Here is a 92914-nt window from a genome sequence, read left to right as displayed (position 1 = left end):
ACCTGCATAGCGCACTGGCAGGTCGAGGCGCTGCTGATACTCGCGGTACCAGCCCTTCAAAGCGTTCTTGGTTGGGTAACCCAACTGTCTGATGGTGGGCCTAACCCGTTTTCCAAGCTTGATGTAAAGCTCAACGGCTCGGATTCTGTCGTCGTATGAATACATGAACTACCTCCTGGTAGTCCAAGTTTTCGTCCGCATCCCCTCGCCGGGGTTAGTGGGTCACTTCTGGATGGAAATCAACAAGCTTTTCGCGTTCTGCAGCCCGGTCAAAGGTCGCATCGTCGTCGCGCATCCTGGATGCGATCGACGACTTCAACGGTGAAAGTCGAAGCGCCGAACGCGAGCCAATCCCGCTGGAGTGCCTTGTTGCGATGGGTCGATGGTTGAGTTCAAAGCGGGCACGGTTCACCTCGCCTTCGACGTCCACGTGACCGGCGACGTAGACCCGGCCGCTCGCTCCTTGGCGAATCGCGAAGACGCCACGGCGCTCGGATGCTCCTTGTCGTGCCGGGTGAGCGCCCGTTTGACCTCAGAGGACATGAATAATACCCGGGCAAAAGTGATGACCCAGTATGCCCGGTTAAATTGCGACCGTTTCCCGGCCCCGGCCACCCGCCGAAGCCGCCCAATACTTCTCGGCAATGGCACGCCGGTGCGTGGCGCGTGCCTACAGACAAAGTAATTCAAATGTATTAAGTTGGGGCGACAAGGACGCACTGTGAACCCCACCGATCGCGCGGAGCTCGCCCGCCTCTGGACGGCGTGGCTGGAGTGCAGGGCAAGCGCAGGGGCTGAGCGGGAGCGCCTGATCGAGAAGGCTGGCGACCACATGTGCGCGGGCTGCCCGGCCCCGAACGAGAACGAGGTCGCGGCGCTGGAGCAGCTCGAGCGCGGGCACCGCGCGGCGTGGCAGGCGTACTCGTCCCGCCTGCTCCACGTCTATGCCATCGCATCCTGGGCGTCTCGCATCGGTCTGGAGAAACCAACCGTGCTGGGCGGCTCGCGAGGCGGGCCTCCCTCGGGGGACTGATGTCTAGAGGGGCGTGCAGCCCCCTCGTTTCGCCGGCCGAGCGCTGCGGTCTCGCGCCCCCCTCGGACGGGCCGCGCCGCGACCCAGGGCCCATCGCACCGGCATTCACGTTTCATTCAGGTTCGAGCCCAATCATTTCCGCCTCCTCTGGCCGATCCGGTCTGGCCCGCTCTTGGTGGACTTGGCTGCCCCCGAATGACTGACTCGTTCCCCGTTCTGAAGAAGCATTTCGAATACAAGGCCCGCAATGTGGCGATCAGCACCACGCGCAGTTGGGGTGCATGGACTTGGAGTTGCTACATTGACGGCGAGCGGTCTCAGCTCTCGGGCCACGGGAGGCATTTGATGGAAGCAGCCGCGGTGATCGAAGCCACGTTTCAAGCGAGAAAGCTCATCGACCGATTGGCCAACGGGGCTTTGCATCGGCAAAACGGATCGCTCCCATCCAGGCGGCGCTAGGATGGGGCCATGACACACCTACGGCACATTGCGGTTTGGGTTGACGAGCCCGATCGTGGTCACTTCCATTGGGTGTTGCACGAAAGCACAGACGACGGGTCCGTCTGGGTCGACATCGAGTCGAGCGCAGCGCCCTACTCGAGCTGGATGGAGGCGTTCGATGCCGGCTCCGTGGAGCTTTTCAAGCTGGTGGCGGACGAACGTTGCGGGCCGAGAGCTGTCGGCGAGGACGAAGACGCCGACCCGGTAGGTTGAAGACATGGGACGAGCGCCGTCCGTTTTCGACAACCCGCCCGCGTCGCCGCGCCGTGGCCGCAAACGCGGCTAGCGCAGCGTCCGGCGCGGAAGCCGGATGGTGAACACGCAGCCGACACCGGGTATGTCCCGCACCGTCAATGCGCCGCCGTCAGCCTCCACGTGCCGTCGCGCGATGGAAAGCCCGAGGCCCAAGCCACTCCTGTTGTCACCGACCTGAACAAAAGGCTGGAAGATGCTCGTGGTGGCTCCCGGCGGAAGCCCTCCGCAGCGGTCCCTGACCTCGACCAGAACATGGTCTTTCTCCGCAAAGGCCTTCAGCGCGACCTCGGTGTGTGCGTGGGTGAACTTGAATGCGTTCTGCAGCAGGTTCACCAACGCAGCCAAAAGACGTTCCCGGTTCCCGGAGATGCCGAGTGCGGCGTCGACCTCATCGACCGAGAACGTGCAGCCCTTCGCGCTGGCGTCGAGCGAAGCGGAATTCTTGGCCTCGGTCACAAACAGATCGAGCGAAAAGACCTCCGCGTGCGGCGTATCGGCTGCGCCTCTGACCTGCGACAGCGAGAGGTTGAGCAGTGCCGCCAAGGAGGACAGGCTCCGCTTCAGGAGCGCGCCGGTCGACCCGCTGACAGGAAGCTTTCCCGATTCGAGGGCCGCGAACGCAAGCGTCGCGGTGTGCAGACTGTTTCTCAGCTCATGAACCAGCACGCCGAGGCGCTCGTTCTCCTCGGCAGACTGCTGAACGGCGACGCTCGCGTCACGCCAGATGCCGAACTCGGTGACCGCATCGGCAATGGCGTTGTCCAGGCACCGGTTCAACGTGCGGAACTCATCAACCGAGAATGGCGCATCGCGTTCCACCGCGAGGTCTGTGATGGCTTGGCAAAGGTCGCCGTAGTCGTGCACCACCTGGTCAACGGAAAAGCCAAGCTCGAGAAGCGCCTTGCCATGCGCGGCGGCGCTCCGGCCCATCTCGGACAGAGCGTTGGCGTCGCCGCCGGCGGCTCCGGAAATCCGGAAGCTCTCGTCAAGTTCGCCGTGTTCCTGCGCCTCCAGCGTCCTCATCAACTGGTCCAGAAACATGGGAATGCCATTGGCCAGCTGTGCCGCGGTCGCGGCGCGGCGGGGCCGCTGCGCAACTTTGGCCTTGCACCGTGAAATCAGCTCGTCGCGATTGTTGGATAGAAATCGATGCATCTGGTCCTCCGTCATGGCCCCGGGCTCGACAACGTCGAAGCGTCTAACTGGGGAAAGCCGGTGTCCCGTGCATGTTCACGAATTCCTGACCATCTCACATTCTGCACTCTGCGCCGGTGCGTTCCCGTACGCATCGTGGCCGAGAGGCCTCGTGGGAGCAGACGATAACCATTCTCGACGACGTAGTTCGTAAGACTCCAGGAACGGGGACAAGTTCCGCGGCTTCGATGCAGTAGCAGGCTGACGGCTCTCGCCAGCGGAGCCTGAACTCTGGCCAGGCAAGACCGCCGCACCGCTCCTCCATGCAAGCGCCCAACTTCTGCGCGCCTGTCGGCAGCGGCATCGCGCCCTCTCGCCTGCATTCAAGGGAACATGAAACGCGCCCCTTGGCAGATGCGAGCAACTCGTCGGCGCTGGCGGCGGCAATTGCCGCAGAACCGCCGTGGAGGACCCCCTGCCAGACGCATCCGGAATCGGCTGAGAGAGGCGACGTCGGCGACGACGACGTGTGGCGTCGCGCAGGGCGCGGCAGTCGCCTTCGCACGGCCTGGGAGACGCAAGCCGCGTGCTGCCACACCACTGTGACCGCGGGCCATCCGGTCGCCCGCGCGGCCCTCGCGTATGTGCACAATCAGGGTTCCGAGCTGATCGACTGGCGGCAGTACGTTGCGTTGCCCTCTGCGCCACCCGTACGCCCGCCGCCGGGTGCGCGCCATCCAACGCTGACTGAAAGGGTTCCCCGCTGTGAACAAGACCGAACTCGTCGCTGCTATCGCCGCGAACACCAATCTCTCCAAGGCAGATGCCATGCGCGCCATTGAATGCGCGCTGGAGCACATGAGCGAAACCCTCGCCAAAGGCGAGGCCGTGCAGCTGATCGGCTTTGGCAACTTCTCGATCTCGAACCGGGCGGAGCGAGCCGGCCGGAATCCGTCGACGGGAGAGCCAATGACGATCAAGGCGAGCAAGGCGGTGAAGTTCACCGCCGGCAAGGCCTTGAAGGACGCGATCAGCCCACGCGCGTGAGGTCGCAACGTTTCGAAGGAACACCGTCCGGACCTCCGCCGCGGCGTTCGTGTCAAGCGGCAGGCTGCGGCCGGGACCAAAGTCCGCAAAGTCGCGCGGCTGCGGCTGGTCCAGGCACTACTTGACCGTGTAGCCACGACCCTCGAGGCAGGCGGCGCGGGCCTTGGCAAAGGACGCCTGCTTTTGCTGCGTCGCTGCTGACTGCTGCTGTTGGGCCGAGTTCGCAGCGGCCACGTTCTGTCTGCGGCTCTGCCCGCGGGCGGCCATCGCGCCCGCCGCTGCCCCGGCACTGGCATTCCCGCCGGCGACCTCACCGACGACCGCGCCTCGTACTGCACCGCGAGCACCGGCACCGGGGGTCGTCCCCGTCGCCGTGGTGGGTGGCTTGGCCGCCGGTGGGGGCGCAGGTGGCTTGGCTGGATCAAAGCCCGACTGCTTGACAGCCCACGAGTAACAGGCGGCCTCGTCGCTCTTCTGCTGTTGGGGTGTCTGTCCCTTGGAGGGGTACACGAACTGCTGTGCGCTTGCTTCGGAGATCAACAAGGCTGCCAATGCCAACCAACACGCGCTTCGTTGCGTCATTTCGGATGCTCCACTTGAGGATGAGGTGCGCCGGCCCCCAAGACGCAAGGATTCGCTGCGTCTGCCGTCGTCGGATTCCATGGGCGATGGCGTTGGCGTGGCGCTGGCGATGTTGGCTCGTGCACGCTGCGTGGACCCAAAGCCCGGATGTACTGTGGCCTCCGGGACGATCACCGTCAACTGCCCAAAAGGGAAGGTGTGCAGCGCATGCTGTCCTTCCTTGCCGTCGTGTCATCGTCGCGCCGTCGTGACTCAACACCAGACCCAACGCCCTGTGCCGTTCGAACTCACGCCTTGGCGAGAGGCCGCCGGGGGACTGGCAGGATCAAGGCCGCTCTGTTGCACGGCCCGGGCGTGGCAAGCGGTCACGTCGCTCTCTCGGCGTCAACGGTCTGGCCTTGCGAGGGGGGGAATTCTGCTTCGCCTGCGTTTCGTGTGCGAGCAGCGCGAATGAAAGCTCGAGCAGGCTGATGCACAACTCGGTCCTGGGTCAAAATCCGTCCGGTCAACCTCAGGAGGACGAATGAGCTGGGTGACCGCTGTATGGGCCATGGTCGCAGCCGCCTGCCTGACGCTGGCCGCCGTGCACTTCCCGGTGTGGGTCAAGGATCGCACGGCCCGGCCCAGCCTCTTCTTTTCCATGCTGGCCATGGCCACTGCGGCACTGGCGTTTTGCGAACTCGCAATGATGCACGCGCAGACCCCCGCGAAGTATGCGGCCGCCCTGCGCTCGGGGCATGTCGCAGTCTGGGTGCTCACCGTCTCGTTCATCGGCTTCGTGCAAACCTATTTCAAGGCCGGCCGGCCTTGGCTCGCATGGCTGGTCGGCGGTTTGAGAACGGCCTCACTGATTCCCAACTTCCTGACCGGCGTAGCCCTCAACTACACCGACATCGGCTCCGTGCGCGGCATCTCGTTCCTCGGCGAAACCGTCTCGATCCCTGTCGGGAGTCCCAATCCATGGATGCTCCTGGGTCAAGCCGCAAACTTCCTCCTGGTGGTCTTCATTGCCGATGCCAGCCTCTCGGCCTGGCGGCGCGGCGACAAGACGGCCGCGCTGGCAATCGGCGGGGCCTCGATATTCTTTTCTCTGGCCGGGATTGTCCAGGTCATGTTGATCTTTTGGGGGGCCGCACCGATACCCATCACGATCAGCATCTTCTCGCTCGGCGTCGTGGTCGCCATGGCCTATCAACTGAGCCGCAACGTGCTCAATGCGGCCCGACTGGTCAAGGACCTGCGCGAAAGTGAAGAGCGGATGACACTCGCTGCGGAGGCCGCGAATCTCGGCATATGGATGCGGGATATCGAGCATGGCACGTTCTGGGCAAGCCCCAATACGCGCACCCTGTTCGGATTTGCGGCCACGGAGACGATCGACCTCCACGCGCTGCTGCTCAGGGTGCACGCGGACGACCGGGATGCAGTCGGTCGCAAGCTTTCGGAGCCGGTCAAGGATCGATACCAGGCAGAATTCCGCGTCAATCTGCCAGAGGGCGGCATTCGCTGGCTGTCGGCTCAGGGGCGGTTCGAGTTCGAGGCCGGAAAGCCGGTGCGGGCCCGCGGAGCTTGCGGCGACATCACCCGACGCAAGGAGGGCGAGCAGGAGATGCTGCGCCTGCGGCACGAGATCGCGCATGCCGGCCGTGTATCGGTGATGGGGCAACTCGCCGCTGCCCTGGCCCACGAGATCAACCAGCCGCTCGGTGCAATACTGCGCAATGCGGAGGCGGCCACCCTTCTGCTCGACGCCAACCACCCCGACCGGGACGAGCTTCGTGCGATCGTCCAGGACATCGTTCACGACGACCAGCGCGCCGGCGCGGTCATCGACCGCATGCGCTCCATGCTTCGGCGCAATGACATCGAGCGGCGGCCGCTCTCTGTAGACGCACTGCTGGTCGAAGTCGCGGCACTCGTGCGACCCGACGCTGCGGCGCGTCATGTGCGGCTGGTGGTCGAGGCGCCAGAGGATCTCCCTCAGGTGGTGGGCGATCGGGTGCATCTGCAGCAGGTGCTCCTGAACCTCATCTCGAACGGCATGGATGCAATCGACGAAGCTGCCGCCCGGCATCGCAAGATCGTGGTCAAGGCAAGTCTCCGCGATGCGCAGTCGGTTGAGGTCGCCGTGTGCGACAGCGGGCCGGGCATCCCGGCGTCCCGGATCGACCTCATCTTCGAGTCGTTTTTCACCACCAAGGCGTGTGGCATGGGCATGGGTCTGTCGATTTCGCGCAGCTTGATCGAAGCGCATGGTGGTCGGCTGTGGGCCGACCGCAACGGCGCCGATGCGAACGGCGCGTGCCTGCGCTTCACCTTGCCGCTGACGGGTCCAGCATGAACACTGCGCCAACGCGCGTCTGCATCGTGGATGACGACGCCTCGTTCCTCGCAGCCGCCACGCGGCTCCTTCGCGCGAGCGGATTCGAGGTCGTGGCCTTCGACTCGCCTGGCGCATTGCTTGCGCAGTGCGACAGCTTGCAAGCCGGCTGTCTGGTCGCCGATCTGCTGATGCCGGGCATGAACGGGCTGGAGCTTCAGGCCGCCATCGCACGCACCCGGAATCCAGTGCCGATCGTGTTTCTGACAGGCCGGGGTGACATTGCGAGCACGGTGCAAGCCATGCGCAACGGGGCCGAAGACTTCCTGGAGAAGCGCGCGCCGAAGGAGGCCCTGCTCGATGCCGTGCGCCGGGCCCTTGCGCGTGGCCAGCGTGAGCGCCTGGAGCGCGAGCGCCACAGAGCGGTTCAGCAGCGCTTCGCGGCCCTTTCCGCGCGCGAGCTACAGGTGCTCGCCGAACTGCTGCGCGGCCGCCTCAACAAGCAGATCGCAGGTGACCTCGGTATCCACGAGCGCACCGTCAAGCTGCATCGCCGCGCCATCATGACGAAATGCAGCGTGGGCTCGATCGCGGAACTCACCCAGCTGGCGCAAGGGGTCGGAGTCTGGCGCCAGGACGCGCCACCGGACCAAGGTGGCGCAACGAGCTTGTAGCAGATGTTGCTGGAGCCGAAGATCACCGCGTTCCGGTCGCCGCGGCGCGGCGGATGGCGTCGAGCACGGCGGAGCCTGCGTCGCTCTTGCGGAAGTACGCGAACGCGCCGAGGTTTTCGGCGGTGCCACGACTCTCGTCGTCGTCGTGCGCGGTGATGATGATGAAGGGCGCCACAGGTCCGAGGGAAGGCAGGTGCTTGGCCAGGTCCAGTCCGGACATGCCCCCGAGCTGGATGTCGAGCACCAGGCAGTCGAAGCGGGGGCGCTCGGTGTCGGCTAGAAACTCTTCTGCCGACGCGTAGGTGATCGGCTGCATGCCTGAGGCTCTCAGCAACCGGCCGAGCGAACGGGCAACGCTGGTGTCGTCATCGACGACCGCGACGCAGAGATGCGAACCGGTGGACATGGGGTCCGGACACTATGGGGGCCTTTCCCGCCCACGTCTACTGCCCCAAAGGGAAGGTGCGCCGGCAGGAAATTGGGAATAGTCTCGCGTCGTCGTCGTCGCGGCCCCCGCGCGTGGTCTGTGCGAACGGCGTCTACCGCGCGGGCTGCGCCCGCGCCCCGGGCGCGGCGTTCGTGCGCAAAGGCTCTTTCGAGATGCCGTGCCAGCCGCCTTCTGAAGAGGCAAACGAAACAGGAGGAAAGCACCATGGAAAGGTCGATCGAAAGGCTCCATTGCGCGTTGACCGCGCTCACGCTCGCGCTCGGCATCGGCTATGCAGGCGACACAGGGGCACAGAACAGGCCCGCGCCGGCCGCGCCCGACCGGACCATCCTGCCGATCGCCGAGCCAAGGCGAACACCCGTCATCGAACTCGACGTGCGCAACGCGAAAGCGCCGCCCCGTTTCGAGGTGAAGGCACCGAAGGGCGCGCCGAACGTCGTGATCGTGCTGCTCGACGACATGGGCTTTGCGCATCCGAGCACCTTCGGCGGTGCGATTGCCATGCCGACGCTCGACCGGCTGGCCGCCAACGGCCTGCGGTACAACAACATGCACGTCGCTGCGTTGTGCTCGCCCTCGCGGGCGGCGTTGATCACCGGTCGCAACCACCACACCAACAACACCGGCGCCGTGCAGGAAATCGCCACCGCGTTCGAGGGCAACACCGGCATCCGTCCGGCGAGCGTCGCGCCGCTGCCGGAGATGTTGCGCCTGAACGGCTACAACACGGCTGCATTCGGCAAGTGGCATCTGACGCCGGCCTGGGAAACCAGCATCTCCGGGCCCTACACGACCTGGCCCACCCAGTCGGGATTCGAGAAGTTCTACGGCTTCCTGGGCGGAGAGACCAACCAATGGTCGCCGCTCTTGTACGACGGGGTGGCTCGGGTCGAGTTGCCCGCAGATCCGAACTACCACTTCATGACCGACATGACGAACCAGGCGATCGCGTGGACACGGTTCCAGCAGTCGATGACGCCCGGGCGGCCGTTCTTCATGTACTTCGCCCCCGGCGCCACCCACGCGCCGCACCATGTGCCGAAGGAATGGGCCGACAAGTACAAAGGCAAGTTCGATGCGGGCTGGGACAAGTACCGCGAGGATGCGCTGGCTCGGCAGATCAAGCTCGGCATCGTGCCGGCTGGGACGAAGCTCGCGCCCAAGCCGGCCGGCATCAAGGATTGGGACAAGCTGACGGCCGACGAGCGACGTCTGTTCGCGCGGCAGATGGAAGTCTTCGCCGGATTTGCCGAACAGGCCGACCACGAGATCGGTCGCCTGGTGAAGGCGATCGAGGACCTGGGCGCGATGGACAACACGCTGTTCATCTATGTCGCTGGAGACAACGGCGCGAGCGCCGAAGGGGGAGCAACGGGCCTGTTCAATGAACTCACCTTCTTCAATGGTGTTCCGGAGGCCGTTGAAGACCAGTTGAAGAACCTCGACAAGTGGGGCGGACCGGAAACTTACCCGCACTATGCCGCGGGCTGGGCCATCGCCGGCGACGCCCCATTCGCCTGGTCGAAGCAGGTGGCGGGCGACTACGGCGGCACCAAGACCGGCATGGTCGTGCACTGGCCCAAAGGGATCAAGGCGAAGGGAGAGATTCGCTCTCAATGGCAGTACATCACCGATCTCGCGCCGACGGTGCTGGATGCGGCACATCTGCCATTCCCGAGGTCCGTCAACGGGACGGTCCAGAAGCCGTTCGAGGGCGTCAGCATGGCCTATACGCTCAACGATGCGAAGGCCAAGGACCGGCGCACGACGCAATATTTCGAGATCCTCGGCAACCGCGGCATCTACCACGATGGCTGGATGGCGCGCACCGTGCACAGGGCGCCATGGGAACCCAAGGCGCGTGCGACGCTCGACAAGGATTCGTGGGAGCTCTTCGATGCGCGCAACGATTACAGCCTTGCCACCGATCTTGCGGCCCAGCAGCCGGAGAAGCTCAAGCAGATGCAGGCCGTTTTCATGAAAGAGGCAGCCAAGTACAACGTGCTCCCGATCGACGACCGCAGCGTGGAGCGCTTCAATGCGGCGATCGCCGGGCGACCTGACCTGATGGGGCCGCGCACGTCGATCACGCTCTACCCCGGCATGACGGGCATGATGGAGAACACGTTCATCAACCTGAAGAACCGCTCCAGCACGCTCACCGCCGAGCTCGATGTTCCACAGGGCGGCGCGGAGGGGGTGGTGTTCGCACAAGGAGGGCGCTTCGGCGGCTTCAGCTTGTACCTCAAGGACGGCAGGCCCACGTACACCTACAACTGGGTCGGCCTCGAACGTTACACGGTGGCCTCGCCCGAGGCGCTCCCGCCCGGCAAGGCGACCATCAAGCTGGACTTCGCGTACGACGGCGGCGGTTCCGGCAAAGGTGGCATCGCTTCACTGTCGGTCGGCGGACGGAAAGTGGCCGAAGGCCGAATCGAAAAAACGATTCCGTTTCTCATCTCGCCCGACGAGGGCGCCGACGTTGGCGAGGACGATGACACACCCGTCTCGGGCGACTACGTGGCGGGCACCAAGAGCCGCTTCACCGGGAAGATCGAGAAAGTGACCGTGGAGGTGCGGTGATCCAGACGGCGTGCGGCAGGGCACGCGCGACAAAAGGGACCCAGCTTCCGCCCGAGAACCAACGTCGCGATGAATAGCTTCCGGGCAGGCCACGAACCGGACCGGGCGGGCGAGACGGCGCGTCTGGTCCAGGCTGTCCTTGGAGGGTACGCCCAACGGCGGTGCGCTCACTTCGGAGGAAGCTCCCTCGAGTCGACCTGTACCTACAGTGGTTGGCTGGTTCGGCCGGCATTCATGACGCCAGCGAAGGCATCTAAGCAAGGGAGACGGCTGCCTTTGGGGACCCCAGATTCTGGGATGTAGCGGTCAGAGACCAGCGTGAGGCTCCCTGTGTCCGGAGTACCGACAAATGACTGAATTGTTCCCGGCCGCACTGAGCGCGGCCATCGACTGGCTCGGAAACGGCTTGTGGGACCTCACATGGTGGCAAGTCGTGTTGTACACGCTCGTCACCACGCACATCACGATCGCGGCCGTCACGATCTTCCTGCACCGGACGCAGACGCACCGGGCCATGGATCTGGGTCCGATCCCCTCGCATTTCTTCCGCTTCTGGCTGTGGCTGGGCACCGGCATGGTGACCAAGGAATGGGTCGCCATCCACCGCAAGCACCACGCCAAGTGCGAGACCGTGGACGATCCCCACAGCCCGCAGGTCAAGGGCATCGACGAAGTCATGTGGCGCGGCGCCGAGCTGTACCGCAAGGAATCGAAGAACAAGGAAACGATGGAGCGTTTCGGCCACGGCACGCCCGACGACTGGATCGAACGCAATCTGTACACGCGCTACAGCTGGCAGGGCGTGGGCCTGATGCTGATCATCAACGTCGCGCTGTTCGGCATGCTCGGCCTGACCGTGTGGGCGGTGCAGATGCTCTGGATCCCGTTCTGGGCCGCCGGCGTCGTCAACGGCATCGGCCACTTCTGGGGCTATCGCAACTTCGAAGCCACCGATGCCAGCACCAACCTGATCCCGTGGGGCATCATCATCGGCGGCGAAGAGCTGCACAACAACCACCACACCTACCCGACTTCGGCCAAGTTCTCGGTCAAGAAGTACGAGTTCGACATCGGCTGGGTCTACATCAGCCTGATGCAGAAGATCGGCTGGGCCAAGGTCAAGAAGCTGCCGCCCAAGATGCAGTTGGGCGACGTGGTGCCGGTGGCCAACGAGAAGACCCTCGAGGCCGTGATCGCCAACCGCTACGAAGTGATGGCCGGCTATGCGCGCGAGATGCGCCGTGCCACCCGCGACGAACTCGACCAGCTCAAGGCCAAGGGCGCCGACCTGTCGGTGCTCAAGGCAGCCAAGAACTGGCTGCACCGCGACGATGACAAGGTGCCCGCTGCTGCGCGCTCGAACCTGGTGCAGGCGCGTGCCGCCCACCCGGTGCTCGACAAGATGGTCACCATGCGCGAAGAGCTGCGCCAACTGTGGCTCAACACCTCGCAGTCGCGCGAGCAGCTGGCGGCCGACCTGGCTGCCTGGTGCCACCGCGCCGAGGCCAGCGGCATCGCCGGCCTGCGCGAGTTCTCCACCCGCCTGCGCTCGGCGCGGGGCTGACGAGCCGGTCGCCGGCTCGACGGAGGCCGTACGCGAAGATCTTGTCAAGCAGACGCTCCGAACGCCGCAGCGACGGCTCCAGACCGGGACGCATTGTCCAGGGCAAGGTCACCGTCTTGCGCCTGCTCGAGAACGTCCAAAGACATGGACGCGTTGTTCGGGGGACTGGGCGGAGCTTTCGTCCGACCGGATCACGCGACTCTCCCCTGAGGACGCTGCGCTACCAGCAGCAGTACAACTTTTTCGACGCGGCCAAGGTCAACGACTCGATTCGGGCTATCAACCTGGCTGTGGATGTTGTGTCTCGAGATGACAACCGGGCCCTGAAGCGATCGTCGAGAAATGCGAAGTTCGACCCGACGAAGAGTCCCGCAGACAGCTGGCGGCTTGCGAAATCGCCACCTCGTAGTGAACGGGCTGCCGCATTCGCCGCCCGACTTGACCTGGGCTGCCGGACGACCGCTCTGCGCGCAAGGATGGCAATGGGCGCCGGCCTGGGCAGCACTGCGCTCGGCAGTTCGAGTCGCTTTCTAGCAATGACATCCGGGACCATGGCGACGCCTGTGAGGGTGCCGGCGGGCCGTGCCAGGCTGTCGACGAACCCGATCGCGCCGGGTCCACGGACGCCATGGCAATCGCTGGCGTCGCTCCTAAGCTCGTGCTGCGTGCGGACCGGCCCCGACTTCCCAGGGGGTTCGACGCCCCCTTCCTCACCGTTGGCTTGGCGCGCTGAACGCGCCGGATCGGCCGGGGCCGTTCGGCCTCAAAGGGAATCGCCGATTCGCCGATTTGCAACGGTCATCGCCCCGACGAGCGGCCTGTAAGCATTCCGTAGCACCGTGTGCCTCAAGATAAGAGCAGTCCTTGCCGGGTGTGCGCGAGGTCAAGAGACACGGAAGTACGGAATGCGGTCACTGCAGCGATCTCCCATGCCCACGTCGGTGAAGACGGCGATTGTCCTGCTCTGGGCCACCTTGGCCATTGACCTGGCCTCCTGGCTGGTCGTCATCTCGCGCTCCGATGACTGGCCTCCGGCGGCGGCGATCACCGCCCTGGTGGCCGCGATGGGTGCGGCCCTGCTGTGGATGATCGGCAAGGGCTACCGATCGGTGGTGGTGCTCCTGACGGTCGTTGTGCTGGTCGCCGAGCTGCCTGCCGTGATCGACCTGCTCGCGGGCGGGATCGACCAGCCCCTGTCGCCGGTCGACTTCCTCGTTCAGGGGGCGGAGGCCGCGCTGGCACTCCTGGCGTGCGCCCTGTTGTGGACGAAGGGTGCCCGAAGATGGTTCCATGCGACCAGTACGTCGGCCGGCCCACAGCTGCCCGCCGAGTAAGCACGGCCGGTTCAGAGCGGCGCGGGCCCGGCAGCGTTGGGGAGCTTCTCGCTTCCCTGCGCGTCTCAGAGCCGGAACACGCGCGCGGTAGGCAGCGCCTTGATTTCCTTGGCGGTACCCGCGGAGCACTGCGCAAGGGTGCGCACTTCGGCGGCCACGCGAGGCGCTGAAGTGCTGGCGGCGGTCGAGAGGCTGGCCGCGAGGGGTGCTCGATCCCACCGCGCAGGGCGTCATGAACGCACCGCTCTCTTGCGCGGCGTGCTGGAGGAGCCGCGCCGCGCGCTTCGGCCCTTTGTCCTACCGTGCACCGCTCGCCGCGGCTTCGAGCGCGCTGAGGTTCGAAGCGCAGCAGTCGATCCAGGACTCGGCCGATGCGTGCGCGATTTGCGCGCCTTGGCTAAGGCAAGTGCACGCCAGCGGCCGCGGCGGCGGCGCGCACCTCGGCCGGCCAGTTGATGTTCCCCGGATCGCGGCCGCTGGCCATGCCAAGCAGGTAGGCCAGACGGTCGGAAATGTTCCGAAACCCGCGCGAGACACCGGCGGGGATCGCGATGGTGTCCCAGGGCCCCAGCACCACGTGGCGCTCGCCCGCGGGCCCCCAGAAGATCTCCCACCGCCCCGAAAGCGCGACGAACACCTCCTGGGTCAGGTGGTTGTGCAGCGGCGCCGACTTGCCGGGCTCGCAACAGACGATGTTGAGGTGAAAGCCTTCCGCCTCCAGGGGCGCTGCGGGCGGGGTACCGATCACGCGCCAGGTGGTGCGCTCGCATCCCGGGATGCTTGCGTCGACGTAGTCGCACGTTGGGCGTAGAGCGTTAAAGCGCGCCACGCGCGCTTCCATCTCCTCGACGGTGGGATTCGCATCGGTGATCGGGGCCGTGGCAGACATGGCGGGCGCTATCGACGGGCAGGGTCCTGGTAGACATTCTTGCCGGTCGGCGGCCTCCCGGGTACTGTATCTTTATACAGTATGTCTGACTCGCCTCCACCTTATGCGGAACTCTACTGCCGCTCCAACCACAGCTTTCTGGTCGGCGCTTCCGCGCCCGAGGAACTGGTCGAGCGTGCCGCCGCGAAGCGCTACACCGCGATCGCACTCACCGACGAATGTTCGGTCTCGGGCGTGGTCCGTGCGCACCTGGCCGCGCGCGAGCGCGGCATCCACCTCATCGTCGGCAGCGAGCTTCTATTGACCACGGCCGGCGGCCGTCCGCATGCGCGCGTCGTCTTTCTGGCCCAGGACCGGCGCGGCTACGGCAACCTCAGCGAGGCGATCACGCTGGCGCGCCGCCGCGCCGAAAAGGGCCGCTACCTGGCCCAGGTCGCCGATGTCGAGGGCAAGACCGCCAAGGCGCCGCACCTCGCCGGCCTGCCGGGGTGCCTCGCGTTGCTGCTCCCCGATCCGGATGAGACGGTCGAGACCCTGTTCGCGAAGGCCATGTGGCTCAAGACCTGGTTCGAGGGCCGCGCCTGGTTGCTGGAGCCGCGGCCCCTGGGCCTGGACGACGAACTGCAGTGCTGGGTGATCGAGCAGGTGGCCGAGCTGGCCGGCTTGCGCATCGTCGCCACCGCCAGTCCCGTGATGCACACCCGCCTGCGCAAGCCGCTGCAGGACGTGGTCACGGCCGTGCGCGTGGGCCGCCCAGTCGGCCAGTGCGGCTTCGCGTTGCAGCCCAACGGCCAGGCCTACCTGCGCGGGCGCGCCAACCTGCGCCGGGCCTTTCCTGAGGCCTGGATGCGCGAGACCCTCGAGGTGGCGCGCCGCTGCACCTTCAGCCTGGAAGAACTGCGCTACGAGTACCCCGAGGAGCTCGTGCCGGCCGGCGAGACCGCGCCCTCGTACCTGCGCAAGCTCGCCTATGCCGGCGCGCGGAAGCGCTTCCCCGCCGCCCTCCCCGACAAGGTCCGCGCCCAGATCGAATACGAGTTGTCGATCATCCGTCAGCTCGAGTACGAGGCCTACTTCCTCACGGTCGAGGACATCGTGCGGTGGGCGCGCGGGCGCGGCATCCTGTGCCAGGGCCGCGGCTCGGCCGCCAACTCGGCGGTCTGCTACTGCCTTTATGTGACCGAGGTGGACCCGGAGCGCATGAACGTGCTGTTCGAGCGCTTCATCAGCGTGGAGCGCAAGGAGCCGCCCGACATCGACATCGACTTCGAGCACCAGCGGCGCGAGGAGGTGATGCAGTACATCTACCGCAAGTACGGCCGCGACCGCGCGGCGCTCACGGGTGTGGTGATTGCCTACCGCAGCAAGTCGGCAATCCGCGATGTGGGCAAGGCGCTGGGCTTCGCGTCGGACGTCGTCGACCGGCTGGCCAAGACCGCCTACGGCACCGAGCGGGCGTGGATCAGCGAGGCCTGCCTGCTCGAGAACGAACTCGATCCGGCCGATCCAGGGGTCCGGCAGTGGCTGCACTTGGCCGACGAGCTGCGCGACTTCCCGCGCCATCTCAGCCAGCACCCGGGCGGCTTCGTGATCGCGCGCGACAAGCTCAGCCGCCTGGTGCCGGTGGAGAACGCGTCGATGGAGAACCGCAGCGTGGTGCAGTGGGACAAGAACGACCTCGATGCGCTGGGCCTGATCAAGGTCGACGTGCTCGCGCTCGGCATGCTCACGGCCATCCATCGCGCGCTCGACCTGGTCGCGATGAAGCGCGACCAGCCCTTCGGCATGCAGGAGGTGCCGGCCGAGGATCCGGCCACCTACGACATGATCTGCAAGGCCGACACGGTGGGCGTGTTCCAGATCGAGAGCCGCGCCCAGATGACGATGCTGCCGCGCATGCGACCGCGCTGCTTCTACGACCTCGTGATCCAGGTGGCGATCGTGCGGCCGGGGCCGATCCAGGGCGGCATGGTGCACCCGTACCTGCGCCGGCGCGCCGGCGAAGAGCCGGTCATGTATCCGAGCGAGGAAATCAAGCAGGCCACCGAGCGCACCTTGGGCGTGCCGATCTTCCAGGAGCAGGTGATGCAGATCGCGATGCTGGCGGCCGACTTCACGGCGGGCGAGGCGGACCAGCTGCGCCGCGCGATGGGCGCCTGGCGCAAGCGCGGCGGGCTCGCGGTGCATCAGCAACGGCTGATCGAGCGGATGCTGCAGAAGGGCTACACGGCCGAGTTCGCGGGCCAGATCGCCAAGCAGGTCGAGGGCTTCAGTTCGTATGGCTTTCCCGAGAGTCATGCGGCGAGCTTTGCGTTGCTGGTCTACGTGTCCTGCTACCTCAAGCGCCACCACCCCGATGCGTTTCTCGCGGCCTTGCTCAACAGCCAGCCGATGGGCTTCTATGCGCCCGCGCAACTGGTACGCGATGCGCGCGAGCACGGCGTCGTGGTGCGACCGGTCGACGTCACGCGCAGCGACTGGTTCAGCACACTCGAGGAGGAGACCCCGGCCGAGACGCGGGCGAGCGCCCTGCCCCGTTGGGACGCCAGCTACGCCACGCCCGTTCGTGCGGTGCGACTGGGGCTCTCGCGCATCGTCGGCATGCGCGAGAAGGCCGCGCAGCGCATCGTCTCGGCCAGGCAGCACGGCGCGTTTGCGAGCGTGGAGGACCTGGTCAAGCGCACGCAGCTGGACGCGCATGACCTCCAGTGCCTGTCGGCTGCCGATGCGCTGCTGACCTTGGCCGGCCGACGCCCCGACGCCGTGTGGGAGGCCGCGGGCGTGGATACGCGGCCGACCGAGATGCTGCGCACCGCGCGGACCCTCGAGGATCCGTGGGCGTTCCAGGCGCCAACCGAAGGCGCCGAGGTCGCCGATGACTACGCCTCGATGGGCCTGACCCTGCGGCGGCATCCCCTGGCGCTGATCCGGCATCGCCTGTCGGCGCTGGGTGTCTGCACGGCCGAGGCGCTGCGCACGCGGGCCCGCGACCGCGACCGGGTGATGGCCAGCGGCATCGTCACGCACCGTCAGCAACCGAGCACCTCGAAGGGCGTGATCTTCGCGACGCTCGAGGACGAGACCGGCACCGTGAACATCATCGTCTGGCCGCAGCTCGCCCAGGCGCAGCGCTCGACGCTGCGGCAGTCGCGGCTGCTGACCGTGCAGGGCACCTGGCAGAGTGAGAAGGGCGTCCATTCGCTGGTGGCGCTGCAGCTCTGGAATCACACCGAGATGCTGGGCGACCTGCGGGTGTCGAGCCGGGATTTCCGGTAGCACACGGAATACCCGGGTCTTGCGAGGACGCCGCCGCGAGACGGCCGAGCGGCGCCCTTGGCCAGGCGGTGCTTCATCGTCGGCGCTGACACACGCATCCGGTGCCCACGGACACGTGGCGCAGGCGACCGGCACGAGGATCGATCCATGAAGCATCTCACTCTCCATGGCTGGGCGGCGTACACCGCCGCGTTCACCGTCCTCGCCGGCGCGTTGACCCTCGCGCCGGCGGCGCAGGCGGCCGACGACCTGCACGACGCCAAGCCCTCCCGCAACATCACCGCGCCCGAGGCGCGCAACGACAACCCGGAAGGCGAAGGGATGGCCAAATCGGCCCCCATGGCGCTCGGTAAGGCGGATCGCGCCTTCGTCACCAAGGCGGCCACCGGCGGCCTGTTCGAGGTGGAGGCGTCCAGGCTGGCGGCGAGCCGGGCGGCCGATCCCCGGGTAAAGGCACTGGCCGCGCGTCTGGTGCGCGATCACGCCGAGGCGCACGACGCGCTGCATCGCGTCGCCCTGGCGCACAACTATCCGCTCCCCGACCAGTTGTCGGAGGACCAGCGGGCGCTGGTGGCGCAGTTGGCCGGCCTCCAGGGCAAGGCGTTCGACAGCGCATTTCGGCAACGCGTCGGCATCGACGCGCATGTGGCCAGCATCAAGCTGTTCGAGCGCGGCAGCCGCTCGACCCGGGTCCCCGACCTGAAGGCGTGGATCGACGCCACGCTGCCGAAGATGCGGGAGCACCTGAAGCAGGCCCGCGCGCTGACGTCCGCCTGAAGGCCCTTATCGAACGCAGCCACCGGAGCGCGGCACGTCAGTGGCAGCACGCCGTCTCGTGCGCAAGCGCTCGCGTTGCTGGTCAAGGCGCATCGCTTCGGAAATTGAAGAAGCGACCGACGCCCATTCCTGCGCGGTGAGCAGGAGCGCCGTCTGCGAGTGCAGCAGCGTGTCTTCCCGGTCGAGGTGCGCAAGCATCAGCGCGCGATGCTCGCCCAGCACCGTGTCGATGGCGGCGAAACCGTGGCCGGTACCAGAGCCCACCCGGCTCAACAGCGCCTTTGCCCGCGTGAGCAGCTGGTGGCAGCGCGCGCTCTCCTGATCGAGGCGGGTGAGCAGTCGGGTGGCTTCCGGCGACCTGTCGCGCATGATCTCCACCATCACGACGCCCTTGGGACGATGGGTCGTGGACTCGAAGGCCTCGAGCCGCTCGATGTGCGCCAGGAGGGATGCGGCGAGCGTTTCAGACGGCGGCGGAGCGCGGCGAATGAGGGCCTGCTCGATCAGCGCCAACAGCGATCGGATGCGGACGTGCTCCGATCGCAGGACGGCCCAGGCGCATTCGGCTGCCAACATGTCTGACCTCCTGATCCCAGTCTACGCCTGATTCGCGTGTTTGAGTGGCGCGCCTGCGCCGTCGTCGTCGCGGGTGGACCGCGGCGGTCGCACTGGGGCGCGGTGCGTATCGCCTGCTGCGCATCTGCAGGTGAGACCGACAGCCGCCACGATGCGCATGCGCGATCCACCGCGGCGGGGACCTCCGCGACTCCGCTGCGCGGCCCGCGCCCAGCCCGTGCAGACATGGCCTACACGCGCTGTGCGGCCTGGGACTACGCACGGTGCCCGTGCAGTCCCTAGAGTGCCTCGGATCACATAGCCCCGGAAGGACACCAATTGGCCAACAGCAGCATTCTTGGGGGAGCGCGTGCCCCCGCTCGCCCGAAAGGCACGGAAGTCGACGCGCTCGGTCCGAGCGATTCGAGCGACAGCGGCAGCGATGTGCAAACCGATCTTCACCGTGCTGCGCTCCCCGATGCGGCCTCGGAGGGCGCGCTGCCGATCGCCCACGACAGCACTTCTGACGCCGCCGGAACCGGAGAGCGCGCCTCGGCCGATCCGAGCGGTCCCCGGGCCGATGCCGATGTGCTGCCCGACCGCCTGGGGGTCGTGCCTCAGGACGCGCTCGACGTGGCGGTCTCCCTGGACGATCCGGACGCTGCGGCGCTGGACGAACTCGCCGCGGGCGAAGACAGCGATGCGGAAGACGACGAGCCCGCCTGAGCGCCGCGCCATTGCGCTGGGCGAGGCCCAGGTGCAGCGCACGCTGCGCGAGGTCTTCGGCTTGCGCAGGTTGCGCGAGGGGCAACGCGAAGTCATTGCCCGGGTCCTCGGGGGCCATTCGACGTTGGCCGTGATGCCCACGGGTGCCGGCAAGTCCCTGTGCTACCAGCTCCCGGCGCTCCTGCTCGAAGGCCGCACCGTTGTCGTTTCGCCGCTGATTGCCTTGATGAAGGACCAGTGCGAGAAGCTCCGGGAACGGGGCATCGATGCGGTCCAGCTCCACAGCCAGTGTTCGTCGGCCGAGACCGAGGCGGCGCAAGCGGCGATCAAGGACGGTTCCGCGCAGATCGTCCTGACCACACCGGAACGGCTCGCCGACAAGGATTTTCTCGCCTTGCTGCAGGCCGGGCCCACCGCGTTGCTGGTCGTCGACGAGGCGCATTGCATCTCGCAGTGGGGGCATGATTTTCGTCCCGCCTTCCTCGAGATCGACAGCGCTCGCCGGGCGCTGGGCCATCCGCGCGTGCTGGCGCTCACGGCCACCGCCAACGACGAGGTGGCGCGCGACATCATGACCCGACTGGACATCCCGCGATCAGGCCTCGTCGACACAGGCAGCTACCGTCCCAACCTGCGCTACGCGGTCGAGCAGATCGACACCGACGAGCGCAAGCGCGAGCGCACGTTGGCCCTGGTCCGCGCGCTGGCCGGCAGCGGCATCGTCTACACCGCGACGGTCAGGACGGCCAAGGCCGTGCACGCGGCGCTTTCGAACGCCGGGGAATCGGTGGGGCTGTACAACGGCCGGCTCGGCGTCGCGCAGCGCCGGCAGGCCCAGGACGCCTTCATGGCCGGCGAGGTGCGGGTGATGGTGGCGACCAATGCGTTCGGCATGGGCATCGACAAGCCGGACATCCGCTTCGTCCTCCACCACCAGATGCCGTCCGGGCTCGACAGCTACTACCAGGAGTCGGGCCGCGCGGGGCGCGATGGCGCGCCGGCCGATTGCATCCTCTTGTTCCATCCGCGCGACCGCGCGGTGCAGCAGTTCTTCCTGGTCGGGCGCTACCCCGAGGCGAAGGACCTCGATGCGGTCTATGCCACCTTGCGCTCGCCCCCGCCCGAGACCGGTGCATGGACCCTCGAGGACCTGCAGCGCAAGCTGGACGCGCCTGCCAACAAGGTGCAGGTGGCCTTGGCCGTGTTGCGTGAGCGGCGCATCGTGCGCCCGCAGGCGGACGGTCGCCTTTCGGTCCAGCAGCCCGGCATTGCGGCCGACGCGCTGGCGGCGATGCTCGAGCTGTACCGCGAGAAACGCGAGCAGGATCAGGCGACGCTCGAGCGGATGGTGTTCTATGCGCAGAGCGGCCTGTGCCGGTGGGAAGTGCTGCTGTCGCATCTGGAGGGCGAGGCCCCCGCACAGCGCTGTGGCACCTGCGACAACTGCAGGCGCATCGCGGCTCATACGGCAGAGACCGAGGCGGCCGCGGCCGTCGAGCCGGCGGCGTCGAAGGTGCAGAGCCCGGCGCCCGGTTTCGCGCCCGAGGCCATGGTGCGGGTCCGGCGATACGGGGTCGGTCAGGTGGTGACCGCGGATGCGCTTGCGGTCGACATCGCGTTCGCCGACGGCAGCCAGCGCTCCTTTCATCCGGATTTCGTGCGGCCGGTGCGCACAGCCGGTGCGAAGCGGCAGACGCCTGCGACGTGAGCGTCGGAGACGGCGACCGCGAACCGCCCAGCCTTTCGCAGCGAACCGGCAGGCCCAGGTCTTCAGGACAGCGAGCCCGAGCAATGACGGATTTCGGGTCGGGATTTCGGCGGGCAGAGTCACTGCCGGGAATCAGGTCCGTCCACACCGGCCTGGGCAATCCGCGACGAAAAAGTCGTCCAACCTCGGTGTTCGTTTCCGAGACGAAGGACCGAGCGGCCAGGGGCGATCTGGATGCCCACCCCACCAAGCCGTCCTGTGCGCTCGCCGTTTGGCTTCCCTGGCCCAGACAATCTCCCATTTGAGCTTCACGCGATCCCGTCGATCGCGGACTGCTCCCGCGGGGCCTTTGCGAAAGAAGATCGAGGAATCGTGAACTTGAACGCGCGCTGGGCCGCGCTTCGCCCGCTCCGGCTTCATCTGTTCCCTCTGACGCCCTATCATGGCGCCCCGCTTTTTATGAAGATCCGATGAAAGCCATCGCGCTGCTCCCAGTTGCCCTTCTTGTTGCCGCTTGCTCGACGGTCGTGCCTTACGCGCCGACGGCACAGCTCTCAGAGAACCCGCGCAAGATAGTCGAACGCGTCTTGTCCGAACAGCCGACGCTGGAGACGCCCGAGTTCGTCCGCGTCAATGACGACTACTTCGAGTACGCGGACGGCACTGTGACCGAAGGCAGCCGCTGGACCCGCAGTCAATCCACGCGCACGACAACTGCGCGGGTGTTCTACAGATCCATCGCGGACCTGAAGCTCTACGAAAAACGAGGCGTGTGGTACGTGGTGCCGGAGTCCAGGCAAGGCGCAGAGATGACGGTCGTATCGGTCAGTAACGAAGCCGATGCGAAACTGTTCATTGACGCCCTCGCCTCGTTGCGAAAACAAGGCAGCCGCGAGTAGCAGAGTGGCGTCGGCTGTGTGACACCGTCTGCGCACGGGTACTTCGTAGTTCTGGCGCGAAACAGTGAACCGCCCTCTGCATCGCGCCGTCACCTTCGGTGAGACCGACGTTCTGAGCGCAAAAAAGCGACGAACGTCGACCGCCCGTCTTCCTGCCTGGCGCAGAGTTCACGACGATCTGTGCGGAGGGACGTGATTCGCTCGCAGCCGTCGCTGAGACGCAGGAGGGACTCCGTGGGGGCAGCAGCTAACCGGCGAGTCGGTACCGTCAAGTCCAAATCCGAGAATTGGTGGTGGGCGCCTCGCGACCGCACGCGGCTGATGATCTGGTCTTCGACGCGCCTATTGAAAGTCGGCGGGCTCGAGGGTCAAGTTGAGCGCTGCAGGTGACGCTGGTCTTTCGCCGCGAGAAGGGAACCGGGGGACGCGCGCACCGCCAGGCTGATCCGCTGCTTGCGTGCCCGTCAGACAGGCATCTGCGTGCGCCCAGTACCACCGCCGAGGCCGAGCGCCCAAGTTCCCGAAGCTTGGCAGCCAAGCGCGGACGGGATCCCGGATACTGAAATACACTAACGGCGACCACCTTGTGTGACGACCAGGCACCCGTAACCAGACGTCCGCCCGTAGAGAATCAACGTGACCACCGATACCCGTTCGCCGTTAGCGTATTTACCTACCTCTCTGTCTCTTTTCGAGGACCCCCAGGGGCCGACCCAGCACCTGGCGTTCGAACGATGGCTGGCCGACGAGCAGGCGCGAGGCTCGCTGCGCCTGCCTTCCTCGCTCGCCGTCTACCGCGACATGTGGGGCGCCTTCTCGGCCTGGTGCCTGGGCCAGTCACCGGGTGTCACCCTGGAGTCGCTCGACCTGCGCGATCTGCAAGCCTTCCAAGCGGCGCGTTTCGGGCGCAAGAGCTCCGACATGTCGCTCTCCCCACGGCATGCGCTTCGACTGATGCGACTCGTGGATCGGGTCTTGCGCCACCATGCGGCCCAGACCGGCGAGCCACCAAACACGGCCGCTTCCGACTGGCTGGCCGCTCATCCCGTGGTTCGCTACGCGGAGGCTGCCCATGCGGATCCCCTGCCCGACTTCCTGTCCGTGTCGGAGGCGAAGCACCTGATCACCTTCCTGTCGGACGCACGGCCGCGGCCTGGCCTCACAGGCTCCCGGCGCGACAGCCATGCCGCATTCACCTGGCAGGAGCTCCGCAACCGGTGCGCCGTCGGCTTGCAGCTGGGCGGTGGCTTGACGCCGGGCGATGTCCGTGCGCTCACCCTGGCGTCGCCAATCTCGCGCGGCGGCCGCGTGCGCGATCGTCCCTGGAAGGTCTCCGTGCCGGGTGACGGGAATTCCGCTGCGCGCGAGACGCCCATCGCGCCCTGGGCCGGGGAACTTTTGCAGCACTGGCTGCAGGTTCGCGCGGAAGCCCGCATCGAGGGTGACTTTCTCTTTCCGTCAACGCGCACGGGCAAGCAGTGGCACAAGGAGTCGCATTACAAATGCGCCAAGAAGGTGCTGGAAGATGCCGGCATCGACAGCAGCGAGGGCGGCTCGTTCCGGCTGCGCCACACCTTCGCACTGCGGCAGCTGCGCCGGGGTTTCCAGCCCGAGACCGTGGCCGCCTGGCTGGGGGTCGAGCCCGAGGTCATGGGCCGGTACAGGCGCGTGGTGGCAACCCCGATGGACGTGGTCTGAGCCGAGGGCAGCCGACCTGCGGACTGCGCAGAAGGCACTCCCAAGGCAGAACGTCCCCATCGCGCCCGGGCCGGTCACGCCTGAACCACGGTTGCGGTTCGCACCAAGGCGCAAACCGACCCTTGCTCGATCATCGACGTGCATCTGCGAGGCTGGAGCAAAGCGCGTCACACTGCACGGTCGCAGAGCAGGGGCTTGACGAGGCCTTGCTGCGTGACACCTTCGCATGGCCTTGATTGCAACGCGGCGCGCAGATCGAAAAGCTCGTGCGATGGCTCAATACCGCCGCAGGAGCCTTCGCACCCGAGGAAGTCGTTCAATGAGAAAGGAGTTGCCGCCTCCAATTCAAATGAATGAACGTGGACATTTGTCAATGACTGAGATCACTTCGGAGTAAGCTGCGCATCTCGACAATTCCAATTCAGCAAGCAATGGCACAAACGTTCAAGCAGATCCAGAAGCAGATCGAACAGTTGCAAAAGCAGGCGGAAGCCCTGCGCAACACCGAAGTCAAGGGCGTCATCGAACGCATCAAGGTCGCGATCGCGCACTATGGATTGACTGCTGCGCACCTCGGACTCGAGTCCCGCGCTTCAACCTCGAAGCGCACGCGCGCAACGGGTTCGAAAGGGGCCAACGCCCGCCCCGCGTTCGCGGACGGTGATGGCAATGCGTGGTCGGGTCGCGGACCGCGTCCGCGCTGGCTGCGCGACGCGCTGGCATCGGGCCGATCGCTCGCGGAGTTCCGCGCGGGCGTGAGCGCCGCGAGCGCCGCACCGGCACAAGCCGTTGGGGCGACGAAGCCGGCCAAGCCCGCGCGCAAGCTCAAGCGCGCGCCCTCGAAGGTCACCTACCGTGACGATGCCGGCCACTCCTGGACCGGTCGCGGCCCGAAACCTGGCTGGCTCAAGGCCGAACTCGACGCCGGGAAGTCCCTGCAGGATTTCTTGAGATAGGCGCCGCGCGCGATCGCGCTCGCGCCGGCTCCATGCGCCGTCTCAGGGGGTCCCGAGGCCGGGACCTAGGTGTCCGATCCCTCTCGCATGCGCATCTGTTCGTCGAACAGTGCGGCGGTCGCATGCACCAGGTCGGCGGGCCCCTGCAACGTCACCTCGGTCCATCCTTCGGGGAGACGGAAGTCATTCACGGCCGCCTGCACCAGCCTGCGGATGGCGTAGATACGCTGGTGGATCACGCCGTACTCGGTCGCTAGCCGCTTGGGCTTGTGACCCTCGAGAAACAGGCGGCGCGCAATCTGCATCGTGCGGTCGTCGAAACGCCGCTCACGCGCGACGCGATCAAGCAGGTGGCGGTCAACGACAGTCACGGTCGGGGGGCAGGGTCATGAACAGGCTCATCAGCCCCAAGAATAGCCAATAGAGCATCAGGGCGCCAACCGAAAACGCGAGCATGCCCCAGCGCGGAAAGCGGGGGTCGCCGATCAGGAAGCCGAAGATCAGCGTCACCAGGAATCCCAGGAAGGCGATCGGCACAAGGGTCGCACGCAGCAGCGGCTCGATCAGCACCAGCAAGGCACAGCAGGCGATCCGCACGAACTGCAGGGCCACGAAGCATGCCCCCCACAGCACCCTCAGCGCCAGCGGTCGCACCGCAATGTCGTGGCGTGTGTGTCGCATCGGTCTACTCCTCCGTCGCCCAGCACAGGGGTCGCAGCTCGGCGAGCCGAACGAGCGTGCGGCTACCGTCCCCGAAGCGCACCTCGCCGACGTCCTTGTCATGGGCCTTCAGGCGCAGGGAACCCCGACGCCCGGCGTGCTCCACCACCAGCACGGTGCGGCCCGCACTGGCGATGCGCGCCGGGCGCGCCACGCCGTCTCGCGCAGCGGGCCCCCCGGCCTCTCCCTCGCGGTCCCGCGTGTGCGCCAAGACCGACTCGACGTTGGCGCGGCTGATCGGGTCCGCGCTCGCGAGCAGCGCGGCGGTGTCGTGTGGTCGTGCTTTCATGGCACCCGCGAGCCGGTACAGCACGCGCAGGTCCGCGCCGAGTCGTCCTTGGTCGAAGGCTTCGCGCACCGGCGGCGGCGCATCGATCAGGGCGGCAGCCTCGGTGATGAAGGAGCGTGGCTTGCCGAGGCGTCGCGCGATCTCCGCCCTCGCCTGCCCTTCGCGCTCGCGTTCGGCGATGAAGCGGGCCAGGTCGAACGGCGACATGTCCTCGCGATGCAGGTTCTCCGCCGCCTGCGCGTACGGATCGTGACGCTCGTCGAGGAAGGCCGGGATCGTGCTCAGCCCCGCCAGGCGGCTCGCGCGCAGCCGGCGCTCGCCGCGGTTGACCACGAAGCGTCCCTCGATCTGCGCATGCGAGCGCACCGAGATCGGCTCGAGCACGCCGTGCAGGCGGATGGAGCGCGCCAGCTCGGCCAGCGACGCCTCGCTGACCGTTCGGCGGGGCTGGGCCGCATCGAGGTCGATCCGCGACAGTGCCAACTGCATCGGCGCAGCCACGGCCGAGTCGTCGCCTGCCCCGACCGACGCGAGCAAGGCGCTCGCCTTGAACTGGGCCAAGCCACTGAGATCGAGCGATTCAAGGCGCTCCATCAGGCACGCTCCGGCAACGCCACCGGTGCTTCGACGCCCTCGATGCGTTGCATGACAAGGTCGAACACCACGGACACCTCGGCGGCCGCGTCGCGCGCCGAACTGCGCGCCAGTCGCCAGACCGGCACACCGGCGGCGAGGGCTTCGGGAATTGCCGAGCGCGTGGAGATCTTGGCCGGCAGCACGAACTCGCTGTAGTGCGCGACCAGGTCGCGCAGGGCCGCCTTCTGGCGCACCGAGTGCGGATTGAAGCGGTTCGCCACCAGGCCCGCCAGCCGCAACCCGGGGTTGTAGCGCCGCCGAACGCCGAAGACGGTCTTGAGCATGTCGGTGACGCCGTCGATGCTGTACTCCTCGAGCTCGATCGGACAGACCACGTGCGTGGCGGCGATCAATGCAGCGCTCATGCGCAGGCCGAGCGCCGGCGGCGTGTCGATCACGACGAAGTCGAAGCATCCGCCGAGCGCTGTGACCTGGCTGCGGAACGCGGGCAGGATGAACTCCGGTCGCGCGAGTTCGAGGTCCGCGAGGCCCTTCGAACCCGGAAACAGGGTGATCGACGCCGGCTCCGCGCGCGCAGATGCCGGGCCGCGCGACGCGAAGAAGGTCGCCGCCGCGCGACCGCTGTCGAAGCGCACCAGCGACTTCGACGCATTGGCCTGCGTGTCGAGGTCGATCACGCCAACGCGCAGCCGATGACGCTCCGCAAGCCATTGGGCCAGCAGAACGCTCAAGGTCGACTTGCCCACGCCGCCCTTCTGATTCGAGAGGACCACCACGTGCATGTGCGGCTCCTTTTGCGACTTTGAGAACCTTTGACCGACACCCGGGAAACCTTCTGTTGCCCATCTTGCGGCGGCACAGCGAGAGGCCCGTTGAGCCACCCCGGATGTCGCCCTACGATCGATCCATACCCTCGACCGGGACGGCCTCTTCAGCACATCCCCCAGAAAAACCATCGCAGATTCTTTCGCGATTGTTCCCGGGCTCGACGGGCCGCCTGCCGTCACGGCGCGCTCCGTGAGGGCAGCGTAGTCCCATTCAAATCCAAAGTCGATAGCTGCTACCACAAACCATAGCAAAATAGACCTTCAAAAAGTCTTGACTGTCGATTTTGCGCTGTGGAAAAGTGCGCCCCATGGAAGCGGCTTCGCATCAATGCAGGGAAGGCTTGAAGGGCCGGTCAAGGCCTTCGGGAGTGGGCTGTCTCGCGCTCCTGCTCTTCTTCGCCGGCGGGCCCGTCCTGGCAGCGGACCCCTCCATCACCGGCGCGCCTCCAGACGGACGACCCGACGACCGTCCGCGGGTTGCGGCCGTCGAGCAGGTCGCACGCGACACCGAGCGGGTTCGGATCCTGCGTGCCGAATGGACACACACGAGGCAAGCTGCGGATGCGCTCGCCAGGCGCCGCGCCGAACGCCTGGCCGCCAGAGACACGGCTGGCGTGGACGAGGTGGATGCCCAGCGCGCCCGCGTGCTCCAGGACCTTGACGCGCTGGAGCGCGAGCTCGGCGCCGCACAACGGCCCGCCACCCGCGCCACGCAGAGCACCGCCCCAGCTCCCTCCTCCGTGGGCTCCTCCGCTGCCGCGCCTGCCGCAGAGGCCGCAGAGGCCGCAGAGGCCCGCACGGTGCGCACCGTGCGCCCTGCACCGCCCACCCGCTGGTGGGACGTCTACAGCCGGGCCGCGCCCCCTCGCGCGGCGCCGGTGTCCCTCGCCGCGCCCTCCGGCGGCGAGGGCCCGCATCCCGCCACCCCTCGCCGCCTGGAGTAGAGCACCATGCCCCGCTGCCGCCTCGATCACAATGCTGCGCCCTCCCGAGAAAACAAGGAAAGCCATGGCAACGACGCGTCGCGACACGCCGGGGAATCCAGCGAGCCAGACACCGCCCGCACGCAACGAACTGACCGCGCGCGAGCTCGTCGACTTGCTGCATCGGCGCACGGTCGACGAGCTCATCGTGGTCGAAGAGGAACCGGGTCGCTACCTCCTGCAGGCGCGCATCTCATGGCGGGCCGGCCGATCGACGGTGATGGGAACGCGCGGGCCACGCACCTACCGCAACCTGAACACGCTGGTCACGCATCTGAAGACCCTGGACATTGGCAGCACACTGGTGCGGCTCGAACTGCGGACCTAGACCGTCGCGCTTTCGGATCGCGTGCGCTCGCGGCCGCAGGGCTATGGCTCGCATGCACGGCCGTCGCGGCGCTGGCACCGGGCCTTGCCATTGCCGGCAGCCCGTTTGCGACCGGCGCCAGCGCCACCCAGTCGCAACTCGTCGCGATCCTGACGCCGCTGGCCGCGGTCGCGGTGATGGTGTCGGGTGTCATGGCCTGGTTCGGTCGCATCAGCTGGTTCTGGATGGTCGGAGTCGTGCTCGGCACCGTGCTGGTGTTCGGCGGGCCGCAGATCGTCTCGTGGATCCGCGGCATGTTCGGCGTCTGAGGTGGACGACATGGACCGCAACCAAGGCATCGTCGCCGACACGCTCTTTGTCGGCATGACGCGTCCGTCGATGGTCTGGGGAGTCACCTACGCCGCCATGATGTTCAACGTCGTGATCACGACCGAGTCCTTCATCGTCACGAAGAACCTCGCCTGGCTGCTGGCCTTCCTGCCGATCCACGGCGTGCTCTACCTGGTCTGCCTGTACGAGCCCCGCTTCTTCGACCTGCTGCAGCTGTGGGGCCGCACGCGCCTGCCGGCGCTGCTTGCAGGCAACCTGCGGCACTGGCGCGCCGGCTCCTACAGCCCGCTGACGCTGGACCTGCCCGACCCCGACGGCCGCCGGCGCCGGCCGCCCGGCCAGGTGGTGCTTCCCGGGAGGCCGTCATGACGCTCGGCCTGGCCAGGGAACGCCTCCTGCGTCGCGAGACGAGTGCGGCCGCCATGATTCCGCTGGTCGCGCACCTCGACACGCACGTCGCGCGCACGCACGCCGGCGACTATGTCCAGACCCTGCGGCTGGCCGGCGCCAGCTTCGAGAGCGCGGACGACGAGGACCTCAACAACTGGCACGAGCGCCTGAACGTGCTCTGGCGCAACATCGCATCGCCCAACCTGGCGCTCTGGACCCATGTGATCCGGCGTCGCGAGTCCGCCTGGCCGCAGGGCCGCACGGTGGCCGGCTTCGCGCGGGAAATCGACGAGCGCTACCGGCGACAGATGGCCGACGAACACCTGATGGTGAACGAGCTGTACCTCTCCGTGGTCTTCCGTCCCCAGCCGACGCGCCTCGGCAACGCCACGCTGCGGCTGCTCCGCAGGACCGATCCGGACGGGGTCCGGGCGGAGATGAATGACTCGCTCGACGAGTGCGCCAAGAAGCGCCAGGAACTCTTGGCTGCGCTGGAGCGCTACGACCCCGAGGTCTTGGGGGTCTACCGGCGCGAGGGAAGCGACGTGCTGTTCTCGAGCCTGCTGGAGTTCCACGGTCTGCTGATCAACGGCGAGTGGCAGCGCATGCCCTTGCCGCGCGCACCGCTCAACGAAGTGCTGGCCACCAGCCGGCCGTTCTTCGGCAACGAGGCGATGGAGTACCGCACCGGCACCCAGACCCGAGTCGGCGCATTCCTCGGCATCAAGGAGTATCCGACGCCGAGCGCGCCAGGCATGTTCAGTGCCCTGTTGACGGCGCCGTTCCCGTTCATTCTCACCCAGAGCTTCACCTTCCTCGGCAAGGGGACCGCCACCGACATGATGAGCCGGCAGCACCACCGCATGGCCGCTGCGGGCGATCTGGCGGTCTCGCAGGCCGAGGAACTGAAGGACGCGCTAGACGACCTGATGAGCAACCGTTTCGTCGTCGGCGACCACCATTTCACGCTCCATGTCCTGGCGCAGGCCTCCGATGGCCGGGGTGATGCGCATGCTCTGGCGCGGATCAAGCAACTCAACGACAACGTCGCGCGCGCCCGCTACCTGCTGGGTGACACGGGCATGGTGGTCGCGCGGGAAGATCTCGCGCTCGAGGCCGCCTTCTGGGCCCAGCTGCCCGGCAATTTCGCGTACCGCCCGAGGAAGGCGCCGATCACGAGCCGCAACTTCGCGGGGATGTCTCCCTTCCACAACTTCCCGACCGGACGGGCGACCGGCAACTACTGGGGCGATGCGCTTGCCCTGTTCGTGACCCGCGCCGGCTCGCCGTTCTTCTTCTCGCTGCACGCGAGCGATCCGCGCCGCGCCGACGGCGGCAGCCGCCGCGACGTCGGGCATGTCACCGGCGTGGGGCCGGTGGGGACTGGCAAGACCACCCTGCTCGGCTTTTGCATGGTCGCGATCTGCAACCGGCTCGACGCCACGCAGGTGATCTTCGACAAGGACGAGGGGCTTCACATCCTGGTCCGTGCGTTGGGCGGGCGCTACCTCCCGCTCAAGAACGGCGTTCCGACCGGTTGCAATCCGCTTCAGCTCGATGATGCGGTGGCTGACAACGTCGAATTCATGCGGCAATGGCTGCGCCGGCTGGTATTGCGCAGTCCGACGGATGGGCTCACCGTCCGGCAGGAGGAGGATCTGGCTCAGGCGCTCCGGGGCACCCTGCGGCTGGAGATGCCCTATCGCCGGCTGTCGCGGCTGGCGGCGTTCCTCGACGTGACGGATCCGGAAGGCGTGCATGCGCGCCTGCGGCCCTGGTGCGCGGCCGAGCAGGGCGACTACGCCTGGGTCTTCGACAATCCCGAGGACGAGGTGGTGCCCGTCCTGGACCGCCACGCGCTCGTGGGCTTCGACGTCACGGACTTCCTCGACCATGAGGTCGTCCGCGCACCGCTGACGATGTACCTGTTCCACCTGGTCAACCGCATGGTCGATGGCCGACCCCTGGTCTGCTGGATGGACGAATTTGCCAAGCTGTTGAACGACCCCGCCTTCGCCTGGTTTGCGAAGAACGGACTGGAAACCTGGCGCAAGAAGAACGCCAGCATCGTGACCTTTACGCAGAGCGCGAGCCACGTCCTGGACTCCGTCATCGCCCGTGCGATCGTGGAACAGACGCCGACCAAGGTCCTGTTCCCGAATCCGGAAGCCGATCACGCGGAATACACCGAAGGCTTCAGCCTCACCGACCGGGAGTTCGCGCTGATCAAGCAGGAACTCGAACCGGGTTCGCGGCAGTTCCTCATCAAGCAGAACCACGTCAGTGTGGTCGCGCAGCTGGATCTGCAAGGCTTCGATGACGCGCTGCAGGTGATCTCCGGTCGCACCGCCAACGTGCGGCTGATGCGCGAGGTCATCGAGCAGCATGGACCGGAGCCTGCCCGATGGCTGCCAGCTTTCCGCGAGCTGGTCTCGGAACGAAAGAACCCCGGCGCAACCGTCATCACAGCGAAGGAGAACCTCCATGCGTAGACAGCTCATTGGCTTCATCCTCGCAGCCGCGGCGGCCATGATGCCCTGGCAGGCAAGGGCGGGCATTCCGGTCATCGACATGACCGCGGTGGCCAATCTGATCCAGCAGCTGGGTGCTTGGCAGCAGCAGCTCTCGGGCATGCAGCGCCAGTACGATCAGTTGACGCAATCCCATGCGCAACTCCAGCAGACCTACAGCGCCATGACCGGAACGCGCGGCATGGAGCAACTGCTGCCCACTCCCGACCTGGCTCGCAACTATCTGCCGCCCAGCTTTGGCGAGCTGATGAACACGGTCAACGCGACCTCGGGCGGTTATTCGGGTCTGGCCAGTCAGGTGCAGTCGATCATGCGGGCCAACAGCATCCTGTCCAGCTCGCAGTTGAGCGCGCTGAGCCCCGAAATGCGGCAGGTCGTCGAGCAGGGTCGCCAGGCCTCCGCAATGTTCAGCGCCATGAGCCAGGGCGCCTACCAGAACACCAGCCAGCGCTTCTCCGCGTTGCAGCAATTGGTCGATCGCATCGGCACCGCGAGAGATCCCAAGGCGATCCAGGACTTGCAGGCGCGGATCCAGGCCGAGCAGAGCATGCTGACCAACGAGCAGACGAAGCTGCAAGGCCTTTATGAGATCTCAAGAGGCGAGGAACTAGCCCAGCAGCAGCGGATAAGGGAACGTGCCATGTCCGACATCGGGACCATCAAATCGATGTCAACGGTGACGTACTGACGCTTCGTCAAAGGAGGACAGCATGCTCAAGACAACCTGGATCTACGTCACGATAGCTCTGGCGGCGATCGCTGGCGGCGGCGCTTACTTGTACTCGCGGCAAGTCACATCGGTTCAGTTCACCGAACCAACGCCCCCCGTCCAGCCACCCACGGCAATCGCTTCGCCACCGAGAGACGATGAGGAGGTCAAAAGAAGGACACTTGAGGGCATCGGAAGTGTCAAGCAGTTGAGACCAGTGCCAATCACTCCCACGCCGTCGAAGTAGCGGTCGGAGGAAATATGGGATTCTTCGAACAATTCTTCGTCTGGCTCAATGGTCAGCTCGCTACATATGTGAGCACCAATACGGCGAAGGTGGCTGTAGCAATCGAGCCAGCCGCAGTGACGTTGGGAACAGTCTACGTCATGATTTGGGGCTATCTATGCTTGACCGGACGGATTCAAGAGCCCGTCTGGGAAGGCATCAAACGAATTCTCGTTGTGGCGGTAGTCCTCGGCTCTGCGCTGAGACTATGGAGCTACAACGAAATGATTGTGGACACCTTCACCCGCGCTCCGGACCAACTGGCTGCCGCGATCCTGGGATCCCGTTCAACCATAACCGTCGTAGATCAAATATGGATCGACGGGAACTTAGTCGCCGAACAGCTATTGAGCAAGGGCAGCTTGCTGAATAGCAACTTCGCCTTCTATATCGCGGGGTTCGTTGTCTATTTCATGGTCGGCCTGACTGTTGTAGTGACGGCCTTTCTGTTTGCTCTTTCGAAGGTAGCACTCTCACTGATCTTGGCGCTAGGACCCATCTTCATCGTGCTTCTCTTCTTTGATGCGACCAAGCGCTTCTTCGAAGCTTGGATTGCGCAGCTTGCCAACTATGCGTTGATAACACTGCTTGCGACGATGGCCGCAGCGCTGTTGCTGAGTGTTCTGCGATCGTACGCGTCCAACGCCTCGGCGCTCGGCGGGGCCATTACTATTGCGGAAAGTGCACGGGTGTGCATCGCCTCCGCGCTCGTCTTTCTGGTTATGCGTCAAGTGATGGCGATTGCTGCTGGCTTGGCGAGTGGCATCTCGCTTAGTTCATTCAATGCCGTGAGTACGTTAATGCGTTGGGGCATGGGTGGCGCTCGCCGGACGACCTACGAGTTTGGTCGCGGCGTTCTCGATGGCTTGCGCCGGGAGCCCGGCAGCAGGTGGGATTCGCTGCGACGGCTGGCGGGCAACCGGGTAGGGACCGGTGTCGCGAATACGTGGGAGCGCGTCGGCGGTGCCCGGCGTGGCGGCACAGTGGTGCCTCGCGAGCAGGTGATGCCTAACCCCCATTCGCTGCGTTGAAGAACCGGAGGATCCCATGAGGCTCGTCCCGCTGGTCCTGGGCTTGCTAACGCTGCTGTCGGCATGCGGTACCCGACCGCCGCTGCCGCCCGAGTGCGAAGGAGCCCTGAGCCCCATCAACGGGCAGGTCGATCTGTCCGAACGAGGAGCGATCGATGAGTCGCGAGCCCTCCGTTGAGCGATACCTGCAAGAAGCCCAGAGCTGGGAGATCGATCGCGCGCGCCGCGCGGCGCGGTCCTCGCGGCTGGCGTGGACTGTCGCCGCCATCGCCTGCGTCATTGCGCTACTGGCGGTCGCGGCAGTCGCAGGCCTGACGCCTCTCAAGCAACCGGTCCCTGTCGTCATCCGTGTCGACAGCAGCAGTGGCATCGTCGACGTGGTCCCGACGTACGAGGGCACCACGGATATCGAGCAGGTCGTGACCCGCAACCTGCTGTCGAACCATGTGATCGCCCGCGAGCGCTACTTCTACGGAACCGCCGAGGCCGACTACGAGTTGGTTGCCGCGCAGAACTCCCCGCGTCTGAACCAGGAGTGGGCAGCGCTCTGGAACACCAGCAACCCGGTCTCGCCGCTCAACCTCTACAAGGACGGAACGACCGTTCGCACCCAGATCCGCTCGGTGACCTTTCTCAAACTCGAGAGCGGTCGCGACAAGCTGGCCCAGGTGCGCTTCAGCCGCTTCACCCGACCCGGCGCCACCGGGGAGGAGCAACCCACCCACTGGGTTTCCACGATCGAGTTCGCCTATGTGCCTCCGTCGAAGGACGACAAGACCCGTTCGCTCAATCCGCTTGGCTTCCGGGTTGTGGAGTACCGGCGCGAGTCTGAGGTGGCGACGGGCGGTCCAGTGAGCGTCAAGGGAGACGCCCGATGAGAGGCCTGGCCGCCATTGCCCTCTTCGTCGGGGTGTTTTCGGCGACGACATTGCTGTCCCCGGGTGTAGCGGCGGGCACGGTGCCGCCGGCGGGCAGTGTCGATGCCCGCATCCGGGTCGTGGCCTACAACCCGGACGACGTGGTCGAACTGCAAGGCTATGTCGGCTTCCAGATCCACATGCAGTGGGCCGAGGGTGAGGAGTTCGTGAACCTGGGCTCGGGCGACAACGCTGCCTTTGACGTGGGGGCCGAGCGCAACCATTTCTTCATCAAGCCCAGGGAGGCCCGTGCGACGACCAATCTGACGGTGCTCACCAACCGCCGGGCCTACCACTTCGACTATGTCGTCGCTGCGGCGGCCCCGACGGGGAAGGCAGCACGACGCATGGTGTATTCGATCCGCTTCACCTACCCGGGCGATGACGCCCGGGCCGCGGCCGCCGAGCGAGAACGTCTTGCCACCGAAGCGCGCATGAAAAAGGCCGTGGCCGAGCGCCCACGCAACAACGACTACTGGTTCTGCGGCAGCGCCACGCTCAAGCCCATGGGTGCCTACGACGACGGCGTGCAGACCCGGCTGCGGTTCCAGACGCGCTCCGAGTTCCCGGCCCTGTTCGTGCAGAACGACGATGGCAGCGAATCGCTGCTCAACTTCAACATCGAGGACGACGAGGTGGTGATCCACCGCGTGGCACGCCGCTTCGTGCTTCGGCGCGGCAAGTTGGTCGGTTGCGTCGTGAACCAGTCTTTTGCGGGCGGCGGAGCGCGCACCCGGTCGAGCACGAGCATTCCCGGCGTCGAGCGCACCACCCCGGGAGCGGCGCCATGAACGGGCCGGAGCGCTCGCGCCGCACCACCGGCGCGGTCGGGGCGGCGACTTCGCCCCAGGACGACGCGCAGGCCGTCGACCAGGACACGGGCGAGATCCTCTCCGGCCATGGCGAAGCATCTGCCCACGAAGGTCCGGCCAACGCCGGGACGCAGGCCGGCACGGTGCAGGGTGAGCGCGTGATTCCGTCGGTCAACCGTGAACGGTCGATCCAGTCACGCGTCAGCGGCATCCTCGCGTTGGCCACCATCGCGCTGCTGGGCGCCGGGTTCCTGTTCTGGTACTACACCACCCAGTACGCGAAGACCCGGAATGCCGAGGAGTCCACGCGGAAGGCGGCGGTCGCGCGCGCGGCCGGCGAGACGAAGGTACCGCCGCTGGGCCGTATCGATCCGCCGATTGCGCGAGCCGCGGAGGTGAGCCCGCCGTCGCTCGCCGCCCTCCCGCTGCCGGCCCCGGCGACCACCGCCAACGGCGGCCCACCCGCGAAGACCCCCGAACAGCTGGCCCTCGAGCGCCAGCTCGGCGCTCCAGTCCTGCGACGGGCACAGCCGGCCTCCCCCGGCAGCGCGGCGATTCCCGCTCCCGCGGGCACCTTCACCGCGATGCCCCAGGCGCCGGGCACCACATCGCTGGCCACGGCCCCCGGCGTGGCGCAGTGGCTCGGGGCGCTGCAGGCGCCGGCCGCCGCGGCGCCTGGCGGAAGCAACCTCGCGGCGATGCTGAAGCCAACGCCGACCCCGGCCGTGACCGCGCAACTGCTGCCGACCCGACGGCTGCTGCTGCCGAAAGGAGCCTTCATCGACTGCACGCTCGAGACCGCCATCGACTCAACCTATGAGGGCATGACCACCTGCATCGGCGCGAGCGACGTCTACGGCGCAGACGGCAAGGTGGTGCTGCTGGAGCGTGGCACCAAGTTCGTCGGCGAGCAGCGCGGCGAACCGCGCCAGGGTCAGGGCCGCGTCTTCGTGGTCTGGAACGAGGCGCGCACGCCCACGGGCGTCGTGGTCCAGCTCGCCTCCCCGGGCACGGACGAGCTCGGGCGCAACGGTTTACCCGGCTTTGTCGACACCCATTTCTGGCAGCGGTTCGGCGCCGCGATCCTGCTCTCGGTGATCGACGGCACGATGGCGGCGATCACCGCCCACCAGCAAAGCGGCAACAGCGTCGGCAGCGGCGGCGGTGTGGTGCTGGGGCCCCAGGGCGGGCGCGACGTGATCGCCGAGGTGCTGCGCAACACCCTCTCGATCCCCCCGACCGTCGTCAAGAACCAGGGCGAGCGCATCCAGATCCTGGTCGCACGCGACGTCGATTTCAGGCCCGTCTATGCACTGCGCAACGAACCAGACCGCCCCTGAGGCGCGCTCGACGAGCGTCGTCACGCCCGTGGCCCCGGCGCACGAATGCGCCCTGGGCCCTGCGCGCGACGAGCCCACCTCGCTCGCGCTGTTCCTCGGGCCCATGGCGGCCCTGCTCGACGACGACACCGTGACCGAGATCTGCATCAACCAGCCGGGCAGCGCCTTCATCGAGCGCCAGAGCGGATGGACGCGCGAGCCGCTGCCCTACGCGAGCTTCGACTGGTGCATGTCGATCGCGAAGCTGGTGGCCAATTTCACGCGCCAGCGCATCTCGGCGAGCGAGCCGCTGCTCTCGGCCACGCTCCCCGGCGGTGAGCGCATCCAGATCGTGATCCCGCCCGCGACCGAGGACCGCACCGTCTCGATCACGATCCGACGACCGTCGAACGAGCTGTGGAGCCTGGAGGAACTTGACGCGCTGGGCATGTTCGCGCCGACCCGCAGCCTCCCGGCCATCCGCTGTCCCATGGCGTCGGGCGTCGACCTGTCCCCGGAGGATCGCGAACTGGTGCAATTGCTCGCGCAGCGCCGGGTCGTCGCCTTCCTGCGCCGGGCCGTGCAACTGCGTCGCAACATCCTGCTGTCCGGCGCGACGGGGTCGGGCAAGACGACGCTGAGCAAGGCGCTGATCCTCGAGGTCCCGACAGAAGAGCGTCTGGTCACGATCGAGGACGTGAAGGAGCTGTCGCTGCGCAACCAGCCGAACCACGTGCGACTCTTCTATTCGCAGGGTGCCCAGGGGCAGGCGGCCGTCACGGCGGGGCAACTGCTCGCCAGCGCGAAGCGGCAGCGTCCCGACCGCATCTTCGTCTCGGAGTTGCGCACGGGCGACGAGGTGTACGACTACCTGGTGTCGGTCAACACCGGCCATCCGGGCTCGATCACGAGTGTGCACGCGGACAGTGCCCCGATGGCCTTCGTGGCGCTCGCGCAGCTCATGAAACGCAGCGACGCGGGCCAGGGCATGAGCACCCGCGAAGGCGTGGAATTGGCGCAGCTGAGTGTCGACGTGGTGGTGCAATGCGCGCGCGACCGCCAGCGGCGCGTGGTGACGGAGATCTGGAATGACCCTGGAACCCGGCTCCGAGGGCTTGCGTAGCCCGCTGAAGGTCACCTTGGCGCTGCTGCTCGCGGCGGTGGTCGGTCTGTACCTGACCGGCTACTTCTTCCTGATGGCCGTGAAGCTGCCGCCCCACCAGGCCACGCCGCTGACCGCCTGGCGTTACTGGCAGGACTACGGCCAACGGCCCGACATCCGGCGCGCGCTCATCATGGCGCTGGCCGGCGGCCAGGGGCTGGCGCTGGGCGTGGTCGGCTTTGCGATGCTGCCGCGCCGGCGGCCGCTGCATGGCGATGCGCGCTTCGCGACGAGGCGAGAGATCGCCCGGGCGGGCTTGCTCGGCGAGCACGGCATCCTGCTCGGGCGGCTGGGCAACCGCTACCTGGTGCTGCCGGGCCAGCAGGGCGTCGAGCTCGAGGCCCCGCCACGCAGCGGCAAGGGCGTCGGGGTGGTGATCCCCAACCTGCTGAACTGGCCCGGTTCCACGATCGTGAGCGACATCAAGGGCGAGAACTTCATGCGCACGGCGGGCTATCGCGCGGCGCATGGCCAGGAGGTCCACCTGTTCGACCCCTTGTCCGAGCGCGAGCGCTCGGCCCGCTGGAACCCGCTGGGCTATGTCTCGAGCGTGCCCTACCGCTGCATCGACGATCTGCAGCGCATCGGCACGATGCTCTTCCCGGACCCGCATGCAGGCGATCCGTTCTGGACCTCGTCCGCGCGCTCGCTCTTTCTCGGGATCGCGCTGTACCTGTTCGAGACCGAGGGCGCGACGCGCACGCTCGGGGAGGTGTTGCGCCAGGGCATGGCGAGCGACGACGAAGGCTTCCAGAAACACTGGAAGCGCGTCATCGACGCCTGCGAGCGCGCCGGCTACCCCCTCTCCCCGCAAACGGTCCAGAGCCTCTACGACGTGATCGACCTGGCGCCGACCACCGCCTCCAGCATCCGCAAGACCTTCACCAGCCGGCTCGACCTGTGGCTCAACCCGATGATCGACGCGGCGACGGCGGCCAACGACTTCGATCTGCGCGACTTGCGCAAGCGCCCGATCTCGATCTACGTGCAGATCAATCCGGACAACATCGCGCGGCTGCAGCCGCTGCTGAACCTCTTCTTCCAGCAGGCGATTGGCCTGCAGACGCGCGAGCTTCCCGAGAACAACCCCGCGCTCAGGCACCAGCTGCTGCTGATGCTCGATGAGTTCGCGGCGCTCGGCCGCATCCCGGTGATCGCCGAATCCACCGCCTTCCTGCCGGGTTACAACGTGCGCACCGTGATCATCGTGCAGTCGAATTCCCAGCTGATCGAGAAATACGGCATCGAGGGCGCGAAGTCGATCCGCAAGATGCTGGCCGCGCGCATCGTCTTCCCGCCGAAGGAGTTCGACGATGCCGAGGCCGTGTCGCGCGAGCTCGGCACCTGCACGGTCAAGCAGAAGAACGTCAGCCGTCCGATGTGGGGCGGCGCGGGCAAGTCGCCGACCGTCAGCATCAGCGAGCAGCCGCGGCGCCTCCTGCTGCCTCAGGAGGTCAGGGAGCTGGGGCCGACCCGGATGATCCTCTTCCACGAGGGCCTGCGCCCGGTGCTGGCGCAGCGCGTCTACTACTTTCGGGACCGCTTCTTCGCCCAGCGGGAGCGCCCGCCCCCCGAGGTACCCCAGCTCGACATCGTGAGCGCGGCGCGACTGCGCGGGGCACCCGGTCCTCTTCCCTTTCCCCCTCGCCCCACCCACGCCGGCGCCTCAGGCGCCGCCCAGGAGGTGACCGCCATGCCAGTCGACCTGCCACGCCTCGACGCCCTCGACCTCGAGGATTTCTCGCTTGATTTCGACGACATCGAGATCCCGAAGGGACCGATGACCGACGACGAGATCAAGGCCGCCGCCGACAGCTTCATCTCGAAGCTGCTCGACTGACGTTCGCTGCAAGGAGACGCCCATGGCCCACGACCCGCGTGACCCCGCGCCCCTGCCAGGCGCCCATCCCAACGACGCCGTCCCAGCGGACAGCGTGGCGGGCGAGGCCGCCGAGCAGCCCCCGAACCCGGGCGCCGCGTCGAACCGCATCGTGCCGGACGGCGTTGCGCGGCGCTTCCTGCGCATCGACGATCGCTACTTCTTTCCCGATCGCACGCTGGCCTTCATCGACCAGGGCACGCGCTTGAAGGTGCGCACGCACAACCTCGAGGTGGTCCACAGCGTGGTGGCGATCATGCAGGCGCGGGGGTGGCGGGCTGTGCAACTCAAAGGGACCGAGGCGTTCCGCCGCGCGGTCTGGCACGAAGCCGGCTTGCAGGGCATCGAGGCGCGGGGCTACGCGCCGAGCGAACTCGAGCGCCAGCAACTGCAGTGGGCCCGGGCCCGGCGCTCGGCCCGAACCGACCACCCGGGCCCCGACACGGAGCGAGGCGCCGGACGGGGCGCGGGCCCGGCGGATCAACCCACCGTCGAAGCCGCGGCGACCCCCCGCGCGGCGCGACCGACACGCGACGGCCTTCGCCCGCCCGTCGTCGGCGAGCTGCTCGCCCACGCGGCAGCGCCCTACCACTTCGATCCGGGCGAGCGCATGTCGTACTACGCACGGGTGCGGACCCCGGCCGGAGAGCGCACCTTCTGGGGCGCGGACCTCGAACGCGCCCTGGCCGAATCACGTTCGGGCGTGCAGGTCGGCGACGCGGTGAGCCTGAGGCAGCGCGGCGCCCGCGCCGTCACCGTGCGGGTCGCGCAGCGCAACGAGGCCGGCGAACTGGTCGGCGAGACGAGGAAGACCGCACAGCGCATGGGCTGGAGCATCGAGAAGACGGCGTTCGTCGAAGCGCTGGGACGCAAGGCCGAAGGACTGCGCCAGGGCCACCTGGCCCCGAGCGCACTGCTGGCGCAATACCCGGACCTCGCGGGCGCGCTGGTGAGCCTGAGACTGGCCCAGCAGTTCGCGCGTCGGTTGACCCCACGCGCCGACGATCAACAGCGGGTGGTCGAGGCGATCCGTTACCGGCTGGCCGACGCCCTGGAGCGAGGCGAGCGCATTGGCGTGCCCACGCCCCGTGTGCCGCAGGCAACCCATGCGCCGGCGCACACACGCAGCCGCGCGGGTCCTCGGCCGCGCGACCCGGAACTCGGACGTGAATGAAGTGGCTGCGTGCGGCCCCGCCATGACCGCCCCCCGGGCCCCTTCGCGTCGCAGCAGGCGCGCCATCGAGTGGCTCGCGCTCGCTGGTGCGCTGGCGATGACAATGACGTCGGCCGACAGCGCGCCGCTGGTCGGGACCGAGCGAGCGCCGAGCCCGCAGGCCCAGGCCGTGGTCGCCTTCACGCCGGGACAGGCCCTCCCGCTCGTGCTCGAGACGATCCGGGGCGCCCGCACCTCCGTCGTGGTGGCCGCCTATGCCTTGACGAGCCGCCCGATCGCGGTCGCCCTGCGGGACGCCGCGCGCGGCGGCGTGAAGGTGCTTGTCGTCGTCGATGCGGGCGAAGCAGCCACTGCCTATTCAGCCGCGCAGTTTCTGGCCAATGCGCGGGTGCCCGTCCGACTCAATGCACGTTATGCGCTCCAGCACAACAAGTTCATGGTGGTCGACGGCACCACCGTCCAGACCGGCAGCTTCAATTACACCGCTTCCGCGGGCGGGCGCAACGCCGAGAACGTGCTGGTGCTTCGGAACGCACCGGCCATCGCGGCGCGGTATGCGGCCGAGTGGCAACGCCTTTGGAACGAGGGCACCGACCTGCCCCCGAACTACTGAATCCGGATGCGGAGCTTGATGTGAGCGTTGGAGAGCGAGCATGCTGACCGGCAGCGCATCGACCCGTGCCCATCCGCCGACCCACCCCTTCGTGGTCGCCGACGGCAGCCTCGAGGCCCTGAAGTGGCTCGGCCTGGTCTTGATGACGCTGGACCACGTCAACAAGTTCCTGCTGGACCAGCGCTTCGCCCTCTTCTTCGATCTCGGCCGGCTCGTGATGCCCCTGTTCGGCTTCGTGCTGATGTACAACCTCGCGCGCCCCGGCGGCGGGTCGGCGGGCGTGCACCGCCGGACGATGGGGCGGCTGCTCGCCTTCGGCGCGCTGGCGATGCCCGCCGGCGTGTCGCTCGTGGGCTGGTGGCCGCTGAACATCCTCTGGACCTTGCTGGTGGCAACCGGCCTCGTGCAGCTGATCGAGCGCGGGGGCCGGCTCCGCACCCTCGCGGCGGTGAGCGTCTTCATCCTCGCGGGCGCGCTCGTGGAGTTCTGGTGGTTCGGCCTGCTGAGCTGCCTCGGGGCCTGGGCCTTCTGCCGCCGGCCGACCCTCACCAGGCTGGGTGTGTGGGCGGCCGCGATCGCATCGCTCGGGCTGGTGAACGGCAACCTGGCGTCGCTCGCCTGCCTGCCGCTCATCTGGGCCGCCAGCCGGGTGGCGCTGCCCGTGAGGCGTCACCGCTGGGTCTTCTATGCCTTCTATCCCGCCCACCTGAGCCTGATCTGGTGGGCGGGCCAGCTGGGCTGAGCTCGCCGGCCGGCGTTCAGGGCGGCGCCAGGTCCGCGGCATCCCCGTGGCCACATCGCATCGTCCCGCCGCGTCCTGCTATAACTCGCGTCGCCATGGACAGCCCGATCATCCGCTTCCGAATCGACCCCGCGATAGCGAAGGACGCCTATCGGATGGCGGCCGAGATCGGCATGGAACTGCCGGACGTGCTGCGCATGTTCCTGACCCGGTCGGTTCGCGCAGGGACGTTCTCGCTCGACCTGGACGCAGGCGCTTCGCCGCGACAGGTCGCCGAGCCCCTCGCCACCTACGAAGTTCGCTACTGGGACCCGCTCCAAGTCGCGCTGGACGCCGAGCTCGCGCTGGCGTTGCTGCACCGGACGATCGCCGAGCTGACAACCTCGCTCGACGAGGGCCTCGCCTTGGCAGTCCCCGATGACCTGCGGCTGGCCCGGTTGCGCGACCAGCGCGAGGCCGTCGGCCGGCTGCTGACCGACTTTGATCCGAGCAACGCCGCCGAGGTGCAGGACGTCTTGACAAGATTCGGCCCCTCTGTGCCCCCCGCCCCGTCCGGGTCCGACGCATGACGCAAGGTCTGCGACTCTCCGCCTCCGAGCGCGACCATCTGTATGAATGCAGAGTCCGCCCCGACCTTTTCGCGGGCGTCGCCGCGTCGACCGCGCCGGTCGCGATGTTCGTGGCCGGGCAACCCGGCGCCGGCGTGCCGGTGGCCGCGGCGCTGCTGCGGCGTGAACTGCGCAAGACCGCCGGCCCGGCCATCCATGTCTCGCCGTCTCGCCTGGCCGCCTACCATCCGGCCAACCGTGCGTCCGCCGGCTTCGAGATCCCGGGCATCCAGCCCGACATCCTCCACTGGCTGGGCCGCGCGGTCGACGACACCCGGCAGCAGCGCGTGCACGCGGTCATCGAGGACGAGCTGGAAGATGCCCAATCAATGCCAAGAATGGCCTTCGCGCTGCGCAAGGACGCCTACACGGTGCAGGCCGTGTTCGTCAGCACCCTGCCCGAGCTGAGCCGTCTCCGGCTGGCGGCGCTCTATGACCGTCGGCGCTCGTGCGGCCTGCCGACGCCCTTCGTGTCCGCGCTGGCGCACGATGCCGCGCTGGCCAACGTGCGCCTCGTGCTGGGCCAACTGGAGGACCGCCGTGCCGTGGACGGCCTGCGCATCATCGACGCCCAGTGCGCGCAGTTCTACGAGAACCGATTGACCGCAGGCGGGTGGGCGCGCACCGCGCGCGCCCGGGCCGCGCTCGACATGGAGCGGGTCCGCAGCCGATCGCCCAAGGATCTCGTGCAGACCGCGATGCGCTGGGAGACCCTGGTGCGCCGGTTGGTCCAGGATGCGGCGGTGCCTCGCGACGTGGCGAGCGAGGTACTGCGGTGGCGGGATCAGGCCGTGGCGCAATGCGAGGCGCTGCCCGCGGCCGCCCAGATGCTGCAATGGGCGCGCGAGGCCGCGGCCTTCCGGACCATGGAACGCAACGAGTTCGAGCGGGAATTTCCGCATCACGCCCGGGCCGTGCAATCCCTGGGGCTGGCGATGCGCGAATCGGAGAAGTACCAGGAGTACGAAGCGATGGGCCTCGTGCTCCATGCGCGGGAGAACATCGCGCAGCGCATCGAACGCGGCGACATGGCGCGGATTGCGGCGAGAGAAAGGCAGACGGATCCCCCCTCGCACTAGCGTGCGCCGGACCTGGGCCATGGCGGCACTCCGGGCTGTGACCCGAGGGCTCCTCCGGGGTTGATTCACAGGGACCGCCGCGGACCCGCGGCCGCTGGCGCTGGCGCGGAGGGTGAAAATCCATCCCCGCGAGTCCCTCAACGGGGCGTGACTGACACGGAGGTCCTGGCATGCAATGGATAGAGATGTTCGGCTACCTCGGCGCGCTGATGACGCTGACGACCTTCTCGATGAAGACAATGCTGCACCTTCGCATGGTGGGGATCGTGTCCAATCTGGCGTTCATCACCTACGGTGCCTTGGGCAGCATCCATCCGGTGCTGCTGCTTCACCTGGCTTTGCTCCCCTTGAACCTGTGGCGCCTGCGGCAGTTGCTCCAGCTGACCCGTCAGATCAAGGAAATCTCCGGCATCCGACTGTCGATGGAGTGGCTCAAGCCATTCTCGCGCCGCAAAGCCGTTCCGGCTGGACAGACGCTGTTCCACCAGGGCGACGCTGCCGCGGAGGTCCTGTTCGTGTTGAGCGGACGATTTCGTGCGGTGGAGGCCGACGTGGCGCTGGAACGAGGCGAAGTCATCGGTGAACTGGGCCTGATCACCAAGGACCACAGGCGCACACAGACTGTCGTCTGCGAGCAGGCAGGATCGCTCCTGGTGGTGACCTACGATGAGGTACGACAGATGTATTTCCAGAATCCCCGCTTCGGCTTCTTCTTCCTCGAACTCGTGGCGGAGCGGTTGATGCGAGACGCAAGGCAATGGACGCCAGCGCCAGGGGCCGCCCCGCATCGCAAAGCGATCGACCCGAGTGTGGCTGTGCAGCATCAGGACCCTCTGGGCCGCCAAGGCGCCCAGGGGCCGCCGCACCGAAGAACATGAGACCGGCGACCGGGATCCGTTCCGGCAACGGTGGAACCATGCGCCGCCCGCGTTGATCGGGCAAAGGTCCACAGCCGTCGATGCAAGGCCAAAATGCCGCTCGCTCGTCCGCGTCGATCTCCTGGGTCGCATCTGGCGTGCGCAGCGCGGGAGGTGTCAAAGAGGGCTGAGCGCATTCAATCATGCGCCATTCGCCTTCGATCACCGCAGCTCAAAGCGTTGAGCCATGTGGTGCGCACATGAAAGATGGAAGAGGTATTGGGTTCCGGATGCCACCTGCGAGAGGTTCCGGGGCGAGATCACGGCGCGCGCCTGCGTTCGCCGCATCAAAGCAAACAAGGGAGATACTCCGACCCGACGCGCTGGCGCGGCGAGGATCGCGGCGAAAGAGAAGGCGCCCGACTCGCCACGCGCTAGGACCTCGCACAAATGCGCGGCGCCTTGTCCTACAGAACTTTAGTTCTACAAATGAGAACTTCACGCGCCGTCAGCTTTGCCCCTCAGGTATGAAATTCCCCTTGTCCACGGATCTGTTCATCGATGCCACCCACTTCGATATGGAGCCGCTGGTCGACATGTGGCCCAAGAGCATCGTGGGAAAGGTCACTCCGGTGGGCGCTTCCACCTTCGGCCACTTGTTCTTCAAGCGGCCCGAGGGCCACGTAGAACAGCTCGACGTCCTGGAGGGGGGCGTGCATCACGCGGCCGGCCACCTCGAGGAGTTCGGGCTGCTACTGAACTCGAGGCCGTGGCGTGACACCAACCTGCTGAGCCACGGCGTCGGGCTGGCGAGGAGCAAGGGCCTCACGAGGGCGAAAGGGCAGTTTTTCGGGTTCGCCCACCATCCCGGGCAGGCCGGGCGGATCGACTGGACGTCACTGACCTGCCTCGACGCGAAGGAGTGGCACGCCATCTGTGCCCGCGCGCTGGACAAGCTGCACGGGAAATTCCGGGCCAGAGCGCGTACCGCGCGCTGACTGGACGGGTCCCGACGGTCTGCCAGCCGCCGCCGGAGAGGACGAAGGGACCGACATCTTCGCCACGCGCGTCAGTCGGCGATGGCAAAAGCATAGATCAGCGCTGCCCACGCCAAGACGACCAGGCAGGACAAGACGAAGATGACTTTGTCCCAATGTCTCCTCATCTCTGCAGCATAACCTCACCCGCGGCTTCTGGACATCGCGACCTTGTGTGGAGGTGGGCACGCGTCGTTCGCTCTAGCGCGCGATTCATGCGACCGAATTCTTCAGAGGGTCTGGACAATTGGTGCCGAACCAGCACCCCTTCGTTCTTCGGTTGTTCCTTGCTGCATCAGCGAGGCAGGAAAGGTGGCGCGGGACCGCGCCGACGGCCCGCCCGCGTTGCGTCAGTCCTTGAGGTCCGCAGGCACCTTGCCCCCGTTCGCCGCCACCTTCGTCATCACCTGCCGGTGAAGCCACACGTTCATGGCTGCGGAATCGTTCGTGTCGCCGGTGTAGTGAAGCTCTTGCGCGAGTTCCTTCCTGGCGCCGAGCGAGCTGTCCAAGCCAAGCAGTTTCATCAGGTCGACGATGGAGGTTTTCCAGTTGAGCTTTTCGCTCGATTTGGCCGCCAAGCCATTCAGCATGGCCTCCACATCCACTTCGGTCATAGCGGGTCCCGCGACGGGGGCTGCTGTCGGGGCGAGACCGGCCGACGCGCCGGGGGACGGCACCGAGTTGCCCGCAGCGGGCGGATTCGCTGCGTGAGATGAGGGGAAGATCTTGCCGAGAATATTGCTGAGAATGCCCATGAGTCGCTCCTTAAATAGAGCTACCGTGCGCTCAGGACCACGGCATCGATGTCGGACGGCGCGCCGTCGTGCGCCTCTTGGCCATCGTCTCAGAAGGAGTCGCCCTTCAGCAAACTGGTCTTGCCGTTGAACGTCAGCTCGCGACGCTCCTTGAAGTCAAGGATTCGGGTCTTGCGATCGGGCGCGAGATTCACCAGGTACCGCACCGCCTCTGCTTCATTGGACCAGGTTGCCGCAACCAGCTTGGGTGGCTGGCACTCGAGATCGATGGCCGCATAGCGCTCCGTCGCGTGCCGGCCGAACCCGATGGGAATCTCGATGCCAGCCGCTTTGCAGTATTCCTCGATCTTGGCTTGGTATCTCTCGAACATTCGCGATCCTTCCAAGTCAGTTGAACGGCGGTCGTTTCGGTAGCGCTGGTCCAGCGGCGGCGCCACCGAGGGTTACGCCGGCGACACCTCCAGGTTTCCCACCCCTGGCAGGGCTCGCAGGCTCATCGCAATGCGGGCCGTGTAGGACCGGCTGAAGACCGTGCTGACTTCCATCCAGTCGCCCCGGACTTCGGCCGGCGTCAGCGTGACGACCAGATAGCCTCGGTTGCTCGTCTCCGCATAGCGCAGGTCCTTCACCATCTTCGGGAAGGCATCGGACAGGATGGTGTTGGAGATCAGCGGCAGCAATCGCTCAAAGCCCGGAGAACTGATCGAGGCTGTCGCGAACTCCACGCCGACGCGCTGTCCGCTGTCGTCGGTCAGGTTGCTGGCCCAGGCGTTGTGCGTATCGCCCGCGAGGGACACGAGGTTCCTCCCGAGCGAGCGGGCGGCGGCGAGCACCGTTTCGCGCGCGGCGGGGTAGCCGTCCCATGCGTCGAGGTTGTACGGGACATGGCGCTGAGCCAGCAAGGCGCGCTGAGTGTCGTTGCGCAAGGGCTCGGGCGTCGACTGCGCAAGAAGGAATTCACCGAGCGTCTCTGGCGTGAACGCGCTGGCGATGCTCTGGGGAATCTCCATGCGCGCCATCAGCACCTGCTGGCCGAGCACCTGCCAGGTGGCACGGGAGGTCTTCAATCGCCCCGTCAGCCATGACGTTTGCTCACTGCCGAGGAGCTGACGGCTCGCACTCGCGGCGCCGCCGGCGAGATAGCTGTCGAGGCTGACCTGTTCGTCCCGACCGATCAAACGCGTATCGAGCATATGGAGCGAGGCGAGCGTGCCGAAATCGAACGAGCGGTAGATCTTCTGGGGATCGCTGAGGTCGGGCGGCCGGATGGGAAGCCATTCTCGATAGGCCTGCATGGCCGCCAAACGCCGCGCCGCAAAGCTGCCCTCGCTTTCTGAATCATGGTTCTGTGCGCCGCCGGACCATGCGTTGTCCGCGACGTCGTGGTCATCCCAGACCGCGATGACCGGCATCTTCGCGTGCATCGCCATCAGGTCGGGGTCCGCCCGGTTCTGGGCATGGCGTTCACGGTACTCGGCGAGTGTCAGGATCTCGCGCGACGGCTTGGACTCGCGATCGATCGCAAACGCCAGCTGCGCGGCGTAGCCCAGCGCGCCGTACTCGTAGATGTAGTCGCCCAAGTGCAGCACGACGTCGACGTCCGTGCGCTTCGACAGCTCTGCGCAAACGTTGAAATAGCCGGCGGGAAAATTGGAGCAGGACACCACCCCCAGTCGCACCTGCGACACGTTGCCCACGGGCAGGGTTTTCGTGCGTCCGACGGGCGAGGCTTCCGCGCCAACGTAGAAGCGGTAGTAGTAGACGCTGGCTGCCTGCAACCCGGTCGCATCGACCTTGACGGTGTGGTCCTGCTCGGGACCCGTGCTGGTCGTGCCACGCGCCACGACGGCGCCCATGTTCTCATCGCTCGCAACTTCCCAGGTCAGGTTCAGCACGCCGGGGCTGGGCGTCGTGACTCGCGTCCACAGGATGACACGATCGGCGAGGGGATCGCCGCTCCCTACACCGTGGGCAAACAAGGTCGTCGCACTGCTCTGTGGCGGGGCGCCACCCACCGCTCCGCCAACGCCTCCGCCGCCACCGCCACCGCCACCGCCGCATCCGACCACGCTGACGCCTGAGCCGACGCACATCGCGTAGAGGATTGCGCCCCTCACGAATGATCTGCGCGAGGGCTCCGCAGCGCTGGTGGAATGTGCCCGAGGCGTGGCGTCAGGACCGTTGGCTTTCTTCATCTATTGCTCCTTGCCCAGAGGGGAGGACCGCAAAACTGTGGCTCTCATCAGCGCCCGGGCGAGCAAATTGGAGGCCGCGAGCACCACGATGGGCGTAGGTCCCCCTCGATGTGCCCAGTGGGACAAATGCTTACATTGAGACTCATCTTGTTGCGCCGCGACACAAAGGCGCGCCATCCCGTCCGACGCCCAAAAGACCGCGGAAACGAGCGCGACCAGTGCTCCGCAGTGATGCCGGCGGTGTTCGACGCAGGTCGCGCGAAGCCGCCGTTCGAGATTGCTCTTGGCCAGCGTCTGGTGAAGCACGCGTTCGCCACTTCGGTCTTCATACGAAGGGCATCGATGCTCCAATTTCGGCCAACGAATACGGGTAGCCGGACCCGTAGCGCGCAACGGACAACGCAGCCCTCGTCCTAACGATCGTGCGCACTTTCCGCACGCACGATCTGATGCAGCACGGCGCTTGGATCGGTGTCCTCGGTGAGCGCACGAACCTCACGCTGTGCGTCACTCTCGACGCCGAGCTTGGTGGCGACCTGGGTGACGAGGCGCAAAAGCGCGGTCATCTCCCGCTCGTTCAGCAAGTTGATCTGAAGGTCCAGGTGATGGCGGCGCTCATTCTCCTGCGCCGCCATGTTCTGACTGATGAGGATCAGGGTGGACAGGAAGATCGCTTCCAGGGAGACCAAAAACAGCAAGAAGGTGAACGGGTACGGGTCGAACTGGAAGAGGCCTTCATTGAGCGCGATCCAGACGGCAAACACCGCCAGATTGAGCCAGAGAAACGTCACCGTGCCGCAAAACGCGGCGATGGTGGATACCACACGGTACAACCTCGGTTTGGTGGCGCGTTCGCTGTCCTCCAGACAGAGGATGGACTCGATGTTGTGCTCGGTGAGCGCTTCGATGGAAGGAGTGCTGCCCGCCGCTCGGTGGGTCTGAGGGCGGGTCATGTGTCGGTCCAATCAATACCTGGATCCCGCCAGGGAGGCTGCAGCGCCGGCTTGCGACCGACTGGTTCGACACGTTGGAAGCATCCGGCGCAGGCCATGAGCCTCGGGTCGGCGAACAGGCCGAACGCAGGAGTCGTCGCGCAGGGGGCAGGCATCGTGGACTTCCATTGGATCTCGCCCGGATGCTCAGGCCCGCGCCGCCCGCGGATCGTAGGAAGCTACCGCGTCCATGCACAGGCAAATTGCTGATGCCAACGTCCTGATGCCAACGCGCGTGAGCCGGGCCCTTCTCGCCCGCGGCGGCGATGTCGTGGCGATGGCGTCCCTCACGGCGCTGGGCGGTGCCAGCGCACAGCGGCAGCGGCCGATAGCGCCGAGTCCATGCCTGGCCGGTCGGCATGCGGCGTTCCATGATGGGTACTGCAGGGCAAGGCGTGCAATCGGCCCAAGTCCGGGCCGTGCAATGGTCTCGCGATTCTTCTTCGCCGCCGCCGCTTGAGAGAATCTGGCACGGCGGCCCCGTCTGCTGCTCGGTGAAGGTGGCCACCCCTATGGACGAACGAGCACACCGGGATCATTTCCCTGCAGCCAAATCAAGGCCATCGCACGACCGGTCGCCGGGGTGGTGAGCACCCCTGGCCCGCCGAGTTCGAGTCGCCGATCACCCAGTCTTGAGGTTTGACAGCCGACAGCGCACATAGTCCACACGCCTCCGTGGCGTCGCGGTCCGGTCTTACATCCCAGCGTTCCGTGCGTTCCAGAATGGCCCGGAACAACTCTGAGGACACTCCATGAAAGCCATTGCATCCCTCGCCATTGCCATCAGCACGACCCTGACGCTTGCCGCGTGCGACGTCAAGAAGACGGCCGAAGGAAATATCACGGTGCCGAAGTACGAGAAAACGCAAGCGGGAGACGTGACGCTGCCCAAGTACGACGTGACGACCCCCGACGTCAAGGTGACCAAGGAGGAAAAGACCGTGACCGTCCCAACGGTGACGACAGAGGAGAAGGTGATCGAGGTCCCCAAGGTCTCGGTCACCCCAGCCAAGGAGAAGTAGTCTAGTCTGCCGCGCGCGCTTCGCGGACAGCCGCAACCGCGCCTGCTGCAGCTCCGATGCGGTCCCTCCCGACGCCCCGACGTCAGCCGATAGACATCAGAGGATGACCGCAAAGGCGACGGTACCTGCTCGAATCCACCAAGGCCGACAAGTTGGCAAGCAGCACAAGTTCTTTGAGCGCTTTGTTCGCCGCCGCACAGAGCGCCCAGCGCGTGCGCGATATGGTTAAGCCACCCTGTTTCCAGCGGGGAAAGCCTATGACCACTTCGAATGTCGCAGCCCAGATACTCGTGCGTTCGTGCCTCAGCGGGAGGTCGATGGGTGAATGCATGTTCGCCCCCGCGGTCGTATGGATGGCCGGCAGGCGGCTGAAGCACGAAAACGCTCAATTGGATAAAGCGCTGCGCAATGACATCGCCAGTCAAGCAGGTGACGCGCAGAGTGCTCCCAAGGTTCCCTCGGCCGAATTTTTGGCACCGCCTGCCACATGACCCCCACCCAGCTCGCTGTTGAGGCATGGTCGCGCTCCACGATTGCCGCGAACCTGCTGCGCGAGCCACGCGACGTCATCGTGATCGGCGCGGCGCTGGGTGGTTTGACCGCGCTCTGCAAGGTCGCCAGCGGGCTACCGCGGGGGTTCGAGGCCGCGATCCTCATCTCACTGGACATCGCCTCTCAGCCGGCGTCGTCGGTGCTGCAGATACTCGGCAACTATTCACCATTGCCGGTCGGCTATGCAAAACACGGCGCTTCGGTCCTTCGGGGGCGCATCGTGCTGGCCCCTCTGGGCCATCACCTGCGGGTTGCGCAGCCTGGAATCATTGCGCTCGAAGCCTGCGCGTCACTCTCCGACGCCGGGCCGTCGGTGGACGCGCTGTTCAAGACGGCCGCGGGTGTCTACGGCAAGCGTCTGATCGGCGTCGTCCTGACCGGCGACTCCCACGATGGAACGAGCGGGTCCACCGCGATCGAAGCTGCGGGTGGTGTTTGTGTGGTCCAGGATCCCGATGAGTCGGTTGACGCCGAGATGCCGTTGAGCGTGATCCGCGGAGATCACCCCGCCTATTGCATCAAGCTTGAACAAATGGCGCCGCTGCTTGTGCGACTGGCAGCGGGCGAATTGCCGCCCAGAAGGTGACGGAGGACGACGGCACAGCGCAGGAACTCGACGCGATCTGAATTAAGCGGCACCACACTCCCACTTAGCTTGTTGCCGATTCGAGCTCCGATTGACCTTGTCTGATTGGACCGTACGCGACGGCGAGGGATGGTCTGCAAAACGGGCCCGCGCCCGGGTGGGGTGTGCCCCTTTGAGTCCTCGTCGCTGGGGACTGCTGCGCCTGGCCTCCGTGGCCGGCCACGAATGCGCCGGCACGACCGGGTTCTGGGAGCGGAGATGTTTTCGAGCTTCGCGCACGATCCGCATCCCGTGGCGCATCCGAAATCGGCGACTTAGAACCAAGCCGAATAATGGCTGACTCTTAATGCAGGGCGATGATATAATACGTCTTGTTGCAGTCACGGCGACCTGTCGTCAGTTACCGCAACGCCTGCAGAGGCGAAGATGCCCCACGCAGGCCGCGTTTGCGACTTTGTCGCCCTATTGGTCTGTGGAGCTGCAGCCAATCGAGTTCTTAGATGCTCAGCGCAGGTTGATGCAAGCCTGCGATCCTGAATGAATTAGATTCCTAACATCGCCATTTCCATGGGCAAATATGTCGTCTCGCCCGCGACACACCAGACCGACTGCGGCCGCTTTCGCGCCTCCTTCTCGGTCCAGCGCTCCCAGGGTAACGGCAGCTACTGCCGAGTATTCCGTTTCGACAAAGCCTTTGCCTCGCGCGAAGCCGCCCGGCTGTTTGCAGTCACCCAGGGCTGGCTGCAAACGTGCATGGCACACCCCCCTGCGTGCTGACGATCTGCTGCCGCAGATCCCACTCACCCCCGTGCCAGTTGCTGCGGAGTTCCGATCCGCACACGCGTGTTCCAACGGCGCGACCTACGTTGCGTATCTTCATTCAGAAAGGCTCTTTCCATGAGCAAGAAAATCTACGTGGGCAACCTGCCCTATTCCGTGACCGATTCCAGCCTGGAAAGCAACTTTGCCGAGTTTGGCAGGGTCTCTTCAGCCAAAGTCATGATGGACCGTGAGACCGGCCGCTCCAAGGGCTTCGGCTTTGTCGAAATGGCGTCTGCCGAAGTCGCCCAAGCCGCCATCACCGGCCTGAACGGGATGTCCGTCGATGGACGCTCGATTGTCGTCAACCTGGCTCGGCCCCGCGAAGAGAGTAGCGGCTCGGGTGGCTACAGCCCGGCCGGCTACAGTGCCGCCAAGCGCTCGGATGTTGGCTATGGCACTGGTGGTTACGGCGGTGGTCGTTACTGAGCCCAGTAACTCCTCTGAAAAGCCGGCTCCCCTGGGCCGGTTTTTTTTCGTCCCGTTCGCAGGGTGACTCGTTCACCATGGTGTGCCATCATGGCCGGGACGCGGCCTGTACCGCGGCACGCGAGGAATGCTCGCCAGCCGGAGCAACTGGTTGTGCGGGCTAGCAAACTTGGACGACACGCCCTATCCCACTTCCGCGTATCGCTCGCGACTCACGGGCCCTCGCTCTTCTCAATCCGAGACGAGCAGGACCAATGTTTGAGTGTTCCTAGCCTCGTCGTGACTGCTGTAGCTTCGATTGCACGGTTCTCTGGCTTACGCTCACGCCCTCTGGCTTGTGCCTCACGCGCCGGGCAGCCCGAGCCGGCAGTTCGACCCCCACTGCAATTTACTGCACGCGCCTTGGCTTCAGGTCTGGCGCGACGCAGCGCTCTAAGTGCCCCCTGGACTCGGAAGCACGACGTGAACCCGCCGAGACGGCTGAGGCGTGGCGAATGGACGGGCTCCGCCGCACTGGAAGCCTCATCGCCAAGAGCCTCACCGACTTCGCGCGTTGCGACTCTGCGCCGCGGCACGCCGCTGCGTCTGGAGGTGGGCCAGCAAGCCCGCCTGCAAATGGATGCGGTCGGTCACGGGCCGAGGCAGCCGCAGGACAAAGTGCTCCACTTGGCTCGCGAGCGCCGTGATCCCTTGCGTCCGTAGGGTTTGTGCCACACCTCGCCAACCGTTCACGACCTCGACATGGGTCGCCGTCAGCCTCGACTGTCCCTGGTCTTCTGCGACGGTTCCTGCCGGGAGGTCCTTGGCGATGCGCGAAAGACGCGCACGCATGAAGCTGGATTCCCTTGGCGCAGCGACGTGTGCGGCGTTGCCATCATTCACCTCCGAAGCCGCGAACCGCAGCGCCCGCAGGCGGTGGTGGATCGGATCCTTCAAACTCTTCCTGGCGCCGCGCAGTTGACGCGGCGTCGCATTGGCAGCCACGCCCTCTTCGCGCAGCAGCGTCGCGAACTGCTCCCGCCAGCGGCGCAGCGTCTCCTTGCGCACATACAGGCGTCTCCCCGGCTCGAACTCATGCTCGCATTTCACGACCAGATGCACATGGGGATGGGCCTGGTCGGTGTGCAGGACCATGGCATAGCGGTACTGCAATGCGAAGTTCTCGCGCGCAAACATGCGAGCCGCCTGAAGCACCTTCTGTGGGGGCGTGCCTGCAGGCATCGACAACACAAGGTTGTGCACCAGCTTGGCCCGCGTGTCTCTGCCCGCCATGGGCTTTGGCCGGTACTGGCTCCGACACAGATCGAGTTGCCAATCGGCAATGAGACCTTCCGCAACGCCCCGGCCGCGCAGCACAACCCCCTCATCGGTCTCGATCTCGAGCTTCCCGTGTCGATCGAGGTACTGCAGATGCGCTCGGGCGCCTCCAGCTTCGCGCGCGCCGCCCGACACTTTGACCATGACCTCGGGCGAGTGACCGACGGTTCGCTTCACTTGCTCGATCTGCTCGACGTTGAACACAGTGGGTGCGCCCGGCCCGCGTCGGCCGTAGCTGACGATGTCGAGCTCCATCCCCGACGTGCGCGGCAGGGCCACCATGCGCCTAGGCATGGCCGGTCTCCCAGCTCCTGAGGTTCGCGCGAACAACGGCCGCGACGGCATCGCGAGCGCTTTCGACGGCGTGCCCGATGTCGATCAGCAAATCCGATTCGATCGTCGTCAACCCAGGCCTTCCCGAGGTGTCGATGGTCCTCAGCTGGCGAAGCAGCGCCGCCAGAAGGCCGGCTGCGCATCTCAACTCCTCGAGCTCGCCGGGAGGCATCACCGGGGCGGCACGGACATGGCTGCGTACAAGCATCGACAAGTAGCTCGCGGTCCTCATGCGACGGCCCGCGGCGCGCAAGTCGGCCAACGCACGGTCGCCGGGACGCAAGCGCAGCGTGACGCGCTCAGTGGCGCAACCCGCCTCTGCGCTTCGGCCCAAAGTAGGTAAAGCGTCGTCCGAGTTGCTGCCAATGACCTCGTCGATGACCAAGGCCAACAGCGCCGATTCGGTGAGTCCGCGACGCGCCGCCAGGGCGGCAAACCGAGCCTTCGTGTCGCGCGAGCTTCGAGTACCGATGACTGCGGAACGGGCCGGAGCGGGCATGGTGGACGATGGGGCGTTAACAATGTCTGACGCCAGTCTATCCTGCCCTCAAAGCGATTCAAGGACTCAGCGTTCGGCATGACGAACACCGCCGGTGCGTCGTCCTTTCTGCGCTGCAATCCTCCCCTTCACCGGTGGACGCGACGCAATGTTCGGCATGCCGAACATGGAGAGCGTGTCGAATGCAGCCACCCGGACAGAGAGGCACGCAGTCCAAGCGCCTGCCCCCATTTCTTCTGCTGTTCGACATGCCGAACAGCTGGAGGTTGGCGCCAGCAAGTCACGAGGTTCGAAGGGCGATCGACACCCGGAGTTCGGCATGCCGAATGCCGGTGAGGCGCGCACAGTCCTCCCGTCTCGTGCCCGTTCCAGACAGCCCGCGCTCTGCGATCGACAGCGTCCGGGCGGCGGCAACGACCAGGTGGTCGATGACGCGAACGTCCACGCAAGCCAGCGCAGTCGGAAGTGCCCGGCCTCAAAGCGATTCAAGGATTCAGCGTTCGGCATGCCGAACACCGCCGGTGCGTCGTTCTTCCAGCGCTGCAATGCTCCTCATCACCGGTGGCGCGACGCAATGTTCGGCATGCCGAACACGGAGAGCGTGTCGAATGCAACCACCCGGACAGACAGGCAGGCAGTCCCGTCGCCTGCCCCTCATTTCTCTTGATGTTCGACATGCCGAACAGCTGGAGGTTGGCGCCAGCAAGTCACGAGGTTCGAAGGGCGATCGACACCCGGAGTTCGGCATGCCGAACGCCGGTGAGGCGCGCACAGTCCTCCCGTCTCGTGCCCGTTCCAGACAGCCCGCGCTCTGCGATCGACAGCGTCCGGGCGGCGGCAACGACCAGGTGGTCGATGACGCGAACGTCCACGCAAGCCAGCGCAGTCGGAAGTGCCCGGCCTCAAAGCGATTCAGGGATTCAGCGTTCGGCATGCCGAACACCGCCGGTGCGTCGTCCTTCCTGCGCTGCAATCCTCCCCTTCACCGGTGGACGCGACGCGATGTTCGGCATGCCGAACATGGAGAGCGTGCCGAATGCAGCCACCCGGACAGACAGGCACGCAGTCCAGTCGCCTACCCCTCATTTCTCCTGCTGTTCGACATGCCGAACAACCGGAGGGTTGGAGCCAGCAAGTCACGAAGTTCGAAGGGCGATCGACATCCGGAGTTCGGCATGCCGAACTCCGGTGACGGGGCGCGCAGTCAACCGTCTCGTGCCGGTTCGCAAGATCAGCCCGCTCTGCGATGGACAGCGTCCGGGCGCCGGCGACGAAGAACTGGTCGATGACGCGAACGTCCTCGCAAGCCAGCGCAGTCAGGAGTATCCGGAACGGTGGGAGCCTCGTGAGGACGACGAGGCAAGCCCTCCCCTCCCTCGGAGTTCACGGCGCAGTGGCGACCTGTTCACGGGCGCGGCGATCGGTGCGGACGCCGAAGTGACTGGGTCGGCTTCCAATTGAATGTTCGGCTTGCCGAACACGAACGGGCGCGGTCGCCCCACGGTCTCCGGACAAATCGGCGTTGTTCGCGAACTGTTTCACGGGAGGCTTTCCCGGATACACGCGCCGCGGACCTGAAGCGCGCTTTCGCCCTCTATGCTTCGCGCATGTCGTCTCCCGCGAAACCTCCACCCGAATCCGCTGCGGACGCGCCCGCAAGCGTTCGGGCATGGCGTCGCAGCCGCTCTGCATCCATGGATCGGGGGGGATGATGTTCCAGGGACTGCGGCTCACCGGCATTGGCGGCCGGGACTACGTGCTGGGCGACGGGATCGAGGTCTACGATGGCGAGTCCTTGATCGGTCGTGTGCAGTCCGTGAGGCTGAGCCCGGACGGCGCGGAGGTGCTGATCGAGAACTTCATTCAGATGAGGTTCGAGGATTTTCGGGTCGGGGCGCTTCCAAGGCTTGTCCTGGCCGAAGTCGTCAACTTCATCGTGGAACGCCACCCGGGCATCCATCTGGTGGGCATCGAGCTGAGTCGGCACATTCCCGAATTCCAGGGGCGCGAAGCGCTGTTGACCAGCATCCGTTCGGAGATCCTGGCCAGCATTGGCGCGCAGGATGTGCACGTGACGCCGAGGCCTCAGGCGGGAGAGAAAGGGAGCTTCGCCGTCACGGGCATCTGGCGCTACGACAGCGCAAGTGTCGCGGTCTTGGCCGCGACGCTGAGAACGCAGCGCGAGGCCTATGGCGCCATCAGGAACGCGCCGCCGGCAAACGCGCGGCGCCGGCTCGCGCGCCTGCTCCCCGGGAAGACTTGAGGGGTGAGGTCCCGCGCGCTGTTCGGCATGCCGAACGCGCCGCGGGACGGGGCCCCGATTGATGCGTCGGGCGTGCTTCAACGCGCTTGTCGCTTCGCCGCGTATCCGGAGCGCCGGCGCTCGGCACGTTCGAAGGCGACACGCTGCCTCACCGCGGCGTGGTAGCGCCAGGCCGCATCGACCGGCTCGCCCGACCGCAGGCCCTTTGCGCGCAGCGCGATCCCACCATCGCTGACGTCTCCCGCGTCACCGGCTTGAGGGATTTCGTGGCCATCAGGCACCCCGGCGGCAGGCGAGTTGACGCGCCATCTCGGCGTGGCGCTCGGCCTCGCCGAGATGCGCCGCGATCTTGCGCAACTCTGCATCCGGCGCATGCCGCTCGCAGGCCTGTTCAATCCCGAGCACCGCCAGTTGCAGCAGCGCCTCGCACTCGAGTGTCCGGCGGCAGAGACAGCGGATCTCGAACGGACTCAGCGACGCGGGTAGGGCGGCGAGGTCGGCGGCACCCGAGGCCGCCGGCTCAGGGGTGGGCTGGGCGGTGCTCATGGCGGTGTTCCTTGGTGGTGTGCCGCATGGCGGGTGAGGGGCCGCGCGAAGCAGGGCCGTCCAGATCCACGGGCGGGAGGCTTTTGAAGGTGCCGATGTGAGCTTCGGCGTCGAGGGTCGGCTGGAACCGGGTCGCAAAGTCGGTCGGTCGGGTCGGAGGCACGGCTTCGGAATGGAACACGGCCGCGGCAATGCCGGCGAGGGTCAGCGCGGCGGTCGACAGGAGGAGGGGGACTCGGAGGGACATGAGGAGCTCCTGAAGGAAGGAATGGGAGATGGAAGAAGGGAACGCGTGGGTGGCGGGCCGCCGGCCTGGAGATCGGCGTCTCCCGTGCCGGCCGCGCCCTGAGCGACTCATTCGAAGTCGCCGGGTCCTCCAGGCCAGGGGCTGCGAATGCGCAGCGGACTCGGCAGCCAGCGCGTGCCTTCCAGTTGTCGCGCGCAGTACGCGACCGATTCGGCCTTCTTCATCTTGGCGACGGCCTGCGCGGCGTCGCGCCCGGTCGCTTCCTGGACGGCTTCCAGCGCCTTGGCCTTGCTGACGCTCGCGAGGTAGGTCGTGGGCGTGGGCACCCACCAGTCCGCCATGTCCACGCCGAGCGCATCGGCGAGCGCATCGCTGTGATCGGCCGGGCGCGTGCGTGGCGCGATGGCGTTGACGCTTCGGGCGGTGCAGTAGGCCAGGAGGTCGAGCAGCGTCGCATCGGGCTGGGCGAGCAGCCACTGGAACAAGCGCGTCGGAGAGCCTGGCAGGCGGTCGCCCCACGCGCTCTCGGCCTGGGCGAGCAGCGTTGCGGCCGGGCTGGTTGCGTAGTCGCTGGCGTCCTGCGCCAGGCTGGTGTCGCCGGTGATGCGCACCGACACCTTGACCACGTCGTCGCCCGCGCCGTAGAGCCCGAAGACTGTCTCCGCCATGCGATGGACGAGCGTCACGAGCGCCACGCGCGGGTTCTGCATGAGCGCGGCCTGCAGGGCGGCGGTGCGATGGGCCGTGAGGTCGCGCATCAGGCGTTCGCTGAACTCGGGCCGAGGCGACGACGCCGGGTCGGACGCTGTCGCGTCTGTCTGCATCTCGGCGCCCGGTTCGGAACCGGCGCGATCGGAGGGACGCACAAGCCCGCGCTCGATGCGCACGCCGCCCCGGTAGTCGAGGCTGACGGTGGCGCCGCTGCGGGCCATTTGCGCGGGCAGCCAGGTCCGCAACGCGTCGTGGAGCGTGGACAACTCGCCCGCTGTCGCATCAATGGCATCGGCGAGTTGCTGCTCGACGCGTTCGAAGTCGTCCGAGTCGGGATCCGCTTCGTCCTGGTGCCGGTCGTAGGCCGCGGTCTGCGCGCGCTGCTGTGCAGAGAGGGTCTCCAGCGCCAGGGCTTCTTCGGGGGTGGGTTCGCGTTCGGACTCCGCTTCTCGCAGACAGCGCCGCAGGGCTTGGCCGTCGAGGTCGATTGCGCCGTCCACCCAGGACCACCCTTCGGCCTGGAGCGCTGCAGCGATGCCCTGCAGCTTGTCCGCGGCGAGGGTCTGCAGCAGGGGCAGGTTGTCGAGGTAGATGCTGCTCGGATCCTCGGCGCTGGCGAACAGGTCGCGGCGCACGGCGCCGCCTGCGGCCTCGTAGGGCTCGAGACCGACGAAGCGGGCGAGTCGGCTGTCGGCGGTGCAGGCCTCGGCGGTGATTGCGTCGCGCAAGCGCCAGGCACTGCGGTCGTGCGGGCGCAGCCCGTCCCAGATCGCTTCCTGCAGGGCGGGGTCGTCGACGAGGGCCAGTGCCTGCAGTTGATCGCTGCCGATCTCGTCGGCGCGGTAGAGGTCGATGAAGCGCGGCGCGAGGCGCGCGAGCCGGAGCCGGCGCTGGACGGTCAGTGGGGACACGCCGAAGCGGTCCGCGACCTGGGACACGTCGAGGCCCTCGTCCTCGACCAGCCGCCGAAAGGCATCGATCTGGTCGGCGGGGTGCATGGCTTCGCGTCCGCTGTTCTCGGCCAACGAGACCTGCACCGCCCGGCCTGCGTCGAAGAGCCGGCATTCGACCGGTCTGTCCTCGGGCCACCGGCCTTGCGTCGACAGCATCTGGATCGCCTGCAGCCGCCGGCCGCCGGCCACCACGGCGTAGCGGCCATCGTCTTGCGCGACGACGCCCAGGCGCTGCAGCAGCCCTTGCGCATCGATGAGGGTGGCGAGTTCCGCGAGGCCTTGCGCGGGATGCACCTTGCGCACGTTGGCCTCGCTGAGACACAGCCGCGCCAGGGGCACGAGCAGGTCGCATGGCGCAGGCGGGGGCGTCTGCGCTGCGGCTTCGGCGTGCGTGGCGCGCTCGGCTTTTGTCGGCTTGGCCTTTCTCGGGGGGCCCTTGCGCGCACGCACGCCCTCGCTGCTGAGGGGGTTGATCACGGTCATGACGGTTCCTTTCGATGAATGAAGAGACGAGATGCCGGGTTCCTAGATTCGGAGCCCTTTGGATGGAGGGTTCCTGGACGCATCGGCCGCCGACCCGGTGCTGGCCGCCGTTTTCCTGAGTTCTTCGCCCGGGGAAACAGCGGCGCGCGCGGGGACGGGGGAGCAAGGGGGAAGCATTCGTAACGCGCGAGCGTTATGAACACCCCCTTGCAGGCGCAGCCAGTCGCCCGGCACCGTGCGCGCAAGCTCCCCGGACAAAGCGAAGGACTCGGGCAAACGGCAGCCCGCCGGCGACCGACGCGCGCAGGAACCGCCGCGCGGCGAGCGCCTCTACCTGCCGCAGGCAGGTCTGATCGAGGGAAGTTCAAGGGACGCAGTCCCTGCGCCAGGGATGCGCAAGGCGGCGCGCGCCGTCCCCGAAAGGGGATGAGCGCGACGGCGCGAACCTGGAGCAGCCCGACAGCGGCGCAGCCGGTGGGGCGCCCGCGGGATTCAGGGGACCCCGGGGCCGTTTGCAGCCCGACGCTGCGAGCCTCGGGAGACCGCATCCCTCCGAAGAAGGAGGCGCGATCGAGCGCGCTCCGGCATACCGCTTGCTAAGTTCGAACACTCCCTCAGTCCGCCATGCTCAGCATCGACCAGAAGGCCCACATCCTGCGGCGCGCCGGCGCCGCGGTGCCGGCGCGCCCCGAGCGGCAGATGACGGCCCAGTCCGATGGCCGCCTCGAGGGCCGAGGGGCCGAACCCCTTCGGGCCTGGGAAGAGCAGATCGAGCGGCTCTACGCTCGGTACGCGCTGGAACGTGCGAAGCGCAGCCTGCGCCAGGCCGAGGCATCGCTGCAGATGGGCGCCACCCGCCACCCGGCCGACCGCCCGCGGGGTCCTTGAACGCCCGGGCTCCAGCGCACGCGGCGAGGCCGCAGCCCCGAGGCGGTGGGGAGGGCAGAAGCCGCCGGCATCGCCGGCGGCCAGGCCGTCAGGCCTGGATGCGCCCGGCCATCCGGGCCTCCTTCGCATACCGGCTCAGGCGCTGGGTGGCCCGGAAATGCACATCCTGGGCGATGGGGAGGTTCATCAGCCCGCGCACCTCGGCCAGTTCGGCGAGGCTGACCCATCCGAGCTCGGGGAATCCGAGCCCCAGGTCGCACAGACCGTAGGCCGAATCGGGGTCCTGGGGATCGATCGCGCCGAGCAGCCAGGTCGCGCCGGCGTCCGGCGTGTAGAGCTTCACGAGCGGGAACGGATCGAAGTCCGCGGTAGCTTGCGCCAGCAGGCCCTGGGCGGCGAGTTCGGCGCGTTGCGCGTCGGAGAGGAAGTTGCACATGGTCGTTCTCCTTGAACGGTTGCGGGCGGGATGGCCCGTGACCGCCAGCGGTCACACCGCAGCGCAGCGCTCAAGGTTCGAAGACGGCCGCAGGCCGCCAGCGCACCCGCCGGTGCGCGCCGACCTTGAACGCGAGAACGGTGTGGCAGCCTGAAGGGAACAGCAAGCCCGCCCTCCCCACCCTGCCCTCGCTCCCGCTCCCGGTCTTTCTCTCTTCTCACGCGCTGCCACCGCCCGTGGTTTCGTTCAGGCAGGCGGGACATCCGCCTGCACGCGCCCGCCGCGTGCGCCGACGCCAAATGGCGCGGACCGCGCACCGCGCCCGGGCGAGCGCCGCGCCCAATGCAGGCAAGCCAAGACCTTCGAGCTGGCCCGTCACAGGCGGTGTCCATTGCCCGAAGGCACGCGCCAGCAGGAGATTGAGAAATGCTCACCATCGACCAGAAGGAAGCCGTGCTTCGCCGGGCCGGCCGCACCGTTCCGGAGTTCCCGTCGGTTCACGACGCCAGCCACTCGCAGGCCAGCGACACCCGCGTGGCGCAGCGGCGGGAGCGCCGGCAGGCGATCGATCAATGGTCTGCCGACGTCGCAGCGCTCTATGTCGAGCACCTCGCGTCGGGGATTGGCAAGCCATAGCGGGCCGAAGCCCCCGCGTCACAGGAGACCTCGTTGCGCGAAGGAGAGCGACCGCCCGCCCGCCACGATGATGTGGTCGAGGACCCGGACGTCGATCATCGCGAGCGCCTTGGCCAAGGTCTTCGTCAACAGCTCGTCCGCGGGCGACGGCTCGACGCTGCCGCTCGGGTGGTTGTGCGAAATGAGAAGGCCTGAGGCTTCATGGTGCAGGCAGCGCCGCATGACCTCCCTCGGATAGACGCTGGTTTGCGTCAACGTACCGCGGAACAGCTCTTCGAAGGCGATGAGTCCGTTTTGCGCGTCGAGGTACATCAGGGCGAAACTCTCATGCGGCTGGCCCGCGAAGTGAAGCTTGAGGAAGTCGGTGACGGCTTGCGGCGAGTGAAACACCGACCGCTGGGTGAGTTCCTCCGCCAGCAGCTCCTGCGCCAGTGCAAGCCCCGTCGCGAGGCGATGGAAGTTCGGCAGGCCAGACTGCCGGGCGAAGTACGTGAGCTTCATCAACGACCGGTCGTGGGCTTCGTACAGGGCATCGGCCTCGGCGCCGAAGAAGGGGCGCAGCGCATCGACGATGCGTTGCTGGCGGACGGTCAGGTCGGTGGACGCGGTCATGGTGAACTCCTGGGAGACGACACAGGCGGGATTGCCTGCGTGGCCCCAGCGCCCTTGCCGCAGCGCAGCGCTCAAGGTCGCCGCAGGCGCGCGGCACGCGCCGAGCGCGCGCAGCGCGCGCAGGGCCTTGAACGCGAGAACGGCGAGGTAGCGTCAGGCCTCACAGGCAAGCCCACCCCACCCTCCCCAGGGCACACGAAGGCCCCCTGCCCATTCGCCGGCGCCGACGCCGGCGCCAGCGGTGAGCGGCGACCGCCGCCCTCGCGACGGGCCAGGTGCGCCCGCATCGCGCGCGAAGAGCGTGACGACGGGCAGCCGATCGAAGCACGCGTCGTGCGCCTGCGGGCGTGGCGCCCGGCTGCCCTTGGCCGGCAGGCGATCGAACAGACGACCCCATGGCCCGGGACCGTGGGCGGCACGCCGCAGGGCAACGTTCCAGCGTCGAAGACGGTCCCGGGCCGCAAGGGACCCCGGGGACGCGCAGACCGCGATGGCGAGAACGACGTGGCGTCCCGAAGGGAGCAGCAGGCCACGCCCGCCCCGGTTTCCGGCGCCTCGTTTCTCCTCGCTTGTCCGCGTTCCACGGCGTCCTCGCTGCCCTGGGCATCGCTTGGCTTTCGCGCAGCGTCCGTCCCCGACCGGTTTCGCACCCTGGCCTCCCGTGCCCGTCTCGAACGCAGGAAGCCGAGCGCAGGCACCCGAGTGCGCGCCGTGTGGAGCGCCCGGCCTGGCCGGGGTCGCGCGAGCCTCGCGGGCCACGGGCGAGCGCTGAGCGCTGACCGTTGCGTGCGCGGGGACCCCCGCCGTGCGGCGCCACACGCCGCGTCATGGGAGCGTGCCCGGTCGTGTCGAAGGCGCCTCAGGCAACGCCCTCGACAGGATCAGTTCGTAGGCCTCCCCGGCCAGTCGAGCCGCGGTGAAGATCGCGGTGCGATCGTTGCGCAGCACCTGCAGCCAGGCGTCGAGGTAGGCCGCATGCCCTTCGATGGTCGCGTCCACCAGCCCGATGTGACCGAGCACGAAGGCGCTGCCAAGCTCGGCCACGAGTTCCTCGAAGGCGTAGGCGGCGTCGCCGAATCGCTTCCCGAACGCGCGTGCCAGGCGATCGGGGTGTCCGGTCCAGTGCACCAGTTCATGCAGGGCCGTGGCGCAGTAGGCCTCGGGGCTCGTGAAGCGGTCGATGTCGGGCATCAGGATCCTGTCCGCATGGGGCGCATACGCGGCGCGCTCGAAACCGTGCTGGATGGTCGCGCCGCATCCGCCAATGAAACGCATCGCGCCTTCGATCGGCGAGCGATCCGTCCATGCGCGAGAGGCCGTCTCGGCGGCCGGGTCGATCGGCAGGCCGTCCATCTGCGCGACGTTGAAGAGCCAGAACGGTCTGCACCGCAGGAAGCTGCTTTCGCCGCGGGCGGACGTTCGGCCTTCCGATGCGAGCCGTTCTGAATCGTCCAGCGACTCTCCGGTCACTCCGGGCGACGCCTGGCCGCTCATGCGCTCGAAGTGCGCGCACAGCACGGCCCGCTCGCGTCTGCGAACCTGCGCACCGAGCCCGGCGGCTTGCTTGTAGGTGAGCCAGACATTGGAGGCGTACCCTCGCTCGATCGCCGCGTCCCACAGCAGCAGCACGTTGGCACCGTGGTAGGGCGCACCGGTCTTGCCATTGCGCGGCACACCGCGCGAAGCGGCGCGGGTCCAGCGCTGCCGAAAGACGTTCCCGCCCTTCTCGAGCATGGCGATGATGCGGTCGGTGATCGATTGCCGGACGTCCGATCGAGCGCCGCGCCGATCTCCCGCATCCGTGATTGCAGGAGCACCTGCTTGCGGTGAGTCCTCGGGGGGTACGGGGGGAACGCCCGTGGCGGTTGGGGTGCGGGCGTTGCGCTGACGGGAGGATGAAAGTGCGCGCATGGCTGGGCCTTTCTGCGGCATGGGCCGCGGGGGTTGAACATCTGCTTTCGGAGCCGCCTCGACGCATGAGGAGCGAGCGGAAAGGGCCGCGGTCCTGAGACCGCCCGGAGGCCGCAGCCGAGCGAAGCGAGGACCGGGTGAGGACGGTGGCGCCAGCCCGAAGCTCTGGACGGCGGACCGTGCGAGCTATGCGTCGATCAAGAGGTGGCTTGAAAGCAGATGCCCCGCGGCGGGCCGCTGGGCCAGGCGGTCACGTCCCGAGAGCGCCGCGGCCGCGGGCCGCGCTTCGTCTGTCTTGGCAACGCGGAGGATCCCCCGGACATCGGCCATGGTCGTGCGCGGCGCGGCCTGATCAGGAGCGCGCGCAGCGCGCCACGAAAGGGCCAGGGGTGAACGGGTGGCGACTGACGGGAACACCGTGTCGCGCCGCTGGACGCTGCGAGCACCCAGCCGCACGACGGACCCGCGCGGTGATTCGCTGGACACCCCGTCTGCGTGCACATCCCCGCCACACGCGAGGCGCAGCTTCACGCGCAGACCGCGTCGAAGATGTGCCTCGAGGTGAAGTCGCCCTGGCGCGTGTGCGGTGCGCCAATGAAGTTGCGCGAAACGGAGTCAGCCTTGGGGAACTGGGATGCGGCGGCGGCGGGTTTCGACCGCGCACTCGCCTGGAGGGCGAGCACGATGCATGTCGCACGGGCTGAAGGCGCTCGCGGATGGGCCCGCACGTTACTTGCGCGCCGCTGGGCCCGGGCCACGCGAGTGGTCAACCAGCCGCTGGCACGAGCCGCGCCTGAATCGACACGACCCCGGGGCGGCGATGCGCCGCCAGGGGGAGCGGACAAATCGCATCGGCTTGACTCTGTACGAGGCATGGACAGCAGCAGGCGGCCCGCATGCCGACGCCGCGTGGGCCGACGCCCCTTCGGCGTTGGTGACAGTGGCTTCAGAGATCACAGATGAGTTCTTGCGCAACACCTTCCTTGCCAGGATCCTTGGCATACCGAAACCGTAGCGTGCCTGGAAGCGTGCGCGCAGTGGTTGGCGCCGATTTATGCCATTCGGGCCCTTTGCTGCTCACCATTTGAGCAAAGGCCGTGGTGGCCTCGGGCCGGCAGAGCCAATGCGGCGAGGCATTCAGGCCGGCGTACATCGACACCAACGCCTGCCCCGCGCTCACGGCTTGAGCGCGGCGGAGTGTCCGCCGTTTCAGCGGCTCGCCGATGAGGCCCGCCAGAGCGGTTCAAGTTGCGCGCGTTCGCTGGCAAAACGCTGCGCGAGGCGCTGTTGGTCCTCTTCTCTCGATTGGATGAAGCGGGTTTGGGCCCGGACGTTCTCTTCGTTCTCGTCGAACTTTCGAGACAGGACTGCGGGGGCTTTCGCGCGATCGCCGCGAAAGAACTGCAACTCCTCGTCGAGTTGCCGGCGCTCGCGATTGAGCGCCGCGAGGTAGTTGCGCGCCAGATGGGTCGCTTGGTCGAGCTGCGCCAGCGCATCGGCGCGCTCCTGGTCATGCAACCGCGAGTTCGGGTAGCGGGCGAGCAGCGCACGCTCTCTCCGGCGCTCGCCCGCGCGTTGCGCCGCCGCCCTGTCCGCTTGTTGCAGCTGGTGCTCGCGAGCCGCCTGGTCAAGTTCCGAATAGCTTGGGCCGACTGTGCGCAGCACACCACACGACTGCCGCAATGCGAGCTGTTGCCGGTCCGCGCATTCCGCGATGGGGCGGTCGGAACTGAGCGAGCGTCCGCGGCTGTCCTTGCAGGCATAGAGGCCGGGCATCGACTGGGCCTGCGCCGCCGGGGTCACGGCCCCCAGAAGAAGGCCGGAAACCAGCGCGAGGGCCATCGCTCGGGCCGGATTCCTCACAGCCCCACCGCCACCTTCAAGGTCCAGGCAAGGGCGATGGTCAGGGAGACGACCAGCGCGACGTTCCGCCAGATGCGCAGCCCCACGGGCGGCGCCTCGGAACGAAGCGAAGGGAACGGCCGCGGCGGTGGCTGGGCCCACCAGCCCGCGTCGTATTGCATTTCATCCATGTAACCCATTGTAGTTATATGTACTACTTTTGTTTCGACTTTACGCAGCTTTCCTCCTGCCGCGTGGGAGTCCTCCTCCCAGAGGTCAGCCGGAGGCTGCGGACGTCCGGGGCCTCGCGTCAGGGCTTCAGGCTTCCTGCTCCGCCACATCGAGCGCGCTGACGGCAAGGACGGTGGCCACAAACACGGCAAACGCAACCGACCCGAACAGGAAGTCGTCGAGCCACTTACTGCCGAACACGCCGATAAACAGGGGCGAGAGTTCCATCGGATCCTCCAGGGCGCAATCCGAGCGGTTGCTTCGGCGTTTCAGTCTGGGCCCGTTTTTTCGCACGCGCTGTAGGCGAAGCGCTGCAATCGCTTCTCTGGGCAGTTCGCCGACCACCTCGACCGCCACCGGGATGCGCCAATCGCGCGCCCGGGCGCCCCCGTGGCCCCGCCTGCAAGCCCTCCACCTCGGTGCCGAGCGGCGGGGCGCCTCGGCGTTCTCGGGCTCCGCGCGCCCGACCCGGGCTTGGAGACGGCTTGGGCAGCCGCACAACGTCACGCTGCCCGAACTCCAGATTGACTTGCCACCGATTGAATCGGTCGCGGGCGCGGGAACGGCCGGCCTCTGCTCGTCGCTCAGGTCGCACTGACCTGTTGCCTCCAGTACTTCCTGCAGCCGATCCGCGTGCGCCATAAGCACGCCCAGATCGCCCTCGGGCGCGAGGTCAGCCTTCCTTCGCGGTGCCTTCACGCGCAGCGGCCCGCGGTTCATGTTCTGCCCCGAACCCGGTGGTCAATGACCGTCCCGGGCCGCGCCCCATCGCCGCCGCGGGGATCGACCGGGCGGACCTCGTTAGGTGTGCGGGCAGAACCTTCAGATCCTGCCCGCCGATCTCCCCATTCGCCGGCCACGGCGAAGACCTGCGTATGGGTCAGGTCGAGGTTCTCGAATCGGTCCAGCGCGGCGGTCACCGCGTCGCTGTGCTACAGCAGGTTGCCCCCTCGGCCTCGGCGCCTTGCGAATGCAGCTGACGGTTCGGGTTTCGCGGGTGGTCTTGGCCCAATGCTGGCTGCGCAGCGCGGGCGCGGGCGCGATGATGCAAACCCAAAGACGTAGGCGGCCGCCGTCCGCGCCTTCAGCGACTGCGGACGGGTCGGTGGGATCGCCCGAGCGCAATATAGACAACAGAACCGACGGAGCACTGACATGACCGACGAAACCAGCGATATCCCGCCCGACGTTCGGCGGATCAACGTGAACGTGCTGCACGAGGTCCGCTCGTGGATGTTCACCTTCGGCTGCACCGAGGCCGAGCTGCGGCTTGCGGTGCGCGCCGTCGGCGATTCGCCCGATGCGGTGCGCGCCTGCCTCCACGAGAGGAAGGGATGAACAGGTCCGAGGTCGGCAAAGCCAAAGTTTGCCGCTGACACCGCCAACCTCATGGCGTTCGTGAAGGGCCAACCCGAAGGCCGGTCAAGCCGGCTCCGGCGCGGACCGCAACGGTGAAGAGGATCCCGGCGGGGAAAAAGGCGACGGGTGTTGTCGACCAAGACGCGTCGCCAGGATTCAGCACACCTCTCGAACGGCCGATCCTGGTGAGGCAGGTGACCGTGAAGTGGGCCACGCGCGAGGAAAGGCGGTCACGACCGACATGTCGCGGTCATCCCCAGCGCCATTTCGGCGGCTCGCCTTTCAGCCAGCAAATCCCGAGCAGGCCGAGGCTCAGAACCCCGGTGGACGCGAGAAACGCGCCTGGAGTGCGGTCTGGGCGGAGAACGATGACGGCGAGGCCGAGCAGGAGGAAGTACGCGATGAGAACCGCCCAGCCTGGCCAGCGAGTCGGCATGTCCCAACCCCCCATAGCGATTCGCCGAAAACCAGTAGACGCGCTCTCCACGCATGCAGTTGTCTCAAGGTTGAACCCCTGCACTGTGACCGGACGAGAGTTTCATCGGTACGTCGGTGCTGGACGCGTTCTGCCAGTCATCGAATCGGTCAAGTCGCGGTGGCTGACCTTCAATCTGCCAAGCCAAGGGTGAGCAAGACGCACAGGTTGACCAAACTATGGGGTATGGCTGCGGCCAAGTACGCACTGGTTCGAGAGTGCTGCCTCCAAGACATGTAGGCGGCCGAGAACACGAAGAAGCTCCACCCGGTCCCGAAGGTCCGAATCGGGCCATCGAGGCCGTGCGCGACCCCCCATAGAACAGCAGAGACGACCGCCACACGCATCGGCCGCTTGACGAAGCGCTGCAGAAACCAAAGGCCGGCCGCCAGAGCGAAGGTCTCAACGATCGGCCCGATGAGCACAAGTCTTGCGAGCCAGGTCCAGGTCAACTGAGGGTCAAAGCTCGGCGACAAGCGCAGCGAGTCAACCCCCGCGAGCTTCAACGCCAAAATGATGAGAGCGCTGATGAGTAGCGAGGGCCCAAGGGCCAGAGGCGCCGCGACCAAACAAAATCGCCAAAGGGGACGCCGCGGCCTGAACAAGAAGCGTCCAACCCATTCGCTGGTTCTTCTCCATAGACGGGGGCTTGCGCCATCGCCGACAGGCGCAAAGGATGGCGGACGGGGCGGAAAATTCTCTCCCCGTTCTCTGAAAATCTGCTCAATCGCGTCATGCGCTTCGCTTGCCAGTTCGCTACCAAGCGCCCTGCGTTTGAGCAAGTATTCCGAACTGTAGGGCGAGTACTGTTCCTTGAATCCAGCTGTCAGCCTCGCGTCACCCGACATGCTCGGCATTCCCTCGATTTCCTTTCCATAAGTCAACACCGGCCGGCCAGGTGGACGTCCGATGCTGACCATGCAGCCTATCAGGTTGGTACCCTTTCGTCGAAGCACCTCGCTACATGGTCGCGGCCCCTGCGTGCAGTACCAACTGCGTTGCACGGCCACCCGCACCCACCACGATGGCAAGTTGAGCATCCGACCTGCAGGAGTACCGCATCAACGATTCGCGCGCGCCGGTTGGGTCGCCTGGGTGAAGAGACGGTCGCCTTCTTCGATGATGGCGATGATGAAATCGGGTCTGAGTTCGAAGTGACCAACGACAATCGCCAACTCCGCAACCGGAAGCGGCGGCGAAATCCGCTTCTTCGCGGTGTCCCCAAGGGACGCTGCGCGAGGTATCGTTTGACGAGCCTCCGAGCATTGGGAGCGGTGCCTGCCAGCCTTCCCAGAGCACGTTGCGCGACGGACGGTCGAATACTTGAACCGTGTCGGCGTCGGGCCCCCGAACCCGTTGGGCGTCGGCGCAGGACGAGACAACTCGAGCCCGAGGACCTGAGCCAAGTAGAGCGGCTTCACAGCCTTCGTGTCGGACTCTGGGCGCCAAAACCTCATCACGCCATGGTGTCATCGATGGCGACGCGAAAGCCATGAGGACAGGAATGGATTGCTCAGGCAGCACATTCTGAAGGGCACGGACATCTCAGGTTCTCACATCGTCAACTCAAAGCGGTCGCGAGAAATTGAACGAGAGGCCGCGAAAGACGCTCGGCTTCCCTGCCTCTGCGGAGAGGCTCAGCGAATTTGTTGCATCGACCGGTTGAATCCGCAGCCGGATCGGCCCGGCGGGAGGATGCCGCAGGCCTGCAGGTTCGGGACAGCGCGCCATCCGCTGCGGCCCAGCTGTCAGCCCCTGCCCCCCGCTCAACAATTGAGACTCGCACACCATGTGAAGGGATCACGGGCCGGTTGCGACCGCGGCAACCGCACAGGCATCGTCTCACGGAGATAGCCAGGGCTCCGGCCACTTGGACAGCAGCGCCGCAGGGTCGTCGTAGACACCCATCGCGTTGCCAAAGTCGCTGTCCTTCCACCAGCCGCCACAGCGAACGATGAGGGTGGCCACGCCGGCGCGGCGCGCCGCCTCGATGTCGTACGGCGTGTCGCCGAGCATGACCACATGCCGCGCCTGCGCGCCGGTCTTTCTGAGCGCCGCGTCGACGATGTCGGGATCGGGCTTCGAGTGCTTGGCGTCCTCCGAAGTCGCCGCGTGCTCGATGAGATCGGCAACACCGGCCTGTTGAAGCAACACGTCCAGCTCGTCGCCCGCCGACGTCGCCACGATCAGCTGCAAGCCTTCGCCTCGCAGGCGCTCAAGCAGCGTCCGCGCGCCGTGCGTAGGCCTCAGGGTCGGCAGATAGCGCTCCACGAACAGCGCGGTGCGTTCCTCCAGGATCGCTGCATGGGTGGGGTGATCTTGTTGGATCCCGGTAAGTTCGGGCAGCAGCTTGTCGCCGCCCTTGCCGATGAGCGGCCGAACCTGGGCATAGGTGCAATCGTGGCCGTGGCGCTGCAACACCTCGACCCAGCTGCGCGCATGCGCGTCATTGCTGTCGAGCAGCGTGCCATCGACATCGAGCAGGACGGCCTTCAGCGTGATGCGCACAGGGGCCTCGGAAGCGGGGCCGGCCAGCGAAGGACCGGGCCAGGATCAGGAACGGTCATCCGCGTCCTCGTCTTCGTCGTTTTCCTGGACGGAGATGACCGGGCCGACGATCTCGTCCTCGACGTAGGCCAGCAGCGCCTCGTTGCCGGCCTCGTGCGCTTCGATCCACGAGCTGAACGTTTCTTCACCGGTCTCGAGGTCGAGCCAGACGGCGGGATCGTCCGTGCTTTCAAGGACCACCCAAAGGTAGTGGTGTGCAGTCGGGCTGTCGACGAAGACGGCGAGGCGGCGGTAATTTTCGGTCATTCGATCTGCTCCTGGAAGGGGGCGGCAAGGTGGGAGCGTCGCAGTGCCGGCGTCGGCTTCCGCGGGGGCTGACGAGGCACCTTAACCGGCGTGGTGCGACCTGCCTGTCAGCCGGATGCCCGAGACTTGGCCTTGGCGGCGGGTCGGCGATGCCGATCCAGATCCTTCCGACGCAAGCCCGGCCGCGGTCCCGCAACAAAGCGAAGACGAAGGCAACGCGCATCGTCCACGTCGACCGGGGCGCTCGCACCAATCCTCGCGCAGTCTGTCGCGGGTGGCGCTGCGGGTCCGCACTGCACCCAGCCCCATGCGCAGTGGGCCGGAGAGCGAAAGGCTGGAATTCGACGCCAGCGTGCACGAAAAGTGACCCGAAGCGGTGCGCGCCGCGGCAAAAGCGATGCGCGCGTCGGTCACAAGGCGGCTGGGGGCTCGCCACCGACGCAGCAGGCCATCGCGGCCTTGCGCGAGTCGTGACACGAAGCGCGCACACGGCTGCGGATATGGATCACCGGTCACGACGAGAAGAGCAAGGCTGCCGCTTCGGCGGAGATGCACCAACTGCCGCCTTGCCGCTGCGCGTCGGGCAGCGGGAGACACGCGCCCGCCGCCCGCCCCTCCCCCAACAGGCATCGATCGTCGTCACGGGAATCATTCGCATCATCTGCCTCGGTTGCACCACGCGGACAGCAAGACAAAGGGCTTCTCGCCTACAGCCTCCTGCGCGCCGCTCCGATGGGGCGCAAGGGCGCAGACGACAAACTGGTGCTTCACTCGGAGGGGCGCCACACAGCAGGGTCGCTGCGCAGACCATCCGGCCCGGCTTCGGGCCGCCATCGCATCGCCCCCTATTCGCCCGCTTTCATGGAAATTCTTATCGTCGTTGGTACGCTGACAGGTCGGGGCGGCATCGAGACCTGCATCCGCTCGTTGGCCCAAGAGGCCTGTTCCAACGGAGATCTCGTGCGGGTGCTCGCGCTGTGCGCGAGCACCGCCGATGGAAGGTGGCACGAGGGCCTGGACTACACGGAACTCGAAGATGGCTCGCCCTCGCTCAAGTGGCAGGCCCTTCGCGGTATCCCGGCGATCGCCCGAGCCTGCCGGTCCCGAGCACCGGACGCCGTGGTCGTGATCTACAGTTCCACCATCGCGTTGGTCAAGGTCGCGCTGGCGCTCACGGGTCTGCGGCGTCCCGTCGTGGCATGGCTCCATTTCTCCAACGCGCTCAAGCAGAGAACGAGTCTGCTACGGCATGCGCAAAGCCATCTGTGCATCAGCAGCGAGATCGCGCAGGCGACGGCGGCGCTGCCCGGGGTGCGCCGCGAGAGCGTCCATCTGGTCCACAACGGCACGCCCATGGCGGCCGTCGAACTCTGCGAACGCTCGCAGCAGGGCCCGCTGCGCATTGCCTATGTCGGCCGCGCCATGATGGGCGGACAAAAAAGGACCGACGACCTTCTGCGTGCGCTCGCACGTGTGGAGGGAGACTGGCGCCTCCAGATCGCCGGAACCGGCTTTCGCCGCGACGATGACGAGCAACTTGGCGCCCTGGCAGCCGAGCTCGGCATTGCGCGGCGGATCGAGTGGCTGGGATGGCGCGAGAAGCCCTGGGAGGCGCTGGGGCAGGTGGATGTGCTCGTCCTGTGCTCGGCCTATGAGGGTTTCCCGATGGTGTTGATCGAGGCGATGGCGCACGGCATCCCCTGCATCAGCACGGACTGTTCGTCGGGTCCGTCGGAAATCATCCGATCGGGAAAGAACGGCTGGCTGGTCCCACTGGGCAATGGCTCGGCGCTGACCGAAAGGCTTCAGATGGTGGTCGCTCAACCTGCGCTCTTGCCGCCGCGCAAGGAAGTGCGCGCATCGGTCAAGGATTTTGACAGCCGCGCGGTGTTTCGCCGCATCCGGCGGGCGATCGAGTCCACGATTTCGGCGCACGGCGCCGGGAGGCTTCGACCTGGCCATTGAGTGGTCGCGGCGGCATTGAACGCTCCCCGGCGCCGGGATCGGACGCAGGGCGCTCCCTTCCCTCGGGCGCGGATGCAGCAGCAGCGGTCGACCTGTACCCTCACAGTCAACTGCGGGGAGGCTCCACCCGTATCAGGCCGCTTTGCGCGACCTTTTCCCTGCGGCCTTGGCGGCTGTCTTCGTGCCCGAATGGGGCTTGGCCTTTCCCTGGGGTGCGGTGGCGCCTTCGGCGTTCCTTGCGCCCTTCTCGCTGCCGGACTTCCCACCCTTGAGGCTGCGCTGCAGCAGCGCCGTGAGGTCGATCACGTTCGCGTTCTCCTGCGGTGCCTCCTCCTCCGGCTGGATCACGGTCTCCGTGTCGCCCGCCTTGACTTTCTGGTCGACGATCTTCATCACCGCGTGCTTGAACTCGTCCTTGAAGTCCGTGGGCTCCCAGCGACCGGTCATCTCGTCGACCAGCTGCTCGGCCATCTTCATCTCCGCGGGGGTGATTTTCGCACCCTTGATCCCGTCGGCGGGCAGGTCCAGATCGGCCAGTGATTTCACCTCGTCGCCCCAGCGCAGCAGGTTCAACACGAGCGCCTGGCCCGAGGGGACCAGAACGGCAAGGTGTTGCTTGGTGGCGATGACCACCTTCGCCAGACCGACCTTGCCGGTCTTGACAAGCGCCTCGCGCAGAAGCGCATAGACCTTTTGACCCTTGTTGATCGGGGCCACGTAGTAGGGACGCTCAAGGTAGACGAAAGGGATCTCGTTTGCTTCGATGAAGCGCTGAATCTCGATCGTCTGCGTGGTGCGCGGATAAACGGCTTCGATCTCCTCGGGCGAGATGATCACGTACTTGCCGTCTTCGTACGCGACCCCTTTGACGATGTTCTCCTTGGTGATCTCCTTGCCCGTCTTCTTGTTGATCCGCTTGTAGCCCACGGGGTCCATGCTGCGCTTGTCGAGCCAGTCGAAGTCCACGCCCTGCTCGGTGGTCGCCGTATGAAGCCCCACCGGGATGTGCACCAGTCCGAAGGTGATGGCGCCCTTCCAGAGGGTTCTGCTGCCAGTGGCCATGGGTATCGTTCCTTGAGTGTGAAATCAGGAGGGCAATCCGAAGCCGAACGCGGATCGGCGACCGCTGGGGGAGCTCGGCTTCGGGCGCTGCGGCACGGCCGCGTCCCTCTCCGCATCGGCCGGCAACGCGTCGGCTGCGGCCTGTGAATCTGAATCTGCCACGTCTTCGAGGCGCGGGCCGATGTCGAGGTCGTCGATGAGCGCCTCGAGCGCGCGCAGTCCCTGGGCCATGGCGGCGTGGTAGGTCCCGGCGGCCGTTCCCGCACGTTGCAGCGTCACGAGCGCGTCGGAGTCGTCGAGCTCGCTGAGGACCCAGCGAAAAGCGCCAGCACGCGCCTCCTCGACGTGGACCGCCAGCCTGCGCAACGGGAGTGAGGAGGGGTGTGGCATGTGTGGACGCAGCCTCGGCCGAACTCGCCGCCTCCTGCGTAGGCCATTGGCGGCAGTCCCTGTCAACCTTCATGACAGTCAGCAGAGGCCGCCGCCCATGGCGGGCTGGACCGTGCCTTGCACCTCGCCCCTCGCCCGATGGCTGCAACGGCTGCCGGCTGATCGACAAGGTTCTGCTTGAGCGCGTCGTCGGGGGCTGCCGATGACACGAGGGGCGGAGCGATCGGGGTCGTCGCCTACGCCACGGCGCCAGGCACCTGTCATGCTGGTGCCATGAGCAAGTCCCCTCATACGCACGTCGAGCGGGGAGCCGGGCACCCGCCCGCGGGCGCCAGGATCCCGGTCAGGCGACCCAGGGCGCTGCCGTCCGCAAGGCGGCTGGTGCCGCGGGCCGGCGACACGTGGCAGGCCCTCACGGCAGACGACGCCGCTCGGGCGCGCGCACCGGGCCGGCACCAGCCAGGATGACGGGCACCCATGCGAGTTGCAACCTACAACATCGACGATGTGCGCAAGCGCATCGGGCCGTTGCTGGCATGGCTCGACGTGACGGCGCCGGATGTGGTGTGTTTGCAGGAGTTGAAATGTTTCGCCTCCGAGTTTCCTCGCGAACAGCTGCGCTCTGCCGGCTATGAGGCCCTGGTCGTCGGTCAGAAGGCATGGAACGGCGTCGCCATCCTGGCCAAGGGCGATCCACCGCTCGAGATTCGTCGCAGTCTCCCCGGCGATTCCGCCGATCGACAGGCCCGGTATCTCGAGGCGGCGGTCGACGGCATCGTCATCGGCTGCTGCTACATGCCCAATGGCAACCCGCAGCCCGGTCCCAAGTTCGCCTACAAGATGCAGTGGTTCGAACGCTTCAACCGGCATGCGGCCTCGCTCCTCGCAACGGGCCACCCGGTCGTGCTGGCAGGCGACTTCAACGTGGTGCCGACCGATGCGGACATCTATGCGACCCGTTCCTTCAAGGACAACGCGCTTTTGCAGCCCGAGCCCCGGGCGGCCTACCAGCAGCTTCTCGACGCCGGCTGGACGGATGCGCTGAGCCGGCAGTCACCCGACAAGTCGCTCTACACGTTCTGGAGCTACCTGCGCAACAGGTGGCCGCGAGACGCCGGCATGCGCATCGACCACCTGCTGCTCAATCCGTCCACAGCCTCGCGCATGCGTGGCGCCGGGGTCGATCGCGCCGTGCGCGGCATGGAGGGCGCGAGCGACCACGCCCCCGCCTGGGTCGACCTGGAAGACTGAGTCGCTCGGACGGCCCGCCTGCGGGTGAAGCGCTCAAGTCGCTGCGGCTCGCGCCTCGGGTCCGCGCCCTCGGCTGCTTCGCCCCGCCATGGACCGTCCCGCGGCACCCTCGCGTGCACGCGGCGGCCCTGCGGCCGCCGCTTCGCGACCGCGAGCAGCGCCAGCAGCGACTGTTGACGTCCCGGCGCGGACCAGCCCCCGGGCCGCGCGCCGAACGATCTCCTGCTGTGTGGTCGCCGACCTGCTCCGAGCCCGGCGTCTTCGGGCACATCCCGGCGGACCGAGAACGACGGCGCGGCCCACTGGCGTCGGCATCGACGGGTCCGAGCTGTTGAGACCAGGCAGCGGGGTGCACGCCTCGCGTAGGGTCTCGGCTGTCAGGAACAAGCGCGAAAGTCCGAGCGGGAACCCTTCACGGGTGTCGCAGAAGGGTTCTGCTTCGCGATGATGGCCGAGCTTTGATGCGTCTGGCCTGTGACCTGCACAACGGATTGAATGAATCGGGAGTCTGCTCGCTATGTATCGCTACATCGGTTCGATCGATGATCTGGCCCAGGTGCCGGACGAGGAACTCGCCCAATGCATGGCGGCATTACGCAAGGCCATCGAGACCGCCAGGACCCAGCACCTTCAGGACATCCGGGACGGCCGGGTCCCAAAGAATGCTCGCTTCCATTTTGAGGCCTACCACTGGCTTCCTCGCCAAAGTCGAATCGCCCATCCCCACCCGGAGATGCAGATTGACGACATGCCCTTTCGACCCGCTGTCAGGGACGCCCTGCATGATCTGGGCATCTACCGCGTGGTGGACCTGACGCTCATCAGGGCAGAGGAACTCTTCGAACACCCTTGCCTGGCGCCGGAGAGCATTGTGCTTCTGAGCGAAATGCTCCGTGCGGCGGGACTGGACTTCCTGGACGGCGCCAGGTCGTCGCCGCCTTCGCATTCCGGCCTGGAGCCGGCAAACGAAGACGCAGGCACGAACGGGCAGTCCACAGGCCGACCCGCTGCGCGCGCGCCGAAGGCGGGATGAATCTTCGGGGTTCCCTGAGCCGCGCAGCGGTATGTCCATCGACGGACTGCATGAAAACAGACCGCACGCCGCCGTCCAGCGAGGTGCTCACCCTTGGGGCACAGCCGGTCGCAGGCCTCTCGTCTCCGCCCGGAGTCGTGCGTCATCTTCGGGACGCGGCCCGCCACGACAGGGTTGCCGGGTAAAATTTCAACTCATGCCCGACTCCCTGATGTCCCCCGACGGCCTGCGCTATGTCAAGAAGGTGCCGGGTTCCGCCATCACGGCGCCACACACCGAATCGAAGATGTCGTGCTTCAAGTGCGGCAGGTTTGTTCTGCGTGCCGAGATGTCGACGCGCCGTTTTCTGGGCAAGAACCATCTGGTTTGTGCGCCGCGGTGTGGCTAGCGGGCAGCGGAGAGCGGCGCCGACCTGGCCGCGGACTCGTCGCACGCGGGCTTGCGCCGGTTTGCATCGGCGAGGGATCGACCGGAACGGGTGGAGCACCATCGCCCCACGGATCAACGCGTTCGGCCCGCGGCTCGGGCCGGCCAGGGCGCTGGCCAGAGCGAAATCCTCGAGACGGCCGGGACGCCGTTCGATCACTGGCTGCGGCCTCGGTGGGTGCGCAGCGTCATCGCCGCGACGCCAGCAATGGTGAATCCAAGACCCAGCCATGCCGTGGTGGAAAGTCGTTCGCCAAGGAACACCGCGCCGATTGCCACTCCGATCGGTATCCTCAAGTAGGCTTGCGTGGCGGTCGTCAGGGGGCCCAGGGTGTGAATGAGCCGGAAGTAGATGGTGAATGCCAATGCCGTCGAGAGGACCGCGAGCGCCAGGACCGCCATCACCGAGTCGGCAGCGGGCACCAAGGTCCAGGGGCGGTCCATCGCCAGGCTGGCGGGCAGCAGCAGCGCCGCGCCGCTGAGCAACGAGCCCGCCGCCGGCACCATGGGATCGAGGCCCTTGAAGACGCGGCCGTACATCGCCGCACAGCCATAGCAGACGGCCGCGGCCACCAGCGCCAGCTGCGCGACCAAGGAATCCCCGAGTCCGCGCAACGCTTCGGCGCCCACGATCAGGCAGATGCCCGCCAGCCCCGCGCCCACACCGGCCAGTCGTAGCGGCGAGAACATTTCCGCGCCGCGCAGTCCCCTGCTGAGCAGGTAAATGAAGATCGGGGAGGTGGAACTGAGGATGATCGCGAGGCCCGCCTCCACGCTGCGCTCGGCCCACGCGATCAGCGTGAATGGCAGCACGCTGTTGAAGCACGCCTGCAGCGAAAAGCTTCGCCAATTCGCCGGATCGCGAGGAAGCCGCACGCGGCGCAGCCGCAACACAGCCAGGAGCAGCAGGCCTGCGACCAGGGTGCGCGCCGCCATCAACGTGAGTGGTGGAATGGTCGTGACCCCGACCCTGATGAAGGTGTAGGAGGCGCCCCAGAGGGTGGCCAGCAGTGCCAACAGGGCCCATTCGGTGACCGGCAGGGTTTGGAACGCGCCAGGGGCGGTTTCGAGTTTTGGGGTTGGCATGGTCGGCGCATGATCGCGTGCACGCGCCTTCTATACTTCGGCTGCGAGCGAAGCGTGCATGTCAAGGTCGGGATGATCTCTTCCGCCGCCGCGCAAGTCCCACCCGACCCAGCGACGCCCCGATGGCGCTTGAGGAGCTGCTCCTCGGCGGTCGGCTGGGAGCGTAGCAACCATCAACCTGCTCGACAGGTACAGCGGTCGTAGCCCGTGCGCAGATTCTGGATCTTGTTGGACGCGCGCCGCCGAGGACTGGGACCACCGACGAGTGACATGCAAGGCAAGCCTTTCTGCGGACGCCGCGTCGATGGAAGATCCGGCTTCGCAGTCGGTCTCGGCAGCGGACCAGCGAGCGGAAGGGGTCGCCGTCCGGAAGCGCTTCGAGGCCGCAGCCGAGCGCGGCGAGGACCGGGCGATGAAGGGGCGCAGCCCGGGAGCCCAGTCGGCGAACGCGCGAGCCAGGCGTCGCACAGGAGGTGGCTCGCATGGCGGGTCCGCCGCGACAGGCCCGCGTTGGGCGCATGCCCACCGACGCGGCAGCCCCCAGTCAGACCTGCGGCCCTGCGCAGTCCGCGTTCGATCCGTCCGCCTCCTCTTGGTGGTCTGGCGTTCGGGCTGCGACCGGCCGCCCGGGAACCGCTCGATACAAACTTGGCGCACTGGCCGCGCTGTTGGGCGCATAGTCGCTGTCCCGACGTTCCGACATGCCAACACAGATGCCAGAAGCGAGCACGGATTTGCTGGAGACCTTTGCGGATGCGTGGAATCGACATGACGTCGATGCGTTGATGTCGTGCATGACCCAGGACTGCGTGTTCGAGTCGTCTGCGGGCCCGGACATCTGCGGCACGCGCTCCGTCGGCAGTGAGGCCGTGCGCGCGGCCTTCGCGAAGGTGTGGGCAGACTTTCCGGATGCCCATTGGGGGGACGCGCGCCACTTCGTCCATGGCGACCGGGGTGTTTCGGAATGGACGTTCACCGGAACGCGAGTGGACGGTATGCACGTGGAGGTCCATGGCTGTGACCTTTTCACGCTCCGGGGCGGGAGGATCTTCCTGAAGAATTCCTACCGGAAGAATCGCCCACCGCTTGCTTGATTGCGGGCCGCGGCTTGGAGACTCAGGCTTCGCGTTCCTCGATCCAGTGCGTCTGCGCCCCGAACAGACTGTTTCTCCGCTCGACGGCATGGGCGAGCCTGGCTCGGTGAAATGGAGTGTCAGGCACCCAAAGCCGGTCGCCCTGATCGATCGGGGCCTCGACCACGGGCTGGTCCGCTTGCCGCAACCTGATCTCGATGAGTCTGCGCAAGACCTTTTGCATCGCGATGCCTCCACTTGAATGACAGGCACAAGCCGCTGCTTCGCGACGCGACATTGGGACCAGACGCGTTTGTCGTGGAAAACGCGTGCCGTCGTAGTAGGACAGGGTCCGGTAAAACTGAAATCGTCCCGCGCCGATTGGCGTCGGTCGACTGACGCCGCGGGCGGGTGGGTCAGCCGTGGCGGACAAGCCGCAGTCGTAGAGCGTGCGGATCGCCGAGCAGGTCCCGCGGCCGTCGGGCGTGATCTCGGAGCGCCGTGGCGCCCGATCGGGCACGCCCTGCGGTCATGAAGCTCAGTGCAAGGGATCCCGAGGGCAACCACTCCTCGGCGTGTTCGACGACTTGACGCGGCAGTACTGACGCGAGCTCACCGAGCGCGGCTTGATCGCGCCAGCGACGACAGGATGGCAGAGGCGTCGGACGCAGCTGGGTACGGAGACCTCCCCGCAGGTCGGAGGCAACGTCGCCGTCCGCTGCCCGCTGCCCGCGCGCGTCGCCGGTTTCGGCAGCGATCCGTCAGCGGAGATCTGACGTGGCACCGATGCGCGAACAGTAGGCAAAGAGCTCCATGAGCTCGGTCGACTTGTCGAAGACCGCATCGGCACCGAGAGCCAGCGCCTGCCGGCGCATCTCGGCGGTGGCGTAGTTGGTGAGCATCACGATGTGCGGTGGCGTTCCTTTGTCCTTGCAGGCGGCGATGACCCCGAAACCCGAGCCTTCCTTGAGAAAGAGATCGATCACGGCCAGGCGACACGTGGCGCCGTGCGCCTCCAGCCATTGCTTCGCTTCGCCCTCGCCTTCGGCAATGCCGACAACGCGCACATTGGCCAGTTCCAGCAGGGCAGGAATCAGTTGCTCGCGGATGGTCGGACTGTCCTCGACCAGGAAAGTGGCAACAGGCATGGCGCAATGGTTCCGCGACCGGCAACCTCTCCCCGGTCAAGATGACCGACGCGCACCTTACCCCATTCAGCGCCTGCAAACGTCCGCTCTTGCTCCCGCAAGCCGTAGGCGCATTCCTACAAACCCGCGGCCGCTGCAGGGTCGGCGTGCGTTCAGGTGGCGCGCACGCGAGTGCAGCGCATGTCGGAGTCCTCCTACAGGCCGATCGACGACCAGCCTGCACACTACACAACCAGAAACATGTGAGCGACGTGAAGCCGCCTCGGCGGGCGAGGATGCCCAGGCTCGCTCCTGGAGCCATCATGGACGAATTGGACCAACCGCCGGACCTCGCGCAAGGCCCGTCGATCCCGGGCAGCGAAGCGACCCGCCACGCGGGCGCGAGGGCGGGCATGTCAGCGCGGGAAGCGCTGGAGGCGGCCGAAGCGCGTTCGCGCCAGATCCTGGCATCGATCAAGGCCTTTTCGAAGGGTGACTTCCGGGCGCGTTTGCCGGGTGACTGGCCCGACACGGACGGCCGCATCGCCGAGGCCTTCAATCAGACGATCGGCCAGGCGGAACTGCTGACCCAGGAGTTCGCGCGCCTGAGCGTGACGGTGGGCAAGGAGGGGCGCCTGTCCCAACGCATCGCGGCGCCGGGCGCGCTGGGCAGCTGGGCGGCCCAGGTCGACGCGTTGAACCGGCTCGTCGACGATCTGGTGCGACCGACGACCGACATTGCGCGCACCATCGGTGCCGTCGCCAAGGGCGATCTGGGACAGTCGATGGACCTGCAGGTCGATGGCCGTGCCTTGAAGGGCGAGTTTCACCGCTCGGCCAAGCTGGTCAACTCGATGATCGAGCAACTGTCCGTGTTCACCTCCGAGGTCACGCGCGTGGCCCGCGAGGTCGGTATCGAGGGCAAGCTGGGGGGCCAGGCCCAGGTGAAGGGCGTGTCCGGGGTCTGGAAGGACCTGACCGATTCGGTCAACCAGATGGCCGGCAATCTGACGGCGCAGGTGCGCAACATCGCCGATGTCACGATCGCGGTGGCCAACGGCGACCTCTCCAAGAAGATCACGGTCGATGTCCGTGGCGAGATTCTGCAGCTCAAGGAGGCGACCAACACCATGGTCGATCAGCTGCGCTCGTTCGCCTCGGAGGTGACGCGCGTCGCGCGGGAGGTCGGCACCGACGGGCGGCTCGGCGGCCAGGCGGTGGTGCCCGGGGTGGCGGGCACCTGGAAGGACCTCACCGACTCGGTCAATTCCATGGCCAACAACCTGACTTCGCAGGTGCGCAACATCGCGACGGTCACGACGGCCGTCGCGCGGGGTGACCTGAGCCGCAAGATCACCGTGGACGTGAAGGGCGAGATCCTCGAGCTGAAGGAGACCATCAACACGATGGTCGACCAGCTCAACGGCTTCTCGTCGGAGGTGACGCGGGTGGCGCGCGAGGTCGGCACCGAGGGCAAGCTCGGCGGCCAGGCGCAGGTGCCCGGCATCGCGGGCACCTGGAAGGACCTCACCGACTCGGTGAACTCGATGGCGTCGAACCTGACCGGTCAGGTGCGCAACATCGCTGGCGTGGCGACGGCCATTGCGAAGGGTGACCTGTCCTCGAAGATCACCGTCGAGGTGAAGGGCGAGATCCTGGCGCTGAAGGAAACCATCAACACGATGGTCGACCAGCTCAACGGCTTCGCCTCCGAGGTCACGCGCGTCGCGCGCGAGGTGGGCACCGAGGGCAAGCTCGGCGGCCAGGCCCAGGTGCCCGGCGTCGCCGGCACCTGGAAGGACCTCACCGACAACGTGAACTTCATGGCCTCGAACCTCACGGGTCAGGTGCGCAACATCGCGGAGGTGACCACGGCGGTGGCCAACGGCGACCTCTCGAAGACCATCACGGTCGACGTCAAGGGCGAGATCCTCGAACTGAAGAACACCATCAACACGATGGTCGACCAGCTGAACGGCTTCGCGTCCGAGGTCACGCGGGTGGCGCGCGAGGTCGGCACCGAGGGCAAGCTGGGCGGCCAGGCGGCCGTGCCCGGGGTCGCGGGCACGTGGAAGGACCTGACCGACAGCGTGAACTTCATGGCCTCCAATCTGACGGGGCAGGTGCGCAACATCGCCGAGGTCACGACCGCGGTCGCGCGCGGCGATCTCTCCAAGAAGATCACGGCCGACGTGCGCGGCGAGATCCTCGAGCTCAAGAACACCATCAACACGATGGTCGATCAGCTCAACGGCTTTGCGGGCGAAGTGAGCCGCGTGGCGCGCGAGGTTGGCACCGAGGGTGCGCTGGGCGGGCAGGCGCAGGTGCTGGGGGTGGCGGGCACCTGGAAGGATCTGACCGACAACGTGAACTCGATGGCGTCGAACCTGACGGCGCAGGTGCGCAACATCGCCGACGTGGCGACCGCGGTCGCCAACGGCGACCTGTCCAAGAAGATCACGGTCGACGTGAAGGGCGAGATCCTCGAACTCAAGAACACGCTCAACACGATGGTCGATCAGTTGAACGGCTTCGCGTCCGAGGTGACGCGGGTGGCGCGCGAGGTCGGCACCGATGGCAAGCTCGGGGGCCAGGCGCAGGTGCGCGGTGTCGCGGGCACCTGGAAGGACCTGACCGACAACGTCAACTCGATGGCCAACAACCTGACGGGCCAGGTGCGCAACATCGCCGACGTGACGACAGCGGTCGCGCGCGGCGACCTCTCGCGCAAGATCACCGTCGAGGTCAAGGGCGAGATTCTCGAACTCAAGAACACCATCAACACGATGGTCGACCAATTGAACGGCTTCGCCTCCGAGGTCACGCGGGTGGCGCGCGAGGTCGGCACCGAGGGCAAGCTCGGCGGGCAGGCCCAGGTGCCGGGTGTGGCCGGCACCTGGAAGGACCTCACGGACAACGTGAACTTCATGGCCTCGAACCTCACGGGCCAGGTGCGCAACATCGCGGACGTGGCGACGGCGATCGCGCGGGGCGACCTCTCGCGCAAGATCACGGTGGAGGTCAAGGGCGAGATCCTCCAGCTCAAGCAGACCATGAACACCATGGTCGACCAGCTCAATGCGTTCGCGGGCGAGGTGAGTCGGGTGGCGCGCGAGGTCGGCACCGATGGCAAGCTCGGCGGCCAGGCCGCGGTGGAGGGCGTGGCCGGGACCTGGAAGGACCTGACCGACAACGTCAACTCGATGGCATCGAATCTCACGGGCCAGGTGCGCAACATCGCCGAGGTGACGATCGCGGTGGCCAACGGCGACCTGTCGAAGAAGATCACGGTGGACGTGCGCGGGGAGATCCTCGAGCTCAAGGAGACCATCAACACGATGGTCGACCAGTTGCGTTCCTTCGCGGCCGAGGTCAGCCGCGTGGCCCGCGAGGTCGGCACCGACGGCAAGCTCGGCGGGCAGGCCCAGGTGCCCGGTGTCGCCGGGACCTGGAAGGACCTCACGGACAACGTGAACTCGATGGCCAACAACCTCACGGGCCAGGTCCGCAACATCGCCGACGTGGCGACGGCGATCGCGCGGGGTGACCTGGGTCGCAAGATCACCGTCGACGTCAAGGGTGAAATCCTGCAGCTCAAGGAGACCATCAACACGATGGTCGACCAGCTGTCGGCCTTCGCTTCGGAAGTGACGCGGGTCGCGCGCGAGGTCGGGACCGAGGGCAAGCTCGGAGGCCAGGCCGCCGTCCCCGGGGTCGCGGGCACCTGGAAGGACCTGACCGACAACGTGAACTCCATGGCCTCGAACCTCACGGGCCAGGTGCGCAACATCGCCGAGGTGACGATCGCGGTGGCCAACGGCGACCTCTCCAAGAAGATCACGGTCGACGTGCGGGGCGAAATCCTTCAGCTCAAGGAGACCATCAACACGATGGTCGAGCAGTTGCGCTCCTTCGCCTCCGAGGTCACGCGGGTCGCGCGGGAGGTCGGCACCGAGGGCCGACTGGGGGTGCAGGCCGTGGTGCCGGGCGTCGCCGGTACCTGGAAGGACCTGACCGACTCGGTCAACACGATGGGGGCCAACCTGACCTCCCAGGTGCGCAACATCGCCGAGGTCACGACCGCGGTGGCGCGCGGCGACCTGAATCGCAAGATCACGGTCGACGTGAAGGGCGAGATCCTCGAACTCAAGAACACGATCAACACCATGGTCGACCAGCTCAACTCCTTTGCCGGCGAAGTCACGCGCGTCGCGCGCGAGGTCGGCACGGAGGGCAAGCTGGGCGGGCAGGCGCAGGTCAGCGGCGTGGGCGGCACCTGGAAGGACCTGACCGACAACGTGAACTTCATGGCCTCGAACCTCACCGAGCAGGTTCGCGGCATCGTCAAGGTCGTGACGGCGGTCGCCGACGGCAACCTCACGCAGCGCCTGACGGTCCAGGCCAAGGGCGAGGTGGCGGCGCTGGCGGACACCATCAACGGCATGACCGACACGCTCGCGACCTTCGCCGACCAGGTCACGAACGTGGCGCGCGAGGTGGGGGTGGACGGCCGGCTCGGCGGGCAGGCCAACGTGCCGGGCGCGGCGGGCACCTGGAAGGATCTGACGGGCAACGTGAACCTGCTCGCGGCCAACCTCACCACGCAGGTGCGTGCCATCGCGGAAGTCGCCACGGCCGTGACCAAGGGCGATCTGACGCGCTCGATCCAGGTTGATGCCAAGGGCGAGGTGTCCGAGCTCAAGGACAACATCAACACGATGATCTCCAACCTGCGCGAGACCACCGAACGCAACCGTGAGCAGGATTGGCTCAAGACCAACCTCGCGCGCTTCACGGGCATGCTGCAGGGCCAGCGCGACCTGAGCACGGTCGGCAAGATGCTCCTGTCGGAACTGGCGCCGCTGGTGCACGCCCACCAGGGGACCGTGTATCACCACACGGGCGAAGACGGCAACGCGGGCCGGCTGGCGCTGTTGTCGAGCTATGCGCAGGCCGGCCAGCTTCGCCTGGCCGACACGATCGGACTGGGCGAAGGCCTGGTGGGCCAGTGCGCGCTGGAACAGAAGCGGATCCTGCTGAACAACGCACCGCCCACCTTCGTGGAGATCGGCTCGAGCCTGGGCGAGGCCCGCAGCCTGAATGTCGTGGTGTTGCCGGTGCTCTTCGAGCGCCACACCAAGGCGGTGATCGAGCTGGCGTCTTTGCAGCCGTTCACGGCGGTGAATCTGAATTTTCTCGACCAGCTGGCGCTCGGCATCGGCGCGGTCTTCAACACCATCGAGGCCACCATGCGCACCGAGGGGCTGCTCACGCAGTCGCAGCAGCTCACGGCGGAACTCCAGTCGCGGCAGAGCGAGCTGCAGCAGACCAACGAGGAGCTCGGCACCAAGGCCCGGCTGCTGGCCGAGCAGAACGCGGAAGTCGAGCGCAAGAACGCCGAGGTCGAGCAGGCACGTGGGGCGCTCGAGGAGAAGGCATCCGAGCTGGCCCTGACCTCCAAGTACAAGTCCGAATTTCTCGCGAACATGTCGCACGAGCTGCGCACGCCGCTGAACTCGATCCTGATCCTGAGCCAGCAGCTCGCCGAGAACGCGCCCGGCACGCTGTCGAGCAAGCAGGTGGAGTTCTCGCGCAACATCAACTCCTCCGGCACCGACCTGCTGCACCTGATCAATGACATCCTGGACCTGTCGAAGATCGAGTCCGGCACCGTCACCGTCGATATCGAGGAGATCAGCTTCGCGGGTCTGCGCGACAACATCGATCGCAACTTCCGCCACGTGGCGGAGGCGAAGAATCTGCCGTTTCACATCCGATTCGAAAGCGACCTGCCGCGTTCGATGGCCAGCGATTCGAAGCGACTGCAGCAGATCCTGAAGAACCTGCTGTCCAACGCGGTCAAGTTCACGGCCCAGGGTCAGGTCGAGGTTCGCGTCGGCCTGGCGACGCAGGGCTGGAGCCTGGACCATCCGGTGCTGCGCCAGGCGCAGCATGTCGTGGCGTTCGCGGTCGAAGACACGGGGATCGGGGTCGCACCGGAGAAGCAGCGGCTCATCTTCGAGGCTTTCCAGCAGGCCGATGCCGGCACGTCGCGCAAGTACGGCGGCACGGGTCTTGGGCTGGCGATCAGCCGCGAGCTGGCGATGCTGCTGGGCGGGGAGATCCGTCTGACGAGCGTGTTCGGGCAGGGCAGCGTCTTCACGCTCTACCTGCCGCTGCACTACGCGGGCACCGAGTCACCGGGGGTGTCGCGCGTCGCGCCGGCCAGCGCCGAGGGGTCGACCCGCGCCCTCACGGCGTTGCCGATCGCGCGCGAGGACCACGTGGCCGACGACCGGGACGACGTCGTGCCGGGAGACCCGGTGCTGCTGATCATCGACGACGACCCCCATTACGCGCGCGTGCTGCTGGGTCTGGCCAGGGAGAAAGGCTTCAAGGGCATTGTCGCGAACAAGGGCGCCTACGGGTTGGCGTTGGCCCGCCAGTACGTGCCCGCGGCCATTTCGCTGGACATCGTGCTGCCCGACATGCTCGGATGGACGGTGCTCAACCAGCTCAAGCTGGATCCGGCCCTGCGCCACATTCCGGTCCAGATCATCAGCATCGAGGCGGAGCAGCAGCACGGCCTGGCGCACGGGGCGTTCGCCTACCTCGTGAAGGAGCCGACCACCGACGGCCTCGAATCGGCCTTCGAGCGCATCAAGGCGTTCATCATGCCGCGCACCCGTCGCCTGCTGATCGTCGAGGACAACGACATCGAGCGCAACGCGGTCATGGAGCTTCTGGGTCACAGTGACATCGAGATCGTGGGCGTCTCCACCGGCGAGGACGCGCTGGCCGCGCTGCGTCACCAGGGTTTCGACTGCGTCGTTCTCGACCTGCGCTTGCCCGACATGACGGGCTTCGAGCTGTTGGAACGGCTGAAGGCCGAGCCGCGGCTGGCCGCGGTGCCGGTCGTCGTCTACACCGGCAAGGAGCTCACGCCGCAGGAGCAGGCGCTGCTGAACACGATGTCCAAGAGCATCGTGCTGAAGGATGTCCGGTCGCCCGAGCGCCTGCTCGACGAAACCGCCCTCTTCCTGCACCGTGTCGTGACCGAGCTGCCGGCGGCCAAGCAGGCGCTGCTCGAGCGTCTGCACAGCTCGGCCGAGATCCTGCGCGGGCGCAAGGTGCTGGTGGTCGACGACGACATCCGCAACATCTTTGCGCTGACTTCGGTGCTGGAGAACCACGACGTGCTCGTCGCGAGTGCGACGAACGGGCGTCAGGCGATCGAACTCCTCGCGCAGGAGGGGGACCTGTCGATGGTGCTGATGGACATCATGATGCCGGAGATGGATGGCTACGAGACCATGCGCGAGATCCGCAAGGACCCGCGCTTCCGGACGCTGCCGATCCTGGCCTTGACGGCCAAGGCCATGAAGGGCGATCGCGAGAAATGCCTGGAAGCGGGTGCGAGCGACTACATTGCGAAGCCGGTCAACACCGACCAGCTGCTGTCGCTGATGCGAGTGTGGCTGTTCCGTTGACCGAACGACCATGAACGACCCTCTCCAGCCTCGCGCGGTCACGCGCCTTCGCGGAGCCCGATCACACTGGACCTCGACCGGCGTTACGCCCTCTCCATCATGACCCCCGAAAACCCCACGCCCGCTGCGGTCGAGCCGGTCAACATCCTGCTGGTCGACGACGAGCCGGTCAATCTGACGGTGCTCGAGACCGTGCTCGAGGACGCGGGTTACCGGCTGATCCATGCGTCGTCGGGCGAGCAGGCCCTGCTGGCCTTGATGACCCACGAGTTCGCGGTCTTGGTGCTGGACGTCAACATGCCGGACATGACGGGCTTCGAGCTGGCGACCTTGATCAAGCAGCGCAGGAAGACCGCGCAGGTCCCGATCATTTTCCTGACCGCCTATTTCAACGACGAGCAGCATGTCGCGGCGGGCTATGGGACGGGGGCCGTGGACTACCTGCACAAGCCCGTGAACGTCGACATCCTGCGCTCGAAGGTGGCAGTCTTCGCCGATCTCTACCGCAAGGAGCGTGCACTGCAGGCGGCGAACAGCGCATTGCAGGGCGAAGTGGCGGAGCGACGCAGCGCACAGGAGCGGCTGCGTCTTCTGAACGAAACGCTGGAGCGGCGGGTGCTTGATCGCACCACCGCCTTGCGCGCGAGCGAATCCGAGCTGCGCGAGGCCAATCGGCGCAAGGACGAGTTCCTTGCGATCCTGGCGCATGAACTGCGCAACCCGTTGGCGCCGGTCGGCTACGCGGTGCGCCTGCTGCGGTTGAAGGCGGCGGCGAATCCGGACGTGGAGCGGGCGACGCAACTGATCGACCGGCAGGTGAAGGTCATGGGCCGTTTGATCGACGATCTGATGGACGTCAGCCGGATCAGCCAGGGAAAGATCGAGCTGCAACGCCAGCGCATCGCGATCGCCGGGGTGCTCCACGACGCGATCGAAGGGGTGCGCCCCCTGATCGACGAAGCCAGTCATACCCTGAAGGTCGACCTCCCCGCCGAAGAGCTGGCGCTGCACGCCGACGCCACGCGGCTGTCGCAGGCGTTCATGAACCTCATTCACAACGCGGCGAAGTACATGGACAAGGGCGGGCGCATCGACGTCGGCGTCCAGCGCGAGGCGAGCGAGGTGGTGGTCTCGTTCCGCGACACCGGCATCGGCATTGCGACGGATCGCCTCGACAGCATTTTCGAGATGTTCTCGCAGGTCGAAACGGCGTTGTCGCGTTCGCGCGGCGGGCTGGGCATCGGCCTGTCCTTGACCCGTCGTTTGCTGGAACTGCATGGTGGCAGCATTACCGCGCGCAGCGCGGGTCATGGACAGGGCAGCGAGTTCATCGTGCGGCTGCCCCTCGCGGACGCCTTCGAAGACGCTCCGATGCCGGCGCAGGGGGTGACGCCCGCGGCGAAGCCCGCCGGCACGCTTCGCATCCTGGTTGCTGACGACAGCCGGGATTGCGTGGAAACGCTCACCGAGCTTCTGACGGCCCTCGGTCACACGGTACGCGGTGTGTTCAGCGGCCATGAAGCCATGCGGGCGATGAAGGACTTCGAGCCGCAGCTGGTGCTGCTCGACATCGGCATGCCTGGACTGAACGGGTACGACACATGTCGGGCGATCCGCGGGCAGCCCGGGGGCGCGCGCGTGGTGATGTGCGCGGTGACCGGCTGGGGCCAACCCGACGACGTGCGCAAGGCGACGGAGGCCGGTTTCGACGAGCATCTGGTCAAGCCGGTGGATCCGGACGCGTTGGTGGCCCTGCTGAGCCACGCCCGCTGGTCGTTGCCGGCCAAGCCGACGCCGTAGGCGCGAATCAGGTGGACGGGTCGGCTCGACCACGGCAGGTGCGGGCCCTACTTCACAAAAACCTGGATCGGTTCAGAGTGAATGTCCGGTCGACCCGAGGGGGAATGGCATGGGCGTCGCGTATTTGTTGTTCGGTGGCTTGACGGTCCTCGTGATGGGGGGCTGTCTTCTGGACCTGAGCTGGCGGGTGCCGCTCCTGGAGGGCTCGATGGCGGCGCAGCTCAGGCGCTCGGCGGAGACGATTCGCGGCGCCCCCCTGGACTGAGGGCGCCGTGATGCTGGTCGCGCAGCGGCGGTGCAAGGAGCTGGCTAGTCGGTGCTGGAAGCGTGGCGAGCGGGATCGAGTGACCGCTCCGCCTCGAGCCAGTCTTCCACTTCGTGCCCCGGCTCGCCGCCGCGCCGCTCCCATGCGGCATAGGCGGCCGCGCGGATGCGCGCTTGCCGGTCCTCCTCTTCGTCAGACGCGCCGGACTGCAACGGGGCTTCGCCAGCGTCGGTCGAACTGGAGTGGGGATCGATGCCCTGGATCGGATGGTTCGTCAGGTCGTCGCCGACCTTGACGATCTTGCTTTCATTGGCCTCGTCGCGGAACTCCGCCGGCGCGTGCTCGGTGGCCTGCTCCATGCTGCGCTTGACGGCTTCGCGCTCCGACTCGGTGCGGTTCTGCGGGTTCCGGGTGTTCATGGGGGGTGGGTTCCTGAAATGTGAATCGCCGCCGCGGCTGCGGCGTACTTTGAGTGGAGGTCCGTGGGCGCGGCGCCGGCATCAGCAGATCGTGCATGTCGGTGTAGGGCCTGTCCCGCGTGGGATGACTCAGTTCCGGTGCAACACCTTCATCGAGGTTTTGCATCAACACTTCCATGGAGTGGAAAAAGGCGCAGGTGACCGACCGTGACACTTCAATCTGGGGGAAGCGGCGGAACGCGGCGACCCCACGTCACCAGGACAAGGTTTATCGTCGTTGTCGTGGTCATCACGATGACCGGAGGGGATACGGCCGCATTGGCGCGTCGGTCGTCCGATCACCAGCTTCATCAGCAGGATGCGGTTTCCCCGGATCTCGATGCCCGCAAGCGCCCCAGCAGCCACACCGTGGCCCAGGCGTAGAGCGCCACGCCGACGAACAGGCCGACGCGGATCGCCGAAGCGGTGTAGACGTCCTTGCCGTTCGCGCTGTCCTCGATGGCGGGTCCCAGGAGAATCAGCATGGTCACGAGCGCATTGCTCCAGAAGGAAGGTGCAAGCGACGTCGACTTGACTCCGAACAGTCGCGCGCCAGTCCACAGCGCGGCGGCCGCCATCCACAGCATCAGCATCCACAGGTTCGGGCGCAGTGTCAGTCCGAACCAGAGCAGCGCCGCCATCGCCGCTCCCATGAACGTGGATCCCACCAGTTCCCGCCCAGCCGTGCGGGCGTCCGCCGAGCTCGCCTGCTGGCCCAGCGTCACCGTCTTGATGATGGCCGCGAGGTAGGAGCCCGGATTGCCCAGGGCCAGCACGAACACGGGCAAGACGACCAGCGTGGCGCGCAAGGCGGCCCAGTTCGCCTCTGCGGGCGCGGCGCGGGCCGGCGCCGATTGCGTCGGGAAGGCCACCGGCGCGTCCGGAAAGAGAGCGTGCGAGATTCCGCCCACGAAGACACCGGTGCCGAGTCCCACCGCCAGAGCGACGGCGAGGACCGACGCCAGGGCCTGGTCCGCCACGCCTGCCACCGGGATGACGGTGAAGGCGATCACCAGGATGATCGTCAGCGGATTCGCGCTGCGTGCTCCGGCGAAGAACACGGCATACAGCAAGACCCCGGTGAGCAGCACCCCCGTGGTGGCATAGTTCTCGAGGATCGGCACCATCAGGACCCCCGTCAGCAACAAAGCGCCGATGACGAGCGCCAGCACCGAGCCCTTGACGAAGGGGATCGGTGGCCCGGGCTTGCACAGCAGCAGCACCGTCATCACGCAGACCACGAAGGGCGCCGGCAGCGCCAGGCCGTAGGCGATCAGCACGGCCAGGCCCACGCCGATGGCCAAGCGCAGCACCGCCTTGTCAGCCCGGTCCATGGTGCCCGATCAGTAGAGGTAGGACAGGTAGCTCATGAGGCCGATGTAGAGGGCCCCGAGCCGGTTCAT

The 92914-nt window shown here is 66.8% G+C and carries 82 protein-coding genes and 2 pseudogenes; 49 read left to right on the top strand and 35 right to left on the bottom strand.

The window, feature by feature from the left end:
- Nucleotides 1-165, bottom strand: a pseudogene (locus QTI45_RS34365) (IS3 family transposase); the annotation flags it as partial.
- A gap of 556 nt (nt 166-721) precedes the next feature.
- Between QTI45_RS34365 and QTI45_RS34360 the strand changes: the two are divergent.
- Both QTI45_RS34360 and QTI45_RS34355 read left to right on the top strand, forming a co-directional pair.
- Complete coding sequence (locus QTI45_RS34360; protein ID WP_286657529.1) at nt 722-1033, top strand: hypothetical protein; 312 nt, start codon at nt 722-724, stop codon at nt 1031-1033.
- Between the two features lie 534 nt (nt 1034-1567).
- A complete protein-coding gene (locus tag QTI45_RS34355; protein WP_286657528.1) occupies nt 1568-1747 on the top strand; it encodes a hypothetical protein in 180 nt (59 codons plus the stop codon).
- A 69-nt stretch (nt 1748-1816) separates the two neighbouring features.
- Here the strand turns inward: QTI45_RS34355 and QTI45_RS34350 are convergent, their stop codons facing one another.
- Nucleotides 1817-2959: a sensor histidine kinase gene (locus tag QTI45_RS34350; RefSeq protein WP_286657527.1), complete on the bottom strand. Its 1143-nt coding sequence runs from the start codon at nt 2957-2959 to the stop codon at nt 1817-1819.
- 729 nt (nt 2960-3688) lie between these two features.
- Here QTI45_RS34350 and QTI45_RS34345 point away from each other — a divergent pair.
- The gene (locus QTI45_RS34345) at nt 3689-3970 is read left to right on the top strand and encodes an HU family DNA-binding protein (protein ID WP_286373847.1); all 282 of its coding nucleotides are present in this window, start codon (nt 3689-3691) and stop codon (nt 3968-3970) included.
- 117 nt (nt 3971-4087) lie between these two features.
- Here QTI45_RS34345 and QTI45_RS34340 read toward each other — a convergent pair whose 3' ends face one another.
- Nucleotides 4088-4552, bottom strand: coding sequence for a hypothetical protein (locus QTI45_RS34340; protein WP_286373848.1), 465 nt, complete (start codon nt 4550-4552; stop codon nt 4088-4090).
- A 523-nt stretch (nt 4553-5075) separates the two neighbouring features.
- Here QTI45_RS34340 and QTI45_RS34335 point away from each other — a divergent pair.
- Together QTI45_RS34335 and QTI45_RS34330 are read left to right on the top strand one after the other, a co-directional pair.
- Complete coding sequence (locus QTI45_RS34335; protein WP_286373849.1) at nt 5076-6893, top strand: sensor histidine kinase; 1818 nt, start codon at nt 5076-5078, stop codon at nt 6891-6893.
- Nucleotides 6890-7546, top strand: coding sequence for a response regulator transcription factor (locus QTI45_RS34330; RefSeq protein WP_286657526.1), 657 nt, complete (start codon nt 6890-6892; stop codon nt 7544-7546). Before QTI45_RS34335 ends, QTI45_RS34330 begins: the two co-directional genes overlap by 4 nt.
- Nucleotides 7547-7568: 22 nt before the next feature.
- Here QTI45_RS34330 and QTI45_RS34325 read toward each other — a convergent pair whose 3' ends face one another.
- A complete protein-coding gene (locus QTI45_RS34325; RefSeq protein WP_286657525.1) occupies nt 7569-7952 on the bottom strand; it encodes a response regulator transcription factor in 384 nt (127 codons plus the stop codon).
- A 246-nt stretch (nt 7953-8198) separates the two neighbouring features.
- Here QTI45_RS34325 and QTI45_RS34320 point away from each other — a divergent pair, with 246 nt between their 5' ends.
- From QTI45_RS34320 to QTI45_RS34310, 3 genes are all read left to right on the top strand, one after another.
- Nucleotides 8199-10577: an arylsulfatase gene (locus QTI45_RS34320; RefSeq protein WP_286657524.1), complete on the top strand. Its 2379-nt coding sequence runs from the start codon at nt 8199-8201 to the stop codon at nt 10575-10577.
- Between the two features lie 349 nt (nt 10578-10926).
- A complete protein-coding gene (locus tag QTI45_RS34315; protein ID WP_286657523.1) occupies nt 10927-12141 on the top strand; it encodes a DesA family fatty acid desaturase in 1215 nt (404 codons plus the stop codon).
- Between the two features lie 929 nt (nt 12142-13070).
- Complete coding sequence (locus tag QTI45_RS34310) at nt 13071-13475, top strand: hypothetical protein (protein WP_286374504.1); 405 nt, start codon at nt 13071-13073, stop codon at nt 13473-13475.
- 397 nt (nt 13476-13872) lie between these two features.
- Here the strand turns inward: QTI45_RS34310 and QTI45_RS34305 are convergent, their stop codons facing one another.
- Nucleotides 13873-14364, bottom strand: coding sequence for a cupin domain-containing protein (locus QTI45_RS34305; protein WP_286374503.1), 492 nt, complete (start codon nt 14362-14364; stop codon nt 13873-13875).
- 81 nt (nt 14365-14445) lie between these two features.
- Between QTI45_RS34305 and QTI45_RS34300 the strand changes: the two genes are divergently transcribed.
- Nucleotides 14446-17640: an error-prone DNA polymerase gene (locus QTI45_RS34300; protein WP_286657522.1), complete on the top strand. Its 3195-nt coding sequence runs from the start codon at nt 14446-14448 to the stop codon at nt 17638-17640.
- A gap of 147 nt (nt 17641-17787) precedes the next feature.
- Nucleotides 17788-18417, top strand: coding sequence for a DUF4142 domain-containing protein (locus QTI45_RS34295; RefSeq protein ID WP_286657521.1), 630 nt, complete (start codon nt 17788-17790; stop codon nt 18415-18417).
- 6 nt (nt 18418-18423) lie between these two features.
- Here the strand turns inward: QTI45_RS34295 and QTI45_RS34290 are convergent, their stop codons facing one another.
- Complete coding sequence (locus tag QTI45_RS34290) at nt 18424-18993, bottom strand: hemerythrin domain-containing protein (RefSeq protein WP_286657520.1); 570 nt, start codon at nt 18991-18993, stop codon at nt 18424-18426.
- A gap of 318 nt (nt 18994-19311) precedes the next feature.
- Between QTI45_RS34290 and QTI45_RS34285 the strand changes: the two genes are divergently transcribed.
- The 5 genes from QTI45_RS34285 to QTI45_RS34265 all read left to right on the top strand — a co-directional run bounded on the left by QTI45_RS34285 (nt 19312) and on the right by QTI45_RS34265 (nt 24959).
- Entirely contained in the window at nt 19312-19698 is a 387-nt protein-coding gene (locus tag QTI45_RS34285) for a hypothetical protein (RefSeq protein WP_286657519.1), read from the top strand.
- Nucleotides 19673-21406 (top strand): RecQ family ATP-dependent DNA helicase, encoded by a 1734-nt coding sequence (locus QTI45_RS34280; RefSeq protein WP_286374499.1) that lies wholly within the window; start codon nt 19673-19675, stop codon nt 21404-21406. The genes QTI45_RS34285 and QTI45_RS34280 overlap by 26 nt, the downstream gene beginning before the upstream one ends.
- 470 nt (nt 21407-21876) lie before the next feature.
- On the top strand, nt 21877-22305 hold the full coding sequence (locus QTI45_RS34275) for a hypothetical protein (protein ID WP_286374498.1): 429 nt from the start codon (nt 21877-21879) through the stop codon (nt 22303-22305).
- A gap of 636 nt (nt 22306-22941) precedes the next feature.
- A complete protein-coding gene (locus QTI45_RS34270; protein WP_286657518.1) occupies nt 22942-24003 on the top strand; it encodes a tyrosine-type recombinase/integrase in 1062 nt (353 codons plus the stop codon).
- 431 nt (nt 24004-24434) lie between these two features.
- The gene (locus tag QTI45_RS34265) at nt 24435-24959 is read left to right on the top strand and encodes an H-NS family nucleoid-associated regulatory protein (RefSeq protein ID WP_286657517.1); all 525 of its coding nucleotides are present in this window, start codon (nt 24435-24437) and stop codon (nt 24957-24959) included.
- Between the two features lie 65 nt (nt 24960-25024).
- Here QTI45_RS34265 and QTI45_RS34260 read toward each other — a convergent pair whose 3' ends face one another.
- From QTI45_RS34260 to QTI45_RS34245, 4 genes are read right to left on the bottom strand one after another with little or no spacing between them, the layout of a single operon-like run.
- Entirely contained in the window at nt 25025-25330 is a 306-nt protein-coding gene (locus QTI45_RS34260; protein WP_286374495.1) for a TrfB-related DNA-binding protein, read from the bottom strand.
- Nucleotides 25317-25640 (bottom strand): hypothetical protein, encoded by a 324-nt coding sequence (locus tag QTI45_RS34255; protein WP_286657516.1) that lies wholly within the window; start codon nt 25638-25640, stop codon nt 25317-25319. Before QTI45_RS34255 ends, QTI45_RS34260 begins: the two co-directional genes overlap by 14 nt.
- 4 nt (nt 25641-25644) lie before the next feature.
- A complete protein-coding gene (locus tag QTI45_RS34250; protein WP_286657515.1) occupies nt 25645-26562 on the bottom strand; it encodes a ParB/RepB/Spo0J family partition protein in 918 nt (305 codons plus the stop codon).
- A complete protein-coding gene (locus QTI45_RS34245; RefSeq protein ID WP_286374492.1) occupies nt 26562-27347 on the bottom strand; it encodes a ParA family protein in 786 nt (261 codons plus the stop codon). The genes QTI45_RS34250 and QTI45_RS34245 overlap by 1 nt, the downstream gene beginning before the upstream one ends.
- 1053 nt (nt 27348-28400) lie before the next feature.
- On the opposite strand from QTI45_RS34245, the gene QTI45_RS34240 reads away from it, so the two are divergent.
- The 18 genes from QTI45_RS34240 (at nt 28401) to QTI45_RS34155 (ending at nt 46140) form a co-directional block, all read left to right on the top strand.
- Nucleotides 28401-28703, top strand: a complete 303-nt coding sequence (locus QTI45_RS34240) for a hypothetical protein (protein WP_286657514.1) — start codon at nt 28401-28403, stop codon at nt 28701-28703.
- Entirely contained in the window at nt 28586-29011 is a 426-nt protein-coding gene (locus tag QTI45_RS34235; RefSeq protein ID WP_286657532.1) for a TrbC/VirB2 family protein, read from the top strand. The genes QTI45_RS34240 and QTI45_RS34235 overlap by 118 nt, the downstream gene beginning before the upstream one ends.
- 10 nt (nt 29012-29021) lie before the next feature.
- Nucleotides 29022-29402 carry a VirB3 family type IV secretion system protein gene (locus QTI45_RS34230; protein ID WP_286374489.1) on the top strand — a complete coding sequence of 127 codons (381 nt, stop codon included), beginning with the start codon at nt 29022-29024 and terminating at the stop codon, nt 29400-29402.
- Nucleotides 29399-31915, top strand: coding sequence for a VirB4 family type IV secretion/conjugal transfer ATPase (locus QTI45_RS34225; RefSeq protein ID WP_286657513.1), 2517 nt, complete (start codon nt 29399-29401; stop codon nt 31913-31915). Before QTI45_RS34230 ends, QTI45_RS34225 begins: the two co-directional genes overlap by 4 nt.
- Entirely contained in the window at nt 31908-32642 is a 735-nt protein-coding gene (locus QTI45_RS34220) for a TrbJ/VirB5 family protein (protein WP_286657512.1), read from the top strand. Before QTI45_RS34225 ends, QTI45_RS34220 begins: the two co-directional genes overlap by 8 nt.
- 282 nt (nt 32643-32924) lie before the next feature.
- Nucleotides 32925-33980, top strand: a complete 1056-nt coding sequence (locus tag QTI45_RS34215) for a TrbL/VirB6 family protein (protein WP_286657511.1) — start codon at nt 32925-32927, stop codon at nt 33978-33980.
- Between the two features lie 155 nt (nt 33981-34135).
- Nucleotides 34136-34858 (top strand): VirB8 family type IV secretion system protein, encoded by a 723-nt coding sequence (locus QTI45_RS34210; protein WP_286657510.1) that lies wholly within the window; start codon nt 34136-34138, stop codon nt 34856-34858.
- Entirely contained in the window at nt 34855-35688 is an 834-nt protein-coding gene (locus tag QTI45_RS34205; RefSeq protein WP_286657509.1) for a TrbG/VirB9 family P-type conjugative transfer protein, read from the top strand. Before QTI45_RS34210 ends, QTI45_RS34205 begins: the two co-directional genes overlap by 4 nt.
- Nucleotides 35685-37049, top strand: a complete 1365-nt coding sequence (gene virB10 / locus QTI45_RS34200) for a type IV secretion system protein VirB10 (protein ID WP_286657508.1) — start codon at nt 35685-35687, stop codon at nt 37047-37049. Before QTI45_RS34205 ends, virB10 begins: the two co-directional genes overlap by 4 nt.
- The gene (virB11, locus tag QTI45_RS34195) at nt 37018-38151 is read left to right on the top strand and encodes a P-type DNA transfer ATPase VirB11 (protein WP_286657507.1); all 1134 of its coding nucleotides are present in this window, start codon (nt 37018-37020) and stop codon (nt 38149-38151) included. Before virB10 ends, virB11 begins: the two co-directional genes overlap by 32 nt.
- Nucleotides 38117-40030 carry a type IV secretory system conjugative DNA transfer family protein gene (locus QTI45_RS34190; RefSeq protein ID WP_286657506.1) on the top strand — a complete coding sequence of 638 codons (1914 nt, stop codon included), beginning with the start codon at nt 38117-38119 and terminating at the stop codon, nt 40028-40030. The genes virB11 and QTI45_RS34190 overlap by 35 nt, the downstream gene beginning before the upstream one ends.
- A 22-nt stretch (nt 40031-40052) precedes the next feature.
- A complete protein-coding gene (locus QTI45_RS34185) occupies nt 40053-41243 on the top strand; it encodes an LPD7 domain-containing protein (protein ID WP_286657505.1) in 1191 nt (396 codons plus the stop codon).
- 103 nt (nt 41244-41346) lie between these two features.
- Nucleotides 41347-41856 carry a phospholipase D family nuclease gene (locus QTI45_RS34180; protein WP_286657504.1) on the top strand — a complete coding sequence of 170 codons (510 nt, stop codon included), beginning with the start codon at nt 41347-41349 and terminating at the stop codon, nt 41854-41856.
- A 40-nt stretch (nt 41857-41896) separates the two neighbouring features.
- Nucleotides 41897-42598: a TraX family protein gene (locus QTI45_RS34175; RefSeq protein WP_286657503.1), complete on the top strand. Its 702-nt coding sequence runs from the start codon at nt 41897-41899 to the stop codon at nt 42596-42598.
- A 95-nt stretch (nt 42599-42693) separates the two neighbouring features.
- On the top strand, nt 42694-43167 hold the full coding sequence (locus tag QTI45_RS34170) for a hypothetical protein (protein ID WP_286657502.1): 474 nt from the start codon (nt 42694-42696) through the stop codon (nt 43165-43167).
- Nucleotides 43164-44285 carry a zeta toxin family protein gene (locus QTI45_RS34165; protein ID WP_286657501.1) on the top strand — a complete coding sequence of 374 codons (1122 nt, stop codon included), beginning with the start codon at nt 43164-43166 and terminating at the stop codon, nt 44283-44285. The genes QTI45_RS34170 and QTI45_RS34165 overlap by 4 nt, the downstream gene beginning before the upstream one ends.
- 185 nt (nt 44286-44470) lie before the next feature.
- Nucleotides 44471-45163: a Crp/Fnr family transcriptional regulator gene (locus QTI45_RS34160; RefSeq protein ID WP_286657500.1), complete on the top strand. Its 693-nt coding sequence runs from the start codon at nt 44471-44473 to the stop codon at nt 45161-45163.
- A 518-nt stretch (nt 45164-45681) separates the two neighbouring features.
- On the top strand, nt 45682-46140 hold the full coding sequence (locus tag QTI45_RS34155) for a hypothetical protein (RefSeq protein WP_286373652.1): 459 nt from the start codon (nt 45682-45684) through the stop codon (nt 46138-46140).
- Between the two features lie 389 nt (nt 46141-46529).
- Here the strand turns inward: QTI45_RS34155 and QTI45_RS34150 are convergent, their stop codons facing one another.
- The 4 genes from QTI45_RS34150 to QTI45_RS34135 all read right to left on the bottom strand — a co-directional run bounded on the left by QTI45_RS34150 (nt 46530) and on the right by QTI45_RS34135 (nt 50082).
- Nucleotides 46530-46934, bottom strand: coding sequence for a DUF3597 domain-containing protein (locus tag QTI45_RS34150; RefSeq protein WP_286373653.1), 405 nt, complete (start codon nt 46932-46934; stop codon nt 46530-46532).
- A gap of 89 nt (nt 46935-47023) precedes the next feature.
- A complete protein-coding gene (locus QTI45_RS34145) occupies nt 47024-47305 on the bottom strand; it encodes a hypothetical protein (RefSeq protein WP_286373654.1) in 282 nt (93 codons plus the stop codon).
- A gap of 72 nt (nt 47306-47377) precedes the next feature.
- Entirely contained in the window at nt 47378-49129 is a 1752-nt protein-coding gene (locus tag QTI45_RS34140; protein ID WP_286657499.1) for an alkaline phosphatase D family protein, read from the bottom strand.
- Between the two features lie 413 nt (nt 49130-49542).
- A complete protein-coding gene (locus QTI45_RS34135) occupies nt 49543-50082 on the bottom strand; it encodes a DUF1003 domain-containing protein (protein ID WP_286657498.1) in 540 nt (179 codons plus the stop codon).
- A 791-nt stretch (nt 50083-50873) separates the two neighbouring features.
- Here QTI45_RS34135 and QTI45_RS34130 point away from each other — a divergent pair.
- From QTI45_RS34130 to rbp, 4 genes are all read left to right on the top strand, one after another.
- A complete protein-coding gene (locus QTI45_RS34130) occupies nt 50874-51143 on the top strand; it encodes a hypothetical protein (RefSeq protein ID WP_286373657.1) in 270 nt (89 codons plus the stop codon).
- 487 nt (nt 51144-51630) lie between these two features.
- Entirely contained in the window at nt 51631-52281 is a 651-nt protein-coding gene (locus QTI45_RS34125) for a chemotaxis protein CheB (protein ID WP_286657497.1), read from the top strand.
- Nucleotides 52282-52848: 567 nt separating this feature from the next.
- Nucleotides 52849-53058: a hypothetical protein gene (locus QTI45_RS35465; RefSeq protein WP_353621380.1), complete on the top strand. Its 210-nt coding sequence runs from the start codon at nt 52849-52851 to the stop codon at nt 53056-53058.
- A gap of 120 nt (nt 53059-53178) precedes the next feature.
- Complete coding sequence (rbp, locus tag QTI45_RS34120) at nt 53179-53529, top strand: RNA-binding regulator (RefSeq protein ID WP_286657496.1); 351 nt, start codon at nt 53179-53181, stop codon at nt 53527-53529.
- A 537-nt stretch (nt 53530-54066) separates the two neighbouring features.
- Here rbp and QTI45_RS34115 read toward each other — a convergent pair.
- Complete coding sequence (locus tag QTI45_RS34115) at nt 54067-55101, bottom strand: relaxase/mobilization nuclease domain-containing protein (RefSeq protein WP_286657495.1); 1035 nt, start codon at nt 55099-55101, stop codon at nt 54067-54069.
- A 31-nt stretch (nt 55102-55132) separates the two neighbouring features.
- Nucleotides 55133-55678, bottom strand: coding sequence for a hypothetical protein (locus QTI45_RS34110; protein WP_286657494.1), 546 nt, complete (start codon nt 55676-55678; stop codon nt 55133-55135).
- 1708 nt (nt 55679-57386) lie between these two features.
- Here QTI45_RS34110 and QTI45_RS34105 point away from each other — a divergent pair.
- Entirely contained in the window at nt 57387-57941 is a 555-nt protein-coding gene (locus tag QTI45_RS34105) for a hypothetical protein (protein ID WP_286373689.1), read from the top strand.
- A 273-nt stretch (nt 57942-58214) separates the two neighbouring features.
- Here QTI45_RS34105 and QTI45_RS34100 read toward each other — a convergent pair whose 3' ends face one another.
- From QTI45_RS34100 to QTI45_RS34090, 3 genes are all read right to left on the bottom strand, one after another.
- Nucleotides 58215-58487, bottom strand: a complete 273-nt coding sequence (locus tag QTI45_RS34100; RefSeq protein WP_286657493.1) for a hypothetical protein — start codon at nt 58485-58487, stop codon at nt 58215-58217.
- Complete coding sequence (locus QTI45_RS34095) at nt 58462-58734, bottom strand: hypothetical protein (RefSeq protein ID WP_286373691.1); 273 nt, start codon at nt 58732-58734, stop codon at nt 58462-58464. The genes QTI45_RS34100 and QTI45_RS34095 overlap by 26 nt, the downstream gene beginning before the upstream one ends.
- 107 nt (nt 58735-58841) lie before the next feature.
- A complete protein-coding gene (locus tag QTI45_RS34090; protein WP_286657492.1) occupies nt 58842-60881 on the bottom strand; it encodes a ParB/RepB/Spo0J family partition protein in 2040 nt (679 codons plus the stop codon).
- A 624-nt stretch (nt 60882-61505) separates the two neighbouring features.
- Here QTI45_RS34090 and QTI45_RS34085 point away from each other — a divergent pair.
- The gene (locus QTI45_RS34085; protein WP_286373693.1) at nt 61506-61769 is read left to right on the top strand and encodes a hypothetical protein; all 264 of its coding nucleotides are present in this window, start codon (nt 61506-61508) and stop codon (nt 61767-61769) included.
- 88 nt (nt 61770-61857) lie between these two features.
- On the opposite strand, the gene QTI45_RS34080 is transcribed toward QTI45_RS34085, so the two are convergent.
- Entirely contained in the window at nt 61858-62205 is a 348-nt protein-coding gene (locus QTI45_RS34080) for a DUF2958 domain-containing protein (RefSeq protein ID WP_286373694.1), read from the bottom strand.
- A 426-nt stretch (nt 62206-62631) separates the two neighbouring features.
- On the opposite strand from QTI45_RS34080, the gene QTI45_RS34075 reads away from it, so the two are divergent.
- Nucleotides 62632-62841, top strand: a complete 210-nt coding sequence (locus tag QTI45_RS34075; RefSeq protein ID WP_286373695.1) for a hypothetical protein — start codon at nt 62632-62634, stop codon at nt 62839-62841.
- A gap of 18 nt (nt 62842-62859) precedes the next feature.
- On the opposite strand, the gene QTI45_RS34070 is transcribed toward QTI45_RS34075, so the two are convergent.
- The 5 genes from QTI45_RS34070 to QTI45_RS34050 form a co-directional block, all read right to left on the bottom strand.
- Nucleotides 62860-63453, bottom strand: coding sequence for a JAB domain-containing protein (locus QTI45_RS34070; protein WP_444813341.1), 594 nt, complete (start codon nt 63451-63453; stop codon nt 62860-62862).
- A gap of 825 nt (nt 63454-64278) precedes the next feature.
- Nucleotides 64279-65364 carry an ArdC family protein gene (locus QTI45_RS34065; RefSeq protein WP_286657491.1) on the bottom strand — a complete coding sequence of 362 codons (1086 nt, stop codon included), beginning with the start codon at nt 65362-65364 and terminating at the stop codon, nt 64279-64281.
- 1209 nt (nt 65365-66573) lie between these two features.
- A complete protein-coding gene (locus QTI45_RS34060; RefSeq protein ID WP_286657490.1) occupies nt 66574-67206 on the bottom strand; it encodes a DUF4124 domain-containing protein in 633 nt (210 codons plus the stop codon).
- A gap of 17 nt (nt 67207-67223) precedes the next feature.
- On the bottom strand, nt 67224-67397 hold the full coding sequence (locus tag QTI45_RS34055; protein ID WP_286657489.1) for a hypothetical protein: 174 nt from the start codon (nt 67395-67397) through the stop codon (nt 67224-67226).
- 127 nt (nt 67398-67524) lie between these two features.
- On the bottom strand, nt 67525-68157 hold the full coding sequence (locus tag QTI45_RS34050) for a hypothetical protein (RefSeq protein ID WP_286657488.1): 633 nt from the start codon (nt 68155-68157) through the stop codon (nt 67525-67527).
- Between the two features lie 435 nt (nt 68158-68592).
- Here QTI45_RS34050 and QTI45_RS34045 point away from each other — a divergent pair, with 435 nt between their 5' ends.
- The gene (locus tag QTI45_RS34045; protein WP_286373700.1) at nt 68593-68775 is read left to right on the top strand and encodes a DUF3606 domain-containing protein; all 183 of its coding nucleotides are present in this window, start codon (nt 68593-68595) and stop codon (nt 68773-68775) included.
- Between the two features lie 627 nt (nt 68776-69402).
- On the opposite strand, the gene QTI45_RS34035 is transcribed toward QTI45_RS34045, so the two are convergent.
- Complete coding sequence (locus tag QTI45_RS34035; RefSeq protein WP_286657487.1) at nt 69403-70191, bottom strand: CPBP family intramembrane glutamic endopeptidase; 789 nt, start codon at nt 70189-70191, stop codon at nt 69403-69405.
- A gap of 556 nt (nt 70192-70747) precedes the next feature.
- On the opposite strand from QTI45_RS34035, the pseudogene QTI45_RS35575 reads away from it, so the two are divergent.
- A pseudogene (locus QTI45_RS35575) lies at nt 70748-70937 on the top strand (IS30 family transposase); the annotation flags it as partial.
- Between the two features lie 176 nt (nt 70938-71113).
- Here QTI45_RS35575 and QTI45_RS34030 read toward each other — a convergent pair.
- Complete coding sequence (locus QTI45_RS34030; RefSeq protein ID WP_286657486.1) at nt 71114-71779, bottom strand: HAD family hydrolase; 666 nt, start codon at nt 71777-71779, stop codon at nt 71114-71116.
- A gap of 45 nt (nt 71780-71824) precedes the next feature.
- Entirely contained in the window at nt 71825-72085 is a 261-nt protein-coding gene (locus QTI45_RS34025; RefSeq protein ID WP_286657485.1) for a hypothetical protein, read from the bottom strand.
- Nucleotides 72086-72946: 861 nt separating this feature from the next.
- On the opposite strand from QTI45_RS34025, the gene QTI45_RS34020 reads away from it, so the two are divergent.
- Nucleotides 72947-74050 carry a glycosyltransferase gene (locus QTI45_RS34020; protein WP_286657484.1) on the top strand — a complete coding sequence of 368 codons (1104 nt, stop codon included), beginning with the start codon at nt 72947-72949 and terminating at the stop codon, nt 74048-74050.
- Nucleotides 74051-74182: 132 nt separating this feature from the next.
- Here QTI45_RS34020 and ku read toward each other — a convergent pair whose 3' ends face one another.
- On the bottom strand, nt 74183-75112 hold the full coding sequence (gene ku / locus QTI45_RS34015) for a non-homologous end joining protein Ku (protein ID WP_286657483.1): 930 nt from the start codon (nt 75110-75112) through the stop codon (nt 74183-74185).
- A gap of 24 nt (nt 75113-75136) precedes the next feature.
- The gene (locus QTI45_RS34010; RefSeq protein WP_286657482.1) at nt 75137-75502 is read right to left on the bottom strand and encodes a hypothetical protein; all 366 of its coding nucleotides are present in this window, start codon (nt 75500-75502) and stop codon (nt 75137-75139) included.
- A 477-nt stretch (nt 75503-75979) separates the two neighbouring features.
- On the opposite strand from QTI45_RS34010, the gene QTI45_RS34005 reads away from it, so the two are divergent.
- From QTI45_RS34005 to QTI45_RS33995, 3 genes are all read left to right on the top strand, one after another.
- Nucleotides 75980-76753, top strand: coding sequence for an exodeoxyribonuclease III (locus tag QTI45_RS34005; protein ID WP_286657481.1), 774 nt, complete (start codon nt 75980-75982; stop codon nt 76751-76753).
- A gap of 517 nt (nt 76754-77270) precedes the next feature.
- Nucleotides 77271-77786, top strand: a complete 516-nt coding sequence (locus tag QTI45_RS34000; RefSeq protein ID WP_286657480.1) for a hypothetical protein — start codon at nt 77271-77273, stop codon at nt 77784-77786.
- Between the two features lie 196 nt (nt 77787-77982).
- Nucleotides 77983-78174 carry a hypothetical protein gene (locus QTI45_RS33995; protein WP_286373709.1) on the top strand — a complete coding sequence of 64 codons (192 nt, stop codon included), beginning with the start codon at nt 77983-77985 and terminating at the stop codon, nt 78172-78174.
- A gap of 194 nt (nt 78175-78368) precedes the next feature.
- Here QTI45_RS33995 and QTI45_RS33990 read toward each other — a convergent pair whose 3' ends face one another.
- Nucleotides 78369-79298: a DMT family transporter gene (locus QTI45_RS33990; RefSeq protein WP_286657479.1), complete on the bottom strand. Its 930-nt coding sequence runs from the start codon at nt 79296-79298 to the stop codon at nt 78369-78371.
- A gap of 701 nt (nt 79299-79999) precedes the next feature.
- Between QTI45_RS33990 and QTI45_RS33985 the strand changes: the two genes are divergently transcribed.
- A complete protein-coding gene (locus QTI45_RS33985; RefSeq protein WP_286373711.1) occupies nt 80000-80392 on the top strand; it encodes a nuclear transport factor 2 family protein in 393 nt (130 codons plus the stop codon).
- 22 nt (nt 80393-80414) lie between these two features.
- Here QTI45_RS33985 and QTI45_RS33980 read toward each other — a convergent pair whose 3' ends face one another.
- Nucleotides 80415-80615, bottom strand: coding sequence for a hypothetical protein (locus tag QTI45_RS33980; protein ID WP_286657478.1), 201 nt, complete (start codon nt 80613-80615; stop codon nt 80415-80417).
- Nucleotides 80616-81132: 517 nt separating this feature from the next.
- On the bottom strand, nt 81133-81519 hold the full coding sequence (locus QTI45_RS33975) for a response regulator (protein WP_286657477.1): 387 nt from the start codon (nt 81517-81519) through the stop codon (nt 81133-81135).
- A gap of 302 nt (nt 81520-81821) precedes the next feature.
- On the opposite strand from QTI45_RS33975, the gene QTI45_RS33970 reads away from it, so the two are divergent.
- Nucleotides 81822-88988, top strand: coding sequence for a HAMP domain-containing protein (locus QTI45_RS33970; RefSeq protein ID WP_444813340.1), 7167 nt, complete (start codon nt 81822-81824; stop codon nt 88986-88988).
- Nucleotides 88989-89087: 99 nt separating this feature from the next.
- Nucleotides 89088-90788, top strand: coding sequence for a response regulator (locus QTI45_RS33965; RefSeq protein WP_286657476.1), 1701 nt, complete (start codon nt 89088-89090; stop codon nt 90786-90788).
- A 309-nt stretch (nt 90789-91097) separates the two neighbouring features.
- Here QTI45_RS33965 and QTI45_RS33960 read toward each other — a convergent pair whose 3' ends face one another.
- Together QTI45_RS33960 and QTI45_RS33955 are read right to left on the bottom strand one after the other, a co-directional pair.
- On the bottom strand, nt 91098-91472 hold the full coding sequence (locus QTI45_RS33960) for a DUF2934 domain-containing protein (RefSeq protein WP_286657475.1): 375 nt from the start codon (nt 91470-91472) through the stop codon (nt 91098-91100).
- Nucleotides 91473-91822: 350 nt separating this feature from the next.
- A complete protein-coding gene (locus QTI45_RS33955; protein WP_286657474.1) occupies nt 91823-92845 on the bottom strand; it encodes a DUF2955 domain-containing protein in 1023 nt (340 codons plus the stop codon).
- Nucleotides 92846-92914: the final 69 nt, after the last annotated feature.

It is taken from the genome of Variovorax saccharolyticus (genome assembly GCF_030316765.1).
Classification (GTDB): Bacteria; Pseudomonadota; Gammaproteobacteria; order Burkholderiales; family Burkholderiaceae_C; genus Variovorax; species Variovorax saccharolyticus.
The sequence above is the reverse complement of the archived record's forward strand: the minus strand, read 5'-3'. Positions and strand labels throughout refer to the sequence as shown.

What these genes read in the sequence shown, in the direction of transcription:
- QTI45_RS34350 (WP_286657527.1), bottom strand. Translation starts at nt 2,959, where the DNA reads ATGACGGAGGACCAGATGCATCGATTTCTATCCAACAATCGCGACGAG.
- QTI45_RS34340 (WP_286373848.1), bottom strand. Translation starts at nt 4,552, where the DNA reads ATGACGCAACGAAGCGCGTGTTGGTTGGCATTGGCAGCCTTGTTGATC.
- QTI45_RS34335 (WP_286373849.1), top strand. Translation starts at nt 5,076, where the DNA reads ATGAGCTGGGTGACCGCTGTATGGGCCATGGTCGCAGCCGCCTGCCTG.
- QTI45_RS34330 (WP_286657526.1), top strand. Translation starts at nt 6,890, where the DNA reads ATGAACACTGCGCCAACGCGCGTCTGCATCGTGGATGACGACGCCTCG.
- QTI45_RS34325 (WP_286657525.1), bottom strand. Translation starts at nt 7,952, where the DNA reads ATGTCCACCGGTTCGCATCTCTGCGTCGCGGTCGTCGATGACGACACC.
- QTI45_RS34320 (WP_286657524.1), top strand. Translation starts at nt 8,199, where the DNA reads ATGGAAAGGTCGATCGAAAGGCTCCATTGCGCGTTGACCGCGCTCACG.
- QTI45_RS34315 (WP_286657523.1), top strand. Translation starts at nt 10,927, where the DNA reads ATGACTGAATTGTTCCCGGCCGCACTGAGCGCGGCCATCGACTGGCTC.
- QTI45_RS34310 (WP_286374504.1), top strand. Translation starts at nt 13,071, where the DNA reads ATGCCCACGTCGGTGAAGACGGCGATTGTCCTGCTCTGGGCCACCTTG.
- QTI45_RS34305 (WP_286374503.1), bottom strand. Translation starts at nt 14,364, where the DNA reads ATGTCTGCCACGGCCCCGATCACCGATGCGAATCCCACCGTCGAGGAG.
- QTI45_RS34300 (WP_286657522.1), top strand. Translation starts at nt 14,446, where the DNA reads ATGTCTGACTCGCCTCCACCTTATGCGGAACTCTACTGCCGCTCCAAC.
- QTI45_RS34295 (WP_286657521.1), top strand. Translation starts at nt 17,788, where the DNA reads ATGAAGCATCTCACTCTCCATGGCTGGGCGGCGTACACCGCCGCGTTC.
- QTI45_RS34290 (WP_286657520.1), bottom strand. Translation starts at nt 18,993, where the DNA reads ATGTTGGCAGCCGAATGCGCCTGGGCCGTCCTGCGATCGGAGCACGTC.
- QTI45_RS34280 (WP_286374499.1), top strand. Translation starts at nt 19,673, where the DNA reads ATGCGGAAGACGACGAGCCCGCCTGAGCGCCGCGCCATTGCGCTGGGC.
- QTI45_RS34275 (WP_286374498.1), top strand. Translation starts at nt 21,877, where the DNA reads ATGAAAGCCATCGCGCTGCTCCCAGTTGCCCTTCTTGTTGCCGCTTGC.
- QTI45_RS34265 (WP_286657517.1), top strand. Translation starts at nt 24,435, where the DNA reads ATGGCACAAACGTTCAAGCAGATCCAGAAGCAGATCGAACAGTTGCAA.
- QTI45_RS34255 (WP_286657516.1), bottom strand. Translation starts at nt 25,640, where the DNA reads ATGCGACACACACGCCACGACATTGCGGTGCGACCGCTGGCGCTGAGG.
- QTI45_RS34250 (WP_286657515.1), bottom strand. Translation starts at nt 26,562, where the DNA reads ATGGAGCGCCTTGAATCGCTCGATCTCAGTGGCTTGGCCCAGTTCAAG.
- QTI45_RS34245 (WP_286374492.1), bottom strand. Translation starts at nt 27,347, where the DNA reads ATGCACGTGGTGGTCCTCTCGAATCAGAAGGGCGGCGTGGGCAAGTCG.
- QTI45_RS34240 (WP_286657514.1), top strand. Translation starts at nt 28,401, where the DNA reads ATGGCAACGACGCGTCGCGACACGCCGGGGAATCCAGCGAGCCAGACA.
- QTI45_RS34230 (WP_286374489.1), top strand. Translation starts at nt 29,022, where the DNA reads ATGGACCGCAACCAAGGCATCGTCGCCGACACGCTCTTTGTCGGCATG.
- QTI45_RS34225 (WP_286657513.1), top strand. Translation starts at nt 29,399, where the DNA reads ATGACGCTCGGCCTGGCCAGGGAACGCCTCCTGCGTCGCGAGACGAGT.
- QTI45_RS34220 (WP_286657512.1), top strand. Translation starts at nt 31,908, where the DNA reads ATGCGTAGACAGCTCATTGGCTTCATCCTCGCAGCCGCGGCGGCCATG.
- QTI45_RS34215 (WP_286657511.1), top strand. Translation starts at nt 32,925, where the DNA reads ATGGGATTCTTCGAACAATTCTTCGTCTGGCTCAATGGTCAGCTCGCT.
- QTI45_RS34210 (WP_286657510.1), top strand. Translation starts at nt 34,136, where the DNA reads ATGAGTCGCGAGCCCTCCGTTGAGCGATACCTGCAAGAAGCCCAGAGC.
- QTI45_RS34205 (WP_286657509.1), top strand. Translation starts at nt 34,855, where the DNA reads ATGAGAGGCCTGGCCGCCATTGCCCTCTTCGTCGGGGTGTTTTCGGCG.
- virB10 (WP_286657508.1), top strand. Translation starts at nt 35,685, where the DNA reads ATGAACGGGCCGGAGCGCTCGCGCCGCACCACCGGCGCGGTCGGGGCG.
- virB11 (WP_286657507.1), top strand. Translation starts at nt 37,018, where the DNA reads ATGCACTGCGCAACGAACCAGACCGCCCCTGAGGCGCGCTCGACGAGC.
- QTI45_RS34190 (WP_286657506.1), top strand. Translation starts at nt 38,117, where the DNA reads ATGACCCTGGAACCCGGCTCCGAGGGCTTGCGTAGCCCGCTGAAGGTC.
- QTI45_RS34185 (WP_286657505.1), top strand. Translation starts at nt 40,053, where the DNA reads ATGGCCCACGACCCGCGTGACCCCGCGCCCCTGCCAGGCGCCCATCCC.
- QTI45_RS34180 (WP_286657504.1), top strand. Translation starts at nt 41,347, where the DNA reads ATGACGTCGGCCGACAGCGCGCCGCTGGTCGGGACCGAGCGAGCGCCG.
- QTI45_RS34175 (WP_286657503.1), top strand. Translation starts at nt 41,897, where the DNA reads ATGCTGACCGGCAGCGCATCGACCCGTGCCCATCCGCCGACCCACCCC.
- QTI45_RS34170 (WP_286657502.1), top strand. Translation starts at nt 42,694, where the DNA reads ATGGACAGCCCGATCATCCGCTTCCGAATCGACCCCGCGATAGCGAAG.
- QTI45_RS34165 (WP_286657501.1), top strand. Translation starts at nt 43,164, where the DNA reads ATGACGCAAGGTCTGCGACTCTCCGCCTCCGAGCGCGACCATCTGTAT.
- QTI45_RS34160 (WP_286657500.1), top strand. Translation starts at nt 44,471, where the DNA reads ATGTTCGGCTACCTCGGCGCGCTGATGACGCTGACGACCTTCTCGATG.
- QTI45_RS34150 (WP_286373653.1), bottom strand. Translation starts at nt 46,934, where the DNA reads ATGGGCATTCTCAGCAATATTCTCGGCAAGATCTTCCCCTCATCTCAC.
- QTI45_RS34145 (WP_286373654.1), bottom strand. Translation starts at nt 47,305, where the DNA reads ATGTTCGAGAGATACCAAGCCAAGATCGAGGAATACTGCAAAGCGGCT.
- QTI45_RS34140 (WP_286657499.1), bottom strand. Translation starts at nt 49,129, where the DNA reads ATGAAGAAAGCCAACGGTCCTGACGCCACGCCTCGGGCACATTCCACC.
- QTI45_RS34135 (WP_286657498.1), bottom strand. Translation starts at nt 50,082, where the DNA reads ATGACCCGCCCTCAGACCCACCGAGCGGCGGGCAGCACTCCTTCCATC.
- QTI45_RS34130 (WP_286373657.1), top strand. Translation starts at nt 50,874, where the DNA reads ATGAAAGCCATTGCATCCCTCGCCATTGCCATCAGCACGACCCTGACG.
- QTI45_RS34125 (WP_286657497.1), top strand. Translation starts at nt 51,631, where the DNA reads ATGACCCCCACCCAGCTCGCTGTTGAGGCATGGTCGCGCTCCACGATT.
- QTI45_RS35465 (WP_353621380.1), top strand. Translation starts at nt 52,849, where the DNA reads ATGGGCAAATATGTCGTCTCGCCCGCGACACACCAGACCGACTGCGGC.
- rbp (WP_286657496.1), top strand. Translation starts at nt 53,179, where the DNA reads ATGAGCAAGAAAATCTACGTGGGCAACCTGCCCTATTCCGTGACCGAT.
- QTI45_RS34115 (WP_286657495.1), bottom strand. Translation starts at nt 55,101, where the DNA reads ATGGAGCTCGACATCGTCAGCTACGGCCGACGCGGGCCGGGCGCACCC.
- QTI45_RS34110 (WP_286657494.1), bottom strand. Translation starts at nt 55,678, where the DNA reads ATGCCCGCTCCGGCCCGTTCCGCAGTCATCGGTACTCGAAGCTCGCGC.
- QTI45_RS34105 (WP_286373689.1), top strand. Translation starts at nt 57,387, where the DNA reads ATGATGTTCCAGGGACTGCGGCTCACCGGCATTGGCGGCCGGGACTAC.
- QTI45_RS34100 (WP_286657493.1), bottom strand. Translation starts at nt 58,487, where the DNA reads ATGAGCACCGCCCAGCCCACCCCTGAGCCGGCGGCCTCGGGTGCCGCC.
- QTI45_RS34095 (WP_286373691.1), bottom strand. Translation starts at nt 58,734, where the DNA reads ATGTCCCTCCGAGTCCCCCTCCTCCTGTCGACCGCCGCGCTGACCCTC.
- QTI45_RS34090 (WP_286657492.1), bottom strand. Translation starts at nt 60,881, where the DNA reads ATGACCGTGATCAACCCCCTCAGCAGCGAGGGCGTGCGTGCGCGCAAG.
- QTI45_RS34085 (WP_286373693.1), top strand. Translation starts at nt 61,506, where the DNA reads ATGCTCAGCATCGACCAGAAGGCCCACATCCTGCGGCGCGCCGGCGCC.
- QTI45_RS34080 (WP_286373694.1), bottom strand. Translation starts at nt 62,205, where the DNA reads ATGTGCAACTTCCTCTCCGACGCGCAACGCGCCGAACTCGCCGCCCAG.
- QTI45_RS34075 (WP_286373695.1), top strand. Translation starts at nt 62,632, where the DNA reads ATGCTCACCATCGACCAGAAGGAAGCCGTGCTTCGCCGGGCCGGCCGC.
- QTI45_RS34070 (WP_444813341.1), bottom strand. Translation starts at nt 63,453, where the DNA reads ATGACCGCGTCCACCGACCTGACCGTCCGCCAGCAACGCATCGTCGAT.
- QTI45_RS34065 (WP_286657491.1), bottom strand. Translation starts at nt 65,364, where the DNA reads ATGCGCGCACTTTCATCCTCCCGTCAGCGCAACGCCCGCACCCCAACC.
- QTI45_RS34060 (WP_286657490.1), bottom strand. Translation starts at nt 67,206, where the DNA reads ATGGCCCTCGCGCTGGTTTCCGGCCTTCTTCTGGGGGCCGTGACCCCG.
- QTI45_RS34055 (WP_286657489.1), bottom strand. Translation starts at nt 67,397, where the DNA reads ATGGATGAAATGCAATACGACGCGGGCTGGTGGGCCCAGCCACCGCCG.
- QTI45_RS34050 (WP_286657488.1), bottom strand. Translation starts at nt 68,157, where the DNA reads ATGAACCGCGGGCCGCTGCGCGTGAAGGCACCGCGAAGGAAGGCTGAC.
- QTI45_RS34045 (WP_286373700.1), top strand. Translation starts at nt 68,593, where the DNA reads ATGACCGACGAAACCAGCGATATCCCGCCCGACGTTCGGCGGATCAAC.
- QTI45_RS34035 (WP_286657487.1), bottom strand. Translation starts at nt 70,191, where the DNA reads ATGGTCAGCATCGGACGTCCACCTGGCCGGCCGGTGTTGACTTATGGA.
- QTI45_RS34025 (WP_286657485.1), bottom strand. Translation starts at nt 72,085, where the DNA reads ATGACCGAAAATTACCGCCGCCTCGCCGTCTTCGTCGACAGCCCGACT.
- QTI45_RS34020 (WP_286657484.1), top strand. Translation starts at nt 72,947, where the DNA reads ATGGAAATTCTTATCGTCGTTGGTACGCTGACAGGTCGGGGCGGCATC.
- ku (WP_286657483.1), bottom strand. Translation starts at nt 75,112, where the DNA reads ATGGCCACTGGCAGCAGAACCCTCTGGAAGGGCGCCATCACCTTCGGA.
- QTI45_RS34010 (WP_286657482.1), bottom strand. Translation starts at nt 75,502, where the DNA reads ATGCCACACCCCTCCTCACTCCCGTTGCGCAGGCTGGCGGTCCACGTC.
- QTI45_RS34005 (WP_286657481.1), top strand. Translation starts at nt 75,980, where the DNA reads ATGCGAGTTGCAACCTACAACATCGACGATGTGCGCAAGCGCATCGGG.
- QTI45_RS34000 (WP_286657480.1), top strand. Translation starts at nt 77,271, where the DNA reads ATGTATCGCTACATCGGTTCGATCGATGATCTGGCCCAGGTGCCGGAC.
- QTI45_RS33995 (WP_286373709.1), top strand. Translation starts at nt 77,983, where the DNA reads ATGCCCGACTCCCTGATGTCCCCCGACGGCCTGCGCTATGTCAAGAAG.
- QTI45_RS33990 (WP_286657479.1), bottom strand. Translation starts at nt 79,298, where the DNA reads ATGCCAACCCCAAAACTCGAAACCGCCCCTGGCGCGTTCCAAACCCTG.
- QTI45_RS33985 (WP_286373711.1), top strand. Translation starts at nt 80,000, where the DNA reads ATGCCAACACAGATGCCAGAAGCGAGCACGGATTTGCTGGAGACCTTT.
- QTI45_RS33980 (WP_286657478.1), bottom strand. Translation starts at nt 80,615, where the DNA reads ATGCAAAAGGTCTTGCGCAGACTCATCGAGATCAGGTTGCGGCAAGCG.
- QTI45_RS33975 (WP_286657477.1), bottom strand. Translation starts at nt 81,519, where the DNA reads ATGCCTGTTGCCACTTTCCTGGTCGAGGACAGTCCGACCATCCGCGAG.
- QTI45_RS33970 (WP_444813340.1), top strand. Translation starts at nt 81,822, where the DNA reads ATGGACGAATTGGACCAACCGCCGGACCTCGCGCAAGGCCCGTCGATC.
- QTI45_RS33965 (WP_286657476.1), top strand. Translation starts at nt 89,088, where the DNA reads ATGACCCCCGAAAACCCCACGCCCGCTGCGGTCGAGCCGGTCAACATC.
- QTI45_RS33960 (WP_286657475.1), bottom strand. Translation starts at nt 91,472, where the DNA reads ATGAACACCCGGAACCCGCAGAACCGCACCGAGTCGGAGCGCGAAGCC.
- QTI45_RS33955 (WP_286657474.1), bottom strand. Translation starts at nt 92,845, where the DNA reads ATGGACCGGGCTGACAAGGCGGTGCTGCGCTTGGCCATCGGCGTGGGC.